This window comes from Paenibacillus sp. J22P59, from assembly GCF_059383895.1.
Genome location: NZ_JBXENX010000004.1, coordinates 288,358 through 403,700 on the forward strand (window position 1 = coordinate 288,358; position 115,343 = coordinate 403,700).

Annotated in this window: 104 protein-coding genes and 2 pseudogenes (1 of these 106 running past the window's edge); 17 read left to right on the forward strand and 89 right to left on the reverse strand. The window is 42.9% G+C overall.

Going from position 1 to position 115,343, the window contains the following annotated elements:
- A protein-coding gene (locus tag AC50YO_RS08620; RefSeq protein WP_494846032.1) for an arsenic transporter crosses the window boundary here: on the forward strand, positions 1-1,088 show its 3' portion. It extends 205 nt beyond the left edge of the window; the window shows 1,088 of its 1,293 coding nt (coding positions 206-1,293); its start codon lies off the left edge, out of view; its stop codon occupies positions 1,086-1,088.
- Between the two features lie 73 nt (positions 1,089-1,161).
- On the opposite strand, the gene AC50YO_RS08625 is transcribed toward AC50YO_RS08620, so the two are convergent.
- Together AC50YO_RS08625 and AC50YO_RS08630 are read right to left on the reverse strand one after the other, a co-directional pair.
- Positions 1,162-2,955 (reverse strand): ABC transporter ATP-binding protein, encoded by a 1,794-nt coding sequence (locus tag AC50YO_RS08625; RefSeq protein ID WP_494846034.1) that lies wholly within the window; start codon positions 2,953-2,955, stop codon positions 1,162-1,164.
- 21 nt (positions 2,956-2,976) lie between these two features.
- The gene (locus tag AC50YO_RS08630; protein ID WP_494846037.1) at positions 2,977-3,606 is read right to left on the reverse strand and encodes a PadR family transcriptional regulator; all 630 of its coding nucleotides are present in this window, start codon (positions 3,604-3,606) and stop codon (positions 2,977-2,979) included.
- Between the two features lie 212 nt (positions 3,607-3,818).
- Between AC50YO_RS08630 and AC50YO_RS08635 the strand changes: the two genes are divergently transcribed.
- Entirely contained in the window at positions 3,819-4,853 is a 1,035-nt protein-coding gene (locus tag AC50YO_RS08635; RefSeq protein WP_494846041.1) for an NADH:flavin oxidoreductase/NADH oxidase, read from the forward strand.
- A gap of 472 nt (positions 4,854-5,325) precedes the next feature.
- Here AC50YO_RS08635 and AC50YO_RS08640 read toward each other — a convergent pair whose 3' ends face one another.
- The 47 genes and pseudogenes from AC50YO_RS08640 to AC50YO_RS08870 all read right to left on the reverse strand — a co-directional run bounded on the left by AC50YO_RS08640 (position 5,326) and on the right by AC50YO_RS08870 (position 64,425).
- Positions 5,326-6,138, reverse strand: a complete 813-nt coding sequence (locus AC50YO_RS08640; protein ID WP_494846045.1) for a GNAT family N-acetyltransferase — start codon at positions 6,136-6,138, stop codon at positions 5,326-5,328.
- 272 nt (positions 6,139-6,410) lie between these two features.
- Entirely contained in the window at positions 6,411-7,406 is a 996-nt protein-coding gene (locus AC50YO_RS08645) for an ADP-ribosylglycohydrolase family protein (protein WP_494846048.1), read from the reverse strand.
- Between the two features lie 15 nt (positions 7,407-7,421).
- Complete coding sequence (locus tag AC50YO_RS08650; protein ID WP_494846050.1) at positions 7,422-7,856, reverse strand: ADP-ribosyltransferase; 435 nt, start codon at positions 7,854-7,856, stop codon at positions 7,422-7,424.
- A 129-nt stretch (positions 7,857-7,985) separates the two neighbouring features.
- Complete coding sequence (locus AC50YO_RS08655) at positions 7,986-8,579, reverse strand: pentapeptide repeat-containing protein (protein WP_494846055.1); 594 nt, start codon at positions 8,577-8,579, stop codon at positions 7,986-7,988.
- An 11-nt stretch (positions 8,580-8,590) separates the two neighbouring features.
- Complete coding sequence (locus AC50YO_RS08660) at positions 8,591-9,133, reverse strand: hypothetical protein (protein WP_494846057.1); 543 nt, start codon at positions 9,131-9,133, stop codon at positions 8,591-8,593.
- A gap of 321 nt (positions 9,134-9,454) precedes the next feature.
- On the reverse strand, positions 9,455-9,793 hold the full coding sequence (locus tag AC50YO_RS08665; protein ID WP_494846059.1) for a hypothetical protein: 339 nt from the start codon (positions 9,791-9,793) through the stop codon (positions 9,455-9,457).
- 14 nt (positions 9,794-9,807) lie between these two features.
- The gene (locus tag AC50YO_RS08670; protein WP_494846063.1) at positions 9,808-11,256 is read right to left on the reverse strand and encodes a hypothetical protein; all 1,449 of its coding nucleotides are present in this window, start codon (positions 11,254-11,256) and stop codon (positions 9,808-9,810) included.
- Between the two features lie 226 nt (positions 11,257-11,482).
- Positions 11,483-11,740: a hypothetical protein gene (locus tag AC50YO_RS08675; RefSeq protein WP_494846066.1), complete on the reverse strand. Its 258-nt coding sequence runs from the start codon at positions 11,738-11,740 to the stop codon at positions 11,483-11,485.
- 101 nt (positions 11,741-11,841) lie between these two features.
- Positions 11,842-12,915: an S-layer homology domain-containing protein gene (locus AC50YO_RS08680; RefSeq protein ID WP_494846069.1), complete on the reverse strand. Its 1,074-nt coding sequence runs from the start codon at positions 12,913-12,915 to the stop codon at positions 11,842-11,844.
- A gap of 143 nt (positions 12,916-13,058) precedes the next feature.
- A complete protein-coding gene (locus AC50YO_RS08685) occupies positions 13,059-14,135 on the reverse strand; it encodes an S-layer homology domain-containing protein (protein WP_494846071.1) in 1,077 nt (358 codons plus the stop codon).
- Between the two features lie 129 nt (positions 14,136-14,264).
- Entirely contained in the window at positions 14,265-20,156 is a 5,892-nt protein-coding gene (locus tag AC50YO_RS08690) for a glycine-rich protein (RefSeq protein ID WP_494846073.1), read from the reverse strand.
- A 1,334-nt stretch (positions 20,157-21,490) separates the two neighbouring features.
- On the reverse strand, positions 21,491-22,567 hold the full coding sequence (locus AC50YO_RS08695) for an S-layer homology domain-containing protein (RefSeq protein WP_494846075.1): 1,077 nt from the start codon (positions 22,565-22,567) through the stop codon (positions 21,491-21,493).
- 179 nt (positions 22,568-22,746) lie between these two features.
- Positions 22,747-23,394, reverse strand: coding sequence for a pentapeptide repeat-containing protein (locus AC50YO_RS08700; RefSeq protein ID WP_494846079.1), 648 nt, complete (start codon positions 23,392-23,394; stop codon positions 22,747-22,749).
- Between the two features lie 71 nt (positions 23,395-23,465).
- Positions 23,466-23,870, reverse strand: a complete 405-nt coding sequence (locus tag AC50YO_RS08705; RefSeq protein WP_494846083.1) for a hypothetical protein — start codon at positions 23,868-23,870, stop codon at positions 23,466-23,468.
- Between the two features lie 4 nt (positions 23,871-23,874).
- Positions 23,875-25,416 carry a pre-toxin TG domain-containing protein gene (locus tag AC50YO_RS08710; RefSeq protein ID WP_494846088.1) on the reverse strand — a complete coding sequence of 514 codons (1,542 nt, stop codon included), beginning with the start codon at positions 25,414-25,416 and terminating at the stop codon, positions 23,875-23,877.
- 374 nt (positions 25,417-25,790) lie between these two features.
- Positions 25,791-26,735, reverse strand: a complete 945-nt coding sequence (locus AC50YO_RS08715) for an ATP-grasp domain-containing protein (RefSeq protein ID WP_494846091.1) — start codon at positions 26,733-26,735, stop codon at positions 25,791-25,793.
- 92 nt (positions 26,736-26,827) lie between these two features.
- Complete coding sequence (locus AC50YO_RS08720) at positions 26,828-27,337, reverse strand: hypothetical protein (RefSeq protein ID WP_494846095.1); 510 nt, start codon at positions 27,335-27,337, stop codon at positions 26,828-26,830.
- 57 nt (positions 27,338-27,394) lie between these two features.
- Positions 27,395-27,598: a hypothetical protein gene (locus tag AC50YO_RS08725; RefSeq protein WP_494846098.1), complete on the reverse strand. Its 204-nt coding sequence runs from the start codon at positions 27,596-27,598 to the stop codon at positions 27,395-27,397.
- A gap of 13 nt (positions 27,599-27,611) precedes the next feature.
- Positions 27,612-27,935: a hypothetical protein gene (locus AC50YO_RS08730; protein ID WP_494846100.1), complete on the reverse strand. Its 324-nt coding sequence runs from the start codon at positions 27,933-27,935 to the stop codon at positions 27,612-27,614.
- Positions 27,936-27,937: 2 nt separating this feature from the next.
- Positions 27,938-29,374 carry a toxin glutamine deamidase domain-containing protein gene (locus tag AC50YO_RS08735; protein WP_494846103.1) on the reverse strand — a complete coding sequence of 479 codons (1,437 nt, stop codon included), beginning with the start codon at positions 29,372-29,374 and terminating at the stop codon, positions 27,938-27,940.
- Positions 29,375-29,972: 598 nt separating this feature from the next.
- The gene (locus tag AC50YO_RS08740) at positions 29,973-30,839 is read right to left on the reverse strand and encodes an S-layer homology domain-containing protein (protein ID WP_494846105.1); all 867 of its coding nucleotides are present in this window, start codon (positions 30,837-30,839) and stop codon (positions 29,973-29,975) included.
- Between the two features lie 127 nt (positions 30,840-30,966).
- On the reverse strand, positions 30,967-36,675 hold the full coding sequence (locus AC50YO_RS08745; protein ID WP_494846109.1) for a glycine rich domain-containing protein: 5,709 nt from the start codon (positions 36,673-36,675) through the stop codon (positions 30,967-30,969).
- Positions 36,676-37,015: 340 nt separating this feature from the next.
- The gene (locus AC50YO_RS08750) at positions 37,016-38,161 is read right to left on the reverse strand and encodes a copper amine oxidase N-terminal domain-containing protein (protein ID WP_494846112.1); all 1,146 of its coding nucleotides are present in this window, start codon (positions 38,159-38,161) and stop codon (positions 37,016-37,018) included.
- 372 nt (positions 38,162-38,533) lie between these two features.
- Entirely contained in the window at positions 38,534-39,652 is a 1,119-nt protein-coding gene (locus tag AC50YO_RS08755; RefSeq protein WP_494846116.1) for a copper amine oxidase N-terminal domain-containing protein, read from the reverse strand.
- Between the two features lie 668 nt (positions 39,653-40,320).
- The gene (locus AC50YO_RS08760) at positions 40,321-40,566 is read right to left on the reverse strand and encodes an Imm59 family immunity protein (protein WP_494846119.1); all 246 of its coding nucleotides are present in this window, start codon (positions 40,564-40,566) and stop codon (positions 40,321-40,323) included.
- 165 nt (positions 40,567-40,731) lie between these two features.
- The gene (locus AC50YO_RS08765; protein WP_494846121.1) at positions 40,732-40,962 is read right to left on the reverse strand and encodes a hypothetical protein; all 231 of its coding nucleotides are present in this window, start codon (positions 40,960-40,962) and stop codon (positions 40,732-40,734) included.
- Positions 40,963-41,547: 585 nt separating this feature from the next.
- Positions 41,548-42,036, reverse strand: a complete 489-nt coding sequence (locus AC50YO_RS08770) for a hypothetical protein (RefSeq protein ID WP_494846123.1) — start codon at positions 42,034-42,036, stop codon at positions 41,548-41,550.
- Between the two features lie 13 nt (positions 42,037-42,049).
- Positions 42,050-43,612, reverse strand: a complete 1,563-nt coding sequence (locus AC50YO_RS08775; RefSeq protein ID WP_494846127.1) for a hypothetical protein — start codon at positions 43,610-43,612, stop codon at positions 42,050-42,052.
- 45 nt (positions 43,613-43,657) lie between these two features.
- Positions 43,658-45,583, reverse strand: coding sequence for a hypothetical protein (locus tag AC50YO_RS08780; protein WP_494846130.1), 1,926 nt, complete (start codon positions 45,581-45,583; stop codon positions 43,658-43,660).
- Positions 45,584-45,600: 17 nt separating this feature from the next.
- Positions 45,601-47,469, reverse strand: coding sequence for a hypothetical protein (locus AC50YO_RS08785; RefSeq protein ID WP_494846133.1), 1,869 nt, complete (start codon positions 47,467-47,469; stop codon positions 45,601-45,603).
- A 44-nt stretch (positions 47,470-47,513) separates the two neighbouring features.
- Positions 47,514-48,323, reverse strand: coding sequence for a hypothetical protein (locus AC50YO_RS08790; RefSeq protein WP_494846135.1), 810 nt, complete (start codon positions 48,321-48,323; stop codon positions 47,514-47,516).
- A 2-nt stretch (positions 48,324-48,325) separates the two neighbouring features.
- A complete protein-coding gene (locus AC50YO_RS08795; RefSeq protein ID WP_494846443.1) occupies positions 48,326-49,075 on the reverse strand; it encodes a vWA domain-containing protein in 750 nt (249 codons plus the stop codon).
- A 189-nt stretch (positions 49,076-49,264) separates the two neighbouring features.
- Positions 49,265-49,984 (reverse strand): annotated as a pseudogene (locus AC50YO_RS08800) (serine/threonine protein kinase); the annotation flags it as partial.
- 51 nt (positions 49,985-50,035) lie between these two features.
- Complete coding sequence (locus AC50YO_RS08805) at positions 50,036-50,503, reverse strand: DUF5085 family protein (protein ID WP_494846137.1); 468 nt, start codon at positions 50,501-50,503, stop codon at positions 50,036-50,038.
- A 1-nt stretch (position 50,504) separates the two neighbouring features.
- A complete protein-coding gene (locus tag AC50YO_RS08810) occupies positions 50,505-50,954 on the reverse strand; it encodes a GyrI-like domain-containing protein (RefSeq protein ID WP_494846139.1) in 450 nt (149 codons plus the stop codon).
- Positions 50,955-51,000: 46 nt separating this feature from the next.
- The gene (locus AC50YO_RS08815; protein WP_494846141.1) at positions 51,001-52,131 is read right to left on the reverse strand and encodes a hypothetical protein; all 1,131 of its coding nucleotides are present in this window, start codon (positions 52,129-52,131) and stop codon (positions 51,001-51,003) included.
- An 11-nt stretch (positions 52,132-52,142) separates the two neighbouring features.
- Positions 52,143-53,129 (reverse strand): hypothetical protein, encoded by a 987-nt coding sequence (locus AC50YO_RS08820; protein WP_494846143.1) that lies wholly within the window; start codon positions 53,127-53,129, stop codon positions 52,143-52,145.
- Positions 53,130-53,393: 264 nt separating this feature from the next.
- Entirely contained in the window at positions 53,394-53,861 is a 468-nt protein-coding gene (locus AC50YO_RS08825) for a DUF5085 family protein (protein ID WP_494846145.1), read from the reverse strand.
- A 1-nt stretch (position 53,862) separates the two neighbouring features.
- Positions 53,863-54,312 carry a DUF5085 family protein gene (locus tag AC50YO_RS08830; RefSeq protein WP_494846148.1) on the reverse strand — a complete coding sequence of 150 codons (450 nt, stop codon included), beginning with the start codon at positions 54,310-54,312 and terminating at the stop codon, positions 53,863-53,865.
- Positions 54,313-55,629: 1,317 nt separating this feature from the next.
- Positions 55,630-56,817, reverse strand: a complete 1,188-nt coding sequence (locus AC50YO_RS08835) for a hypothetical protein (protein ID WP_494846150.1) — start codon at positions 56,815-56,817, stop codon at positions 55,630-55,632.
- Positions 56,818-56,832: 15 nt separating this feature from the next.
- Entirely contained in the window at positions 56,833-57,936 is a 1,104-nt protein-coding gene (locus tag AC50YO_RS08840) for a hypothetical protein (RefSeq protein ID WP_494846153.1), read from the reverse strand.
- A gap of 36 nt (positions 57,937-57,972) precedes the next feature.
- Complete coding sequence (locus AC50YO_RS08845) at positions 57,973-58,308, reverse strand: hypothetical protein (protein WP_494846157.1); 336 nt, start codon at positions 58,306-58,308, stop codon at positions 57,973-57,975.
- 100 nt (positions 58,309-58,408) lie between these two features.
- Positions 58,409-58,711: a pore-forming ESAT-6 family protein gene (locus AC50YO_RS08850; protein WP_494846160.1), complete on the reverse strand. Its 303-nt coding sequence runs from the start codon at positions 58,709-58,711 to the stop codon at positions 58,409-58,411.
- Between the two features lie 30 nt (positions 58,712-58,741).
- The gene (locus AC50YO_RS08855) at positions 58,742-59,044 is read right to left on the reverse strand and encodes a WXG100 family type VII secretion target (RefSeq protein WP_494846163.1); all 303 of its coding nucleotides are present in this window, start codon (positions 59,042-59,044) and stop codon (positions 58,742-58,744) included.
- 32 nt (positions 59,045-59,076) lie between these two features.
- Positions 59,077-59,328, reverse strand: a complete 252-nt coding sequence (locus tag AC50YO_RS08860) for a methyltransferase (protein ID WP_494846165.1) — start codon at positions 59,326-59,328, stop codon at positions 59,077-59,079.
- Positions 59,321-63,931, reverse strand: a complete 4,611-nt coding sequence (essC, locus tag AC50YO_RS08865) for a type VII secretion protein EssC (protein ID WP_494846170.1) — start codon at positions 63,929-63,931, stop codon at positions 59,321-59,323. The genes AC50YO_RS08860 and essC overlap by 8 nt, the downstream gene beginning before the upstream one ends.
- On the reverse strand, positions 63,931-64,425 hold the full coding sequence (locus AC50YO_RS08870) for a hypothetical protein (protein WP_494846172.1): 495 nt from the start codon (positions 64,423-64,425) through the stop codon (positions 63,931-63,933). The genes essC and AC50YO_RS08870 overlap by 1 nt, the downstream gene beginning before the upstream one ends.
- Positions 64,426-64,487: 62 nt before the next feature.
- Here AC50YO_RS08870 and AC50YO_RS08875 point away from each other — a divergent pair, with 62 nt between their 5' ends.
- A complete protein-coding gene (locus AC50YO_RS08875; RefSeq protein ID WP_494846177.1) occupies positions 64,488-64,871 on the forward strand; it encodes a hypothetical protein in 384 nt (127 codons plus the stop codon).
- A gap of 3 nt (positions 64,872-64,874) precedes the next feature.
- On the opposite strand, the gene AC50YO_RS08880 is transcribed toward AC50YO_RS08875, so the two are convergent.
- The 17 genes and pseudogenes from AC50YO_RS08880 to AC50YO_RS08960 form a co-directional block, all read right to left on the reverse strand.
- Positions 64,875-65,234, reverse strand: coding sequence for a hypothetical protein (locus AC50YO_RS08880; protein WP_494846181.1), 360 nt, complete (start codon positions 65,232-65,234; stop codon positions 64,875-64,877).
- A 13-nt stretch (positions 65,235-65,247) separates the two neighbouring features.
- Positions 65,248-65,505: a hypothetical protein gene (locus tag AC50YO_RS08885; RefSeq protein WP_494846186.1), complete on the reverse strand. Its 258-nt coding sequence runs from the start codon at positions 65,503-65,505 to the stop codon at positions 65,248-65,250.
- A gap of 54 nt (positions 65,506-65,559) precedes the next feature.
- Positions 65,560-66,276 (reverse strand): hypothetical protein, encoded by a 717-nt coding sequence (locus AC50YO_RS08890; RefSeq protein ID WP_494846189.1) that lies wholly within the window; start codon positions 66,274-66,276, stop codon positions 65,560-65,562.
- 20 nt (positions 66,277-66,296) lie between these two features.
- Entirely contained in the window at positions 66,297-67,253 is a 957-nt protein-coding gene (locus AC50YO_RS08895) for a peptidoglycan DD-metalloendopeptidase family protein (RefSeq protein ID WP_494846191.1), read from the reverse strand.
- Positions 67,254-67,258: 5 nt separating this feature from the next.
- Positions 67,259-68,248 carry a hypothetical protein gene (locus AC50YO_RS08900; protein ID WP_494846193.1) on the reverse strand — a complete coding sequence of 330 codons (990 nt, stop codon included), beginning with the start codon at positions 68,246-68,248 and terminating at the stop codon, positions 67,259-67,261.
- Positions 68,249-68,256: 8 nt separating this feature from the next.
- On the reverse strand, positions 68,257-68,706 hold the full coding sequence (locus AC50YO_RS08905; protein ID WP_494846195.1) for a hypothetical protein: 450 nt from the start codon (positions 68,704-68,706) through the stop codon (positions 68,257-68,259).
- A 10-nt stretch (positions 68,707-68,716) separates the two neighbouring features.
- On the reverse strand, positions 68,717-69,145 hold the full coding sequence (locus AC50YO_RS08910) for a hypothetical protein (RefSeq protein ID WP_494846197.1): 429 nt from the start codon (positions 69,143-69,145) through the stop codon (positions 68,717-68,719).
- A 12-nt stretch (positions 69,146-69,157) separates the two neighbouring features.
- A complete protein-coding gene (locus AC50YO_RS08915; RefSeq protein ID WP_494846199.1) occupies positions 69,158-69,550 on the reverse strand; it encodes a hypothetical protein in 393 nt (130 codons plus the stop codon).
- A 1-nt stretch (position 69,551) separates the two neighbouring features.
- A complete protein-coding gene (locus tag AC50YO_RS08920) occupies positions 69,552-70,028 on the reverse strand; it encodes a hypothetical protein (protein ID WP_494846201.1) in 477 nt (158 codons plus the stop codon).
- A gap of 79 nt (positions 70,029-70,107) precedes the next feature.
- Positions 70,108-70,677 (reverse strand): hypothetical protein, encoded by a 570-nt coding sequence (locus tag AC50YO_RS08925; RefSeq protein ID WP_494846203.1) that lies wholly within the window; start codon positions 70,675-70,677, stop codon positions 70,108-70,110.
- 73 nt (positions 70,678-70,750) lie between these two features.
- Positions 70,751-72,748: a hypothetical protein gene (locus AC50YO_RS08930; protein WP_494846205.1), complete on the reverse strand. Its 1,998-nt coding sequence runs from the start codon at positions 72,746-72,748 to the stop codon at positions 70,751-70,753.
- 3 nt (positions 72,749-72,751) lie between these two features.
- Positions 72,752-74,581: a pilus assembly protein CpaF gene (locus AC50YO_RS08935; RefSeq protein WP_494846207.1), complete on the reverse strand. Its 1,830-nt coding sequence runs from the start codon at positions 74,579-74,581 to the stop codon at positions 72,752-72,754.
- A gap of 39 nt (positions 74,582-74,620) precedes the next feature.
- Entirely contained in the window at positions 74,621-75,409 is a 789-nt protein-coding gene (locus tag AC50YO_RS08940; protein ID WP_494846209.1) for a CpaE/TadZ family protein, read from the reverse strand.
- Entirely contained in the window at positions 75,406-75,978 is a 573-nt protein-coding gene (locus AC50YO_RS08945) for a hypothetical protein (protein ID WP_494846211.1), read from the reverse strand. Before AC50YO_RS08945 ends, AC50YO_RS08940 begins: the two co-directional genes overlap by 4 nt.
- A complete protein-coding gene (locus AC50YO_RS08950; protein WP_494846215.1) occupies positions 75,978-77,042 on the reverse strand; it encodes an SAF domain-containing protein in 1,065 nt (354 codons plus the stop codon). The genes AC50YO_RS08945 and AC50YO_RS08950 overlap by 1 nt, the downstream gene beginning before the upstream one ends.
- Positions 77,039-77,896 carry a hypothetical protein gene (locus AC50YO_RS08955; RefSeq protein WP_494846218.1) on the reverse strand — a complete coding sequence of 286 codons (858 nt, stop codon included), beginning with the start codon at positions 77,894-77,896 and terminating at the stop codon, positions 77,039-77,041. Before AC50YO_RS08955 ends, AC50YO_RS08950 begins: the two co-directional genes overlap by 4 nt.
- A 969-nt stretch (positions 77,897-78,865) precedes the next feature.
- A pseudogene (locus tag AC50YO_RS08960) lies at positions 78,866-79,003 on the reverse strand (2-thiouracil desulfurase family protein); the annotation flags it as partial.
- A gap of 330 nt (positions 79,004-79,333) precedes the next feature.
- On the opposite strand from AC50YO_RS08960, the gene AC50YO_RS08965 reads away from it, so the two are divergent.
- Positions 79,334-81,238, forward strand: a complete 1,905-nt coding sequence (locus tag AC50YO_RS08965) for a S8 family serine peptidase (RefSeq protein ID WP_494846221.1) — start codon at positions 79,334-79,336, stop codon at positions 81,236-81,238.
- Between the two features lie 112 nt (positions 81,239-81,350).
- On the opposite strand, the gene AC50YO_RS08970 is transcribed toward AC50YO_RS08965, so the two are convergent.
- A complete protein-coding gene (locus AC50YO_RS08970) occupies positions 81,351-82,832 on the reverse strand; it encodes a protein adenylyltransferase SelO (protein ID WP_494846224.1) in 1,482 nt (493 codons plus the stop codon).
- 341 nt (positions 82,833-83,173) lie between these two features.
- On the opposite strand from AC50YO_RS08970, the gene AC50YO_RS08975 reads away from it, so the two are divergent.
- Positions 83,174-84,430, forward strand: coding sequence for an MFS transporter (locus AC50YO_RS08975; RefSeq protein ID WP_494846226.1), 1,257 nt, complete (start codon positions 83,174-83,176; stop codon positions 84,428-84,430).
- 184 nt (positions 84,431-84,614) lie between these two features.
- On the opposite strand, the gene AC50YO_RS08980 is transcribed toward AC50YO_RS08975, so the two are convergent.
- From AC50YO_RS08980 to AC50YO_RS08990, 3 genes are read right to left on the reverse strand one after another with little or no spacing between them, the layout of a single operon-like run.
- Entirely contained in the window at positions 84,615-85,526 is a 912-nt protein-coding gene (locus AC50YO_RS08980) for a GNAT family N-acetyltransferase (protein WP_494846230.1), read from the reverse strand.
- Positions 85,527-85,549: 23 nt separating this feature from the next.
- Positions 85,550-86,071, reverse strand: a complete 522-nt coding sequence (locus AC50YO_RS08985) for a hypothetical protein (protein ID WP_494846233.1) — start codon at positions 86,069-86,071, stop codon at positions 85,550-85,552.
- The gene (locus tag AC50YO_RS08990) at positions 86,068-86,487 is read right to left on the reverse strand and encodes a MerR family transcriptional regulator (protein ID WP_494846236.1); all 420 of its coding nucleotides are present in this window, start codon (positions 86,485-86,487) and stop codon (positions 86,068-86,070) included. The genes AC50YO_RS08985 and AC50YO_RS08990 overlap by 4 nt, the downstream gene beginning before the upstream one ends.
- 302 nt (positions 86,488-86,789) lie before the next feature.
- Between AC50YO_RS08990 and AC50YO_RS08995 the strand changes: the two genes are divergently transcribed.
- The 3 genes from AC50YO_RS08995 (at position 86,790) to AC50YO_RS09005 (ending at position 89,475) form a co-directional block, all read left to right on the forward strand.
- On the forward strand, positions 86,790-87,212 hold the full coding sequence (locus AC50YO_RS08995; protein ID WP_494846239.1) for a TerB family tellurite resistance protein: 423 nt from the start codon (positions 86,790-86,792) through the stop codon (positions 87,210-87,212).
- A gap of 390 nt (positions 87,213-87,602) precedes the next feature.
- Positions 87,603-88,427: a MerR family transcriptional regulator gene (locus AC50YO_RS09000; RefSeq protein WP_494846243.1), complete on the forward strand. Its 825-nt coding sequence runs from the start codon at positions 87,603-87,605 to the stop codon at positions 88,425-88,427.
- A gap of 25 nt (positions 88,428-88,452) precedes the next feature.
- Positions 88,453-89,475, forward strand: a complete 1,023-nt coding sequence (locus AC50YO_RS09005; protein WP_494846246.1) for a serine hydrolase domain-containing protein — start codon at positions 88,453-88,455, stop codon at positions 89,473-89,475.
- Between the two features lie 313 nt (positions 89,476-89,788).
- Here the strand turns inward: AC50YO_RS09005 and AC50YO_RS09010 are convergent, their stop codons facing one another.
- The gene (locus tag AC50YO_RS09010; protein WP_494846249.1) at positions 89,789-90,553 is read right to left on the reverse strand and encodes an SDR family oxidoreductase; all 765 of its coding nucleotides are present in this window, start codon (positions 90,551-90,553) and stop codon (positions 89,789-89,791) included.
- 289 nt (positions 90,554-90,842) lie between these two features.
- Between AC50YO_RS09010 and AC50YO_RS09015 the strand changes: the two genes are divergently transcribed.
- Complete coding sequence (locus AC50YO_RS09015; protein WP_494846251.1) at positions 90,843-91,340, forward strand: DinB family protein; 498 nt, start codon at positions 90,843-90,845, stop codon at positions 91,338-91,340.
- A gap of 198 nt (positions 91,341-91,538) precedes the next feature.
- On the forward strand, positions 91,539-91,943 hold the full coding sequence (locus AC50YO_RS09020; RefSeq protein ID WP_494846255.1) for a VOC family protein: 405 nt from the start codon (positions 91,539-91,541) through the stop codon (positions 91,941-91,943).
- A 99-nt stretch (positions 91,944-92,042) separates the two neighbouring features.
- On the opposite strand, the gene catA is transcribed toward AC50YO_RS09020, so the two are convergent.
- The 3 genes from catA to AC50YO_RS09035 all read right to left on the reverse strand — a co-directional run bounded on the left by catA (position 92,043) and on the right by AC50YO_RS09035 (position 95,582).
- Positions 92,043-92,711 (reverse strand): type A chloramphenicol O-acetyltransferase, encoded by a 669-nt coding sequence (gene catA, locus AC50YO_RS09025; RefSeq protein WP_494846257.1) that lies wholly within the window; start codon positions 92,709-92,711, stop codon positions 92,043-92,045.
- A 132-nt stretch (positions 92,712-92,843) separates the two neighbouring features.
- Positions 92,844-94,616, reverse strand: a complete 1,773-nt coding sequence (locus AC50YO_RS09030) for a M91 family zinc metallopeptidase (protein WP_494846259.1) — start codon at positions 94,614-94,616, stop codon at positions 92,844-92,846.
- Positions 94,617-95,033: 417 nt separating this feature from the next.
- Positions 95,034-95,582: a pyridoxamine 5'-phosphate oxidase family protein gene (locus tag AC50YO_RS09035; RefSeq protein ID WP_494846261.1), complete on the reverse strand. Its 549-nt coding sequence runs from the start codon at positions 95,580-95,582 to the stop codon at positions 95,034-95,036.
- 217 nt (positions 95,583-95,799) lie between these two features.
- On the opposite strand from AC50YO_RS09035, the gene pdxR reads away from it, so the two are divergent.
- Positions 95,800-97,230, forward strand: a complete 1,431-nt coding sequence (pdxR, locus tag AC50YO_RS09040; protein ID WP_494846262.1) for a MocR-like pyridoxine biosynthesis transcription factor PdxR — start codon at positions 95,800-95,802, stop codon at positions 97,228-97,230.
- A gap of 63 nt (positions 97,231-97,293) precedes the next feature.
- Here pdxR and AC50YO_RS09045 read toward each other — a convergent pair whose 3' ends face one another.
- From AC50YO_RS09045 to AC50YO_RS09065, 5 genes are all read right to left on the reverse strand, one after another.
- Entirely contained in the window at positions 97,294-97,941 is a 648-nt protein-coding gene (locus AC50YO_RS09045) for a hypothetical protein (protein ID WP_494846264.1), read from the reverse strand.
- Positions 97,931-98,428 (reverse strand): RNA polymerase sigma factor, encoded by a 498-nt coding sequence (locus AC50YO_RS09050; RefSeq protein WP_494846266.1) that lies wholly within the window; start codon positions 98,426-98,428, stop codon positions 97,931-97,933. The genes AC50YO_RS09045 and AC50YO_RS09050 overlap by 11 nt, the downstream gene beginning before the upstream one ends.
- A gap of 241 nt (positions 98,429-98,669) precedes the next feature.
- Positions 98,670-99,182 (reverse strand): GyrI-like domain-containing protein, encoded by a 513-nt coding sequence (locus AC50YO_RS09055; protein WP_494846268.1) that lies wholly within the window; start codon positions 99,180-99,182, stop codon positions 98,670-98,672.
- Positions 99,182-99,565, reverse strand: coding sequence for a helix-turn-helix transcriptional regulator (locus AC50YO_RS09060; RefSeq protein WP_494846270.1), 384 nt, complete (start codon positions 99,563-99,565; stop codon positions 99,182-99,184). The genes AC50YO_RS09055 and AC50YO_RS09060 overlap by 1 nt, the downstream gene beginning before the upstream one ends.
- Positions 99,566-99,721: 156 nt before the next feature.
- Positions 99,722-100,333 carry a TetR/AcrR family transcriptional regulator gene (locus AC50YO_RS09065; protein ID WP_494846274.1) on the reverse strand — a complete coding sequence of 204 codons (612 nt, stop codon included), beginning with the start codon at positions 100,331-100,333 and terminating at the stop codon, positions 99,722-99,724.
- Between the two features lie 174 nt (positions 100,334-100,507).
- On the opposite strand from AC50YO_RS09065, the gene AC50YO_RS09070 reads away from it, so the two are divergent.
- Positions 100,508-101,299: an alpha/beta fold hydrolase gene (locus AC50YO_RS09070; protein WP_494846279.1), complete on the forward strand. Its 792-nt coding sequence runs from the start codon at positions 100,508-100,510 to the stop codon at positions 101,297-101,299.
- A gap of 25 nt (positions 101,300-101,324) precedes the next feature.
- On the opposite strand, the gene AC50YO_RS09075 is transcribed toward AC50YO_RS09070, so the two are convergent.
- Together AC50YO_RS09075 and AC50YO_RS09080 are read right to left on the reverse strand one after the other, a co-directional pair.
- Positions 101,325-102,347, reverse strand: a complete 1,023-nt coding sequence (locus AC50YO_RS09075) for a Gfo/Idh/MocA family protein (RefSeq protein WP_494846281.1) — start codon at positions 102,345-102,347, stop codon at positions 101,325-101,327.
- On the reverse strand, positions 102,347-103,195 hold the full coding sequence (locus tag AC50YO_RS09080) for a sugar phosphate isomerase/epimerase family protein (protein ID WP_494846283.1): 849 nt from the start codon (positions 103,193-103,195) through the stop codon (positions 102,347-102,349). Before AC50YO_RS09080 ends, AC50YO_RS09075 begins: the two co-directional genes overlap by 1 nt.
- Positions 103,196-103,351: 156 nt before the next feature.
- Between AC50YO_RS09080 and AC50YO_RS09085 the strand changes: the two genes are divergently transcribed.
- Entirely contained in the window at positions 103,352-104,272 is a 921-nt protein-coding gene (locus AC50YO_RS09085; RefSeq protein ID WP_494846287.1) for an AraC family transcriptional regulator, read from the forward strand.
- A gap of 183 nt (positions 104,273-104,455) precedes the next feature.
- On the opposite strand, the gene AC50YO_RS09090 is transcribed toward AC50YO_RS09085, so the two are convergent.
- Complete coding sequence (locus tag AC50YO_RS09090; RefSeq protein ID WP_494846292.1) at positions 104,456-104,944, reverse strand: DUF6022 family protein; 489 nt, start codon at positions 104,942-104,944, stop codon at positions 104,456-104,458.
- A 145-nt stretch (positions 104,945-105,089) separates the two neighbouring features.
- On the opposite strand from AC50YO_RS09090, the gene AC50YO_RS09095 reads away from it, so the two are divergent.
- The gene (locus AC50YO_RS09095; RefSeq protein ID WP_494846294.1) at positions 105,090-105,821 is read left to right on the forward strand and encodes a MerR family DNA-binding transcriptional regulator; all 732 of its coding nucleotides are present in this window, start codon (positions 105,090-105,092) and stop codon (positions 105,819-105,821) included.
- Here AC50YO_RS09095 and AC50YO_RS09100 read toward each other — a convergent pair.
- The 4 genes from AC50YO_RS09100 to AC50YO_RS09115 form a co-directional block, all read right to left on the reverse strand.
- A complete protein-coding gene (locus tag AC50YO_RS09100) occupies positions 105,796-106,827 on the reverse strand; it encodes an LLM class flavin-dependent oxidoreductase (protein WP_494846296.1) in 1,032 nt (343 codons plus the stop codon). The two genes, AC50YO_RS09095 and AC50YO_RS09100, sit on opposite strands and share 26 nt — an antisense overlap.
- Before the next feature lie 348 nt (positions 106,828-107,175).
- Positions 107,176-107,652 (reverse strand): DUF1579 family protein, encoded by a 477-nt coding sequence (locus AC50YO_RS09105; RefSeq protein ID WP_494846301.1) that lies wholly within the window; start codon positions 107,650-107,652, stop codon positions 107,176-107,178.
- Positions 107,653-107,879: 227 nt separating this feature from the next.
- On the reverse strand, positions 107,880-108,425 hold the full coding sequence (locus AC50YO_RS09110; protein WP_494846305.1) for a GrpB family protein: 546 nt from the start codon (positions 108,423-108,425) through the stop codon (positions 107,880-107,882).
- Positions 108,426-108,597: 172 nt separating this feature from the next.
- Positions 108,598-108,861: a hypothetical protein gene (locus AC50YO_RS09115; protein ID WP_494846309.1), complete on the reverse strand. Its 264-nt coding sequence runs from the start codon at positions 108,859-108,861 to the stop codon at positions 108,598-108,600.
- Between the two features lie 418 nt (positions 108,862-109,279).
- Here AC50YO_RS09115 and AC50YO_RS09120 point away from each other — a divergent pair, with 418 nt between their 5' ends.
- The 3 genes from AC50YO_RS09120 to AC50YO_RS09130 are packed head-to-tail and all read left to right on the forward strand — an operon-like array spanning position 109,280 to position 112,944.
- Positions 109,280-110,452, forward strand: a complete 1,173-nt coding sequence (locus AC50YO_RS09120; RefSeq protein ID WP_494846312.1) for an ROK family transcriptional regulator — start codon at positions 109,280-109,282, stop codon at positions 110,450-110,452.
- 26 nt (positions 110,453-110,478) lie between these two features.
- Positions 110,479-111,756, forward strand: coding sequence for a hypothetical protein (locus tag AC50YO_RS09125; RefSeq protein ID WP_494846315.1), 1,278 nt, complete (start codon positions 110,479-110,481; stop codon positions 111,754-111,756).
- A 6-nt stretch (positions 111,757-111,762) separates the two neighbouring features.
- Positions 111,763-112,944, forward strand: a complete 1,182-nt coding sequence (locus AC50YO_RS09130) for an MFS transporter (protein WP_494846317.1) — start codon at positions 111,763-111,765, stop codon at positions 112,942-112,944.
- Between the two features lie 119 nt (positions 112,945-113,063).
- On the opposite strand, the gene AC50YO_RS09135 is transcribed toward AC50YO_RS09130, so the two are convergent.
- The 3 genes from AC50YO_RS09135 to AC50YO_RS09145 form a co-directional block, all read right to left on the reverse strand.
- Complete coding sequence (locus AC50YO_RS09135; protein WP_494846322.1) at positions 113,064-113,597, reverse strand: P-loop nucleotide/nucleoside kinase family protein; 534 nt, start codon at positions 113,595-113,597, stop codon at positions 113,064-113,066.
- Between the two features lie 72 nt (positions 113,598-113,669).
- Complete coding sequence (locus tag AC50YO_RS09140) at positions 113,670-114,416, reverse strand: MerR family transcriptional regulator (RefSeq protein WP_494846326.1); 747 nt, start codon at positions 114,414-114,416, stop codon at positions 113,670-113,672.
- Positions 114,391-115,317, reverse strand: a complete 927-nt coding sequence (locus AC50YO_RS09145) for a DUF2268 domain-containing putative Zn-dependent protease (RefSeq protein WP_494846330.1) — start codon at positions 115,315-115,317, stop codon at positions 114,391-114,393. The genes AC50YO_RS09140 and AC50YO_RS09145 overlap by 26 nt, the downstream gene beginning before the upstream one ends.
- Positions 115,318-115,343: the final 26 nt, after the last annotated feature.

Consider the following 115,343-nt stretch of genomic DNA (forward strand, 5'->3'; position numbering starts at 1 on the left):
TCATTCTGGATGAGATCGGATTCTTCGAATGGTCAGCCCTGCATATGGCACGTATTGCCCAAGGAAATGGTTACTTAATGTTTGCTTGCGTCGTATTGCTGGGAGCTGCCGTTGCTGCCTTGTTCGCCAATGATGGAGCTGCACTTATTCTGACGCCGATTGTTCTCGCTATGGTCAGAGCCCTGAAGTTCGATGAGCGTATGATTCTGCCCTTCATCATGGCCAGCGGATTTATATCCGATACTGCTTCTTTGCCGCTTGTGGTCAGTAATCTTGTGAATATCGTCTCCGCCGATTTCTTCGGCATTGGATTCGCTGAATATGCCAGCCGGATGATCATTCCGAATGTATTCGCGGTCGGCGCTAGTCTGCTCGTCTTGTTCCTGTTTTTCAGGAAAAGCATTCCGAAGCATTATGATCTTACGAAGCTCAAACAGCCTCATGAAGCCATTCAAGATAAACGCATGTTCAAGCTAGCCTGGATCGTTCTGGCTATACTCTTAATTACTTATCTGTTAAGCGAGATCATTCAACTCCCTGTATCTATTATCGCCGGAATTGCTGCGCTGATTTTTATTGCAGCAGCACGCAGAAGCCCTTCTATTCCTACCGCCGCTATTATTAAAGGTGCACCGTGGTCAGTTGTCGTATTCTCTCTTGGCATGTACGTCGTCGTATATGGGCTTCGTAATGTCGGGCTCACCAATCAGCTTGGCAGCATCTTTCAATGGATGGCAGATCAGGGCCTATTCATAGCCACGCTCGGTACCGGATTCATTGCTGCACTCCTCTCGTCTGTGATGAATAATATGCCTACCGTCATGATTGACGCTTTGGCTATACAAGGCACTCATACGGATGGGGCGCTTCGGGAAGCGTTAATCTATGCCAATATTATCGGCTCCGATCTTGGCCCCAAGATCACACCTATCGGTTCATTAGCCACATTGCTGTGGCTGCATGTTCTGGCTAATAAAGGCGTAAAAATTTCATGGGGCTATTACTTTAGAACAGGAATCATCTTAACGCTCCCTGTCCTGCTGATAACGTTGCTTGGCCTATATCTGTGGCTAGCTATTTTACACTAATTCATGCATAAGAAGCCCGGCTTATCTCCATGAGATAGTCCGGGCTTCTTTCTTTATAGCCACTAGTTTTTGTTTACACGCTTTTAATAAGATTCGGAAATTGCAGCTCGTACAGCTGACTATATCGCCCCTGCTTCTTCAGCAGCTCGACATGATTGCCCTGCTCAGCAATAAGGCCCTTCTCCACGACATAAATCTGATTCGCCTGCTGAATGGTGGAGAGGCGATGCGCGATAACCAAGCAGGTACGGCCATGCAGCAATTGCGATAAAGCCGCTTGAATAAGATGCTCTGACTCCGTATCGAGAGAAGCTGTCGCCTCATCGAGAATAATGATTCGCGGATTTTTGAGAATCGCGCGCGCAATCGATATTCGCTGCTTCTGGCCGCCTGACAGCTTCACTCCGCGCTCACCGATCTGCGTATTGTACCCTTGTGCGAAAGCTTCAATAAATTCATCGGCATTCGCCGCTTTAGCCGCAGCAATAACCTCTTCCTCTGTCGCATCCAGCTTGCCATAGCGAATATTATCGTTAATGGAGCCGTTGAACAGCACAATATCCTGAGAGACGATCCCGATCTGCTCTCTGAGAGAAGCTAGGGCAACCTCCTTAATCGGATAGCCGTCAACGGTAATTGAGCCCTGATTCGGATCGTAAAAGCGGGTTATCAAATGAGCGATCGTTGTTTTGCCCGAGCCCGATGATCCGACAAGCGCAGTTACTTCGCCCGCCTTCAACTCGATATTGAATGCCTTCAGAACCGGAGCCTCCTCGGAATAACCGAAGCTCACGTTATGGAATTCAATATGACCTGGCCCTGCAGGCAATCTCGCTGCCCCTTGCTTATCGACGATCTCAGCTTCCGTATTCATAACCTCCATAATTCGCTCATAGGCCGCAGCCGACTGCTGTATCGTGTTCAAAATACGGCTGAAATGGCGAATCGGGTTCTGCAGCAAACGCAAATAGGCAATAAAAGCAACAATTGTGCCGACTGTTATTTGATTCTTCATAACTAGCCATGCCCCAAATACCAGAACAATAGCGAGGCCCGCATAGTTCAATAGGTCAATAATCGGCTCGTATGCCGAACGCAGACGCGAAGCTTGCACATTCGCTTCCATATTGCGCTCGGCGCGTGCTGCGAAGCGTCTTGATTCATATTCCTCTGAGGTAAAGGACTTAATTAATCGGATACCAGTCAGTGTATTCTGTAGATGATCGCTTACGTCAGCGACCGATTCCTGTACCTTGCGGAACGAGCTGCGGATTCTCGCTGCGAAGAACCTCGTCGTCACAATCATGAAGGGGAAGGTTGCGAGCAGGAATACTGTCAGCCTCCAATCAATCCATAGCATATAGATGGCGATTGCGGTAAAGGTAAAGAAATCGGTGAACAGCTGCAGCATGCCGGAAGAAATCAATTGCTGCAAAATACTCACGTCATTCGTCACGCGAGACATCAGATCACCCGTCCGATTGCGGTCAAAGAACGCCACATCGAGCTTTTGCAAATGACGGTAAAGATCATTCCTCAGCTTATAGAGCACTCTTTGACCAACAGCAGACATAAATACCGAGCTAATATAGCGAAAAACACCTAACAAGATGGCTGCCGCAATGACGCCGACCCCGATTAGATACAATTGATTAAAGCTTTTGTGAGGGATAAGGGTATCAATCGTATATTTGGTCAGCTGCGGAATTACAAACTCGAGAAGAGAAATAAGAATCATACACAGAAGAGCTACGAGCATAGCAAGACGCTCCGTCTTGGCATGCGCGTAGATCCGAACAAACATACTGCGGATGCTCGCAGGCTTAGCCTTCTCTCCATTGCCGAACTGTCTCACTCCACCTCTCATCGGCTAGAGGCTCCCCGCACTTTAAAGCTCGTTGTCATTCGTTTGTTCATTCGTTTGTTCCTCTCCTTGCTCCGTCTCACCCTCGATTAACCGTGTAAGCGAAAGCCTTAGTTGATGAATAATAATGCGCAGCTGTATCGCTTTGGTCTCGTCCTGCATCGCTGCCCGCTCCGCGGCCTTCAATAGATGCAGCAGCTCCTTGCCCGTTGGGGTGAGGCGACGATTCCTTGAGCGGGGCTCGCAGCTCACGTCCTCATCAAGAGCAACTGGGATATCGCTCTCGGGCTCTCCTCGCCCGCCGCTCATTGCTTCAGCTGCTGCTCCCTTCTCCTCTTCCATGAAGAGCCTGCCCTCGTCTGTTATCGTGAAGACATTCTTCCCTTCTTGCTTAAACGAATCAATATATCCCTGATCCCGCAGCATCTGCAGCGTCGGATAGATAGAGCCGGCACTTGGCTTATACGTACCACCCGATTGCTCCTCAAGCGCCTTCATCATCTGATAGCCATGCATCGATTCTTGCTCCAGAAGCTCCAGTAACGCATACTTCACGCCACCCCGATGAAAATATCTTCTGCCAGAGCCTTGTGTCTCCCGTTCATGTGGACGATGGAGAAACAACTGCTCTTCTGGCGACCATTCTTTTTCCACGTTGTATCACCTCAGTTAACGATATATCGTATTAGATTCATTCTATACGATATATCGTTAACTAGCAAATCTAATTGACGATATAACGCCTTTTGCTTTTGCTCCTAATAAGATGGATAGCTTCTCTAAGAACCGCCTATGCTTCTTTGTCTAATAAAAAATGTTATAGTTAATGATGAAATAGACACCTAAACAGCGAGGAGAGAAAACGTATGCCACAATTAGATTCCCCGATTACACTGAAAGGCCTTAGCCTCAAAAACCGAATTGTAATGGCGCCAATGTGCCAATATTCCGTAGATGCCGAGGATGGGCAGCCAAATGATTGGCATTTCGTTCATTATGTATCCCGCGCGGTAGGTGGAACCGGGCTTATTCTTGTAGAAATGACCGATGTTGATCCAGACGGCCGAATTACGAATCGTGATTTGGGCTTATGGTCGGATGAACAAATTCCCGCCTATCAGCGTATGGTAGCTGAAGTTCATAAATACGGTGCCAAGATCGGTATTCAGATTGCTCATGCCGGGCGCAAGGCTGAAGATGCTGCCCAGCCCGTTGGCGCATCCGACATTCCTGTTGAAGCAGGAAAGAGTGGGGACAATAAAGCCCCAAGAGCACTGACTATTGGAGAAATCTCCAACACAGTAGCCCAATTCCGGGAAGCAGCCAGACGAGCCATCGCAGCTGGATTCGATACGATTGAGCTGCACGGCGCCCACGGTTATTTGCTCCACCAGTTCCACTCGCCGGGCATCAATAATCGAGCAGACCAATACGGGGAAGACTATGCCCGTTTTGGAGTTGAAGTCATTCAGGCGGTTCGCAGCGTAATGCCAACTGATATGCCTCTTATTATGAGAATCTCTGCTGTAGAATATATGGACGGCGGGTACGAGTTGGAGCACTCTCTTGAGCTTGGACGGCGATACAAAGAAGCCGGTGTTGATATCTTCCACGTATCGAGCGGCGGCGAAGCCCCTCCAGGAGTAAAGAAGCCGGCTAACCATCCGGGTTACCAGGTTCCTTTTGCCCGTGCATTCAAGGAAGCACTAGATGTTCCTGTCATTGCTGTAGGCAAATTAAATGATCCATTCCTCGCAGAAGCGACCATAGCTAATGAGGATGCAGAGCTTGTTGCCATAGGAAGAGGCATGCTCGGCAACCCCTATTGGGCTAACCATGCGATTAAGGCTGTTACCGGCAAGACTGTACCGCCCGTGCAATATCAATATGGCGTTTACTAAGCTTGAATGGAATTGACAGCCTATGACCGAGGAGTTCGAGATAGGAATAGAGATTCGAACGGGGCTGTCTAAAAGGCAGGCTCCCTAAGCTGGAGAAGGAATGTCATGTACAATTTAATGAATACATTTGCTCTATTTCACGGCTCAGACAGGTAAAAAAGAGCAACAGTGAAGTGACATTCAGTAGTGGAGAAGGCCGGTGCCCGACTACTGAATGCAGCTTACTTTATCTCCGATATGCCTCCAGATTAATCCTGTTTTTACGAAAAACGCTTCCTAAAATAGGGTACGCTCTTCCTAAATGCCATATGCAGCGTAAGGGATAGAGCTCCTGAGGGTTTTGGAGGTATAAAGGTCTAAAGCCCGCTATCTTTACAGATGCCTGTGAAGGAACGGGGCTGTCCCAAAAATCATCTTCATGACCTTTGGGACAGCCCCGTTTGTTTTTATTAACAAAATACATATGTGATGATCAGGGGTGTCTTTCCTTCCACAGCGACTTGGTATAAGCCATTCGCAGTCCCACCCGTTCCATATTAGCTTGACTATTGGAGCCGAAGCTCGCTTGACCGACCACTAGATCGCAGTCTAATTGTGCAGCTTGCTCTATCCGTGCAGACAATAAAGCCGTATGACAGCCCCTTGATTGGTATTGTGGCAATGTGGCTGCAGCCGCAAGTGTGCCTACGCCTTCCTGAACGTACAATACAGCTACAGCAGCAGGCTCGTTATTGCAGGTAGCCAAATAAAAATGCCAGCCCGGCTGAATATGTAGAATATGATTATTTCGGGCGACACGAGCTGCTAGAGAATTCGGCATTCCGAAGGCCTTTGTATAAATTTCACCAAAGAAGCCGAACTCGCTCTCCTCCAGCTTCCGAACTACCACTTGATCCTGAATATGGGACAGCGTTGCTCCCCTCTCAGTTCCCATGTACAAAGAAGAATGAAAAGCATACTGGTAGAAGCCTCGTTCAGCCAACATGCGTAATAACTCCGGGCTTACATCGAAGGGTGCAATATCGAATCTGCAAGCAGCATCGTGCATGCGATAAAATTGAATGATAACATCCAAGTGGTCTATATCTGTATTTGTAAAGCCCCTAACCGAATTGAAATATGGGTTGGGAATTCCTCGCATAATAAAGGCGGTCGCCTTCCCAAACTGCTGAATATGCACCCCTTCCGGGTTGCCCGCAAGCCCCTTAATTATACTGAGGCGAGATAAAAGAGCATTCGTCTCCGCCCGCTCTACTTTTCGCGCTCGCTCCATAGCTATTGTCATGGCGAATCCTCCTAGCTGAGATATGACTATTTTGTAGTAGATTACTGAATAGATCCTCAAGTGATAGGAATTTAAATATTACCTTTAACATTTGGACTATCTTTATATGTTTAATATTTAGCGGCAATTAAAAAGAAACCACGACACGAAGGTTAGCTCGCATTGTGGCATTACTGATTGTATTGCTCGATCTTGTTGTAAGGTTATAAAAGAGCTTACGCAGAATATTCTACAAACTCTTTATAGAGCTAACATATTCGTCTATAATTTTTTTATTTAGAACAAAATTCATAGAATATTTTTATCAAACCATCAATATCTTGTTTTCTAACTATTTTTCTCAACCAATCCTCTGGAATTTCATCCATTTTATAATACATTCCTGCCAATGATCCTGTTATGGAAGCCACGGTGTCCGTATCTCCACCTAGATTCACTGCTTTTAATACAGCTTCTTTAAATGAAATTGTATTCCCTAAACACCAAATCGCTGCTTCTAAAGTATGAACCACATAACCATCTGATAAAATATCTTCTTGCGGTATTTCAAAAAAATGTTCACTAAAAATTCTGTTGTAATAACTTAATTCCTTTAGATACTCATGCTCTTCTCCAAAATTTTCGTTAAAAAGTTCTTGTATTTCTTTGATTGACTTTTTAAAAGAATTATTATGATAAAGCCTAATTAAAAATTCAATGTAGATAATTGAACCTACTATTGCACGAGGATGAGCATGGGTAATTTCTGTATATTGTTTGATGATCTTTGTCTTTTTCACAAAATCAAACTCATTAAATAATATAAATGCCAAAGGTGAAATTCTCATAATAGCACCATTGCCATTGTCATACTCGTACTTACCTCCGCACTTCTCCGGTAAGATCCCTTCTTTATATCTAGTTATTGCTTCAGCTGTAGTTCTACCAATGTCAAACATCTTTCCAAAAGGAGTCCAGTACCCTTCATCTTGATATTTAACAAACTTCTTCATTAAATTCACTATGTTTTCTTTATCCACTATACTTTCGACCAAACACAACGTCAGCGAAGTATCATCAGACCATGTTCCAGGAGGTTGATTATACGTGCCGTATCCTACTATATCTTGTATGTGAAAAGTACCTCTTTGCCTAAATTCAACAGGCACTCCCATTAAGTCTCCAATAATACCGCCATATAAAGTAGGAAGCATTCGGTTTTTTATGTTTAGAGCATGAAAAATCTTATTATCGTCTTCCCATCTGTCCACCATTCTTCTACCTGTCACTAATTCCACCTACTTTTATTGTATTAAATCTAAGATAACATTTAATTTCCCATCACGATCAACTTCTACGCTTTTTATTTTCATTTTTTGCCCAGCATTAAAAAGGAGTTCTGCTTCATCAGAATAATTACTTATTTTCCCTATATAGGCACCGTTAGATCCTTTTGGAACATTTATATCCCATCTAACTGTCATAAAATCAAATGAAGACTCTTTTACAATTGCAGTACTAACAAACGCATCATCTTTATCTACTTCCGTTAACTCTTTTTTCTTGAAATATTCTTCATCAATTCTGAACAATTCGGAAACTAGCGGAAGTTGTTTCTTTGGAATCGCTCTTCTACCACTTGCCCAATCTGCAACAGTAGAAGTGGTGAGATTGAGTCTTTTTGCAATATCCGTATAGGGTGCTTTAAATGATTTGGAAATAAATTCAAAACCTGTCACTAAATTTATTATTTATCATACATCTGATTCGAATGAATGTTTACATGATTAGCAAAAATACAAAAAAGACCACAATACGATGGTTAGCGCGCATTATGGCGCTGTTAGTTTGTTGATTTTAATTATTGCTTACTCACATTTTTCTAACACCCATTCCCTTGCACTTTCTGATTTCAACATTATAGGTTCTTCTAATGTACCGATATTAATACTTTCAAAATGAGCTCCTTCTATTCCTTTAATATTTTTCAACGTCACTCCACTGAATAAGGTTTCCTCAAATGTCGCTACACTTATATCTACATTTTCTAGTTTGGCATTTCTAAAGTCAGTTAAGTAGAAAAATACATTTATCAAATTACAATCTATTAACTCAGTATCTCTAAATGTTGCTTCCCAGCAATCACTCTTACTAAACCTACTTTTTTTAATGACACAGTTAGAAAAATCCGTGTATCTCAAATCTGTTTTATAAAAATCACAGTTATCTAAATAGGCATTTCTAAAAGTTGATGAACATAATGATGATGAATGAAAATTTCTATTCTCAAACTTAAGATCATCGAAAATACACTCTATAAAATTTGCTTGTTCAACTAATTTATCAGATAGATTAAAACTTCTTAAATCCACCTCATCTAGATTTAATTGGTCGCCTTCTTTGCCAATTGTTTCAACCCACTGTTTATGTAGCTCAAACTTATTAAGTATATTCCCTTCCATTTTCTCTCTCCTTATGGATACCATATTATTTTATCCGCTACTCCTGCTTCCTGAATCGCTTTTTTCAGCTCTTCAATATGTTCAGGTATCATTTTTCTTGTATCAATAATTACGTTATTCCCATTATTAAATTCTTTTTGTAGTTTTTTTATGCCTACTTGGATAGTAAAAGCACCCTTTTTCGGACTAGTTATTGGAATTCCATTAGCACCAGTCGGATATGATTCAAAGCTTTTAACATCCCACTTTAAACCTGTAGTGGTGTCAATAAACTCTGCACCATTTTCTCCTTGAGGATCCCGTATTATTTCCCCCAAATCGCCTCTTTCTTCTACTGCTAATCCAACATCCCTTTCCTTTATATTCTTAGGTTCTATTTTTCCGTTACTTGCAGGATCACGTGCTAAGTCATCTAGTTCTTCCTGATTTCTTCCTCCAGTGTAATTTCCAGCTTCATCATAATGGTTCGCCTTACCACCTTTAGCCGTCCCCTCAGTAGCAATCTTAAAGCTTAGAAAAGAAAGGGAATAGTCGCTCCTAACAACTATCACCATTATATAACTTGCTTGTCGCTCTGTTATAGTAGTCGCAGCCATATACTGTTACATAGATTCTGAAAAAAACGCAAGAAAACGAACATAACAAAAAACAGGTCAATCATGGTGGTATCTGACCATAATCGACCTGTTCAATGTAACGGAAAAGCGTTATTTAGGTTATAAGATTAAAGCGTTTTGATGTGCCTACACACAAAATGACGAAATCTTCATACGGATATTACATGGGTTATATGTGTTATTGGTTGAATGATGGGTTCATTCGGCACTGGGTAGCCTCATCACATCACTTTATCAAGGAGAATGCTTCACATTATATTATAAATACCACTCATCGTCAGAAAATTCCTCATCATCTTCACTAGGCTTTAAATTGTTTATGTCTATGAATCTTTTTATCTCTGACCTCACCAACACCTGATCCGTACTCTCGATCACAAAACCCCTATGGTTATTCCAACTCATATCAACCTCTAAATTTACATCCAATTCCTTACACCATTCGATAAAATCATACATGACCATTGTAAAACAAACATTAAATTTGTGAATCGAAACCCAAATACCTATTCTTCCATCTCCAAAATCCTGTTGTCGCAATTTTAAATCTCCACTTAAGAACCACTTAGTATGTTGATGTTGCTTTTCCTCGAACATTAATTTGTATCCTCCTATTTTTTATATAGTCCTGTAAGTACATCCATTGCCGGACTCGTTCTTACACTACCATAAATAACTTCTTCCCATGAACCATACTTTTCAAAAAGTTGTTCTGGTGTAGGCCCTTCTGCTCTACCATATTGTTGAATATTACGCTCTTTCATGGCGGCTAGACCCTCAGAGTTATTAGAATCGATGTATGATTGCATTCTGTCGAGATTACGTTTTTCAGACATCTTTCTTGCAATTTCTTCAATAGACATTCCTTCACTTTGGAGTTTGGTAACCTCACTCTCAAGCTTTATTTTCTTTTGTTCCATATCTTTCAGATACTCCATTCTCTTAACTCTTGCAGAAGCAACTTGCTCGGGGTTAGTCCAATCTACTCCAAACTTATCTAATGGCGATCCTTTTTTAGGGGAATAACCGTAGACTGCATCTGAGTTGGATTCAATTTCTTTTGCTATTTTCGGGTTACTTAAAGGATCAACATCCCCCGTCCCCTCAGTCTCTTCTTCTCTTTTTTTATTAGAGACTTCCTCTCCATTATTCCCTTTCTCGTCTTCTTTTCTACTCTCTTGATGTATATCCTTTGAATTTACTCTATCCTTTGAATCTGGCTTGGCTTTTTCCTCAACTCCACCATGCTTTCCTTTACCTATTAATGAAACTACCTTTCCTACTCCCCCCTTGCTCATAACAAGACTAAAGAAAAAGTCTCCTACATAATCTCCTTTCTTGCTTGGACCAGCCTCCACAAAATCCTTGCCTGTATTCCATAAGGAAATACCAGCATCTATCCCAGTACCAACGGGATCAGTCACTACTTTATATGCAGTATTAACTATCTCTTTGCCTGTCTGCAGAGGGTGCTGCATCATATCAATAAGTCCTAGAAGACCTTTTTCTATTCCATGCCCGAATCCATCGGCGAAGGAATAGCCATACTCAAACTTCTCCATCGACCTCTCATATTTTTTGGTGCCTTGCTCAGTCTTCTCAATTATTTCACGTTGCTGTTCTTTCGACAACTTTCCAAAAGGTCCATCCATCAAACGCCTATAGGCTTCAGGATCATCGCGATTCAATATATCTTCAACTGAAATATATTTAGATGGCTCATAAGCAGAGAATGAAGCTTCCTTGTGCGCATAGGAAGAAACTTTACGAGGGACGCTGGTTTTCGATTGGTTTTCCTTAAAATATTTTTCATACCACTGAACAGCTGATCCAAATACAAGTGCCAGCATTCCCAAACCTTTTTTCCAATTCTCCATATCCTTTGCAGTCCATCCTGGTGGCACGCTTTGCTTACTCTGTAGTTGTCCGCTAGCAGCTTGAGCCTGTTCGATCAGCTTGCTTTCTAAATCCCTGTGCTGTTCCTCTGCTCCATGAATGAATGTATGTAACTCTCTTAACTTTCTATCCAGCTCCTGAATCCTTTGTGAGCTCTGATTCATTCTGAACCGAATATTCCTTCGGGCTGCAATGGCCCCTTCCACTTGATGCACCGTCATCGGCAATCTCACCGTTAACTGCGAGCACCTCTGTACACCCTGACTTAGCTTAGGCTTAGACGCTTCGACTAAGTTCAAATCAATTCGAATTAATGACAAGGAACACACCATCCGCCCTCATTGGGATGAAATCTAGCTTTTGCTAAAGTGAAAAATCTTTTGGCAACGATTAATACCATCGTGATTTTTTTCTAATAAATAATATGACTCCCACAACTATTACTAAAATTAGTAGTGCGCCAGCTATATATCCGTACATTCCTGTATAATCTTCGGTTGACTGACTCTTCGCTAGTAAGGCTTCTGCTGGAATCTCCAAAGAACCTTGCTGCAATTTGGTATAATCTACACCCTCTGATGAATCTTGAAAGTCATCAGGTTCGTCTGTTGTTGTATCTAATGGGTTAGCCGGCAATTCCTCTGTCACTGCACTCTACCTCCCGCTATAAACTAGAACCCCCCGAAAGGATAGTTGATAAGTAAACTAAAATCATCTCAGAAATATAAATACTCGACAGCTACTTACGATTACTTAACTTCTTTTGGCTTCACAGCTACCTTTGGAAATCCGTAAGTATAGCCTGCTACCAAAGAAGAATATCCCGCTATATTTTTAAACTTAAATTCCATAACACTATCTTTATTAAATGTAGTAAGAGTCATATAACCATAATCAATTTTAACTGAACTACCAGAAATCGTTTTATTCATTAACGCTTTAACATCTCGACTTTTCGTAATACTTGAAAATCCATATAAAATAACAGCCTTGTCGAACGAAAAAGGGGTGTTTTTAGTTTCTGGATGTGTTCTCCATGGAGCAGCTAATGTGGGGATAATACTTTTTTGATCAGAAGCTGTTTCATCAATTTTTACTTTTACAGAGTTTTTCGTCACTATATAAGAAATTTCATCAGTCGAAGAATTAGTAATCACATTACCTCTAAGAGCAACATCTGTTATTCTTTGTTTATCATAAATACGTTTCATTGTTGAAATAGACTGTTCTCTTGTGTATTTACCATTATAGTCAAACTTACCACCAGTACCATCCATTATATCAGTACTGTACATGACCATAACAGCAGGCTTAGCCCAAGATGCTATTTTTGAAAAATCAGAATAGCCATATGTGGATGTATCTTCTCTATAGGAAAAACCTACTTGTATATGAATTGTATTTGCTAGCATTGTAGCAGCTTCTTGACGTGTGATTAACGCATTGGGTTTAAATTTTGTATCAGATACACCATTAACACTACCGAGAGCAAATGCTACATTAATGTAATCCTTATCTGTGTCTGTAAATCCAGTTTGAATCTCCACTTTCTCCATAAACTCCTCTAGAGTCCAGTGCTTTAAGCCAAAGCTAGCATGCTCGTAATTAGCGAACATCGTTTGGACAAGTAACTGAGCAAACTCTCCTCTAGTAATCGGCTTTTGGTAGTTGGATTGTAGATTGTCCGGAACTAATCCGGCTTTGATTGCAGCATTCACCCCTGCTTTTGCCCAAGATGAAGGTTGATCTTTGCTTGCTGCAAACACTGGGGTCACGGTCAGAAGAAGAGATAGTGCTACGACTGTTGCTATAATTTTTTTCATTATAATACAAACATCTCCTTTGTCTTGCTATTCACAGTTTCATAAAACAAATAGAAGAGGATCGTCATTACCGACCTCTTCTTAATTTATTTTTTACGTACATTACATATAAATTAAAATATTTAACAATAATTAAAAAATCATCACTTAATTTCTTTAGGTTTTACAGCTACTCTTGGAAATCCATAAGTATGACCTCCAACCAAAGAAGAATATCCAGCTACTTTTTTGAATTTAAATTCCATAATGCTATCTTTATTAAAGGTCGTAAGAATCATGTAACCATAATCAATTTTGACTTGACTGCCTGCCAGTGTCTTATTCATTAATACTTTTACGTCTCTACTGTTTGTATTACTTGCAAATCCATACAAAATAACAGCCTTGTCGAACGAAAAAGGAATATTTTTAGTTTCTGGATGTGTTCTCCATGGAGCAGATAAAGTTTTTACCATACTATTATTATTAGAAGCTGTTTCGTCAGATTTCACTTTTATTGAGTCTTTCGTCACAATATATGAAATTTCATCCGCTGAAGAATTAGTAACTATATTACCTCTAAGAGCTACATTTGTTACTTTCTGTTTATCATAAATTCGTTTCATCGTTGTAATCGTTTGCTCTCTCGTGTACTTACCGTTATAGTCAAATTTACCACCTATACCTTCCATAATCATAGTACTATGCATAATCATAACAGCGGGCTTAGCCCATAAAGCTATTTTCGAAAAATCTGAATAGCCATATTCAGAGGTATCTGTCTCGTATTCAAAACCTACTTGCGTATGAATCGTATTCGCTAACATTGTCGCTGCTTCTTGACGTGTAATTAATGCGTTAGGCTTAAACTTCGTATCAGATACACCATTAACACTGCCAAGAGCAAAGGCTACTTTAATATAATCTTTATCTGTGTCCGTAAATCCAGTTTGAATCTCCACTTTCTCCATAAACTCCTCTAGAGTCCAATGCTTTGAACCAAAGCTAGCATGTTCATAGTTAGCGAACATCGTTTGAACAAGTAACTGAGCGAACTCTCCTCTAGTAATCGGCTTTTGGTAGTTGGACTGAAGATTGTCCGGAACCAAACCGGCTTTAATTGCTGCGTTTACCCCTGCTTTCGCCCAAGATGAAGGTTGATCTTTACTTGCTGCAAACACTGGAGTTACGGTGAGAAGAACAGATAATGCGACGACTGTTGCCATAATTTTTTTCATCATTTTTGATTTCTCCTTTGTATGTTGCACTATTATTTCTTACTCATAAAGCCTATAGAAGAGGAAGAAAAAGCCGATTATCACTTTCTCTTCTTCACTTCATTTTGACTCTGAAACAATTACATTCCTCTGCTAATGAGTCCCCGAAATAGCCAAATCATCTGCAGATGATTTCTGTGCGGAGTAGACATTCAACACAGGGAATGGAATATCTTTAATTGACCAAGATGTTCCGTTAATTTTGACATTATTATTATTTTTTCCCGAATAATCATACTGTAAGGCATAGGTGTCACCTAAAGCTTTAATATCGGCAGCCATTAGAATGACCGTCCTATTATTTCTATACATGTCTATATTCGCCTGAGTAGGCTTCTTGTTTTTTCCAACCACTACAGCCGAGGAAGGCAAACCATACTTGAAATGCCAACGCTGACCTTGCATTTGGTATAGTTCAGGAGGAATCACTCCACCAGGATTTTTATTCTCCCCGTACGTTCTGGTAGACCCAATGAAGGTTCTATTCCTGCCAGTGAGATACATAATCTGAGCCGTACCGAATGCATATTGATTGCCATAAGGCTGTAATAATGATTTGGCTTCACCTGGATCAGACGTATTCGCATAGTCCATCACCGTATTGGTCGTACTTGCTTCTTGTCCTTTATAATTCCTCCTGCCCCACTCGTCATCCCAGTCCAATCTGTAAATATATTTGTAAATAGACTCAGGGTTCCATCCAGGTACAGCGGCGCCATTCTTATTAATAGGCTTATAGCTCCCCGCAACATTCATATACACATCTACTTCTTGAATAGCTCCCGATTTGAGATTAAGCGCATAGTAATAAGGGATGATTTGCATGCTTCCATAATAGTTGCCGATCGTCTGAATATCAGATAGAACATTGTAACCTAAGCGCATAGGCTGTTTACGTAAAGCAGGAATATTGTTCTTATCCGGAGACAACGGTAAAACTATGGGAGGCTGATTCGTATGAGCTAATAACCCATAGGTGTTCAAGTAATCCGTCTTATCCGTAACAGGTAACCCCCTAATATCAACATGATCCCCCACTATCTGATTCTGAACGCTCGTATTCACTTTCTTAACCACATTAGGTACAAGCCATTTAGTAGGAACGACAGGCTGCTTGAACAAATTCGAGAATCTGAAATCGCCTGTATCCTCTAGCACCAGATTTCCGATCCTGCCAACTACATCGATATTGTAGCCCTTCAAAGCACTATGCAGTGCCCGCAGCGCAGCGTCCCTGACTTTGTTAGTAGGCTGAGCTCCCGTATCTAGCGCTAACCCATTAATTGCTATCGCATTGAATTGCACTAAAGCACTCATAGCCTCTCTATTGCCTAAAGGAAGATAAAAGTCATATTTGCAATCAAAATCATTACAAGCAACAGGAAGATCAATCCACTCTCCTGCGGCATGTGTCTGGTTTTCATAAATAACATTAAAGTCGAACTTGACCGCCTTGGACTTGGTCCATTCCGTCGTATCCATATTATCTATAAAGCCTTTACCGCGATTAGCCGTCACATTGGGAATCCCCCATGCTCCATTGCCATAGAAGTTTCCGTTATTCGGAAAATATATCCGGAAGGCATAGTCCAAGTTAATAAATTCTCCTGCCTCTATTTTCCCTTGACCAGGAACCTCTACGGGAGCTGTCGGTGAATTTGTGATTTCCTTGTAAATATAGGCACTCTCAGGAGGAGCATCCGCCCCGGGATCAAGCATCGTTTCCTCTTGGATGTATTGAGGCTCATTCGTTCCAGCTGGCGAGAGTATTCTGATAAATCCATCACCAGAATGCCCCATCTCATTTCCTCCAGACGGATTAGGCATCGACTGATTACCAGCAAGCGTAGACCCACTGGCTACTCCACCTATATAGCTTGAGCCGCCGCCTCCGCCGCCGTCATCAATTAATGAATGATCGGTACTTGCACCACCACCTCCATAATAGCCGCCACCGCCGCCGCCTCCAGTGTAACCATCTGTTCCCTTAACGCCATTGCCGCCTTGGCCTAGCGAGCCGGAGCTGCCTCCAGCACCTCCTGCGCTTTGAGTACCTCCTTGTCCAACTGTTCCACAGCATTTCTTGGTTCCATCACCGCCGGTCAGTCCACCGCCGAATCCGCCTTCTCCAGCCTGACCCCCGCCGCCGCCTCCAGCCACTAGCAATTTCGTACCAGCCTTTCTAAGGTCAGAGGCACCTCCGCCGCCTTTTCCGGCAATACCGCCTGCACCTCCACCATTCCAACCCCCAACGTCTGAAGTCGTGGTTCCCCCGACAAATACTTGCAGAGTCTCCCCTTTTGCAAGAATCACTGTACCCGTAGAGTAGCCACCTTTGCCTCCATTATCTGTGGTGTAGCTGCCCCCCTGTGCACCCCAAGCGTGTAGCGTATACGTGCCAGCTTTCGGAGCTGTGAACTCTTGTGCACTTCCGGTATAGGAGAAATCATGCTCTTTTGGTGCTGTACTATAATCCGGGTTAAGCACTGATTTATATGCATATATCGGTTCCATTGGAATGAACTCTTGTAATGACATGTTCTGTAATGAAAGGTTATCAGCAAAGAGATACTCCGTAACCTTTTGTCCACCGCTGCTGTTGCCCTTTACGATATGAACTCTGACCTTAGATACATTCGCTGGCGTAGTGAAGGTTAATTCTTTCTTCTCCACATTTCCTGTATTGACCACCGCTGTACTGCCTACTGTTGATACAATGCTTCCAGAAGCATCATAAATGTCGATGTAGAAGCTTCCCACGCATCTGTGACAGCTTATATCTCCCGTGAATTTATAATTCGTGTTAGGCTTCACATCAACATCTTTATAGTACACTCCTACGTAATCCTTCTGTGGTGTGGTATAGATCTCGAAAGACCGATTCCCGGATATTACCCATTCTCCAGTCCTGCTTGTAAAGGTAACATCTGCTTGCGGAGAAGCTGTCCATGTCTTCCATCCCGCAACGCTTAAGTTATCATTAACAAATTCTGCCGAACCATTAGATAAAATATTTTGCCTGTAGTTAGAATCCAGTATTTTTTCATATTCCTTAGTAGGCTGCTGTAAATTTCCTCCTAGAGCCTTCGATGCTTCCGTTCTTTGGTCACGCTCAGCAGGCAAAGGTATGACCACTGATTTCTCTACGGAAACTGGGTTATGCAACACGATATCATTCACCTTGCTATGAGAGTCAGAATAGGTACTCATGAATGAAGCACCTGCTTCTTTATACTCTTCATCAACTGCTGTTGAATACGGCGTTTGTCCAGTCCCTTCTTTTATTAGCTTTTTATAGAAAACAGAAGAAGTTCCTGTTACATAGAGACCATTAGGATTCGTAACAATTGGAAAAACACCTGTCTTCATTAATCTGAGAGCAGATACCGGACTTGCTGGTTTGTCTATACCGGCAGGATAAGTATCGAATATTGTTTTTAATTTGCTGCTTTTGTAGCCCGAATATTTGGTGTTAGGGTTGAGATAGTTGCCGTTATACGATCCTATATTGATGTGATCCGGCAACCATTTGGCCGCTGAATTGCCATTGTTGGTCCATTGGGTTGCAAAAGAAGTCTTTGGTATATCGACTTGTCTCTGCGGTTCCACAGGAGCAGCTGTCTTCTCGAAGTACATAACAGACTGATCGCCTGAAGAGGTCTGAAGGACTAAGAAGTCAGACACGGAGGTTACCTCCACCTTAGTTGTTCTGCGCTCCGCAAATTTCTTATATTCCGTCGTCTGCTTATCCTTCACTGTAGAATTAGCAATATGGAAATCAGGAGTTACACCGTAGGCTGGATTCGTATAGATCGTACCAGTAGCCCATGAAGCAGTCTGACCAGGCCCCTTTATCCATCCATTATTACCATTGCCATCATCTTTGTTTGTTCTAGGACCTTCATCCCATACAACTGTGTCATGTTGATCGGGCTCGATGGAATACCGAAGCCTGCCCTCTTCACTAGCCTTAGTAGGTAATTTGCCTTCTTCCGCAATATTGTAAAATACGGTAGGATCACCTTGCACAATGGAAGCAGTCAAGTCCTCGGTACCCGTTAATTCTGTCATGCCATTTACTTTGGATTTGTCTAGTTTCCATACATTCGCTTTTGTAATCTTGGTGTAATCATACGTAACCGTTTGTTTCCATGTGTCCTCTACCATAGGCAGATCATAAATAGAAGAAGGGCCGTCGATAATTCTTGCTGGGAGAGTACCTGTCACTGTTATCGTATATGTTCCGCTCTGACCGTTCTGGCCGCTGGAAGCCACGTAAGGACTGCCACCCACACATGGAGTGCCGGAACACTTCACTTCCGCTTGACCAGGACTAGCGTATCCAGCAGGCTCTACTTTACTATCTGTCGTGATAGAGGCTCCCCAGCTGCTGAAGCTTCGAGTCTGCTTATCACTAGCTGCAGTATGTTTAATCGTAAAAGAATTGACAGAGCTTGCCCATGCAGAAGCTTGTGACTTAGCCGCATTGTAAGCCGCATAATCCCATTTGTTATTTACATTTGTCCAGTGGTCTCCCCAAGTTACAGATCCGGTATATGGTAAAGGTCCTGTCCATGTTGCCGTAACTGTACCGCCTTGATGACCATTCACGGTTAAATTAGAGGAAGAGGCACCGCTAGGTGATGGGACGGTATAATCTTTGGCTTGGTCTCCTATTTTGAATTCGCTAGGAACCCCGCCTGAAAAGAATGAGCGATACGTCCTAGTAGACTTCGCATCAGGAACATATTCTACTTCTATATCCACTATAAATTCTGAGCCACCCGAGGCAAAATATAAGCTTCTAGTCGTCGGTGTTCCAGCCATCGCCTCAAATGTTTCATTCGAACCCGTACCCGTTGTAGAAGGCGAGCCTTCTTTTATTTCTGACCAGAACTCGGGGACCGAGGTATAGCTTCCTGTCTCTTTCTCAGGTATAGGGAGCTTTCCTCTGAAAAAAGTAATCTCTGGCGATTTGGTGAGAAGAGTCTCGCACGTCTTTGTTTTACGGACCCCCTTCTCTGTCCAACTAACAATGATGCTGGCATTGTAAGCAAATGTGACCTTGCTGTCCTCTGGCATCGGATAATTCATCAAATCATCTGTGTACATGAATGGAGTGTCACCTTTTAAATAGCTTAATAATTCTTTAGGAGCAACAGATACCTCTGTCCCGGGAACAGGGCTTTTCCCCTCCTTAGACCATTTGGCAGCCGTCCCATCGCCGCCCTCTCTATAGTTTCTATAAAGCACAACCTTTAATTTGAAGTCCTTTTTGCCGCTTGCAGCAGTCATGAATTTATCCCATTCCTCAACCACTTTGTCACTTTGCTTAATGGCAATAGGCATGTTGATCTTCTTACCAATCTTATCGGTCTTGATTTCTTGGGAGGCTGGAGCAGCTTTGCCGTCCATCTTTAATGATACTTTTTGGCTGCATTCACATTCAGGAGTATCCGGATCGATTTTATTCTGAGCTCCTCCGGCAATCATGAATCCATAATAAGAACCATCTTCAATAAAATTCAAAGCTTCCATAATCCCTTTTTTTACAGACCCTCTGCCTCCCCACACTCCTTGCCCGGAGGACGTTTTAAACGTATATCCTGTTACTCCGTTATAACCGAAAGCAAATCCATTACCACTTGCAGATTTGTCGGTTATTCGATCTCTGCTTGGCACTTCCGCTTTCGACATATCCGCAGATTTCTTGATTAAATTTTTAGTGTTATTGATAGCATTGCCTGCATTAAAATCTGCTTCGCGAAGATCTCCTTTGGGAGTTGCACCATGAGCCCATAACACAAAATCTATACTAGGCATAAACAAATAACTTGAGCTATATTTGGGAACCGAATAACGAGATACAGTATCTATCGCTATAAGTAAAGGATTCGTATCTAATCGATCCTTAGCTATATACCTATTGATCTCTGATTCATAGAAGGGTTTATCCTCACTTGGAGCTAAAAGATAAAGTGACATTAAAAGGTCGAGGTAATGTAAGCGCGCTTCGTATCTCTGTTCATAATTTTGGCTATCAGTCAACTTATCAAATGTAAATTGTTTTATTCTAAGTTCAATATTATAAGGATCACTCAAAATCCAATTCCAAACATGAGGAGCATATTTGGCACAGCTTTTAGTGCAGCTCGTACTCCAATCAATAATATTTTTCCATTGACCATTAGCTAGTTTTTTTAAATTATCTTTTTCTTCATCATATGGAGCTAATCTTGCTAACTCAGAATAGAAGTTAGGTGATTCTCTCGTTGTAGTACCAATCTCTCTTAATTTTGCTGCCATATAATCAGCAGATTTAGTTCCAAAGTTCATGGTTCCAGCACTTGCTGAATACCATCCGATTACAGCATTTTTCGAGTAACTTGCCTCGGGAGCAAATAAAATTGAATTCTCCATTCTTGGAAAATGATTCTGATAATGCTTTCTTAATTTTTTTTCTACGTCATCACTACTCATATTCTCAACTAATTTATTGTCAGAATTCAGCGTTTCCTTTGCCAATCCTACTCTATATATGCCGTTTAGGTTTACACCTCCGTTTTGCCCTGTAGTCCCCCCACTAGGTATAGAACCTGATCCACCTAATACAGCCGCTTGAACCCTGTTTATTGAACTTTGCGGAATTAATGAAAGCAGCATTGCAATAACTAAGAATACGGATAGATAATTTTTCATTTATTTATTCCGACCTCTCTTTCATTCTGATGTATAATTTATGCATTAAAAATACAGGTTTAATTCTCCTGATGCCGCTATTTCGCAATACAAAACACTAATTATTTTCAAAATTAAGTTTTCCACTATTGTATATTTATATTGAATATTCCAGACCATGTATCTATTGACTTTAACACATTTTCCCTATTTATTAAATAATATTATGATAAAATTAAGGACTATGCGATCATATACAACATCACAATACAGTACTTAGGTATGACCTAACTTCTATTCACAGTTTTATAGAAAAAAGCCTATTCTACATAGTTTTAAGTAGAATAGGCTTTTTGATGAATAACTCTTTGCTGCGTCTCAAAATGAGTTTCTAGTTCGCTCGTACGACATGCTTATCAGTCATACTATAATTGTTTTCTCAAGATAACGGCTTGGCAACATAGACAAAGCATAAATTAACGGTCAATTTTGCTGTCACTCAGTAGCAATTACTTTATTTAAACACTGAAATAGTAACCAAAAATGTATTTCGAGTTTGCCCGACTACATCAAGGCTTTCTGCCGATATAAATAAAGATTTTATTATTTAAAAAATATAGATAAACGATTACTATAAACGATTACTTAACTTCTTTTGGAGTTACTGCTACTTTCGGAAACCCATAAGTGTAACCACCAACCAAGGAAGAATATCCCGCTATATTTTTAAATTTAAATTCCATAACACTATCTTTATTAAATGTAGTAAGAGTCATATAACCATAATCAATTTTAACTGGGCTACCCGAAATCGTTTTATTCATTAGTGCTTTAACATCTCTACTTTTAGTAATAGATGAAAATCCGTATAAAATAACAGCTTTGTCAAACGAGAAAGGGGTATTTTTAGTTTCTGGATGTGTTCTCCATGGAGCAGCTAGAGTACCTTTAATACTATTTTGATCAGAAGCTGTTTCATCGACGTTTACTTTTACAGAGCTTTTTGTCACAACATAAGAAATTTCATCAGCAGAAGCATTAGTAATTACATTACCTCTAAGAGCTACTTCTGTTACTGTTTGTTTATCATAAATGCGCTTCATTGTTGAAATCGACTGTTCTCTCGTATACTTACCGTTGTAGTCAAATTTACCACCTATACCTTCCATAATCATAGTGCTGTGCATGACCATAACAGCCGGCTTAGCCCAAGTTGCTATTTTGGAAAAATCAGAGTAACCATAGGTTGAGGTATCCTTTCTATAGGAAAAACCCAATTGCGTATGTATTGTATTCGCTAGCATTGTAGCCGCTTCTTGACGTGTGATTAACGCATTAGGATTAAACTTTGTATCAGATATACCGTTAACACTACCAAGGGCGAAAGCTACTTTAATATAATCCTTATCTGTGTCCGTAAATCCGGTTTGAATCTCTACTTTCTCCATAAACTCTTCTAAAGTCCAATGCTTTGAACCAAAGCTGGCATGCTCGTAATTAGCGAACATGGTTTGGACAAGTAACTGAGCAAATTCTCCTCTAGTTATTGGCTTCTGGTAATTAGACTGAAGATTGTCCGGAACTAGTCCGGCTTTGATTGCTGCGTTCACCCCTGCTTTTGCCCAAGATGAAGGCTGATCTTTGCTTGCTGCAAACACTGGGGTCACGGTCAAAAGAACAGACAAAGCTACGACTGTTGCTATCATTTTTTTCATCATTTTTAATTTTCTCCTTTGTATGTTGTACTGTTATTTCTTAAACCTATACTTTCGAGCATTATTGTTCGTAGGAACGAAATGGTTAATCTTTAAACGGGGATTACATGAGTTATATTGTGATTGGTTAAACGATGAGCTTATTTTTCACTCAGTAGTGCCTATCTAAATTTATCACTGCTCTATTTCCATTTACTTGTGGCTTGGTCTAAAAGCCATTGACGAGCTTCTTCATCTCTAAGCATGATAGGGATCTCCATTGTACCAATATTAATACTTTTTATAAAAGCTTCATTTATCCCTCGAAGTCCCGCCAACTGAGCTCCCTTCAATAAGACCCTTTCCATCGTTGTCAATCTTATGTCGGCGTTATTTAAAATTGCCTCTCGAAAATCAGTATCATCAAAAAGAGCGGCTACTAGATTTGCATGTGATAAATCTGCTTTAACAAACACTGTTTCAATACATTCGCAGTCAGCAAATCTCGCAAATTTAATATTCGCGTTTGTATAATCTGCATAAGATACATTGGATTTACAAAAATCAGATCCTTCTAAATTAGCGAACTTAAAACTTGAAGAACAGAGCATCGCAGAAGAGATATCTTTATTTTGTAAACTTGCACTATCCAAAATACAATCAATAATTAATGACTGATCTAGAGTGTATTGTGAGAGGTCAACATTACGTAAGTCAACTTCATCTAGATTTAATTTTTCACCATCTATTCCAGTAGTATCAACCCAAGTCTTATGTGATTTCAATTTCTCAATAATTTCAACTGTTGTCATTGTCATCCCCTGTCTAGGAATACCAAATGATTCTATCAACCACCTTCCTCCTATCCCATCCTGCCTTTAACTTGATAAATACTGTCATCCTACTAAAAGACAGACATAAACTACTCGTAAATTATAGATACCTTGCTTTCATTACTCTTAGCCTGTTCCAAGAATTGTACAATTTCACGTGCAGCATCGGGAAGTATAGGCACGATATTTGGGGATGCTTCAAGTGTATTCTCAGCGATTTTTTGTAAATTAAAAGATTTAAACAATTGAATAGCAGCATTAAGATTTGTTAACTCCCATGGACTTTCCTCGTACCAACCTTCATGAGTATAATATTCATGTAAAATTCCATCGTTGAAAGACTCATACTGGCACATTAAATCTAATATGGTATCAAAATAACCCGTCCACATTTTTAAAATATGCCTTTCATCGGAATTTTCAAAGACAAATGCTATTTCAGGCTCACCTTCAAATCCTAAATAGTACAAATCATAAACTATTTCCTTCTTCATAGTATTACTCCTTCCAATGCCCTTGGTCTAAGATTCTAACTTGTTCTGGAGTAGCAGTTCCTGCCTTACGGGCAGCAATTGCATCATACCACTTGTATCCCTCAACCCACTCATCTTCTCCAATTTTGAAGAATGATTGTGGCTTATTCCCACCACTACCTGGAATTGTTCTTTGAGTTACCCAAGTGTTTCCTTGATCAACAGGTGCTCCTGATGTTCTAGTGTGCCATCTTACTTCGTACTTATATGTACCATCATTCCATTTGTAGGTTATTTGTTCATAACCATCAGCCATTGACTTAGCTTTCATGCTCGCACTCTCTGGTATTTCAACCGGAGCTCTCTGGGCATATTCCTTCGCTATGGCTAGTTGTTCATCAGCACTCATATCTGAGAATTTTTTATTAATATCTCCCGTCCCATCCACTCTACTATTTCTCGCACCATCATAAATATCCGTATCATCAAATTCATCATTCGGGATGTTTCTTTTCGGCGTGCCAGACGGGATATTCTCAAGCACTTCATCACCGTGCTTGAAGACGTCATATAGATTGCCTAATTTACGTAACCATGGAAAAACAATTCCAACTCCAGCTGCACCTCGATCAAACGCGGTCAACGGATCACCTGTTATCGCATTTTTCCCACTTCCAGCCTCGTATCCTGCCTTTATATTCCCTATTACTGGAATCTGATCAAGCACAAATGAAACCCCATCTAGAAACCACGTAGGACCTTTCTCGTTGTCCGCATAATATTGGCCTCGCTTATCCACATAGCTTTGCGCTCCAGGGTCGGTTTCAATTCCTTTGCCCTTGTATTCGAATGTAATAGGATCATAACCCTGCGAAATGGCATACTTTAAAAACGCCTCAATCTCTTCTCTGTCTACGCCTCTTACTTGCTCAAATACATCCGCAGGCCACATCTCTACCATCTTTCCTGCATTATATTGGTAGAGCAAGTCATCTAAATTTTTGAACGCGATGACCGTCTTCTTCCCATCCGACGTGTAGACGACATAATCGTTCTCATCATCATCAAACTCATAATTCTTCACCGTCACATTAGGCTGTACATACGTAACGGGCGGGGCACTTGCTTGCTGTTCCTTCCACTTGGCTTGCCTATCCGCCCATCCTTTCATCATATCGAACATAGCTCGTAATAGCATTGCGAGAACGGCTGCCTGTTCTGGAGTCAGCTCGGAAGCAGGTTGATCGCCCCCTCCTCCATAACGATTTACTGTAACCGCTTGAATCGTTGCACTAGGCGCTGATCGATTAATTTCGCTCTCTGTATGATCGTATTGCTCGGTCGAGTGATTGATAAACGTCTGCAGTTCCTTTATTCGCCTATCCAGTTCCAGCAGTCTGCTATTTGTGCGATACAGACGAGCACTAATTTGACGCCGGGCAGTTATTGCAGAATCCACACGAACAGAGCCCACACCTCTTATTAGCGTAGACGATCTCTGTCCCTGTAGACTTAGGCTTTCTTTTAATTGCTGCATCCGACCAATATCAATACGAATTGGAAGCATCCTGTCCCTCCTGCTAGGAGTTAATTATGACGTTGAAACCAATATAGGTTGGAAAACATTGCTCTAGCACTATTTTAAAATAAGCAAACAAACCTATAATTTATCGTTTTCCTTATCTTACACATTATACCTATTTGTAATTTAGCACAAATTACCTATATTAGAAACACCCTCTTCTTATTTTAGGCTTTCGTTCTATTTTCCAAATCAAACAGATACATTATCTACCATTAGTCATAAAATTAATGACGAACTATGTATGCAATTTAGGCTTATAATTCATAACTCCCCCCTTCAAAGTGATTTTCCAACAGAAAAAGGCCTATCCTACAATAGTTCAAGTAGAATAGACCTAAGATGATCGAATTATCGTTTCAGAATGCTCCTACGCTGCTAGTAACATTAAAAAATAACTTTTTAACATTCGCTAGTATGATACTTTTATAGAAACTTGTGAGATCAGCGTTATTAGGAAGGCCTGCTACTTGACCATCTCCCAATTCAAGAATAATCCACGGACCATTCTCCAGCTTCGCTATGTCCATTGTAAAAAAACGACTGTTTATTTTTTGTGCAATCTCTTCAAACGGAGCTAGCTCTGGTTGAAGCTCTCCATAAATCCCCTCATCCCAGTACTCAAGGGTTATGATTGGCTTACCATCCAGAAAGAAAACTCTAAATTCTTTAGACAACGGGGCTCCACTTTGCTGATGATGAGATAGAAATTCCAGATTCACAAAAGACTTAAACACCAGCCCTTCATTCCATTCATCACTTTGCAGCTCTATGAACTTTTGAACTACTTCTAATACTTTATCGCTGTTCGATGCATCAGGAATAAAGCAAGCCTCATCCCATTCATGTTTGCGAGATTTCACATAGTCTTTCAGAATAATTGGCGATTGTCCAAATACTTTTACGAGCTCAAGGGCATTGTCAAATGATTCATCTATCTCTGATTGGTGTATCCAAACTGTCAGCGGCGTATTCTGTTTAATCACCTCATAGGAGTTAGGAGTATAATGACAGAAATGATATTGCTCTGGATTATTGATCAGCTCAATATTTTTACTGATTAATTGTTCATACAGTTGAAGATAGACCTCCCCTGTCATCATCCAGCCTCGAAATAATGCCTGCTCTTTTTCCTCTTGTACAAGGATTTGTTGAGTTGCTTTGTTTATGTTATTCGATATAAGATCCTCAAAGCTAATCAAACTGACATCGAAGCCTAATTTTTTCGCAATCCTATACTCTTCTTCATAATCAGAATCTACTACTTTAAGATTGTAAGGATCCGAACAGAATATAATTCTCATGGTAACCTCCAACGTGCATGAACGGTAAAAAATCACACCATTTATTTTCTTGATAAAGACAAAAAATTCCCCACTAATTTGTTGTATTCGCCCTAGTATTTAATCTCAAAATCTATACGGTCTAACTCCGCCTTACTTATATCCTTCATTTCAATCTTCAAATTACGCCAATAACTTAATGGATATGCTGATGTTCCAGCAAGCAATTCACCTTGACGTATAGTAAAACTTCCTCCTCTTTCAAAGAGTATTATTAATGGCTCATATATCATCATATATTTGACCGCTTGACTAATCCCCTCGTCAGCCAGTGCACAAATTTCCAAATAAGAATAGCATATTACTTTTATATATATATTATTTATTTCTTCAACTACAGGACAAACTTTAATTATGTCTCTGGTTGGAGTCTTTTCAAGTGCAGTAGCAGCACGAAACACAGGATATTTATCTATAGAAATAGATAAATCGTCTAACAATGTATTAACTCTTCTAAAATATTCACTAATTAAAACATGGTGTGATTCGTAAAGTCTATTACCCAGTCCATTAAAATCAATTGATGATACGCGTTCTGCAGCAAGATTTAATATTGAACCCATATACTTCCACCTGTTAAATAACTTCGGAAAAATTATTATGTTTATCCTATTGTTATATTAATCACTCATACTTTCTGCGATTCTTTGCACAATTTCTTTATCAAATTCATCAAGATCTGCTAGCAATTCTTCAAATCTCTTTTTAGAGTCAGAAGTACCTATAGCCCAAAGCGCAGCAATACTATAATGGCCCAATGTATCAATACCAAAAAGCTTATTTACTTTAGGATCTCTATATTGGCTGATATAACTTAATTTCAATTATTTTTAGAAATCACAAATTACGCTCTTTGAAGAAATTGGACATTACTACTAGATATTCTTTTAGTTTTTCAGGTTCATCAGATAAATCACCGATTATACTAATTTCCCCTTTTTTACTAACAGCATAAGCACTATCCCACTTAAGTGCTTGTTCAGGTGGACCTTCAATTTCTCTATTTCTGAAAAAAAACCAGCAGCACTCCGCTTCCTCGAAATTCTCTGACAATATCGCAGTAGTGGGATTATCCATAAAACGCTCCAATTTTCTTCTTGCAGACTGTTCTGCTAATTCTCTTGCTTCTGTAAATGAAATAGTTTGGTTATATATACTCATAATTATGGTCTCCCTACATCTAATATAAGATTTGGATTCAACTCAACAATTTTACCTATCTGAGTATCAACAAAAATTATCTCTCCATTTTTGTTAATTACATTTATTACGTGTTGGACGTTTCCTTGTTCTAAAATAACCACACTAGCAGCACCATCCCCTGCCTCCGTCATTATTTTTTTAACGTCATCAACTAATAATTCTTTTTCATGGAATCCAAATGGAGCCGATGGCAGTAAAGCATTGCGATTACCGTATCCATTTGAAGGCTCGGCGACAGCAAAAGGATCACGTCCCGTTATTCTTGCATGTGAAGAATTTGCACAGGATACACAATTGGTATTTATCCCCGGTCCTGCACCTTCTACATAATGTGGATTGACTCCTTTGAGTTCAGGCAACTTATCATCAAGAGGTTGCGTAGACGTGTACACATGGTCATAAGCACTGCCAACATCTTCTTTCCGTCCCCCAGAAGCATCTCTTGATGAAGGGATATTATCAGGCTTCACATCAGCTTTATTAGTGAGATCATTTAATCCCTCCACTACTTTACCAGCCTTTGTTACCTTCGTAATCGCAGCTCCTGGAATCAGGATCGAGGATATTGCTCCCAATGCCCGCGCCTTTTCCTCTGGGCTCATCTTGTCAAAATCCGCATATACCTTCTTGGCAGCCTCTACGAGCTTGTCTGGATTATTAATAAAGTAGTTAACACTTTCTACGGTTTGTTTCGCAGCCTCTATCGCTTCTTTGGTCGTATTAACAGGGTCTACAGCGAATTCGATAACGGCTCCGCCCAGATCTATAACACCAGTAACCACTTCATTCGCCAGACCAAGTACAAACTCATCACTTAAATGAACGGCTTGCTGCCATTTCGTTCTTCCATACGTCTCAATTACCCATGCATAAAAGGCGGTATACGGTACCTCGACATTCATATAGCCTTCCTGCTTGTTGAGCACATGCTCCTCGAAGTAGGCATAGGTAAACTCATTTTCTTTATTCTTTTCCGTGATGGGAGTCCCATCCGGCAGATGCGTAGGTGGAAGCATATCCTTGATATAAGCATCAAGCTTGGCTTGCAGCTCATCGTCCGGTAGAGTTGCTCCAGCTGGTGTATTTACCGTATGAGTCTCTACTGATCCACGAACAGCCTGTGCTTGCTCAGTCAATGAGCGTTCTAAGCCATTATATTCTTCCTGAGCCCAATTAATAAAAGTATTCAGCTCGCGCAGTTCCCTATCAAGCTCTCGAAGCCTGTGTAAGCTGCGATCCATTCTTGAGCGAATGTTCCTCCGAGCTGCAATTGCTCCCTCGACTTGATAGACCGTCATCGGCATCCTGCTCGCTAACTGCATACACCTTTGTACATTCTGACTCAACCTTGGCTTGAAAACCTCAAGTGCATTCAGATCAATCCCAATCAAAGACATGGCATACACCATCCGATCTCTTCATAGTAACAGTCATTGTTCTATCTAAATCTCTTTTATACCGCTTCTTCATAATCTGACTGTGGCACTCTATGATGTATTGATGCGGATAATCCATACCTATGTTTGTATCTCATCACTAATAAAAATAATTCACTGCATTAAACTTAGCATATATTACCTATATTTCCAATCAAATTTTTACAATATATAGGGCTTATTATCTATTTTGAAACACCTGAATTCAATCGCTATAGTGTTATTTTCATAACAAAAAACAGGTCAATCATGGGGTATCTGGCACATGCCAACCGTTCAGCAAAGCTCCTTTTCTTTCTGTAAATATACATCAAATTTGGAGGCTTCACGAGCTTGTTTATTTTCTTCAATGTTTTTCTGTTTTTGCTCACTATTATAAGGTAGCGGTTTCGAATCATTACCCTTCCTACCTCGTTAGCTGCGTGCACTTCTGTACTTGCTGACTCAGCTTGGGCTTATAAGCCTCCACCGCATTGAAATCAATTCGAATCAAAGACATCACATCCACCATCCGGTCTCGTCATAATAACCGTTCTTTATTATCCTTGCCTTGCCCACTCTACCAAGAGATTCGAATTAGATAATCATCACCGTAAGTATGAATGGTGAACTCTCCGCTTTTTGCGGTCTCAGCATTGGAGCTGCTCCATATGACGCCTGGAAAGTTACTTGCGATAGAAGACCATAGCCGATTGAAGTTGGATTTTCCTTTTGGGGTGCCTATCTTGATGTAATGATAGCCTGTACGGATATCATCAATAGCGTCAAACTTCACAAAAACCTTTCCTCGGTAAGAAATTCCTTCGACGTCCTTCACGAGATCGAGCAGCCGCTTCAGAGTGACAATAGATTGCTCTCTTGTATACGGCTTATCCGGCTCCATTCCAGCAGTGCTTCCTTGAAAGATCTTAGCATGGTAGGTTATGTTCGCAGCTTCTTTCGCCCATGCAGGAATGACCGAATAGTCGATATAAGGTGCCTTCTTGTTGGACAGTCCTTTGATTTGCAGTGTGTGCAAAAGATTGCCCAGCATAACCACCGCTTCTTTGCGATCAATATTGCGATTAGGCTGAAACTGTGCCTCATTAACTCCGTTAATAATTCCGAAGTTATAAGCCTCATAGACAGACGCAGCATTCGAATCGGAAAATCGCTGCTCCGTGACCACTTTATGCAGCGCCACTTCATGTGCTCCAGTGATTTTATGCAGGACAGGCTCCACAAGGGTAGTGAATTCTCCGCGGGTTATCTTTCTGCCATACTCTCCTTGAAGTGCTTTGGGGACTAAGCCTTGCTTAATCATTTCATTCACATCCGCTTTTGCCCAATTCGATGGTTGCCCTTTATCTGCCCCATAGACGGTACCGAGCGATAACAGCGATAAGATCATAACTCCAGCTATCGCCACTCTTAAACTCTTCAACATGTACGCGGTCCTCCTTTGATTACCATTACTGAACAGAGGTTCTCTGCTCACTAGTTAACTTAAACACATCATCATAAAGAAGGGGATGCCTACTCGCTCCCCCTTCTTCCCTTCTATTTCTGATAAATTAATGCGTGCCAGACAGGTTCAAATCATCCGCTGATGATTTGGAAGTTGAGAATACCGCGACCACAGGCTGCTTTATTTCTCCTAATGGCCATGTTGTACCCGAAATATTAGCATTCCCGTTCCCATTAGGTGCTTCATATTGAAGGTCGTATGTCTCACCTATCGCTTTAATATCAGCTGCCATGACGATCACGCTCGTATTCGTGCGCAGCTTATTGATATTTTCCTGTGTAATTGCCGAACCTGCTTTTACGGCAACGGCTGATGAAGGAAGGGCATACGTATAATGCCATCTCTGTGCCTGCATGCCAAACTCCATACTAGAAAGCACATTGCCCGGATTTTTATCATTGCCATATGTCGCGTCTGTACCAATAAAAGTCCTGTTTCTTCCTGTCAATTGCATAAATTGTGAGCTGCCATATACATAGGACCCGAACGGCTCCGCAGCTTTGCCTGTAGCGGAATCTCCACCGGACTCCGCGAAAATGCTCGCAATTCGGTTGGTTAAATCCTGCTCCACAGTCGAAGCATTTCTTCGCTCCGCTTCCGCGTCCCAGTCTAAGCGCACCGGGTTCGTATACACCTTAGAAGAATCTCCTCCCGGTTGTGCAGCTCCAAACTTATTAATGAGCTTATAGGTGTTGCCTAGCTTCATGTAGATATCGACCTTCGTAATTTCGCCTGATTTCAGGTTCAAATGATAATAATACGGAATCACTTGCAGGTTGCTGTAATAGTTTCCAATGGTTTGCACGTCCGTATAGACGCTATAGCCCAAACGTAATGGCTGCTTCTGCAAGGCCGCAATAGTATTCATCTCAGGCTCCAACGGAAACCGAAACGGGTTCTGCTGCATATGGGGCAGCAGACCATACGTGTTTAAATACTTCGTGTTGCTATCTACCGTCTTCCCTCTTATATCCGTCGTATCGCCGACTATTTTATTCTGCTTAGCCGGATCGACCTTTTTCACTACATTCGGGATCAACCATTGGGTAGGTGTCAAAGGCTGTTTGAATAAATTGGAGAAGCGGAAGTCACCCGTATCCTCAATACTCATGTTTCCAATTCGACCTACCACATCAATATTGAATCTCTTTAGCGTACTATGCTTAGCCGCATGCGGCCTAGGCGTATCATACCGAACCTTATTGGTAGGGGCATCATTATCCTCGAATACCGCATTGTTGGCAATACTCTTGAACTCTACTAACGCACTAATCTTTTCCCTATTGGCTAATGGAGCATAAAACTTAAAGTCCTTTTCCCCAACAGGCAGTTGTATCCACTCATGGGATAGATACAGCTTATTGTTATAAATGACATGGAAGTCGAACTTCACGTACTTTTCTTTCGTCCATTCGCTCGTATCCATATCATTTATAAAGCCTTTGCCCCTTGTACTCGTTGTAGCAGGCCAGCCCCATTGACCATTCCCGTAAAAATCTCCTGTATTGGGGAATGACACCTCGAATTCATGATCTAACAATATAAAATCGCCCGGTCTCTTCTCGCCATCTGGAGCCATCGGATTGAGTTGGTTCTCCTTTATTTTGTAAGCCTCTGAAGGGATCGACGCATCCGCGCCTCCAGCCAAAACCTGTATTTCAACGGTAGGATTGCCTACAGGTCCCCTTGGCGGTGAAGTAATTCTGACTGCCCCATCACCTGCTTGTCCAACCTGTGTTCCTCCTGATGGAGCAGGCATCGACGTGTTGCCTGCAATCATGGAGGCGTTAGTCAGACTCCCTGTCCAAGAAGTGCCCCCATATGACCATTTGGTATCGTCACCGTGGTTGACCCGGCCACCATAATAGCCACCTCCACCCCCGCCTTCATCATTCGGGTAGGAGCTGACATGGCGGCTCGTATCGCCACTTTCCCCAGTCCACTGCGTGGCATCAGAGGATTCAGGGCGGCCTCCGTACGATTGATTAGATACGTTGCCCGTCGTATCACCGCCACCTCCACCTGCTATGAGGACCCGATTACCTGTAGTCGCCAGCCGAATATCGGTTGCGCCTCCTCCTCCAGAGCCAGCCGAGCCGCAGCCTATTCCACCCCCGTTGAAGCCGCCAGTCTTATCACAGCTATCCAGCCTATCAATCGTTGTCGTGCCATTCGCACCTTGCCCTCCGACATAGAGGTTCAATACTTGTCCCGCAGACAAGGTAATATTCCCTTTTGCATAACCTCCGGCATTATTTCTGTGGTTCTCAGCTGAGCCACCTTGTGCCCCCCACACTTCAAGGGTATAGGTTCCATCCGCAGGAGCGGTGAACGTTTGAAGGCTACCTGTATAGTTGAAAACATCCGACTTGCCTTCAACAGCAGGTTTATAATCAGGATTCTCAACGGCAGTTGTGACATAGACACCGTCTACCGCTATGAACTCCTGCACCCCCATATTCATTAATTTCAAATTATCGACGAAGAGATAATCATTAGGGAAAGACGCATCTATGTTCTTCCCTTTAATGAGATGAATGCGCAGATAAGCTGCATCCGAAGGGCTTGTAAAGTTAAACGTTTTGTGCTGCACGCTGGAGCTCCGATTGACATCGGAAGCCCCAATACCAGAGCCAATTGGTTTCATATCGCTTGTATAAAAGTTAAGCGAGAAATACCCTTCACACCTGTGGCAGCTAATATCTCCCTCGAAGCGATAATCGCTATTGGGTTTAATCGCGACGTCCTTCCAATAGCCCCCTGTTGTACTGGAGCTGGCAGGCGTAGTAACCTCGAAGGAGTTTTCCCCTTCAATTACCCACACATCTCCTGCTCGGCTCGTGAACGTCATCGCAGAAGCGCTTCCCGTAGCTACCCAGGTATTCCAGCCTGCTACGGTCTTATTGGTATTAATATATTCCGCATCTGGATTGGATAATATATTCTGGCGATAATCAGGATCAAGCTGACGTTCGTATTCAATTACGCCCTGTTGCTTATTCCCTCCCAGCGCTTTGGAAGCTGCCGTCCGCTGATCCAATTTGCTCGGCAGCGATAATACCATTGCATTCTGCACCGAAACCGGGTTATGAATGACGACATCATTGACCTTCGAATGGAGAGGTGAATAGGCGCTATGGAATGATTGTCCCGGAGCACCGAAAAGCGCGTCCGTGTCCGTTGAATACGCCACCGGAAGATCGTCGGGATTCCGATTCAGAATTCTTTGATAGAATACCGTTGAGCTTCCCGTTATATATTCGCCATTCTGTAAGGTATCCGGCACATCGAGCCCCGTCTGCATCAAACGCATATAACCGGAAGAGCGGCTCGGACGATTCAAGCCTGCTGGCTTTGTGTCAAAGATGGTAGTAACCGTATTGCCAGGCCCTCCAGAATATTTGGAGATAGGACTTCCGAAATTACCGTTATAGGAGCCCACTTTTATCGTATCCCGGACATCCCACTTCGCTGCCGATAAGGCATTCTCCGTCCACATCTTTGCAAAACTGCTTATCGGTACATCCAACTGATCCGTCACCTTCGCCGTATTGGAAGGCTTATCGAAGTACAGAACAGATTGATCGCCTGTGGACGTCTGTAGAATTAAAAAGTCCGATACGGCTGTGACATTGGTCTCCAGCTTTCTGCGCGCATCAAACTTTTCTTGTTCTTTCACCGGCCCTGCCTTGCTGTTAGCCAGTGCATTATCGGATGGACCTTCGTTCCATACGACCGTATCATGTTGATCCGTCTCAAGAGAATATCGCAGACGCCCGGCAGCACTTGTATCTGTGCTGGCAATATTATAGAAAATATTCGGATCGCCTTGCGTAATCGAGGCAGTAACCTCTTCGGTCCCTACTAATGTAGCCATTCCGTTTACCTGAGAACGATTCAGCTTCCAGACAACGGCTTTGTTTATTTTCATATAATCAAACGTCACCGTTTGGGTCCATGTATCTTCGTAACCTCCAACCATATGGAAATCATAGCCCTCTTGTACCCACCAATAATCGGTATGCGATTCTTCCGGTGAACCCCCCGTACAAGGGTTCCCACTGCAAGGAACGGCTGGCTTGGTAACATGCTTGCCGGACCTTGACGTTACTTGCTCTTCATAAGACGCTCCAGCCGAATCTGTCATCTTCCTTGCTGTTGGCTTGGAAGGCGTACTGTTGTGACCTGGAGACCCCGTAATGGGGGACATGGCCCAACCATTCACGACAGGCGTAAAGTAGGAACGGTAGGAGCGCGTTTTGGTTACTTTTGGGACATACTCCACTTGTACATCGACGATAAATTCGGAACCGCCCGAAGCGAAATAAAGGCTGCGGGTTGTCGGTGTACCCGACATCGCATCGAAATCTTCATTGGCTCCTGTCCCTGATGTTTGGGGAGTGCCTTGCTTAATTTCGGACCAATACTTAGGAACGGTGAAGAAGTCGGCTGTATCGGGCACCGGCTTTTTCGGTCGAAACCACGTCATCGTGGTTGAATCCGGATTTCCCGTACATTGTTTTGATAGCTCCTTCCCCCCATCCTTGGCATAAATATAGACAGAGGCATTATAGCGGAAGCTGACCTTTTTCCCTTCAGGTATTGGATATTTGGTAAGGTCATCATTATAAATGAGCTTGCTTTTTTTAGAATTCCCTAAAAAAGCAAGTAAATCAGCTTTTTCAACACTTACCCCCTTATCAGAAGAATCATTTTTCCCTGGTGCGGGAATTGTTCCTGTTACCGACCATTTGGGCTTATCTCCTGTATTGGCTAGTCCCGACATGACGTCTGTCTGATCGTTTCTCCATAAGACAACCTTAATACGGAAATCGCTTTTTCCTTCCACCCACTTTTTCCAATTCTCTATTTCATCAGGCGTCTGCTGAACATCTACTTGAACCGGAACTTGCTTGCCAATGACGCTCTGCTCTGCAGGTATATCGCCTTCGATTTTATTTTTATTTGGGATCGTAGCAATTTGCTTGCATTTGCAATCCACCTTATTGTATAGGGCAACTACATAAGTTCCGCCAATAAATACTGCTGGTTTTCTTGTAAGTAGTTTTCCGTCTCTTACAAACAACGGAGAGTCTCCTGAGCTATTACAATTAACCGGGGCTTGGTCCCCTGAACGTACTATGTAAGAACATTGAAGCTTTAACGTATTATTATCCTTATCTTTAATTGTTTCATCCAAATCCACCTTAGCTGCCGGGTCCCATGCTGGCCATAAGCCATCAGGATGCTTAGGATCCGGGTTTTTAATAAGTTCATCGTCTTTTAACGACTTTCTGGTATCCTCATGTTGAACTTTTAGAGTGAGCGGATATGAACCATCAAAGGTTATCGGATTATCATAATAATTAATAAAATATGATTTATTAGCCCAATATTCTGCATCATATATGCCTAATTTACCATTACCGTTTCTCAACTGTTCGTAGCGCTTACCTTCATTAGAAGAACCTTTAACAGTAAATATTGTACTTACATAGATTCTCATCCCCTGTTTGTAATCCTTAAACACGGGATGATCCTTCATCTTGTTAGTTATAACTGAATCAGGCGATTCGAATCTATATACAACAACCTCGTTAGTTACACCGGGCTGGGTACATCCTGTTTTTTTAGATATATAAGATAAATCCTTTCCAGAATAACCCTCAACATATTTCTCTATGTATTTACATTCATTAAGATCTCCACCAGTACCATCAGACGAACCTTTACGAACGTCTATTTCAATATACATGCTTGGACCTCCCTTTACGGGGGTACATTGTGAACCTAAGCAAGTAATATCTTTTCTTAGTATAAAGTGAGTGGTGCTGTATGTAATAGAAGATGATGCCTTTTTATTAGGTGCTACAAAATAAAATCTACCATTTTCGATCCAAGCACCAGTTTCATATACCCTTCCAGATACAGAAGCTGCTTTCACTTGGGGAACAGACCAGTTAGGAAAACCAGTTAATAAGATCATGTATACTAATATAATCAATAAATATTTTTTCACCAGAAATCCCACTTTCTCGATAATATAGGGTGAAAAGAAAGAAAGGCAAAGGCTTACTTGCCTCTGCCTACCTAAATTAATTTTTAAGCTGGTCGTAAACATAATCAAATTTTTTAAACATATTTTCTGGATTTTCAATACGGTAGTGCTTATATAGGTAGTTCGCAGAGTTTGTATTCATAACGATATCCCCATAGCCATCGTACCAAACATTCTTTTTTAATTTGAAAGATTCAGACAAGCTAGAAGCCTCCCAGTTGTCCAAAAAAGTTTGAGAAGTATCATTTGCTGAAATTATCTTAAATTTAAAATGGGTGCGAATAGCTATTCTTTTCCCCTCATACTGCCTTACTTGAGAAATTTCAGGATCTGCATAACCTTGAGCGATTACTTTGTTCTTTTTAACCCAAGCAATATAATTTTTTATCATTTTCTTATGCTCGCCGATTTGATAAACACTATATACTGCCATATTGTTAAGATATACATCCGTGAACTCTTTCTCTGTAATTTTCCTATAATCTACGTTAAGTTGAATCGCGTAATACTGGCGAATAGTCTCTGCCCATTGATCACCGTATTTTTTAAAATCCCAATCAACAGTATTTGTAACGTAGGAACGGTTATTTGATTTTAAATCTCCATAGCTACTATAAAATTTTGTGGATTCCAAATCAGATAACTTCATCCAACCGTCATCATAGTTTTTACTATATTGTCGACCCCAAGGATCAAGTTCAACTTGGCCCGAATCAATCTTCGCTTGGTATTTGGCATCCGTTACCCGAACAGCATGCGCCCCTTCATCCCACGTTACCTTGGAATCAAGGACTTCACTTACGAATCGAAGCGGAACCATCGTACGACCTTCATACATCTCTGCCACTGTATCCAGTTCTGTTATTTCCCCGTTAACCGCTACCCTTTTCGATCCAATTGTCATGCGAATTTCTTTTGACCCATATTTCATGGTTACGGTCTCTGTAGCATCTTCCCACTTCACCTTCGCCCCTAGCTTCTCACTAACAAAACGAACGGGAACCATCGTACGACCGTCCGTGTTCATATATGGTTCTGTATCTGGAAATTTAATTTTATAACCATTCACAATCACGGGAATTACACGAAGATCCTTCCCAGGCTTAGCCTGTACAGCTGCAGTTGATGTTCCTCCGAGAATAATCGCGATCGTGACTAGCGCCGCTATTGTTTTTCTGAACAATTTTATCTTCTCCTTTTATATGTACCTTTTTCATCTTTGGATTAGAAATAAATCCCTAGAATAAATTTAGCATATATTCCCTATGTATAAAATCATTTTTCTACAAAAAACAGGACTATTTTATCATTTGTTGTAACTCTGACATATTCAAATAGGCTCTAGTTATTCCCCTTACAGATACAACAAGTGTTTTTCACTATCCCTCCCACTTTTCATTAAATTTACGATAAAAAAGGCAAAGGCTATCTAGCCTCTGCCTAACTAAATTAATTTTTATACTAGTCTTAAAAGTAATTCCACTTCACAAACCAAATTTCTAAATTAATCAATAACACTTGTAATAAGCTGCTGTCTCCGCTTTCCTTTCTCTTCTTAATTAATTGCATCATAGAAATACTGGCCTTTCATAAACATATTTTCCATACTTGCAATCACATAAGCCCTATACTTTAAGTTTGCATGGTTTGTGTCCATAATCACACCAGAATAACCATCGTACCAAACGTTCTTTTTAAGCTGAAAAGAGTCAGATGAGGTGGAAACATCCCAGTTGTCTAAGAATGTTTGAGACGTATCCTTCGCGGAAATAATCATAAACTTAAAATGTACCGGAATAGAAATTCTGCCGTCGAGATAATCCTCCACTTGAGATACTTCCGGATCTGCGTATCCCCGAGAAATAACTTTGTTTTCTTTCACCCACGCAACATATTTTCTTAAAATCTTTCTTGAAGTCTCGATATTGGCTACACTATACACTGCTAGATGAGGTAACATGGATTCTACAAACTTACTCTGATTAATTGTACGGTAATCTACGTTTAATTGAAGAGCATAATATTGACGGATATGCTCCGCCCATTGATCTCCATATTTCTTGAAATCCCAAGTAATAGTCTCAGTTACATACTTCCTATTATCAGAGGAAATCGGATTTTTTTTGTAGTATTTGGTATTCTCTAAGTCCGAAAGCTTCATCCAACCGCCATCATAGTTTTTGCTATATTGACGCCCCCAAGGATCGAGTTCGACTTGGCCTGAATCAATTTTGGCCTGATATTTAGCATCCGTTACCCGCACAGCATGCGCCCCTTCGTCCCACGTTACCTTGGAATCAAGGACCTCACTTACGAATCGAAGTGGAACCATCGTACGTCCTTCGTACATCTCTGCTACTGTATCCAACTCTGTTATTTCCCCGTTAACCGCTACTCTCTTCGAGCCAATTGTCATGCGAATTTCTTTTGACCCATATTTCATGGTTACGGTCTGTGTGGCATCTTCCCATTTGACCTTTGCCCCCAGCTTCTCACTGACAAAACGAACGGGAACCATCGTACGACCGTCCGTGTTCATATATGGTTCTGTATCTGGAAATTTAATTTTATAACCATTCACAATCACGGGAATGACCCGAAGATCCTTACCGGGCTTAGCCTGTACAGCTGCAGTTGATGTTCCTCCCAGAATAATCGCGATCGTGACTAGCAAAAAACAGGACTATTTTTCATTTGTTGTAACTCTGACATATTCAATTAGACTCTAGCCATCCCTCATCCAGATTCAACAAATATTTCAGTTTTAATAAATATAAAATTGCAAAGAAATAAGGAATAGGCTTACTAGCCTCTATCTAATAACGCCTTCCTTTTCCTCAGTTTTTCAAGACATCTTTAGTTCTTCATGATAGATATCGTAGAAACCAATGCTACGATCCATTTCTGTTTGCTAATCACTAAAACACTATACTAGGAATCAAAATCAACTTTTGTATTATGACATTAGCGTATTTTACATAGGAAAAAAAGCTCAAGCCTACTCATATTCAGGTAAGATAGAGCTTTCATGTATTCTATTTATAATTTTAAATTCAATCTCATAAACTTCCATACGATTCGTTTAATTTTAATTAATAATTGCTTTAAGCATAAAAAAGATCAATTATGTATATATAACCATAGTTAACTTTTTTATAAAATATATTTCATTATTGAGCGTACACTATTCAACCTTCTTGTGAATACAACAATAAAACCTTTATCTTTCTAGTTAATTCAACTTCGTAATATCTGTCTATTTCATTAAGGTAATCACAATACTACTTACTTTACAATGGTTATCCTCAGCAAAATATTTAAGGATAATTTGTTGACTTTTAATTAATTAAATAATATTTTATCTGTTCTTAATCTTTTTATAAAATTTTCTAAAGCATCGTTTTCATTATCAAACTTTGTAACAGAGCCACTAACTACACTAGCCCTTTCATCCGTAACATATACGATCCATTGATCACCATCAATTTTAATTCCTACCTCATTTTCTCTTAGTAGGTGATCCTCAAACCAATTGAAGCGCTTTAACATTTCGTTTTCGATTATTTCCTTTGCTTCTTGTCCTGTCATTATATAACCTCCTATTAATATGAATTTATATACAATAATTCAAAAAATAACTTAATTTCTTTCAACAGACCTAACCCTTAAAGCCACTCCACAGGTAATGAAAGTTCATATTGAATTCCTCCCCCTATATAGTTCGAGAAATCGTAAAAGGAATCAAACTTCTTATTATTCCGATCTTCTGCAGCAGACCAGATTCCACCTATTCCGTCCAATAGACCGAAGGTCATATGATTGAAAAAGCCGTACAGAGTCATCCGACTTCGCTGCTCTGTCCTTATAGGCATTGACCATATCCTCACCGATCTCGTATAAGCTTGTCATAGACTTTACAAAACCATCTGCCGCCGCTTTGCTTTCATCTGTTATGGCTTTCCAGCCCACTCCTAAGGAATCCACGAATGATTCCCGTAGGTAACTTTTTTCGTTGTCTCTCCAGTAGAAAGATTAAAAGCATTGCCTGCACGGCAGTTCCTTATTATATCCCGGACCATAGCCAGTGGATTATAAGTATTTGAATAATTTTATGATCACTTAATAACTCTACTACAGCTTGCACGCGAAAAGTGAACATACCAAAAAACAGATTAATTTTGTTGGTACTTACAATAATTAACCTGTTTATACTATAGTCGACAAATGAATCCTCGATGTGCGTACAAGCAAAATGACGATATCTTCGTATCGGTATTACATGGGTTAACTGTGTTATCGGTTGAATGATAAATTCATTCAACACTGGGTGGATATTTTGAAAAGCCGCCGCTTGTAAAAGTGAATCATTTGGATAATGAAGGCGGATAAAAAAGAAACCACAATACGGCTCTAGCTTGCATTGTGGCGTTATTGGGGATGTGGTTTTATGGCTGACTACATAGAATTATTGTCAACTTAGAATTATCATTCAAATATTTACAATTGTGATATACACTCAACGGTTCATAGTATGCCTTTTAGATTATTTGAATTTTTCGTATTCAAAGATTAAAGGTGTTTAATATCAATCGGTTCTTTTTCCAAAAACCTAGTATACCATTGATTTAAAGGGAAATGAGCAACATTCGTTATATCTAATGCAAGCGGCTTAATAGAAAATGAGCCACCTCTTTCAAAAACTTTTATTAAGAGTTCATAAATATTTAAGTATTTATGTCCAACTGGTGATTTGTCTGCATACTTAGCTAGCTGTAAATAATACTCAAATATTCTTTGTATATATAAATTTTTATTTAAAAACTTTACTGCTTCTGAATTACAATACATTGAAATCTCTATTTCATCCTCATCGTCACCAAGTAATTTCGCTATATTTGTAAAAGCTGGCGGTAGGGGTTTTAGCTGTTCCTCTTTAAAAAAAAGAGCTAATCTTCTTAAAAACTCATAACCTAATTTAGAATCTTCATCAGTCGAAGTTGTTCCTATATTATCCCAATGTATATTGCTTATTTTTAATTTTGCACTCTCAAAATACACTTCGTTCACCTCTTTAGTATTCGATATCTTTATCAAAATGTTTATTAAAATCCTTAGAAGCATCATAACCAGGAAACGGTGGGGGATTTGGATCTGTTATATCCGCTTTATCATGTGCATTTTTCTCCGGAACAACATCAAATGTATCTTTTTCTGCATTCCATGTTGAACTATCCCTTAATGGCATACCACCATCCATATATTCTTTTTCTTTAATCTCATGATTTGCTAGTTTCCTAAACCATTCCTTTTCTGCATCATTAAGTTCTCCCTTTTGAGCCTTCTGCCATGCATATGCAATATCTGGATCAGCTTGAAAATATAATTCTTTATATGGTTTACCCTCTAAAGATAACGGTTTAGTATCTAAGAACAAATGCTTTTTCATTTTTAATATCTGTTCTTCTGTTAATCCTGTATTCTTTGCTACATTTTTAATATCGTCAATACCTGATTTTCTTATTTCAATATATTCCCTCTCAAGAAAAGCTTGAAATCCATCCTCTGGCATAATAATATGTTTTCTCATCTCAGCAGTATAAGGTTTAAAATCACTCGGCCCCTCTTTCAACTTCTCAAGAAAATCCTTTTCCTTCTGTAAATAAACATTAAAATTGGAAGCTTCACGAGCTTTTCTACTTTCTTCGATGTTTCTTAATATTTGGTCTCGATTATAAGTTAGCGGTCTTGGACCATTCACCCCACCGCCATCAGGAACCTTCCCCGGCTTCGGAACCTTCGGAACCGTGTTTGGCACAGCCTTCAGCGCCGGGAGGAACATGCTGCCGATCCCTAGCACATTCAACCAATGCTCCTTAGAGCCAGGGTCATCTGGTGCAAAGGCTCCTTTTACCGTTCCGACCAGTCCACTGGTTATATAATTCGAGAAATCGTAGAAGGAATCAAACTTCTTATTATTCCGATCTTCTGCAGCAGACCACATTCCACCTATTCCGTCCAATAGACCGAAGGTCATATTGTTGAAAAAACCATACACCGAGTCATTAGATTTCGCTGCTCTGTCTTTATGGGCCGCGACCATATCCTCGCCGATCTCGTATAGGCTTGTCATAGACTTTACAAAACCATCTGCCGCCGCTTTGCTTTCATCTGTTATGGCTTTCCAGCCTACTCCTAAGGAATCCACGAATGACTCCCAGTAGGTAGCTTTTTTCGTTGTCTCTCCAGTAGAAACGTTAAAAGCATTGCCTGCATAACAAACCATTTGTTCCTTATTATATCCCGGACCATAGCCGAGTGGATAGACCTGCTTCGCCTGTAGTTGGGAGCGCAGCGCTTGTGCCTGCTGAGACAGCGTATTCTCTAGCCCGTTATGCTCAGCCTGTGCGCCATAGAGGAAGGTCTTCAGCTCTTGCAGCTTCCGATCTACCTCTTGAATGCGTTGCCCGCTCCGTTCCAATCGCGATCGGATATTTCTACGGGCACTGATTGCTCCTTCTACTTGGTACATCGTCGACCGATATCTGCCCGTGAGCTGCGTGCCCTTCTGTACCTGCTGACTCAGCTTGGGCTTGTAAGCCTCCACAGCATTCAGATCAATACGAATAATTGACAAGGTAAACCACATCCTACCTCTTCAAGATAGCTGCCTGCTTCTCTATTACCTGAACGCCTCTTCGAATACTTCCTCTACTTCCTTGCTCTCATAAGGCTTCATACGGTTCAGCGAGCATGCACGAATATACTTCAGCCGTGGCAGAACAATAACCTTTGCCAGCAAAGGGTTAATAGCAAGATCATTCACCAGTCTGATCGGGTCCACAGGCGGATCAATCAGTATGACCTTCTGTGCGATATTTTGTTCTTGGAACGCTTCAACAGCTGGCCGCAGCAGCTCTGTTCCACGAGGCGAGCAATCCGAAATAAAATGAATGGATAATGCGGATGGAGCAAGCTGCCCAATCAGTTCTGTCTGAGAGGCATCGAGCAAAACATGAATATGCGCATAGTAATTCAATCGTTGCTTAAGCTCTGCCACAATTTCATGAACTTGATCACCCGGCCTGTCCAAGCTTCCGACTACACATAAGAAGGATCTCTCTAGGCGCTGCTCCAGAAACTCTTCTAATTGAACAGGCTCTACACCATATTGGCCCAGCTTTGATTGGCCGGTAAGGTCGAGCAGCAATGTATTCTGTCTCCGAGAGACTACGCCTGACCAAGTCAGAGCTGTAGCCGTTCTTCCCGTATCCGAAGGACCTACGAATAGTCGGAGGGAATTTTTAATTACATGATCGACGATGACCACATCTTCTACTCGTTGAGCTTGCAGCAGCTTAATCAGCTTCTGCTGATAAGCGATAATCGTCGCATCCTCCTCACATAGCTTGAACACCAGATTAATGACGCTCTTCACTTTTTCTTCAATAATGGAGAAGGTTAATTTATTCTTATTAAGGTCCGACAGCAGCCTGCTCGTCATCGCAGCCATATTTTGCGGAATGAATAAAGGCTTGATTGGTCCCATTAGTTCATTCACATACGTATAGTTGGAAGGCCCCTTATCTTGAAAATGATCGATAAGCTCATTCACGCTCAAATCCATCGCTTGGTACATTTCGATAATCTCTTTGGATAGCTCCATTAGATCCATCTGCACAGCAAGCCTAGCGTCGATAAGCTCCTGCAGCTTACCGTGATCCTCATAGAGTAGCCTAGTCGATGAAATGGTATCGAGTGCTTCCCTCATCTGATGAATACGCGCATCAACAGCTTCTTCCGCAGACAACACAACCGACTCCATAACAGAGGTGAGCTTGTCTACGATAAGGCCGTTCTCTAGCCCTTTGTACGCAGCACGGCTGACCCCGATCTGCTTCAGCTTCTCGAATCGCATATCAGGAGGAATTGAGGAATCCTTAAATACCTTCACAATCTGGGAATCAAGCTCCTCTAGCATGTTCACTACTTCCGCATACTCCGTGTTCTGAATGCTTAGCTCACTTTGAATCCGTTCCTTTTGAAGGGACTTCTTCAAGTAGTCAAAGTCAGTGAATTCACCCAGCTTGGCTACGCGCTGCTCTAGCCCTGCGGATACTTCAGCTCGCGCCTGCTGGATAATAGCAGGCTCCGATGGAGGCTCTGATGCTTCTATAATTTCTGCTTCAACGCCTGCTTCCTCTTCATCATCAGCGTCCAAATAACCTCTCACATCTGCTGATTCGAACATGCGCTTATCTTCACTAATGGCCTTGCCCTCAGTCACCGTATAAACCGCGTCCTCTACTTGCTCCGGAGTCAGCTTATTGGTTTGGATTTTGAGCACATCTCCCTCAATTAACTGCGCTTGTGAATCTTTATTATAGAAATAGACGACCCCAACAGAAGGATGCCTGTCCAGAATAGCATCGTTCAGCAGTTGGCCTTTCGATCCGCTCATATCTTTTGGGCCCAGAATAACTGCATCCATATTGGATATGGACGGGTCGAGCGGCAGCAATTCGATTAATTTGGAGCTGTTTGTCTGGAAGCCTCTTCCTGCTAGTGCTTTTTTAATAAATGGTCCCATTGATGCGCCGTATATCATAAGTGTGGTCCTCCCAATTAAAACTTGTCTTTGTAGTCAGTTAAGAATTTGAAATTCAGCTGTGCATTTCTATTCTTGTTATAAATGAAAGGGAAGTAATAGCCTTCGACAACATTGATCTGCTGCAAGATGGATTCGTCCAAATTGTAGGCATTCCTGTAATAACGATCGACATGCTTCACATACACATCTGTTGCTTCAAATATTTTCTGATGCAGATTAGGGTCTTCGCTTGGCTCAATAGCTGCCAGCTCCTTGATTTTGTCATAGTCGCTGTTCAACTGTTGGATAAGCTCATCACTGCGCTGCCATAGCGGCTTTCTCAGCTCCGTCACTTCATCGGTAAGCGCCTTGATTGTATTATCCCGCGCTGCCAGCTCTTTCTTTAACGCCTCAATTTCTTGATTTTCAGCTTTTTTCTGCGCTTTCGTCGGAACCGGTCCTGCCTTAGCCAAGCCGCTCAAATAGTTATAGCCATAATAGCCGCCTAATCCAAGGCCAGCTATTACCGCAATCGTAATAACAATTTGCAGCAATTTTTTCATAAGCTTCCCGGAGGCTTCCTTGCTCTTAGTCCGATTCCGCTCATGCAATTGCTTCTGGCAATGCTCTAACGCAATTTCAATTTCTTTAGCTATGCTTATATGCAGATTCATCGCCTGCATGGATTGATAAGTCTCGATTGCCTTGACGTAATTTCCTTTGCTCTCATAGTCTCGGGCTTTGACCATCAGCTTGTTATAACGCGCTGGATTTACCGGCTCCGACTGATTCGGCGCTGGTGCTGGTGGCGCTGAAGATGAACGGCCCGCCGGCTGGGAGGCAGCCGCAGCTTCACGCCGTGCCGAAGAGCTTAACACAGGAGGGGCTGGCGGTGCAGCAGGGGCTGGAGATTCTTTCCGATCTTGCACGGGAGCCCTTCCTGCCATAGAGACAGTAGCATCCTCCCGCAAGAAAGCGTGATCTACCTTGGACAGCTCGAGCAGCCATTCTCCAAAGGTAGGGCACTGGCTCAGCTCATCACTTTCCCATGTACGCTGGATGAGAGCAGCAATGCCATCTCCCCATAACGGCTTAACCGCTTGAAGAAGCTGGTCATAACGCTCGCAGAAGGTCTGAAGCTCACCCGGATCGAAGTAGCTCTCTCCCCAAGCCTGCTCTGTAAAGGCGCTTGTACAAGAAACGAGGATCTCCATAAGAATGACCGCTCCTGCGAAGCGATCGGATTGCGCATTCCACATCTGGGCATTCACATATTTCGGCGCATAGCCGGGCGAGCCTGTCGGCAAATATTCTGGTCTCTCGAATTGGATAGAGAACATCTGCTCCAAGTCGATCAATTGCACGAAATTGGAGGACTTAACCGGATTGCGTCCTTCACTGAACATCGGCATGATCAGATTGGGACCGGATAGATCGCAATGCGCGAGACCGCGCTGCTCCATTGTGACTAATATCTCCGCCAAGGCAAACGCAGCTGTATAGCTTTGTCTGCGGGTCAGCTGTTGTTTATTCAATACCATATCCATCCACGTAGGTCCGTCAATCCAAGGCATAATAACGGCATAGAGGAGATCAGGCTCTTTGGCTAGCAATTCCGGATTATTATGTGGCGTAATCGTCTTCCGTTCGCAAGCCGCCAGACCGTCCATAGCTGAAAATTTGCTTATTTGAGAGGAAAGATGGACCGTTGATGGATTAATAAGCTTGGAGCGAAACACCTTTAAAGCCTTCTTTTGGCGCCTATCCTCGGAATGGAGTAAATATACGGTGCCTTGGCGGCCCTCCTGTCCATAGGGAACCCCTGGTGCATGCGGATGTTCCCCTATGAAGAACAGCTCTCCATTGATCTCCAGCGTTGAATTTACGTCTGTCTGAAATGCCATACTACGACTCTCCTTCTATGGGAAATGGATATTGTATTCATCCGTTAGATTAATTGCCATCTGATCTGAAAGACTGACATATCATCACTGGAAGGGTTAGCCGCTTCCTGTTCCATCGCTTCTGACAGCTTCTCATGTGAAGTGTCATTCTTATGATCCATAGCTTGCAGGCCGTCCGAATACAAGAGCAGCCTCCCTTGATTTCCCCAATTCGTCAAATGATCCATATACATATGAGGCATTCCACCCACAGAGCCTGCTGTACTATTCCACTGCTCCTTTGTGTGGAAGCGATCGCCCAAATATCCCCGATCCTCTTGTTCGTTCCGCCATAAACGAATCCGAATGTCACCTTGCCACATTAATACAATTCGTCCTTGCGGAAGCGCTTCACTAGGCAGATCAATTCTTCCGCAGGCATAAATAGCTCCGCTGCCAAGCTTCTTCTTTGCGAGCAACACCTCTCGGAACATTCCGTTAATGTGTTCGGGAATCTGATGATCCTTCAGCAATTCACTCGCCTGCTTTGCTTTTTCTCTCAGCAGCTCTTGCAGCTGTCCAGATAATACCGCTGCCTCAAGCGGTGTCGGGTGTAGCCCCGCCAACCATTCTCGCAAGCTATCTCCTAGAAAGCTGGCAGCAAAATCCCCGAAATACGACATGCTAATGCCATCACATAATGCAAAGGCGATATGGTCTTGCTCTTCGACGAAGGTCAGATAGTCTTGTCCAATGTCCCCTAGCTCCCTTGCTTCTGCTGATCGGGAATAGCCATATTGATAGCTCCATATAGGGCGGACGACATTCTCTATCGCTGTCTCTGTATGCTGAGAAATCCGTACGAGACTCGCCATAGCTAGTGAATAGGTGTCGCGGCAGACATCTGGAAGCCAAGCGACACGAGATCGGGATTCGTACCGGGGAACATAAGGTATGCGCCATCGGTCAGATTATAATTCGCTTCGAGCATCATTTGGCGGTAGCTTTCGGGAATGACGGAGGACATCCGCCTCAGCTTGCTTCCATATTCATCTGTGAAGGCCGTATTCTCTTGCACGCCCTGCCAACGCTTGGGCTGCTCAACCTCTTGCTGCAATACATCATCTGAGATGAAAATATTCTCGACCAGCACGTTGCCATCCTTAACCGACATGTCCATAATTCTGCGTACAATCGGTTCAGGATCTTCACCGGTATAGACGCCATCTGTCATATGGCAGATCAATGGCGCTGGTCCATCCTGTATATTAGGAAGCTCTTCTCGCAGCAGCTTCTCAGCATGCTGAAACGCTTTGGCGGTATCCGTGAACCGCTGTGTCTTAAGCGACGGAAGCATACCCGTGTGCATGAGTTCATCAATGCTCTTCACTCCTCCAAGCACATCCTGCACATCGTCACTATAGGCAAAGACAGCTACTCTATATCGCGAGGATATTCTGCTGCCCTTAGTCGATCGGAATACCATTTGCTTCAGCGCAACATATAAAGAATCTGTAACGATATCAAGCCGCTGCTTATCGCCATTCATTAATGTCATTGAACCGCTCACATCCAGCAAATAGATAATCAGTGCAGGATGGCTCTGGGTCGCCTGTACGGTATGCATCTTCTTTGAGGCAGTCGGAGCTGAAGACACTTGCAGCTGTACCGTTTGCTGGTTCTGGTATAGATGGATAGCGCCGGATTTAATCATTAAAGTCTTAGTAATCTCAGACTCTGCAATAGGAGCTGGATTGCCTTGAATCTGCTGCAGCTTTGCTTTTACTTCATTAATGCTTTGATAGCGCAAATTCAGATCCGCCTCGAGAAGCTTCTCAAGCAGCTGCACATATTCGCTTGGGAACGCAGCGAACACCTGAGTGAGCGGCGCTGCATTCCTGAAATAATAGTGGCCGCCGCTGGTCAGGTAATAAAGTATGGCGCCTACTCCGTAGATATCCGTTCTTGGATCGGTCTGCTTATTCTCGAACTGCTCGGGAGCTGCGAACGCAATCGTCCCCATCTGTACCGTATCCAGCAGCTTCGCTTCATCGTATTTGCGGGCGATTCCGAAGTCGATTAACTGCAATCGTCCGAATTCGTCCAGCATCAGATTGGATGGCTTCAAGTCTCTGAACACGATTGGCTTCTCTTGATGATGCAGGTAACTTAATACATCGCATAGCTGCACAGCATAAGAGACAATGTCTTGGAAGGGCAGCTGACAGCCTGCATCCTCGAAATGCTGCTGCAGCGTGACGCCGTTTATGTACTCCATAACGAGATAACAATTGCCAGCCTCGTCAGGCTCGAAGTAATCCGTTATTTTGGGGATGCTTGGATGTGTCAGGCTGGTCAGCATCCTTGCCTCCTCGAGGAAGACTTCATTATTGTCTATCTGAGTCATCTCTTTGACGACCCAGATTTTATCGTTCAATTTGGCGTCTTTGACGAGGTAGACACATCCCATCCCTCCTTGCGCCAAGAGAGACTGTACCTTATATCGTCCGCCCAGCAGATCACCGCTTTGCAGCATGCGAATCACCTTCCCTTTGCATAGTTTCTGGATGAAGCTGCTTTTCTTGCCTTAACGCCAGACCAGCTCTTCCTTGATCTCAGGTGTAACCCCAATCTTGAGGAATACATATTGCAAGGAATGGTCACCGGAGAACACATGGAAGATTGGCGTGACTTGGCGAAGCTGGTTCTGCTGTATATATTGCAATAAGATGCTGTAACCGACCTCAGTCGTCTTCTCGAATTGATCGTACAGGCAGAATGTGATCATATTCTCGATATTGAAATAGCTGTGAAAGCTCATGTCCTCCAGAATATCGACCGTATCTTCTTGCACGGGCATGAAGAACTCTGCATTAACCATTTCATCCATCGGTACATTGTTAATGGAATAGAACATTGGGCCTTTAACCGTCGCATTCACCTTGATAATATCGTTGATGAAGCTTTCCATCACTTCATTCATATCTTTGTAGTGATAACGATATCTTTTGGATATGACGTTCGTATAACGAATGGAATCGTCCAGGAGTACCATGCTAGCCCTCCTTCATGATTGGGGCACAAATATCAATTACGCCTCCACCAAAAATGTTCAAATAAATATTGTAAAATGGCTCCTGCAGCGTAAACCCATTGGCTTCCGCACAAGCACGAAGCAGCGCATAAGACTCCTCAATGTTCTCATCCATATCCACATGCCTAAAGACAAGTGAATCTTCAATAATCCAATTCTCCTCGAAGTCATATTGCTCATTCTCCTCCATCGAGACTGGCTCACTGACTGGAATGTAGAAGTTGTAGTCCACTTTATTCGTCTCGGGGTCCAGCGCACAGGCCTGATACATGACAGGGCCAGTCCCATAAAGCCCGTTGCGAATAATCGCGTTTCTTAGACCATCCGCACATTCAAACCACTCTTCTGGACTCGCTGTTATCTGTGCGCTTATAACATTGTTTAATACAATGGGACAGCGTCTAATTTTCATATTGTTTAGCTCCTTTTTGAATGTAGTCGGCTTTTTTTATATAGGGTTAGTGTCTTCTGAGGACAGATATGGGGCTAAAAATCCAGAAATAGACCAACGGAATCATACTAGTTGAGAAAAACATAAGTGCTGCCACATTTCCAAAAGTAGTCATCCCCGTAATGAAGGTGTTAAATTGCAAGATCAGTGTAAAGCATAAACACCCAAAGACTCCGTTAATGTAATACATACCTGCATATGAAATTGAATATTGACTTATCCATTTAAGGACTACAAACACACATAGTACGTAAAAAGTAAATACATGTACTTTCAAAGGCTCATAGATTATTCCTGCATTTAATATTGCTAGATAAAACAAACAAAAATATTGAATAGCTTTAATCAAAATTATGGAATACCATTTTGCTTTTCTAGGAATAAACGCTGTTCTCCGCTCTGAAAGGTCTACAGCATCATAGATTAAGTAATCGTTATATTTAAATTTGTGATAGGCTACTATAAGGAGTTCTGACCATACCATTGCTATAAAACCCTGCAGGATAAGAGCGTGATATAAAAGGACCAAAGGATAACCCTCTGTGAGATATCCATATTTTCTGCAGAAATACCATGCAATGATGATAATACTTGCATAAATGAAACATTTTAATAAGGTACGAAGTAATCCATATCCAGGGGTATACGTATGGTCTTTTTTCAAGACAATCGTATATGCTGGATCATTAAATCTTCTTATTTTCAAAAGAATTGTTCCAATTAGAAAAAGCACACCGCCTACGAGTACTGAAATGCCTATACCATTATTAATAGCAGGTAAATCCTTAGCGTCATTAATCATAAAATACATGAAATAGAGATCAAGGGAAGCCTTCATTAGCAGAACACAAACAATGGCGATTTGTGCTTTCTGATATTTGAAATTCCTAGACTTAAAGGAAAAAAAGACAGCAGTACATAACTGTAGGAACAGGATAACCAATGCTGCAATAACTAAATGATTTGATGTTTGTGTAACTGTATACTTATTGAAATATACAGCTATTCCAGAAATGCCTGTCGTAATGGCACTTAACATAAATATCATCCAAAATAAATTCGGGATGAGCTCTGGATGGTACCGATTAGAGATAAGAAAGTTAAGCTTCAAACTAAGGACAGATCCTGAATGTTTCAAAGTATTCCCCCCTACCAAAACAGTTTGTTCATTGTCTGTGAAATCTTATCTACAGCATTATTAGCTAACTCTTTTGTTTTATCAACGGCACTTATTTTAGGGTCATCACCAAATATTTTCCAGTTAGCGAGAAAATTAACCCCTGCTCCTACACCAGCACCTACTACAGTTCCAAGTGGTGGTAAAATGAATGACCCTACTGCCGCTCCTACTGCCATAGAACCTGCACCGACACCAAAATCTATACCCGTATTAACTGCGAAATTTTTTATCTTAGTAGGATTTGCTCCCCACTCACCAGTATCGCGGTTATAAAAACTACTAATTGCATTATCCGCAAATGTTAATCCCGTTCCTAATAATCCAAACCCTTTTCCAAGCCTAGTTAAATTAGAAGCATCCTTCCATCCAACTAAGTCCTTCCATGGTATATTGTTATCTAATGCATTATTTACCGCATTAATAAGCCTAGCTTTCGGATCAGACAAATTTGCAACTACTGTTCTTAGATCAAGAAAATCTGTTGATGAGTCCAATAATTTCTTGCTTCTTTCGGTATATTCAAAAAAAGGTTTTGCATCTTTTTTAGCTCTATTTTCATAAAGCATAAGTCCATCTTTCAACATTCGGTCAATTAGACCACTATCCCACTTGGCAATGGTTCCCCCCAAATACTTCGTTAAAAGATCCCTATAAGACTTGAAATTTATGGGATTAGATCCATTTGCTATTTTAATGTAGATATTCTTATTTTCTTTAACAAATTTGAATCTAAGATTATTTGCAGCTATTAATAGAGCTTTAGAATCAAAAATATTTGCTCCCAGTAATATGGCTGCATTACGAAGTGGCATCATTTTCGTGCTCTCTGCTCCAAGGGCAGCATAATAATCCTGGAACTGCTCCCACAGACTTTTTTTATCCGCATTCTCTATCCCTTGAGCCAATCCGATTAGATACTCTTCTGCTTGACCATATTTGGTCAAGGCTTCTTGCATCAGGTCATCCAAGCTCCTCAATCTGCCTTCTAGTGAATACAGCCTGCTATTCCCATTGTTGATCCTTGTTCCAATATTTCTGCGAGATTTAATACTATAGTCCACACTACTTCCAGTAGATGACGCATTGGAACGTACTGTGGAGAGCTTCGTCATATTTTTTTTCAATCCAAGACTTAAGTTCTGGACCAAATTCATATCAAATACAAGCTGCGACACTTACAAAGGCCCCCTTGTCATTCGAATTAAAACTAATCTTTTTTCTTATCGCCACACTAGCTCTTCTTTAATTTCTGGCGTAACCCCAATCTTGAGAAATACATATTGCAAGGAATGGTCACCGGAGAACACGTGGAAGATTGGCGTAACTTGGCGAAGCTGGTTCTGCTGTATATATTGCAATAAAATGCTGTATCCAACCTCGGTCGTCTTCTCGAATTGATCATACAGGCAGAATGTGATCATATTTTCGATATTGAAATAGCTGTGAAAGCTCATGCCCTCCAGAATCTCAACTTTATCTTCCTGCACAGGCATGAAAAACTCGGCATTCACCATTTCATCCATCGGTACATTGTTGATGGAATAAAACATCGGCCCTTTAACCGTCGCATTCACCTTGATAATATCGTTTATGAAACTTTCCATAACCTCATTCATATCTTTGTAATGGTAGCGATATCGTTTGGATATCACATTCGTGTAACGGATTGAATCGTCTAGAAGCACCATGCTAGCCCTCCTTTATGATAGGAGCACAAATATCAATTACTCCCCCACCGAACACATCCAGATAAATGTTGTAAAATGGCTCTTGCAGCGTAAGCTCATTAGCTTCCGCACATTGCCGGAGCAGGGCATACGATTCTTCAAGATCTTCATCCATATCCGCATGCCTTAAGACGAGCGCATCCCGCAGAAGCCATGTCTCTTCGAATTCATATAACTTATTCTCCTCCATTGAGACAGGCTGGCTGACCGGAATATAGAAATGGTAATCCGCTTGATTCGTATCAGGATCTAAAGGACCTACCGTATACATAACAGGACCCGCTCCATAAAGATCATTCCGAATAATAGCATTTCTTAACTCCTGCACACTTACCCACCAATCCTCTGGCTTCGCGGTTACTTGCGCACTAATAACATTGTTCAATAGAATGGGACAGCGTTTGATTTTCATTACTTACATCTCCCTTTTGAGTATGATTAACATTCATCTAGCAATACTTTCTTAAGAAATGCAGCCAATTGAAGTTCCACCATAATAAAATAGGCAGCATGCCTATCGACATAAAAACAAAAGCAGTCGGTGTATCGACAACTCCCATTCCTGTTACGTATACAAGGACATCTAATATGATTAAAAAGCTCATTCCCGATAACATACCGTTGAGGAAATAGAGACCGGAATAAGAAACGTGATAACTGCTTATCCACTTTAATAGTGAGTAAAAACATAGTATAAACGTAGTACATCCGATAACGCTGTATGATTCAAATGAAAAGTATGCTGTGGTTAATCCTACAATGAATAATGCCATATATTGAATGAATTTCACCAAGAGTATCCAGAACCACTTTGATTTTTGGAGCTTGAGTGTTGGTTCCATGCTTGAAACATTAATCTTATCAGCATCAGAGACTGTATTCGACATATAAGCGCAATAAGCGGCTATAGCCACTTCTGGCCATCGACATGCAGCTAAGTATTGTATAATCATTGCGTGGTATAAAATAATGAATGAAAATCTTTCTTCGAATAACCCAAAGGCTTTGGATATTTCGCCCACTATAATTACCAGTAACACATAGATTGCTATTATGATTAATCTCATTATCTTTTTTGAGGGTAATGAGAATTGTTTACTAAAAGAATAATTCTGACTTAGACGCTTCCAATCCCTCAAAGCTAGCAGCAGCATTAGAACAATGCCTATTGCCAGAACGACGAATCCAATATATAAATTTATCGGAGACATATTCATAACGTCGCAAAAAATGAAATATAGTATGTAAATATCAATGGAAACCTTGAAAGATAGCACAGGCATTACAATAACCTGCAATTTTCGATGCTTATAGGCTCGTCTCTTACTGGAGAAAAAAATAGCTATGAGCAGCTGAATGATAAGCAATATTAAGGCGACGATGACCAATATTTTCGATATCAATGAAGCTTCATTTGCTTTGAAGTAAAACGATACTGTGGAAATGCCTGTTATAATTGCACTCGTTAAAAACGTTAGCTTGAAAAATAGAGCGATCGCATAAGGACTGAGCCGATTAGTATATGCAGCTTTTAGAGCAACAGCTCTTGTGGTAGTAGAATTAATCAGCAGACTCCCCCTACAGTAATAAGTTAAAAAATGAACCAGTGTTTCAATATGTCACGACACAGTAATCTATGCCGTTTCCAATATTTCATCATCAGCCCTACTTGTTGCTTGTAAAACAATATCTCCGTTTGGATAAATGCAATATTGGAAACTAGCTGCCTTTATTTTTTCGTTCTCTTTTTCACTGACTTGCTTTTCCCATCGCTTTTTTTCCTTCTTCCGTTGCCTCTGAATACATTAATAATGTCGATATAATACCAGAAGAAAATTGTTGCAGCCCAAATGACATACTGAACCCATCCCAGCTCCAGGGAATCGAAATCTTGATTCGTAACAGCACTAATTAGTAGATAAATGAAGGCAACCGACATTAGAGTAAGTGCTCCATAAATCATATAGAACCCATAGTAACGAATATCGTAGCGGCTCATCCATCTCAGCAGGAAATAGGTGCTTACGATAATGATCACTGAACTGACGATAGCTACTCCATTATAATCCATTCCTGTTACAGCTATCGTGAGGAGCAAGAGGAATATTAAACTAGCATACTGCACCAGCTTTACAAGCAACGGAATAATAAATTTGGCTGCCGACTTAGAGAAACGTTGTGATGGCGGCAATACCTCTTCTTCAGCGAGAATCTCTGGATATACAAAAGAAGCATAGGTATACATGACAAATTCTGCGAATACAATGGAAAGCAGATATTGAAGCATAAAAATAAGGCCTATAATCATTACCAATGTCTTATTAAGCTGCTGATTAGATTCAGAGCTATGCATGCTGTAAACAATATACAAACTCAATGCAAAAAATAAGATCGGAGCGATATAAAACCATTTGTTTCCCGGAATATTATAGACCTTCCGATTCTCGATATGGAAAGAACCTCCTGCAATACTCCTAAAGGACCTAATTACAAAATACAAGCAAGCAATAATTCCCCCGCTAAACAGACACACTCCCAAATCAGTCATAAAGATCCAGTCATTCGCATCGCAAGCAACAAAATAAAATACATAAAAAATATTAGCCACTATAAACGCAGATACACACACTATTATTCTTTGCAGCTTTCTAAACCTTACTAAGAATGTTCGAGTCATGAACAATAAGGCTGCTATGGTCTGAATAATAGTTACAGTAACAATTGCAACGAATATGATTTTGGTTATGGGGTAGAACTGACTATCTTCCTCACTTATAGATAACGCACTCATTCCAATCATCAGATAGCTAAAAACAAGCGAAATAAGTGGAAATGCCATCAAATAATCATAGTGATTAAACTGCCCCATCCAATTGATAAGATTGCGGATGCTTGTATCGTCCAGCCTATTTTTCACCAGAAAGCCTCCCTCTTACCAGACTAATTTAGATAATTTTATCCCTAAATTTTTAACGCCTGTCACTAAATCATTAGCAGCCGTTTTGGTGACATCCACAAAACTTTTGCCACCCTTAAAAAATGGAGCGTTAGCCAACAGATTAACAAACAGGCCAACACCGGCACCTACAACTGTTCCAAGGGGCGGTGCAATTAAGGAACCGAAGGCTGCTCCTATTGCCATGGCAGCAGTACCACTTACTATATCAACACTTGTATCCACCCATTTTTCTTGCGTAGTTTTATTTTCGGTAAAATTATCATATATGGTGTAGCCAGTTCCTAGTAAACCCAGACCTTTGCCAAACATAGAGAGCTTAGAAGCACCTGACCATCCTTTAAAATCTGCGAATATATCCATTTCCTTTACTAGGGTTGTCATGAATACCTTAACCTTGGATTTTCCCAGATTTTTTATATATTCATCCAACCCCTTAAAGTTAGTATTCATTAACTTATTTTTATTGGAATCAAAATACGCCTTTTTTCCACCTTGCTTACCATATAGGGCAATACCTTCTCCAGCCAGCTTCTCCATGAATGACTTGCTCCATTTAGCTGTACCTCCAAGATATTTAGTCATTAAATCTCTATATTTCAAATAATCAGCATTATTATTAATAGTGCCTCTTAATTTAATAACATTGTTTCCGAATGCATCTTTTGCCATTTTAAAGCTCAGACCCTTTCCTGCAATTAAGAGCTTGGCAGAATCTGCTTTTGACAATAAACCAATCATCTCTTCAACAGCAGTTGTTAACACCTTCGCAACCTTGCTGCCTACTAGACCACTTACTCCGTCTGCCTTGCTTTTAAGCTCGGTTTCATCTGTTGTATAGCTGGCAACCCCCAAATCTGCGAATTTATCCAGTTCTCTTAGACGAGTCTCCAGAGCATACAGCCTGCTATTCAAGCTACTTAATCTAGTTCCGATATTTCTGCGTGCCCTAATGCTGTAATCGACACTGTTCCCCGTAGAGGAGACATTCGACCGGGTTGTATATAAATTGTTAGCATGTTTTTTAAAGCCAAGATTTAAAGTTTGAACGCCTTTTATATCGAATACAAATTGAGACACCCGGAATGCACCCCTTATGTAATCATCGTTATCCGATTATTTTTTCCCTGAAGAAGCCTTGGCTGCCGCTGCTTGTTTAGCCGCTGCATCTGCTGCTGCTTGTCTTGCTGCCGCCGCTGCTGCTGCCGCTGCTGCCTCTTCCTCACGCTTAATCTCGCTAGCAACCGAACTGATATCGCTGCTAAGGGATTCCAGTTCAGAAGACAAAGAAGATAGCTCCGTCGAGATCGAATCAAGAGCCCTGTTCACATACTGCATTTCAACGGATTGCCAAGCTTGGTTTAACTCTGCTTTGTATTGAATAAGTCCGCTTCTGATTGTTCTTAATTCAGAAGCATATCCACTTATGCTGCTAGCTTGAGAATAGGCCATAGAAACGTTAATCCCCATTATAATCACCAGCCCTTTACGGAATTGTTAATACAACAAATCGGGAGTGAGTTTCTCCCCCCGAATTGTTGGTTCTTGCTTTTTACTTAAACGCGCTTGCGTTATTATTAATTTGTGTCTCAGCTGCCTCATACTCTTTAACGGTTGTGTCTAAGAAAGCTGCATAGGATTCAACGACTTGTCTGTACTCCTCAAAACGAGGAGAAAACTTGGTGAAATTATCTCTAATCGTATTGGATGCATCACTTTGCCAGCTGTTTTTTAAATCATCCATCTGTTTTTTAATATCTCCCAATCTTTCAGTGAGCGTCTGGTTGATTTTACGAATGGAAGCAGCTGTTGTTGCTACCTCGCCTAACGATATATTAATTCCTTCAATAGCCACGGGTATGTCCTCCTTATAATAATAAGATTATTAGTTCGTTAATTGCCTAGCAGCGCTCTCTAAACCTGTTTGTGTAGCATTGTATCTATCTGCACTGTCTTTCAGAAAAGTGGCGTATTCTCCTATGATTCTTTCCATTGTCTCGAAATCACCCTTGAATCCTTCAATTTGCTTTACGAAGGCTACGTTATCCTTTCCTTTCCATGCATTGCCCATTGCCCCTACCTCGGTGAATAACAAATTATACTGCTTTTTGTAATCAGCCATTAACTGACCCATGTTCGTGGATGCTGAAGTTAATTTTGCAGGATCTACAACGATCTTTCTTGCCATGTTTCATTTCTCCCTTCAAATAAAAAAATGATTTATATTAACATCAGCTGGGCGCCATTCTGTAAACCTAGCTCCATAGCTGATTGGTTAATATCCAGCAGCATTCCGCTTGTTTTGTCACATAACACGGTGTCCTGTCTCGCGGTGAAATAGCCATCGGATAATTCCGTTATGGCAGCAGCCAATAATGCCTCTACCTCATGCAGCTTCGTTAAAGCCGGGATGTAGACATCGTAGCTCCTGTTCAAGGCCGGAATGTACACTTCTATCAAAATTTTATCCAACTAGCTCAACCTCCAATTCGGTGGTTGTAGATGACAGCAGCTTCACTAAGGTGACTTTTCCTTTTACAACGTTGTAACCGAACTCATCACCGATTTCTTGATACAGATCACTCGACATCTTGGTCACCTTCAATTGATATTGGTCTGACATGCCGTTACCAATCCAAATGCCATCGTTGGTAGATACGTTTGCCTTGAACCAGCTTTCGTAAGAGAAGGAAGAGATCGAAGAAATCGCATCGGTTATAATAATGTTCACGTTGTAAGCGATGCTGCCTTTCTCAAGCAATATTTTGAGCTTGTCCTTGGAATCTTCCGATAACTTGGACAATAAGCTTGATAGCGAATGAATAATGACAGTTAACTTGTCAAATTCCGGTGTAGGAATGCCTTCATCCTTGGCATCCTTATAGCTGTTATTGCGAGTCACCAGAATGTTGAACAGTTCAATAACGGTAGGATCAAATTGCTTATCCTCATTAACATGCTTGTATTTCTTATGTTCATCGAATGCATAAGTGTCATTCGAGTCGATAACGATTACTTGAGCTTCGGTATAGGCTGCTATTATTTCAGACAACCCTTGTACGAAGCTAGAGCTCTCATTGCTCTGAGAAAGAACAAGATTGATATAACGATTGAATGAGAAGTTAGCTAATTTAAGGCTGTTTTTCTCCACCCCAACCGGAATAGTTGTCCAGTCCTTAGGCAGCGGCTCTTGCTCCAGATAAGCCAGATCAATCTTGTCCGGCAAGATTGGAACTCTGCTCGCAGATGCTCCACCCCATGTCTTATTGACGTTATTGCAATATTCGCGGATAAGGTCCAGCGTATTCTCCACGTCCTCAAAGACATGAGCGATTTGAAATTCATAAGTACGGTCTGTCTTCATGATTCCTCTGCCTTTGAGCTTGGAAGGATAGATACCATCCGTATTGCCTAAGACACCCGAATAATCGGATGCATCATTAAGCTGCAGGACATATAGTTGCTTAAAGTTCTGCAAGGTTCGATATCTCACTGCATTCGTATTGAGAGCAGTAATGATAAAGTAAATACCATACTTGACCCCCTCCCTAGTTAAATAGGAGATTGCCTCATCCTTCTCTTCATAGGTCTCTATGAAAGCAGCATAGTTATGAATCATGACTATAATAGACTCGATTCCGGATTTCGTCGCTCTAATATACGAATGATAATCGCCGCCGAAATCGGAGAACAGCTTCTTCCGCTTTTCTATCTCTTGATACAGCATTTTAAAGAGATTATTCGTTTTCTCAGCGTCATCCGATAACAGGACATCTCCGACATGCGGCGCCTTGGCAAATGCCTTTAACGTCTCGGAGCCGAAGTCCAGAATATAGACATGAGCCTCATCCGGCGTATGCTCACTAATAATGGAGTAGAGCAAGCTCGTTAGGAATGTCGTCTTCCCGTTGCCTGCTGATCCATAGATGATTGCATTACCCTCTTGGCTTAATGGGAACGTCATTCTGAACTGCCGCTGATTAGCCGGATCATCCACTTCACCAATCGTTAGATCCAACCAATATGGTCTGGACTCCTCCGCCTCATACTTCTCTCGCAGCTCTGGAACGAAGATCAGCTCTGGAATCGGCTCCAGCCATAACGGCTTGACCTTTATGCCTTCTTCCCGTGCAATATCCGCCAAATATTTGTTAATCTCATCAATTTGCTTAGGCGGATTTTTCACTGCTGAGTTCCTCTTGTTGCTCTTCATCTGCTTAAGCGTACGTCCGAGATTATCAATAACGACAACGCTCTCATCCCTATTCTTCTCAACACGGTCTGTCGGATAATAAGGGGCTCCTGCCCAAGAGGATTGTCCCAGCTCGAACAATTCGTTGAAGCCGACCTGAACATAATAGCGTCCAGTGATCGACAATTCAGCTGCATCCGGGCGTTTAATCATATCCATACTATCTGCCTTCTCTTGTACCTTCAGACAGATTCTAAATTTACTGTTACTCCAGATCTGGTCATCGACTACGCCCGATGGCTTCTGCGTCGCTAGAATTAAGTGGACGCCCAAGCTTCGACCGATCCTCGCCGCACTGACCAGCTGCTCCATGAATTCAGGCTGCTGCGTCTTGAGCTCTGCGAATTCATCCGAGATCATGAATAGATGCTGAAGCGGCTCTGTAACCATGCCTTCGCGATACAGCTTCTGGTACTTATAAATATCAATATTACTGGTATTCACTCTTTTGCTCGTTTCACTGAATATGGCCTGCCGACGCTTCAATTCACTCTGGATGGAAATAAGGGAACGCTTCACCGCTGCTCCATCCAAGTTCGTAATCGTGCCTGCCAAGTGAGGCAGCTCCGTGAACGCATTCGCCATGCCGCCGCCCTTATAGTCAATTAGAATAAAGGCAACTTCATGAGGGTGATAATTGACCGCCAGAGACAGAATATAGGTCATAATAAATTCACTTTTACCTGATCCCGTCATCCCTGCAATAAGGCCATGCGGACCATGGTATTTCTCATGGAGATCGAGCTTGAACAATTCGCCAGTTGGATCTACGCCAATCGCTGCTTCCAGTGATATCGTTGGATCATTCTCCTTCCAACGGGTCAGGGCATTAAGATGCTCAATCTTGCCTACCTTGAACATATCCAGGAAAGTAAGCATCGTAGGCAATGCGTAATTCGCATCTGTTGAATGCAGTTGAAGATTAGCGAGACTTACTGCGAGCTCTCTCTCATCATGCTTGAGGTAAGCGTCAGGCTGGAACCCGATGTATTGCCCCGTAATATCGTCTCTGTCGTACATTTTGGATAACGTTCTATCCGCCTCTACCACAATCGAGCATTCCTTAGGCAAATTCATGAGCTCGTCATAGAGATGGACAACGCTGACACCCAAATTATTCTTGTGCTTATAGATGGAATTGAGCAGCTCCGTCCTCGTAGCCAATTCTTTATTCATTGCAAAGATCATATAATAAGGGCCGAACTCATCCAGCTTATCCGTGCTCAGGTCTTCCCTTCTGGAAAACTCCTTCTCAAGATGAACCGACAGCTCCTTCACTTCACTTGTGTCTACAGCGAGGAATCGCATCCCCGTTTCCTTGTTCCATACATGAGGCAGCCACTTCACGAACTCCCAGTCCTGCTGCTCGTTGCGGTCATAGATGAATACAAATTTCAGCTCATCATAGCTATGCAGCGACGCTAATTGAAGAATTAATCCTTTGGTTAAATCAATGACGCTGCCCCTGCTGCCGATGATACCGACGATTCGGTCTTCTAACAGAGAAAAGGTAACCGGAACTTTGTCCAATGTCTTGGGCTCATCTGCCAGAGCGTACAATTCCTCTAGCAGATTATCATCCTCCAAAGAGAACTGTTTCTCCTGCACTTTAATGTCAGCATTGAGCGGCAATGTTCCAATACCGAGCCTGACTCGCAAGAAATCATTCTGAGAAAGCGTTCTTTCCCACAAGTTGCGCTGCCGTTGTCTGATTCTGTTCAGGGTGCTGTCTAATGGCAAGTGATTCTCATGCAGAATTTCACTTTGATATTCGCATTCTTCAACGATCTTCTGATGGCTTTCTTCCAGATACACCTTATATTTCTCTTGCCGCAGCTTTTCTCTTTCCTTGCGCTTCTTCGTATCATGCTTCCTTGTTAAGATCGGCCATAGCACCGCTCCTATCAGCATGCTGCAGGACATCATAATCGTCGGCATCGCTTGCATGATGTTCCCGGTACTCCTCAGCGTATTGGATACGGTGAAGAATCCCATAAATATGGCTGCCATACCCATCGTTAGAGAAGGCCCGAGCATTAGCATGAGTGGGGTTTGCTCCTGATTGCCCAGCGCTGGAGGCGAATCAATCTTGAACTCCGTTCGCTTGGCTTCTCTTTTGAACCTTGGAGAGCGATAGAAGTAATCAATCTCCATCTCCTCGTCCCCAGCATCATCATCTTCTGACTGTATGACTTTAGGCTTGGAGAACGGATGCAGCAAGGACCGGTTATAAGTTAATTGGCCATCAGGATTGTTAATAGAAATGAATCCTCTGCCGACAATAATTTTGAGGCCCAGAATGTAGATGATATCGCCTGGCACTAATACCTTTTGCTTAACCCGGGTTCCGTTGACAAAGGTTCCGTTCGAGCTGCCCAAGTCTTGTATGCTCAATTCGTTAGGGCTGATAACAAGCTCGGCATGCTTGGAAGAGGTATAGAGATTGGAAAAGCACATATCGCATATGGCAGCCCGGCCAATCAGCAGCCTGCCTTCCATTGGCAATAGCAGCTTCGTGAATTGCTTGCGATCCTCTGTCACAGGCTCCGAATAGAGCCATGCCGTCTCTTTGGTCCGATTCAGCGTCAAGCCATAGAAGGAAAGCGGCTCTAGCGTTAATTCTTTGATTTTCTGATGGTTATGATCAACTAAGAGCGCATGCTTATTCGATTTCAATACCCATTGCCCATCTATGCCTTCCACACCAATAACTCTCTCTTCATAGCCCTCGTCATTAATTTGGGTGACCCAGTATTGGCCCTTCTGCTTCTCAGGCAACACGCATGTATAAAGTACATTTTCTTTCAGTAATGATAGCTGCATTAATACACCCCTTCCTCGAGATTACTATCTGCGTTCACTGCCTGAATCCTGAATCCGTCAGGCCTAATCGCGATATCCCAATATTCCAGCATATCGTCGCCCAGCTTAATTCTCATTCCTCGTTTCACCTTAACGTACTGCTGAGTGATCGTTTTTTTTAATGTCACGGTATTTGCTCCATAATCCAGTACGTACCAATCTCGCTTCCGGAACTTCTTCGAACCGAACATCTTAGGAGGGTTGCGATACAAAAACTCAATTAAGTCATTGCATACCCTGCTGGAAGCAAATTTGCTGAAATACATGATGTCCAATGTGGCATGTGTTAAAATGTAAGCATCATCCGCTTTTTCAACAAATTTGATCAAAGCAGCGTAGTCAAAAGGATATTGATTATCCGAAGCCTGTGCTTTTCGTTTTTGATGATGAAGGGCTGTAGTAACCCCTACATAGATTAAGGCTCCAAGCAGTACCGTTATAATGAAAAGTAACATGTTATCTCTCCGCTTCACGTATTGATCACCTAACGATGGAATATCCTAAGGAGTTGTCTCAGTTGAAAACGATTGAAGTCACGCCTCATCAATTCACAACGAAGTTCGGATCAGAATATGTCGCTTCCGGATCGTTCGATTACTATGAATGCGATAACGGCCTTGGCATTATAAAAGATAAAGTGAAAAATACGATTCAACTGGTTAATCCGCCTAATCTTCTAATCGAGGAGCTTTCCCAGGAAGATGAATTTGCCTTATTAACCATGGTCTGCGGCCATTTCAGCACAGATATTGTTCATCCCGCCAACGATACCTTAGCAGATTATGAGCTTCGCGAAAGAAAGGCTTCCCGGGCCTTCAACGCGACTTGGGCGGTTATCGTATCGGTTCTGTTCATCTGCACGCTGCTATCGCTGCTGTTGGTTAGTTATCTTCAAGTCTAGAGCTTATTTCTTCAAATAAAGCTCCCCGTGAATTCCGTTGGCGGTGTTCCCTGCTATCGTGTTTCTCGCTGCCTGTGCTTGTTTCTTCATGCGTACAGAGTCGGATAATCTCGTCTCAATAAATATTTGAATGCTATCCATGGATTCTTTCACTAAGGCTAGGGAATCCGTCAGGCTCAGAACGACCTCTCTCGTCAGGGTACTTTCTTGCTCTTCTTTTTTATAAAGCAAGGCATCATTAAGCTTTCCCAGCTCCAGCTGCACGGTCTTCAGCTTAGTCTCTGCCTGCTCTGAGAACTGCGAGCTTTCCTCGTATAAAGCACTTAGCAGACTTGGGTCCAATAGATTGCTCTTTCCCCCCATGACTTATTCCCTCCTATGGCCATTCCATTGAATTGCTGATTTTTTCATCTACAGCCTGTGCTTTCAATTGCTGCAGCTCATTCCACACATCCTGATATTTCTCTTCAATAATAGAGATGAACGTCAGGTCACTGCTTACCGCAGCACCTGCATAGATCGTCTTCATTCTGGCTGTCAAATCACATAGCGAGCTTAGCTCTTCAACAATAATAGAGATGGAGTTCTGAAGCTTATCGACTGGCTCTGCCTGTGTTTCTAATTCCACATTCATCTATTCCCTCTCCAATCCTATTGAATAGCGCTTTATTCATTAAACTGCTCATCCTTACAAAAGCAGGCTCTTGGTTGCTTTTCTCTCGGCCTTGGAAGATACCATCGAAGGTCCTTGCGGCTCCGGCTCCAACTCCTCCCGCTTATGCGAGAAGCCCTCAAGGAGGGAGGTTGCTGCAATATCCCGTACTGCTGAAGTTTCGTTACTCCTTATCAGCTCGGGCTGTACTTGTTCCGTTGTTTCAGCTGGTTCAGCTGCCGCAGCGACAGGTGCTCCAGCATTGCCTCCTGCCCATACGATAGATTGCGCACCGTACATCATGCTTCGTTGCTCATAAGGCAACGCAGTGGCAAAAAACCGCTCCCATGCCATCTCGTACTCCTCTTTAATAGAAAGAGAGAACGAGACGCTTTTTCGTACTTCTTGCGGCTTCTGAATAAAATGTCTCACATTAATTAAAGAAGTAATGACATGCAATACACCGCAGCATAGCTCCATGTCCTGCTCAATCTCGCCATCTATCAGCAATAAGAATGGTGCTAATATGTGGAGAGGCTTAGGCGCATTCGCATAAAACCACTGAACGGTATCCATATTTAGCTCGTAACCGCCTACCAGTAGAGTCAGCTCTTCCAGGCTTTCATACCTATCCGACAATATAATGGCTTGATCATAGACATCTCGATGAATGTAAAAATATCTCTCTTGCGCATAGAGAACCAGCGTATTGACGATAACTGGCAAGTAACGCTCTTTGGACATGACCAACATGAACCATTCACTCCTATCGGTTAATAAGGTACAAATACTAGGGGATCTACAGTTTTTCCATTAATATAAACGGCGAAGTGCAGATGCGGGCCTGTCGTCCGAGATCCCGTATTTCCTGAGCTGGCAATTCGCTGATATTGCTGCACCTGTTCGCCCGGCTCAACCTCATAGCTGTCAAGATGAGCGTACATCGTCTTGATCCCGCAGCCATGATTAATTACGACATAATTTCCTAATTGCTCACTGCTTGTTGCCTCTTCTACTTCCCCATTGAAAGCCGCGAGCACCCCCGTTCCAATTGGGGCATATAGATCAATGCCGCGATGGAAGCTAATCTTGTCGAGCGTAATAGGGTCAAGTCTCTCCCCATATGGAGAAGTTAACTGCACGGGAATTTCCAGCGGCGATTGGAATTGAGTGACATCGCCCAAGGCGAGGCAAGCCGAGGCTTGCTCATATTGCTTCTTCTGCTTTTCCAGCTTCGTATTCAGGGACTGGAGCTTGCTGCGATCCTCATTAGCGTCAGATTGGCTTAGTACACTAACTTCTTTTTTTTGTTCCGTCCAAGCTCTTCTTTCTTCCTGCTTCCGATCAATAGCCTCCATCGCATTCCGATAACGAGTATCGAGCTCCATAATGTACGATACCTCGCGCGCATTGCTCTGCTCCATCAGTGCTTCAAGCTCCCGCAGCTCCTCGGTCAGCTTGTAGATCTTGGAATCAATTTTCACCAGTGCAGACTTCTTGTGCTCACCTTGCAGCTCCATAGCCGCTTCCAGCATGGTATGGGTGTTCACCCGATAGGCTACGTCACTGTATTCGTCCTCTAATATCTTCAGCTTCTTCTCTTCTTCTGCCAGATCGTAACCAGATATATTGTATTTGTTCAATAATACGTAGGCATCTTCTTCCGCAGCGACATGAGTGGAGGGCATTAATAGCAGCAAGATTAGGAGGACTGCTATTCCTTTGTACATGTTCCTCACTCCTTCTCTTTAATAAGCGTCTCGACATCCGGATAATATCCAGCCTCTGCCGCTTCATCAACGGTGTCGAATAATTCGTCCAAAATCACATTCTCTGGAAGACGATCAGCATATGTATAATAGTTAACGCCTTTTACGGTATAGCTATATCCGACAATCTTCATTCCTGCGTTGATCGCTGTTCCGGATATGCTGAAACCGTTGATTGGCTTGGTTGTATTCAAGGTTATGCCCTGTACTAGCACGAGAAAGGTAGGGCTCTCTATCGGGTTTACACCGCTGAACGTAGTCAGCTGGCTCGGGATATAAAAGAAATTTCGCCAATCAGAATTCATTTCATTGATTTGATTAATGCGCCTAGCCATTTCATTAGATACAGTATCGTTAATAAGGACTTTGGCAGCCGTCTGCGACATGGTACCTTTAATTGTCGGCGGCAGGCCTGGATGATAGTAAAGCCTGTTGCCATCTATAGCAAGCGTTTCTACCATCCCCATGTTGAGGGCATAGTTAATATTGTTATATTCATAGCTGTAAGGCAGCTTCATCCCGAAGGTTAGGTCCCAATCGGAATCAAATGCAGCTGTCTCGGGATAGTTGCCACCGGCGTTGCGAATTCTTTCTTGTGAGGCTACATAATAGCCATCATAAGTTGCGACTGCGGCTACTGGAATGTAATCCTTAATAAGCGCCCTATTCTGATCTGTGGGCAGAAGATTATAATTAAGAGCAAATACATCCACGAAGGTATCCAGCGCAAGCTGTGGGTCCACCTTGAAAAATTTTTCCTTCGTATAATCCATATCCAGATCCGCGGTGCCCAGCATGGCCATCGTCCCTGCATCAGAAGCATAATCCATCGCATAGGATAGCTTCATACGCTCAATCTCATCTTTTTCTTTGCTGACGTAATTCATGTAGCCGATAAGAAGAGCTGCAAAAAATAGCAATGCGACCATATTCACGACACCGAAACTCTTTCCCATTCCTGCACCTACTTCCTGATCATACCGGCTAGCGTCTGGTCGAACTTAGTGGGATTCAGGCGAAGCAGCCTATTCTGCATCCGTTGCGCACCTGAATAATCAATCGCTTGCACTCGCACTTGAAGGATGTCTCCCTGATTCCACCTCGTGTTGTCATCGACCAGCATATACGAGCTAATCGTCCCGCCTTTTCCATCGGGTGTAACAACCTTCATATAACGGGATACCGTTGCATCCACCGTCATGCCGTGCGAGGAGACGCCGACATAAAAATCAGCTAAGTCCTGAGCGGATAACCTTCCATTATCCGTTACTTTATCCACGAAATTAGTCATTTCGTTAAGTATGCTGCGGTTCATCGTCAAATCCTTGTTCATGGAGCTAATAACTAATGGTGCGCCTGCCAACAGCACAAAGGCGAGCACCGCACCCAAAATTTTATTAAAAATGTCTGTCATTTCGTGCCCCCTAAGGTTGCGCTTCTTTCACATTCCAGAATCTCATGCCTGAAGGCCCTACATATAAGTCCAGCTTCACATCCACCAAATTAGGCATCGTACCCTTAGCTGCGTCAAGCTTCGGCGATCTGTCTAACAGAAACTCCTCGTCTATCGGAATTTCAAGCGGGCTGCCCGATAAGTTCATCCGAATTTTTTGAGGCTCGGGGGTATAGCTATCTGCTACAACCAGCATCAGCAGCACATCATTGGTCGTCAGCTTCTGTGGTTTCGTAATAATCTCACTTTCTGTCACTAGAGCCGATTTCTCGATCTGGACATTAAAGCCTCCAACCTCGCCTTTAAAAAGCGGAATAGCGCAATAGATCATAATCGGAGTGAAGACAACTAATACAGCAAGCAAAGTTATAATGTCGAAGGCATCATCAGCTTCTTGCATGGCTTACCCCTCCTATTCAGGCCAGACCTTAAATTCATCGCCTATCTCAACGGTGAATTCACCGTTTGTTTCGACAACCTTTATTTTTATCTTTTTATGAAAAATCGGAATCAAATCATCAGCCTTCCTATAACTTCTAGAATAGGCCCATCCTGAGATAGAACGGATAACCTGTTCATTCCTTTGCAGCAGAGCATACACGGATGCGGCTGGAATTGCCCCATGATCGGCTGTCTGAATCAGATCTGCCGAATACGTATCCGCTTGAACAGAAGCGACCTTATCGAGAGAATCACGACCAAAGCCTTGTCCCATCCCCACAAACATAATAATTATAAAAATCACAACGGAAATTACCATGAGATTAATCGTAATATGTATCGCATTGCTCATCTCGTTATCCATATTACAATCGTCGCCTCCTGAACTCGATACGTTCAACAGCGCCATTCAGATCCTTTACAAGCGTCGCATCAAACCGGTCTTTACTCACATCGAAATCATGTCTGAAATCTTTTTTATACTCATCGTCTTCTGAAAATATGTAGAGTAGTTTAGTTGTTTGAAACCATTCATTTCCCATTGTACTTGTCCATACCAAGCCAAAAGTTTCAGCATCAGTTGGATTAATATCGACCCAAATATTCGGCTGGCCTCTTGTTTGGCCAATCGCCGTTATAATATCCGGAATTAAAAGGCCGGTTGTTCCATCATAGGGGCTATATTCGCGGTATTCTTTCACAATGGCGATGGCATTCTCATCGACTTGTTGAATGTTGACGGCTTCTCTTGCGAATGACCCCAGTGTGAAAATAAGGGTCAACACCAAAGCTGCCGTCATGGCGCTCATGCTCGCCCATATTGCCGCAGGCCATTCATTCATAGCAATTCCTCCTTATGCTTGCTTAAGGGAAGGGTAGACCTATGCATTCTTCAGCATAGGTCTATTAGATATAAGTCAGTTAGTTATTTACCATCTGCGTGAAACAAATTCCTACAATTGTGCCGGTCGAGTCTTTAATTAACTCTGCAAGAAATTTTGCTGTAGGACGAACAAAAGCATCAGTGCCAGTTTTTGTTGTCGGTAATGAAAGCATGTTGAATTTTACAGAACCTTTATCAACGAGCAAATCATTCACATAAAAGGAGTCAGATCCTGTTTTAGATAATGCCTTTGTTGTAATTGTATCTGTGTTGCCTTCTAAGAGCGCACCGTAGTTATGTCCTTTTTCATTTCCGGTAGGATTAGTCGCACTAGCTCCCATCTTTGCAAGTGTTCTAACAACTTGTGCTACTGGACGGCCTTCGAACAATTTGATTGCAGATACAACTTGTGTACCAGACAAAATCTTCTGGTCATAATCATCGAATTGCGCCAAGGACATTGAATCCATAGAGTTCTGTACGGTAGTGATCCCCTGATTCGTCGTTCCTCTCGTAAAGCCCAAAATTACGAAAATAATAGAAATAATAACCCCGATAACAATTAGCGCGATGGCTATTCGTGCGCCCGATCCCAATTCGCCTTCCATTGATTACTCACTCCTTATAATTTGTAATGAAATATAATCAAGCCTAGTGGCCTAATCCAAAGTAACAACAGCTTTAAGTTGCATTTACGTGAGACAATGCGGTTATAAATTCCTTGAAGCCCAAGATGCCAAGCGGTACCAATATATATAGGATAGCTGTCAATACTAGCGGAGCCATTGACAACGGACTCACATAAGCACGCTTCTTGCTTAAGGTTGCGTTCTGCGAGATTTCCCGCAGCCGCATGACATGATCTCTCTCCGTCACAAGGTCACTGAACGCTTCGGCCAATGAGATTTGATGAATCGTCAGCAGAAGCTTGTCTACCATTCGCTTGAAGCCCGGCAATACCGCCTTCGCTTTCATCCGGTTCAGCGCCAGATCAGGGTCCGACGGATACTCATGATAGGCATCCAATATCGCATTTTTGTGTACCCGGCTCTGCTTCTCCAGCCAATATAACGATTCCAATGTGTCAGCGGAGGTGTTCATTAAGATCGAGATAATCGTCTGAAGCTGAAGCACATCCTCCTCGCTCTCTGTCTTCAGCATCCAAGCTCTTGCTCTTAGCATGAGTTCAGGGATAAAGTAACAGCCGGCTGCAGCAGCGAAAGCAATAAGCAGCATCCACCATTTGAAATACGTATTGTAGTAGCTGACATATTTGTCTTGGAGTCTCTTAACCTGCGCATCCTGATCGAATGGCTGCAGCTTAGGCAGCTTGGCTTTTACAAACTCTCTCGTATGGCTCTCTTTAGGCAATTGCGGCATGGATAGATAAATATTATCCATCTTCTGCCGGATCTTAATATCCTCATCCGTAAGCTTCTCACCGCCGACAAGGGATACCTCGCGAACGTTGTCGCGAATAAACTGCTTGCCTAGATTGACTGAGAAGAACATACAGCCGATTGCCAAGGAAAAAGCAATAACTGCAAACAAAATTTTGCTGGCATACATATGACGAAGATCGGTCATACTTAGTGCGCCTTTAACCAACCGCATCTTTCTAACCTTCTTGATGAGCTTCTTCGGCATCACATCCTTAACGATCCTCGAATACCACTGCTGTCTAAGCAAATATAGAACAATAGGATTACGATCATCCTTTTTCACCGATACGGCACTGTTCACTTTGACAATTATGGTATAGCCGATTATGGAGGCCAGCAGGATTGCCGCACGGGAGATATAGCCGATCGGTCCGTGGTAGATAACTGTCGTTCCCGGAATGATGTTCGTAAAGAAGGTCTCGATAATGCCAATTGCAAACAACGGGGCAATCGGCAAATACTCCAGCATCCCGAATCTTGCTTTTTGCAGCGATATGCGCCGTATCTCCAGATTCACCTCATCCGCCATCATGCCCATTGCCTGCAGGAAGTTCGAAGAACCGTCTCTCAGCTTGGTATCTCCGGAATTGTTCAAGATATAACAGACGCCAGCGAGTGTGCTTAACAGGCGGAACGGCGTGGTTGCATAAAATTCATTCAGCCGTGATTTTCCATCTGGATCGGTTAATATATTGTAAATTTCCTCGAACGCACGCTGCAGCTCCGAGCCTGTCTCCGCTTCCGCGATAGCCTGGGGAATGGAGTTCAAGCGAAGATAGTTCTGCCTTATCGACGATAAGGCACCCGACAGCTGCTTCAACAGCTTGAAGTGCACTCTGTCAATCTGCTTGCCCACCAATACGTTATTCATCACAATTGCGTACAGCACGACGAGCAATATAGAGAACAGGTCTCGGAATATGATGGCACCAATGATCACAATCCCGATTGAGGATAATGTCGAGGTTGCGAATACTTGAACGGAAAACACTTTAATTTCTTGATTGGAATAGACGGAAAGCATCGTAATTCGCTCTTTTACCTTGCGATAGCCATTCCTGGTTATAAAAAACTCATCCAGATGGTGGCTTATTCTAAAGTAGGTGGATAGAGAGATAAGACCTTTTTTCTTTCTGCGAAGCCCTTTTCGATGCTTGGCCCGTTTCCGATCCGACACGATAACCATCGTAACGCCAACGACTGCTGTAAGGATAATCCCGATAATAATAAAGAGCACCTCTTACAGCCTCCAATTATCCAGAATGAATTTTTTGAAATCCTCGATTTTGTCGAGCGGCATTACATCGAGCATCTTCTGGGTGAGCTCTGTCGTAAACCAGTCATAGGTTTCATAAGTATTCGTCTCCAGATTGTATTTCAAGATATCTCTTGTCGTGAACGTCTTGCGGTCCGTCGACCGAGTGTAATATTCCTTCGTAATTTCATTCATGGAGTGAACTGGTTCATCCTTGTCGTATTCTGGGTAAGGAACACTGACATCCAGCCGGACAATCTCCGATATGCGTTCGATATACCTTCGGCCATCCGTCGTATAGTTCAGGTGGATATCTACCCGGATAACGTCAATAACCTGCTGCTCCGCTGTAATCATATTTCCTGTGAACCCGCCCGCATTAACGAGAGAGTTCCGTATCGCGTATACAAGCTGCTCTGCCATGTTGGCATGGTGGGAAAAGATCGTGAAGATGGACGCCACTTGACCCATCTGAATCATCCGAGCCGCGATACTGTCCGTTGCAACCTCGCCGACAATAGAGACGGAAGCATCGGACTTTTTCAAAGCATCCTGCAATTCCGCGGCGGATACGTATTGCGTCTCTTGCACCGATAGAATATTGCGCTCTGGATACAATTCCCGCAAGTACATCTCCGGTGCCATCTCAAGCACACGCACCGTATATCTTGGGTCAATATATTTGACAGCAGCAGTCATCATAACGGTCTTACCCGCACCCTGCCTGCCGGTGAAGCCACAGGTAACCTGACCCATCATTAGGTAACTAACCAAATTAATCGCCAAGAAGGCTTGATTGACATAAGGCTTGTCTATTAGTGCCGGCAAGGAAGAATCACTTAACGTAAACTTCCGCACGAATACGGCCCAATATTCCGCTGCAGGCGGACGCATTGCCAGAACACGTGATTTGTCGTACATCGTATTGACCATATAACCCCGTTTTTCCGTTAACGGTCCCGGGTTATTATAACGGCAGAGCAGCTGTACAACTCTTCTCAGTTCCTCTTCTGTGTTAAAGGTCAAGAAGCGAAGATGGATGTACTTTCCGTTAAAGTAAAGCCATACGGATCTTGGGGCCTTCATAATTTTGATATCTTTGTTCAGCAGGGCACTCAGAATAGAGCCCGATGTCCCGCAGTTGAATCCGTTAATATTCATCTCACGGAGCGTATCGACAACACCGAAGCCTTTGTACCGCTGATAGATCATGATTACCATCATGTCCAGCATGACATTGTAGTTGACCGGGAAGCCTTTCTCCGCGTAAATCGTATCAATATCCTCTTCACTAATCAGATAAGAAGGCTGCGACTTGTCTTCGATCTGGTATCTTTCTCTAGCCAGCTTATATTCGTTGATCATTTCAGCCAGGGCGTCTTTGCCGAATTGTTTTTTGTAATAGTACATTAGAATTTCGAACTTGATGCGCGGCTCCAAGTAGCTGGCGTGAAAATCATAGACCTCCAGAATCTCTTCTTCTGTCTTCAGCATATCCGCGATGATACTTCGAATTAAGTCCTGCACAATCAGCTTGGCAGAATCAATGCCGTATACGCAGTTCTGCATGGCATCCTGTATTCTGGCTTTACGCTTGTACATAGACTCGAACTCTTCATCCGCCAGACCTGTGAAATTCTCATCCTTGATCAGGTCTGCCAGACTATACTTCACAATCTCCAGGAGCTTGTCCATCGTCAGCTTTTCGGATTGCTCGACATCTGGACGCTCCCGCCTTGATCTCCAATAAAGGATCGCCACAAAGAGGATGATTCCCAGGAAGGTTAGCAGTATAAGCAGTGTATTTAATTTCATTCTGTACCCCCTCCAATTAACCTAATCCATACAGCCCCCTTATGAAGACCACGTAACTTTTTTCCCCAAGTTGGCAAGCACAATAGCCAAGCATTCCTTCAAATCATTGTTCAGTTCAATAACGCGAGCATCCTTCTGCAGGATGTAAGGAAGAATCGTTTGCAGCTTACCGATGTTGCTTGTTCGCTTAATGAACGGATTATAAGAAATTTTGGCACAGCGTGTATGCCTTAGCTTCATGCTCTTGCTCGTGTCTCTGAATGCTTCGACATAAGGATCATATTGATTCACAATGAATACGAGCCCTTTTTTGTTCAGCTTGCTCATAATTTGTGCCGATTCCCAGTGCCTGAGCTTCTCTTTGATCTCTCTGGACTGGGTGACAACCATAACAATGAGATCTGAATTCTGAATAACCGAGTCGGTAATATCCTCATAAATTTCTGTCGTAATATCGGTTATGACGACCTGATGGTTGAGGCTTCCAATTACAAACTTCACCAGCTTTGCATTCTCTTCTTCCGATATTGCATCAGAAGACGTATCGATCATTTGGAGATTAGGGACGCCCGGAACCTGAATGCAATAATCCAGAATCTCGTCACCAGATATAGCGTTGGATTCCAAGAGCTTGACGACTTGGGTTACGCTTCTTGTTTTGTCCTCTGATGGCTTGATACCGAGAGCTCCAGCAATCGAGTTGTTTTTATTCCCGGTATACGTTAGACAGGTTCTATAATTCTGAGTCTGGGCCAGAGCGAGTGCCAGCAATATGCTGACGGTCGTACCGCCCTGTCTCCGATCTGGAGAAACAACGGATATTTTCATCTCAACCACTTCCTATTAAGCAACGTCAAGGCCGTCTTGCTCGTCATTTGCAGCGTAGGAGCCAGCATGGAAGCCAACCCCTTATTCAGCTCTTTGGATGGAATCGGACATAGCACCCGATAGCATTCAATATCTTCAATCGTTTTCCATAGGCTGGCCGTTGGAATCACATTAATGGCGTTTTTTTCGCTTTTTCCGTCATAGGTCAGTTTAATGACGGTATATTCGCCTAATAGATCGAGGAAGGAGCTTTCCTCCTCGTCAGGCTGATACGTTTTTACATAAATAACGTGGGTCAAGTCATCAGGAATCGTATCTTGAATGTCGAATATGACATGCTCGAAATCATCCGGCGTATAACCAACCTCTTCAAAGATTTCGTCGGGAGTTGCGTCCGATATGGCAATCATAATGTTCGCCATATGCCCTTGCGCCTCTCTGTCCTCAAGCAGCCGCTTGTAGTGCCGGTTATTGCTGAATAGCGCGACATCGCCGGTTGCTTGAAGCAGTTTCATGAGAGCATAAATAACAGGCCGCTTATCCGTATAACCATACACACCTATTTGCATTACTCAACTACACCTTCCTCAATCTCTAATAACGGGTTCCCCGGTGCTACATTATTATTAGTGCCTGTTGTCGTTCCCGATCCGGCCGGAGGAATCGGTTCACTTGGAGCTGTGCTTTCGTTTAGTTGAGCCTGTTCTTCGGCTTGTTTCTGCGCTTCTTCGGCTTCTTTTTGTGCACTTACTAGCGCTGAATTCCCAGCATCCACTTTGCTTGATATTTCATTGCGCCCAGATGCAATAGCGGAGCCATCTTCATCAGACACATTAGCGTTTCCTGCATCAATTATTTTTCTAGTCGTTTCATTCATCTGAGTGTTGATGACCTCTACGATGTTCGGATCGGCCGTCATAATTGCCAGAATATTATTCGGTACAGCGTAATAAGGCGTTGCCGCTTCTTGTATGCCCGGCTCAATATATTTAGTCAGATATAAGCTCGCGCCTTTTTTGGATTGAAGGAAGTAGTCGATAAGCGCAGCTTGATAATAATGAATTTCCAGCTCGCTTAACTTCAGCTTGATCGTATTGCCATTAATCGCTTCAATTCGTTTGTGCGGCAGAACGATATAATCTTCTCCCAGCGGATAGACAATGCGATAATCGACATAATCGCCAACCCTTAACCCAATCGTCATCACGCTTGCTATTACGTCATACTCCCTAACCGTATCGTCCATCGGATCTTCCATAACCATATCCATGGATAGCGGCGTACCCGGCAGCAATCCGATTCGGTAATACTTGCCGATAATTGTCTCGGGATTGAGCACTAAGCTTTGTGTAACGAATGATTCCGGCATTTCCCTCATCATCAGGTCTTCCTGCTGAACCTGTCTGCCAGCGTACAGATCATTCAACCCGTCTCTGACTGTCCAAATATTAACCATAGGGCCGATGATGCGTATTTGCTCTTCCAGAACAGCGACTTCTTCTTCGTAAGCCATGGTCAAATCATTTATTTTGGGCTTCCAAATGAGATAAATTTGCCCGACATTTGTTCCGATTAGCACTAGAGCTATTGCCACCGTTATTGAAATTGTTTTGATATTCCACTCGATGTTCATGTTTGCGTCCCCCAGTAAAAGACCTTTAAACTGCCGTCTAGAATGATAACTCTTGATTCCGCGCCATTCTTTTTCAAGTAATAGTCCAAGTAATAGGTTCCAGGCTCTATTCGATCTACCTTCCACCCATCGAATAGCAGAGTCTCCAGATAGACAGCACTTTGTTCAAGCGAAGCGCTATAGGTGTAAGGAATGGAACGTTCAATGCCAACCCCGATGCTGGCTGGGTCTCTCAGCATGGACTCGGATAGCATCGCCGTACCAGGTACAGCATATTGCTTGGAAGCAGCCAAACGTCTGTAAAGAGAATTGGTGTTGATGTCCGTTACTTCATCCCCCTCTTTCAAGGAAACAGAATCGACAGGAACACTGTCGTTTGCATCAAGCTCCAGCCTAAGCCACCATTCCCCCTCCGTCACTTGAACTCCCAAATCCGCAATCGGGTAATCCATCTTCATAGATGTACTGGAAGAGCCCTGATCTTGCCTATTATCGGGCTGTCCAGAAACAACAAATACGCGAAATGATGAGGCGGGATCAATAATGGACTTATCCTCTGCGGACTCTAGCAATCCGTAGGCCCAACTATCAATCTTGCTCCTGACATCCTCCAGCGATGTACGTTCAAGAGAAGCTATATTAGTCGTAATGCTCTGGTAAACTTCATCAGACACAGCATCTGCCCATTCATTGTTACTTATCGCATTATTAGGTTCGTTCTTGTGAGCATTCATCAAGCTCATACCTTCTGTTTGTCTGGTAAGAAACAGGACAGCCACTGCAATCAAGCAAAGCATCACAGCTGTTATAATGACTACTTTCTTCCATCCTGCATTAAAGACCATGGCTGGCACCATTTAGCTGACTTAATTCCAAGGATATATATACCATCCACTACTCTCCTTCATGTGCAACTCCTTCATACAAATACAAGAGATTCATTCGGTGTTCTTTTTGTGTATTATTGTAAATAATATCTATTTGAGACTAGCACAATTATCCTATATTTTCAAACACATTTTTACAATATTCAAGACTATTCGACTATTAATGCACAAATGCAAGTCTCATAATATGACAATAGCTGATGCTTAGGTCACCTATCTATCCGATATGGATTTTTCTTGCAATTCTCTAGCAGTCACAAGGTCCCGTGCTGAATAATGAATAAGCAAATACGCCTATTTTTAATCAGGCCTCCCCAACAATGAATAAGGAAAATTTGCTTTATAATATGATTTTACTAAGTGGGTAAGCGACCATTCTTCTAAAATTTTACATCTGTTATAAAAAGGAATTTTATATGGATTATCTCCCTGTAATTATGCTTATGAAATAGAAACAGCCTAGAACATGAGGTTCTAGGCTGTTTCTATTATTAAAACTTATAATTTGATTTCAATCGACCTCTAATAGATGGCTTTCTTTATTATGCTGCCCCATCATTTCCTAATATTATCTTCGTTCTTTTCTCCTGAGCTTTAATCTTCTTGTTCTACTGCAAAGTAGCAGCAATTGAACCATTTCTACCACATGCAATTACGTATTTTGAATAATGCAGTCCTACAAATTCAACTTTACAAATCCCCTTTTGCCAAAACACCATAGTGCCGAAGTGAATTTATTTATTCGTTGCATATATTTATCACTATACTATTTTACGATTTATTTGTGGCAGCACATATGTATAAATAGTAATATTAAACCATTAAATAATAGGAGGAATAATTAAGCTCCTTAAGGAAATATAGGGTTTACAATCTGGAATTATAAGGTGTTTCAGAGGAGTTATTAAGTGCCACATCCCCAATGTCGTTCAGAATTGCGAATCCTCCTAACAATTCCGGGCATACCGTGACTGCTTTCTTTTCATGCAGCGGGGTTCGTATTCTATGATTCAAACTATGCGTGGCATTATATCTTACCTCTAGTCCTGCTAGACACGCGCTCACTACGATCAAACTTACACCTCTTCCTCTCTGTTTAAGACAGTATTTCTCAAATATTTATAACTATTAAATACTGTATTATTATGGATTAATATATTTGTTTCCATAGAACTATTCTCATTCTAGCTAATAGATCCTATCCATTCCCTTCGACAAAAATTACGAAAAACTTCAAAAAATTCCTATATGTTAAAGTGCGTCCACGAATAGACAAGATCAGTAGAGATGTATACGCATACATGAGGTTTGACCAGCTTTTATATCTACCTATATAGTAGCTTTAAATCTATTTATGTAGATTTTAGTCGAATTACTATATTTTAATACAAAAGGAGAGAATTCATGTACCCGAACAAAGTATTGTCTCTAGCAATGGCCTTCGTATTGCTACTGTCCATGGCTTCATTCCAGAGTGAAGCGGCCAAAGCACAAAGCACTCCACTGCCCGAAGCCGCAAGTCCTCTGTACCCCGACGAGATCGTAGTCAAATTCAAAGCTGGTGTAGATATTCCTTATGTAGATCAAGCGGAGAATGCAATCAAAGCTGAGCACAATCAATCGCTCACTCGACTGTTCAACGATATCCCGGAATTAACCTTTAACCGTCTATTCCAAATTTTCGAGGAGCCTTCACATGCTTCTTCACAGAAGACAGCCCCTTCTGTATTTGATCGTTACTACTCTGTATCGGTTCCAGAAGGCTCCAACATTGAAGGGTTAATTAAGCAATTAAAGAACTCCCCTCTTATTGAGGAAGCCTACCTTAAGCCACAGCCGGTTGAAGACCCAAGCATAACGCTTGCACCGAATTCTACACCCGTGCAGCCTAACGACGATCCTAATTACCCGTTGCAGGGCTATATTTCTCCCGCTCCATCAGGTATTGATGCGCCTTATGCTTGGCAATTCGAAGGCGGCGACGGCAAGGGCATTAAATGGGTTGATGTGGAGCAAGGCTGGGCCTTGAATCATGAGGACTTGGCCGCTCATTCGATCCAGATGCTCCCGGGAGGAATCAATCTAGCGAGCAGCAGCAGCCATGGCTCTGCAGTGCTTGGCGAAATCTCGGCAGTAGACAATGCTCTTGGCAATATTGGGATTGCGAACAAGGCACAGCCTTATGTGTCGCCTTCGAACCGTACCAACAATACTTATAATAATGCAGAAGCGATTATTGTAGCAGCCAACGCACTCTCTGCCGGAGATGTTATTCTTCTGGAGCAGCAGGTCTACTACTCGAATTATGGCTATATGCCGATTGAGGTCTATCCTGCGGAATTTGATGCCATTCAATATGCTGTCAGCCGCGGAATTACGGTTGTCGAAGCAGCCGGCAATGGCAGTGTTGATCTCGATCTGTTCAAGACCGCCGATAACAAATACATCCTTAACCCTAATCATCCAGACTTCCGCGATTCTGGCGCTATTATTATCGGTGCAGCCTCGGATACGCTTCCTCGTTATCGGATGTACTTTAGTAACTTTGGCAACCGAATTGACGCTCACGGCTGGGGGACAGGCGTTCACACCCTATCCGCAGTGGATACGAATTCTACCACAGGATATATGAGTTCATTCAGTGGTACATCGTCTGCCTCACCTGTCGTTACTGGCGCTGTAATCTCCTTGCAGGGCATTGCCAAAGCCAAGTTCGGCGTGCCATACTCCCCTGCCGAGGTTCGTCATCTATTAAGAGCCTCCTATAATACGCCTTCTTCGGATAGAGCGGAGCACAAGATTGCATCACTCCCGAATTTGAAAGAAATTATCGATAATCTCTCTGCCCCAGGCAGTGTTCCTTACGATACAATCGCTCCAATTGCACCAACCGGACTTGCCGTAACTGCAATTACCGATTATGACGTCTCACTCTCGTGGAATGGGACTACGGACAACAGCTCCTTGGTTGGCTATGATGTGTTCCTGAATGGCAGCCTGCTGCCTAAAGCGTGGACATCTGCAACCTCCGCGACTTTGTATTCGCTGGAACCGGGCACCTATACGGTTACCGTGAAAGCAAGAGATGCTGCCAACAATCTGTCAGCAGCCAGCAATTCCGTGACGTTCACGAAACAGCTTCCGAGCATCTGCCTGAATATCGTTTGGAATGCCAGCACCTCCTATACGACAGGACAGCAGGCTTCTTATAACGGTACAATTTATGAAGCCAAATGGTGGACACAGAATGATCGTCCCGATCTGAAAAGCGGTCCGAATGATGTATGGAAGATCATTGGCCCGTGTTAGCATAACTGCTACGATAAAAGAAAAAATCGCAAACAGCTTGAAGCCTTCGGGCTCCGCTGTTTGCGATTTTTTCTTTTAGCTTATCAAGGCAATCCTTATCGTACCTTCTAGATTAAGTACCGCAGAAGGTACGGTAAGGACGGACTGCTGGCGCAGGGGGTGCGGCGTATTCCTCCTGTTCATTGGAGTACGCATACGGACTTGATAGAACAGCTAGCAGCTGATTCATTACACTGTAGTCCCCTTGCTCGACTGCCGCTTCTAATGCCTCCTCAACCCGGTGGTTGCGAGGGATTACTGCAGGATTACTGCTGCGCATTAATTGCTGTGAGGCGGCTTTTGATTCCTGCTGCCTGCCTAATCTTGCCTGCCACAGCTCATGCCACTCCGCAAATTCCTCCGTCCCGAACAGGTCCGAATCAGCAAGCTTATCCAAGGTTAATCCACGGAACGTATTCGTATAGTCTGCACGATGCTGCTGCATTAAGCCGAGAAGGCCTTCAACAAGCTCTTCATCCTGCTGCTCCACGTCAAAGATGCCCAGCTTCGCCCTCATTCCGGCAAGCCAATTATTGTGATAATGCTCTTTGAAGTCTTCAAGCGCATCCTCAGCCAGCTTAATAGCCTGCTCTTCATTAGCATGCACGAGCGGTAATAACGTTTCTGCCAATCTCGCAAGATTCCACATCGCTATGCGTGGTTGATTGCCATAGGCATAGCGGCCTTGCGAGTCAATAGAGCTGAATACGGTTGCGGGGTCAAAGGCATCCATGAACGCGCACGGGCCATAATCAATCGTCTCTCCGCTAATCGTCATATTGTCGGTATTCATCACTCCATGAATAAAGCCAACCAGCTGCCATTGGGCGATCAATGCGGCCTGCCGCTTGATCACCTCTTTGAGCAGTGAAAGATAGTGGTCCTCATTAGCCTCAGCCTTTAATTCTGGAAAATGTCTTTGCAAGCTGTAATCCGCCAGCTCCCGAATCTCCTCGACACTGCCCCAATTCGCGGCGAACTGGAAGGTTCCGACACGCAAATGGCTGGCAGCCACTCGGGTCATAATAGCACCTGGCTGCTCGATTTCGCGGTAGATAGACTCCCCTGTTGTCACGACTGCTAAGCTGCGGGTAGTTGGAATGCCCAGCGCATGCATCGCTTCACTAATGATGTATTCGCGCAGCATTGGCCCGAGTCCAGCTCGACCATCGCCTCCGCGGGAATACGGGGTTCTGCCTGACCCTTTGTATTGAATATCGAGCCGCTCATTCAGAGGAGTAATTTGTTCACCCAGCAGCATTGCTCTGCCGTCCCCCAATAAGTTGAAATGTCCGAATTGATGGCCCGCATAAGCTTGTGCAAGGGGCTCTGCACCATCGGGAATCCGATTGCCAGCAAGCACTTGTGCCCCCTCTTCGCTTTTCAGCGCCTTGATATCCAATCCTAGCGAGAGGGCTAACGGTTCATTCACAATGACGATCTCCGGTGATTCTACAGGAGTTGGGCTCATTTTGGTGAACAACAATTCCGGCAAACGAGCATAACTATTATCGAAGTGCCAGCCTGCTTCACGAATTTCTTTTTTCTCCTCCATCGTATCTCCTTTGTACTGCTGTATTGTTGTATCCGATATTTTCCTATATCAAGCCAACCTTATCATTAGGATCGCTTAGTTATGTACGTTCCAGCTCTTCCTAGGCGCTGCTTGCAGCGTTTGCTTCTGCCCACTTATTATAACCTTTCCATAAGGGTTATTCTACAAACTCCCTTGTCATCGGGCTCAGACCTTCCCTGCAATCAACTATGGAATCGGTCGCGGGGCGGAGCAATCATTCATTCTGATGAACCTTTTGGGGACGAGAGTTGGCAAGTAAAATCTATAAGGAAGCTACAGCATAGGTCAAATAAAATTCAAGGTTAGAAAGGAAGAAATTAATGACTGCTAGTCAAGCCGCTTCGGCATCCTCATTGTTAAGCAACCGATTCGTGCAAGTTATTTTGATGTCCACATTGTTTTTGCAAATCGGTATTTGGGTACGCAATATCGCTATCCTGTTCTATGTCAAGGAAATGACGAATGACGATGCCTTCGCTGTATCGCTCATCTCTGTCGCAGAGTTCGCGCCTATCTTCATATTTTCATTTATAGGAGGAACGTTCGCAGACCGCTGGCGGCCGAAAAAAACGATGGTATGGTGCGACCTGTTAAGTGCGGCCTCGATTCTCGTAGTGCTGTTTACAATGGCCAACGGTTCCTGGAAAGCCGTATTCTTCGCTACATTAGTCTCAGCCATCTTATCGCAGTTCTCTCAGCCCTCAGGCATGAAGCTATTCAAGCAGCATGTTCCTGAGCATTTGGTGCAAAAGGGAATGTCAGTCTATCAAACGTTATTCGCAGTGTTTATGATTTTTGGACCGGTCGCCGGTACATTCGTATACCAAAGCTATGGGATTGAGACGGCTATTGGAGTAATGGGCATTGCCTTTCTATTGTCAGCTGCTTCGCTGGCCTTCCTGCCGCGTGATCAGCAAGTTGATGGGGACGAGCAAAAGTCACAGGTGGTAGACGATATTAAAGCGGGATTCCGCTACGTGTGGTCCAGCATTATACTCCGTAAGCTAGGTGGAGGGTTTATTGCTGCGGGGCTGGCCTTTGGCCTTATTCAGCCGCTAGGCATTTTCCTTATTACGGAGCGGCTTGGAAAGCCTGAGGATTATTACCAATGGTTCCTGCTAGCCAATGGTGCAGCTATGATAATCGGCGGTGTTGTGGCAATGGGCTTCGCCAGCAAAGTATCGCCTCAGAAGCTTCTGGCATTCGGCATGATGGTGAACGCCCTCGTCATCATTGCTATGGGAATCTCAACAGATTATTGGGTCTCACTGGGGCTGCAATTCATTAGCGGCTTAGCCTTCCCATGCATCAACATCGGGATTAATACGAAGATTTTGCAAAATACGGAGCAATCATTCATCGGCCGGGTAAACGGCATTCTAACTCCGATGTTCATGGGTTCGATGGTCGTGACGATGATGGTAGCCGGCGTGATCAAAAACGCGATCTCCCTCGCCCCGCTGTACGTCATCGCAGGTCTCCTCCTGATCCTTGGCGTCATCATCATGATTCCACTCTTCAAGCTAAAGGACGGAATTCAGCCTGCACCTACACCTAATGAAGCTGTGAGCAGTTAGGAGTGAACAGCTTCATTCAGGTCATAATCATACCTCTCTGAATCGTCCTTGCTGTAGGCTCTAAGCAAAGCTCAGACCCTTTTGCTTAGAGCCACATGCATGATGACGTGCAGCCACAGATTACTGCGGCTATCTTTTTCTATGTCTAATTGTTAATGCTGTAAATGATACGACAACCGCAGCCTCATTTTCTCAATTCATAATAATCCATCGTTGATGTCACAGCGAAGCCGCAGGACTTATACAGATCGAGCGCATTTACGTTATCAGCAGCTACTTGAAGCATAATGGCACTTGCACTAACTTCCTTCAGCTTTTGGACAGCCATAATTAGAACAGCGCGGCCGTACCCTTTTCCACGATGCTCCGGCACTACGCCCAGGCCATAGATACCGCCACTATGAGAAGTTAATTGAAGGTGAACTTTCCCGATGATCAATTGCTCCTTCTCAGCAATATAGGTTAGTACTCCCTTCGCTTCTTCATCCTCAGGCAATGTCAGATCATCCGTCGATTCTGCTTCGTTAAAATAAATGGCATTTTGCCTTGCAATTTCACTTGCATCGGCATTCGTAGCTTTCCTGAAAGTAATGCCGCGCTGCTGGTCTGGAGACGGATGAAACTCAGCTTGATTCAAATACATTTCATATTCGGAATGATCGTATTGCGCCCCGGTCCCGCTAATAAATTTCTGTCCAGCCTCTGACTTCCTATCACTCAAAAGAAGCATGCTAGTTGAGCTTCTGTGCCTCCACTCTGCTGTGACCAGTTCGAATAGCTTCCTAAATACACCTTGCCGTCTATATTCCGGATGCACCATGCCATTCACTTCGATCTGCGCCCCCGCTCCTCCGAAGCCGCAAATTCCTATATACCCGATTAATTTTTGCCCATCAAAATATTGAAATTCATTTATGCTTTGAATACTGGAGCTGTTCCCTTCTTCCGACGAGACTCCCAGCTTGTAATCAAGCTCGAGCTTTAGGGCTGTCTGCTCTACATGGAAGCATTGGCTTTGAAGAGTATGAATCAGCTTATAATCCTCATCATCGAGGGTTTGCTGCAATTTGATCCATGGCTTCTGTATCGGTTTCATAGGCATTCCTCATTCCTTTTTTCCTATTCTATTATTCCTTCGATTCGATACTTCTTCTCCCATTCCGATACTTGATTAGAGTCCATTATAATGGGCTTGGGTGCTATGTGCTCGATACAATCGTTATTACTATATTGCTTCCGAAATGCTTTGACTTTACGAATAACCTCATCGTCGATGCTGATCCGATCCATTTCCTCTTCTGATACGACCATTAAGGGTACAAAATGCTCTACGCGTGTGATTCTTCCCAACTGATCGCTGTAGCAGTAAGCCACATGAATCGTTTTTTCCCCGCATGCTACAGGCTCTCTAGTGAAAATTTCAATAAAAACATCATTAACAGCCTCTGGATCAAGAATAGTAATTTCGCCCGTGCTACCTTCATCAGCATCTTTGAAATTATGCATGCGATGAATCCCCATCGGAAGAACGATTTGTATACGGACATTCTTCACTTGACCAATCGGAGACAGCTGAATCCAGAGATGATTCATGCCTTCTTCATTTTCTATAGCAGATTTTGCGAATCGAACCTTGATCATTGCTTTCCTTCCCCTCTCAGCACTTGGGTAACGGCCTCGATCATCTTAACTTTCAGCTCAGGTGAAACACGTGAACTGACCGAGAGAATCACATCCTCGTTCAAAACATGGGTCTCGTTCCGAAAAATTTGATCAGCCTGATAGAACCGAAGGTTTTCACCAATTTTGATAACTTCTTCTAGCGGCAAGCTCATTAATTTCTCTTGTGCTGAAGCTAAGGTCTCGCCGCTTTTGGATAATAAAAGAACAGCGCGAAAATAATGAAGGTGTTCATCCGTGTACACCCTCTTGTTGCCCACCAATTCAAGTGGCGGAATGATTCCAATCTGCGTGTAATACCTAACCGTTCTTAAATTTATATGAGGGTCTTCGTTCTGCAACACTTCAGCTATTTGCTTAGCGGTATATGTATTCAACAACTCACCATCCTAACCCAATATAAGGTTACAGCACACTGTAACACTTACAGTATGCTGTAACGATAATGCATTGTCAATATAAAAAGAAAAGCAGTCTTGACCTGTACAAAGGCCGAAGACTGCTTTTTCTCGTTCAACTTAATTATCCTTAGACATGGTATCAAACGATAAGAAAACTCCTGTTCTATTCCCTTACTAATAGTTGTTGAATTTCGCTCGTGACTCTACTAAACTGAACATATCTTCCTGTCGTTATCGCAACGGATACGCATGGGGTGTCAGAAGAGGAGTGAGCAGAATTGTTCTTGCATTTTATCGTAGAACGCGAGCATAAAGAGGCTTTTTTAGAGCTTGCACACCGGATCGCCACATCAGACGGATTCGTGAATCGTAATGAACTGAATTATATTCGAGGTTGGATGCATGAGCTTGATATGAACGACTGGGAGCCCTCTGCCGAGCTAAGCCTTTCTACCGCCGAGTTGCTCGGGGGAATTCAGGACGAACAGCTCAAGCATATTTTTCTAGCCGAGCTTCTGCTCCTTATCTATGCGGATGGCAGCTATAGCGACTCCGAAAGATACATAGCCACAGAAATGCAACAGTTGTTCGGTTACGATGATGAGAAATTCGATCAATTCCGAAATTGGGTCGATCAGATGAACAAGCTGAAGGTTGAAGGCATGAAGCTTGTTCTCCACGGATCGAACGAGCTAGTATAATAAATAAGAAACTGATCTAGCTGGACGCAGATTATACCCACCCAGCTAAGCTTTTACCAACTGACTTGCAGACGGAGGATGTTCTATTCACAAGAATGGGACATCCTTCGTCTGCAAGCTCCCAATTCCCGCGATCTACCTCCTTTCATCCGATCAACCAATAGCAACCTTCCTAGCTTTCTTTAATGAGAATCCCTTCTTAATCAACCTGCTGCCCCTCCACTTTATTCTATAGGCTGGCTTCCCACATCTCCTTACATGATCTCCCCTTCCTCCTATTTTTGCTGTTGTCTTTGCCCTTAGGGCAAGGTGTATAGTGAAATAGAATCAAGTATCGCGATACTTTAAGCTTGTAACCCATATAACAATACGAAGAATGGAGGCCAGCACTTGCTCTCAATTGGAGAATTCTCAAAAATATGCGGAGTGTCCACAAAAACACTGCGATATTATGATGAATTTGGATTAATTAATCCTGATGAGATTAACCCCGAGAACGGTTATAGATACTATTCCATTCAGCAGCTAAAAAAGATGCTCTTCATCAATCGTTTGAAGTCCTATCATTTTTCACTGGAGGATATTAAAGCTATTGTGGCACTAGAAGAGGATCAAGCAGAGGAGAAGCTTTGCGCTGCCCTTAATTACAAGAGAAGAGAAATGCAAGATAAACTGAATACTATTGCATACAAGTTAGAACAAATAAGCAATGATATTTCAAATTTAGAAAATGGCATTCCTATCCTGTCACATCTTGACCATATCGAGGTGCAGCTTGTTGAGACCCTGTCCATCAATATTCTTTATAAGCGTCAGATGATGAGCAGTAGTGACTATGCTTCAGGATATGGGGCATATTTCAGCAGACTATATGAAAAGATTGCTACAGAAAAGCTTACCCTGCTTGGTACGCCGATAACGATTTATCATAGCCCTGAATTCAATCCTGCCGGCAATGATACCGAGGTAGCCGTTCCAATCAAGGAGATCGTAAAGGGAACAAGAGATTTACCCGGTGGCCTGTGTGCAAGATCTGTTCTCAGAGGCCCCTATTCCGAATTGACATCGGTATACGCCAAGCTGATGGAATGGATAGAGCATGAGGGATATGCATTAGTAAGAGCACCTTATGAAGTCTATATAACGGATCCTAATCAAGCCATTATTCCTGAGGATATGGTTACTGAGGTGTATTTTCCTATAAAGAAACGATAAGGGTAACTAACTGGGAGGCATTGAAATGGAAAGAAACTACTGGCCAACGACGCATTGGCAAGCTGCAGATCCGGCGGGCTTAGGAATGAATTCCGAAAAGCTATTAGAGCTTGAGTCTATCATACAATCTGAATACCCTAATTTAGATGGCATCATCATTGTGCGGAATGGTTCAGTTGCCTTTGAGAACTATTATAATGGCAGTGGGCCTGATGTTCCCCATCATATGGCCTCTGTAACAAAAAGCATACTATCTGCTCTCATTGGTATTGCCATAGACAGCGGTTATATTGAAGGCTTAGACCAAAAGGTATTGGATTTTTTCCCTGCATATGTCGCCGACGCTGCTGACCTACAAAAAAAAGAGATTACGATCCGCCATCTTCTCACTATGACCGTCCCTTATTCCTTTGAAGACTGGCACGAGCCATTAGACAAGCTATGCCAGCAGCCAGACTGGGTAAAATATACGCTTGACCTTATGGGCCAGAATGGCAAGCTCGGGGAATATAAATACTGTACGGCAGGAGCACATCTGTTATCCGCCATCATCACCCGCAGCACAGGCAATAGTGCCCGTGAGTTTGCGAACAAACATTTATTCGCCCCGATTGGCATGAGAGAAATTCCTTATCATGAAATGAAGGCATTCGGATTTGAAGATTTATTCGGTCATAATGTACAGGGCTGGGTCGAAGACCCAAAGGGCAATTCCACTGGGGGCTGGGGACTTACGCTAACTGTCCGTGATATGGCGCGCTTTGGTTTTCTATATTTGAACAAGGGCAATTGGGATAATCAACAGATTATTTCGAAGACATGGATTGCCGATTCAACAGCCATGAATGCTAATAAATATAGTTACCTCTGGTGGCTGCACGAAGAAGAAGGCTTTACTGCCTACTTAGCTATGGGGGATGGCGGCAATGTCATTTGCTGCATGCCAGAGAAAGACCTAGTAGTAGTCATCGCATCCAGCTTCATCAATAATCCTAGCGACAGGTGGACACTGATTAAGGAATACATTATCCCCGCTCTAATAGACTAGCTATGCAATTCGTTCAAATAAACAGCTTGAACCTATTGGATCTATCTAATAGGTTCACTCAGAACCTACCATTGCAACTCTTGAACAACCATTAGTAAGTGACCATCGGGATGCTGTAATGTAATAATGGCTACATCTGGGAACCGCTCTACGCCCTCACCCACAAGCTGCACACCTAGGTTATTTAGGTATTGAAGACTATCGTCGATGTTCGAAAAGTTCAGAGAGAATAGCACATTCGCGGACGGTACTACTGGGCTATCACCAAGTGAATCGAGCAAAAGCAACGTGTTGTTTAAAGATGTATTACCTGCTATAGATGAGATCCACCGCTTGCATCAATTAATTGACCCGTTATCCAGCGGCTGTCTGGCGATGCAAGAAAAGCAGCAATATCCGCTACATCTGCAGGCTCTCCCCACCTGTTGAAGGTTGAAAGGCCAGCCGCATACTTCTGTCCATTCGGATCCTGCAACGTTCCGACATTCATCTCAGTATTAATAATGCCTGGCAGAATAGCATTCACCGTAATATTACGGCTTCCTAGCTTCTGAGCCAGAACATGCGTAAGGGTATTAACAGCACCCTTTGATACGCTATAAGTAAAAACACTAGGAGTGGCCGCACGTGTAACAAACGATGAAATATTAATAATGCGGCCTTCTGCATTCAGACGAGTTAAAGCGTACTGGCTAACGAAAAACGGTGCTTTAACATTAATGTTCATGACCTCGTCGAAAGATTCCTCCGTCGCCTCCTCAATAGTTGCGATTTGCCCGATCCCCGCGTTATTCACGAGAATATCAAACCGATTATTACCTGTACGTTCATGAAGAGCTGCATCCAATGTCGCATATAAATCATTTATGCCGCTAATTGACTGCAAGTCAGCACCTATTAGGAATGCCGTACCGCCATTCTGTTCAATCTCATGAACAACTTCCTCTGCATCATATTGTCTTGTTCCATAGTGCACCGCAACTAAAGCCCCTTCCTGTGCCAGACGCAACGCGATGCCTCGCCCGATCCCCCGGCTTGCTCCTGTTACTAAAGCAATTTTACCTGTTAGCTTACTCATATTCTCATCCCCTTATTTTGAATTCATGTTAGTTATATCACAGGGGAAATTTTGAAATCTTGCTCTGTCATTCGAAGCCCGCAAGGCTATGTCTTGTATGTATTTCATATTCATAAGGAATACGCAGAAGAGTACGCGAATATCTGACAACCCTGTTGGAATAATCTAATAGATGCATCATTATAGTTATAGATATTCAACTAAACGGAGATTCTCCATGATGGTATATTACCTCTGAACAAAAGTTTGATATCATACTAATAGATATTCTAACCAAAAGGAGGATCATATGGATAATTTGGATGAGCATTTATTGAATACGAGAGAGTGGTTAGTGAATGAGGCTGCTTCTCTAAGCTTTGATGATTTCAACCGTCGATTCGACAGCGGCCGATGGAGTATAGCTCAGGTGTATCATCATTTATTTATTACGGAGGAATTGTTCACCAAAGCCATCATGCTTGGGCTGAAAAAAAGGAATCCCGTTCACAAAGAACATCTAGCTATTCAGTTTGTATCCGATAGGTCTAACAAAATTCAAGCGCCTGTTGTTTCAGAGCCGAGCACCGAGCCATTTGAAGTATCGCAGATCCTTCAGCTACTAAGTGATTCAAGAAACAACCTAATGAATGTCCTTAATCAGATAGAGGATAGAGCAGTCTTGACAACAATAGCAGTCACTCATCCCGTTTTTGGAAGCCTGCCCTTAGATCAATGGATTGAGCTATTGTTTTTACATGAGCAACGGCATATTGAGCAAATTAAAGAGTTGAAAGCTCTATTTTAACGTAAGTTAGCCCTTCCTTCTCCCCTCGGATATCGCATAGTTCAAGGATATAGAGCCAAATAAGAATTTAAGAAAAACTTTTTTTGAATTCTGTCGATCTGGTCATTTCTCATTCGTTGTCTTAATAGAGGCTGAGCTCATTGGCTATCACTCATGCTTGATATCAGTCCAAACCAACGAATGAGAGGATGTTATAAGATGGCAAAACATACAACTTATATAATGTCGGAGGATGCTAGAGCTCAAGCTGAGTTCTACACGAATGCGCTTGGAGGAGAGATCCTGTCCGTTATGACGCATGGGCAGCTTCCTGAAGCAAAGGAAGAGCTCAAGGATAAAGTCGTTAACTTGAGTCTAATGGCCGGAGGAATCCATTTCTTAATGTCTGATTCCGTATTCGAGCCGGTCACTCGGGGGAATGCAATCAATCTATGCCTTGAGTTCGCAGCAGAAGCCGAAGCCCGCGAGGCCTTCGATAAGCTAGCCGCAGGCGGCAATGTGAAGAGTCCGTTGGAGCCTGCCTTCTGGGGCAGCTTGTTCGGGCAGCTCGAAGACAAATACGGCATTATGTGGATGATCACCACCGAGGCACCAACTGCCTAAAGTAAGAACAAAGGTAAAACTAAGAAGCCCTGCCGACATTACTATCGGCAGGGCTTCTTAGTTTATTAAACTTTAGTTTCTCGTTACCGAATGTGGTAACTAACGAATAGAATGGTTTGGCAACCATTCCGTACAAGCATCTGCAAGTGACTGCAATTCATTATACAGTACGCCAGCATGATAGCCATCGCAAACAGCATGATGGAACTGCCCCGATAAGGGCAAACGTATTTTCCCATTATGCTGATCATATTTCCCCATTGTAAAGATAGGCAACAAATAAGTCCCTTCGTTATAAACGTTCAGGTTAAAGCCCGTGAAGTTGACCCATGGAATGCTCGAAATCGGAAAGACGTTTGGCGGTTCGTTAGACTTAGCAGTAAATTGTTTAATGTCGCCATAGCTCTCCATATCACCTAGATAACGGCTGTAGAAATCATTAAAATCCTCGCTGTACAACGTCCAGATGCTTGAAAAGGTCTTGTCATCATTATGGAAAATGGTAAAGCTGGGAGACAGACTATCCCAATAACCTAACCTGCCTTCAGAATCAAAAGATGTCCGAAATTCAATGTGACGATTGACCACCGTAGTTATCATGTAGATTAGTGCAGGGTACAGCTTGATCTGCCTTTTCTTTAATTCTTCCAACAGCAGGGTAATATCCATATTTGCAGTGATGCTATATGTGCATCTCACCTGATTTAAATAATGTTCAAAATAGTGCGCTCTGCTCCAGCTATCCCTGTCAATAAGATTGAAAATCATGTTATATAACCTCCTAAAATTTTATTGCAGTTGATATTTTAGGAGGTCTAATCAACTGACTTAACCATATCCTCATCACAATCCTATCTATGATTTGCGGTTCCCTATTTAGATGCTGCTGGCCTTATTTTATCAAATATGGATTTCCAAATCATCTAAATCATCTAACGAAGCCGCTGCTTTCATGTCGAGAACTATGCTTCGTTCACGGGCCAAATCGCTCCATTTCTCCAGCGTCGCTCGCATTGAAGGAATTCGGGCGGTTTGTAGCGCTGTTTTATATTGTAGACTAAAGAGCCGAAAATCTGCATCCTCGTCCATTCTTTTTTTAGTCATTTTGTGTGCATGCTGATATAGGAGTGCCGGTGCTGCTTTCTCCTGTATATGCCGCTGAATAACAGCTAATAACGGCTGAAGCTGATGCAATTGCGCCATTAGGCCCTGTACGACATCAGGATTAGCGAAATCCGGGCGAGGGCTTAGCTTATCAGCAAGCAGTATCGCTTTCCCTCCGGAATAATGTTGTACCATGCTGGAATACCCTTGAGGGTACTGTTCCAACAAGCGCTTCCTCAAAGCGCAGAACCTCTCATGACCATGTACAAGTTGAACACTATCCACCGAGCTCGCATGATACATTCTTGCACTAATGCCATGCTCTCTGCGCACGGCATTCTCATTCGCATTAATGTTCACATATTCCTCGGCATTGTTCCACAATTTCAGCTCAGCAGCCTCCGTAACATTGAATTTCTCCAATCCGCCTGAGTCATCAGCCGTGACGCCTCTCAGCATCCGGGAGGAATGGCCCAGTTCATGACCGACCGTTACGAATTCCGGTGTAATCACCTCTTGTCTGTTTGCGCCGACAGCCGTCTTCATACCTTCGCTTTGTATGCGAACGAAACTGCCCGAACTTCTTCCTCTTCTATAATAAGTATGATTCATCTTAAAAAAAGGATGCGGGTTGTCAGCCAGAAATTGATTAAAAGCAGCGGGGTCGGCAGGCGCTTCAGGAACTGCCGCGACATCTCCAACTTCACTGGCAGCAACTCTCTGAAACTTATAGCTGTCTCTTGTCTCCGGGTCCATCTCTGCATGAGGATAGGCCTGATTGAGCTTCTTGTCCTGTGCTCCAAGCTCCGCTGCAAAATCAGACGACAAAATAATATTTTTCGCTGCGCTGTCCTGCGCTGCGTTTAACTGGGCAATCAGTCTTCGTCCGGCAGCGCCCTGAAGCAGCTTTGCAATTGCAGCCAGCATTCTGTTACGAAATCCGGGCTTGTTTGCCCTTTCTCTAATCTTAAGGTTGCCTCTGTCCTCAACCACCTCCCGCCATATTAAGCGGACAGTCTCTACTTCGGCTGGGTCTTCCATACCAGTCGTATCAATGGGAAGAAGCCGATCGTCTCGTGCAACTTGAATCACCAACTCCTGATGTGCTGCCTGACTTTCCTGCAAGAGCGATTGTAACAATGGGCCATTTGAGACAGCATCGACTTTTCCAGTGACGAAACGGTTGAACCAATCATAGATACAGGTATCCAATTGCTTCAATGAATGTAAACGCTGCTGCCTATTGGCATCATTCTCGTCGCTCAGCGTACCGTAGTGCTCCAGATGACCGGCAATACGGCCCAGCGACTCGTTCTGGGCTTCTTGCTCTACACGCCTTGCCATAAAGCTATCCCGATTCATCAACATTTGGATCGTCTTCACAGGAGTAGGAGAACTGGTTTGAGCCAGCCATTGACTAGAAGCGCGGTTCCCAATCGTTTGCTGCATTTGTATCATCAGGCTCTGCAAATTCGATTGAAATGGCCTATAAAGCCCAGCACCTTGCATCGGGCGATTAGAGCCTGGCCCGCTTCGTTCAGTATTTTTGCTGTTGAATGTTTCCTTCATCATTTCACTCCTGACAAGAAATCTACATGCCTTTAAGAATGATCCAGACGTGCGCAAATAAAAAGCGATTACCGATATAAAGGAAACAAACATCCTTCCATAGCTTTGAAGAATACTGAAATGAATGCTAGTCTTTGTCAAAACCTGCATTGAAGCACTAGGAAGAATAACGAGGTGAGGTCGGCATTATTGCCTATAGGTTGGATAGTGGCAGAGGTGTATTTAGACTGCTGCTTGCTTGCGCAATATTGGGGTAACAGCTGCGAGAGTAGGGATTGCAAAAACATTAGATAGCACCGAGGCTTAAAAAAGCATATTACTAGAATGTAGTAATAGGATAACACAAATAGGAACAGCCCACATCAATAACACCGCTGCTTTTAGTTGCAGCGGTGTTGTTGGTGATTCGCTTTGAAGTTAAATTTCTCGCCCGGCATTCATGCCCGTTCTATACATCTTTTCTGCTTCAATAGGGCTTTCTTTTGCCGTTATATAACTCGGAATAACTCGGCAGACTTGGACCGGTCCGCTGAACACGGCCGACCTATACTTGTCTACATGCTGCTTGGACAACGGACGATTATAATAGCCGGGAACATATTTATGCATCATTTCTTGAAGGACATGGGTCGCTTCGTCCAAATCCGTAATTGGCTCTGCCTGTCCAAAGATCATTACACTCATATAAGCCGTATCAGTTTTGGCAGGAACCGGGTCCGTAATCGTTCCGTACTCCTCACATACTGTAAAGCATACCTGTGGATTGTTAAGCATCACCTTATTACGCCTTCCATCTCCAGCGCCGTGGAAATATAGCTTTCCTTCCGTCCATACATAATTAAGAGGTACAACATAAGGGAGATTCCCATCAACCAACCCAAGGTGTCCTAATCTCGCCCTGCGAAGAAAGCTTTCCATTTTCTCATGATCCTGACACTCCCTGATCTTGTAACGAACGGATTCCATTTTTGAAATCTCCCCTTCCACTTATATAAGCTTCATCCCACACGAATCGCCCTAACGCTTATCGTCTTCTACACACCGCAACGACTACATTGCAATTACAAATGCTATTACGGTAGTATAGCAATGAATGGATTGCGTTAGAATATCCAAACTTTACGATTATAACAATCCATAATTATTGATTTGATGTTGGAGCTTCTATTTGGAGGTGTGCTCAATGATGAAAGTCATACGTAATGATAAGAGACCAATCTGGCAGCAACTGCTTGATCAGGCCATTCATAATATTACAACTGGAGTCTGGGCCGAAGGTGAATTATTAATTCCTTCGCGCGAGCTTGCTCACATAGTTGGTGTTTCTCGATCAACTATCCAGATCGTCTATGAGGAATTGCTAAGTCGAGGCTACACAGTTACATCTCGCCGAGGAGGAACGCGAGTCAGCAAATGGAATCAAGCTGCGGGGTCAACGAAGGAAATCGTAACAGATGGCCTCCTCCCCCCTTCGCTTCCCTTGTTGAACTCGGCGGTCGAGCAATTACATGACTGGTTCAGAGGCAAAGAGCAACGGGAAGTAACGATTGATTTCAGCCCTCATGAGCCCTATTTGGACGAACAATTTCAAAAAAACTGGCGACAATCGCTTCTCCACGCATCTGCCGCAATGGATGTATCCGATTGGGCTTACGGGAATGCCTATGGTCTCACAGCATTGCGTGAGCAAATTCAGCGTTATTTGTCACTTGAACGAGGCATTCATATTCAAACCAATCAGATCCTATTGACATCAGGTGCTCAGCATAGCTTAGACCTGATCGCACAATCGCTGTTAGCTGATGGAGATACGGTATCTGTTGAAGATCCCGGTTTCCCGGCATCTTGGATGGCGATGAAATATCGGCGCATGAATGTGGTGCCCGTTCCTGTCGATGAGAATGGACTTGTAGTTGAGGGTATTCATCCGCAATCCAAGCTGGTCTTTGTAACCCCTTCGCATCAGTGTGCGGTTGGGGTCGTGATGTCGGAGCCCCGCAGGCAGCAATTGCTGCATAAGGCCGCCAAAGAACAATTTTGGATCGTAGAGGATGATTATGATAGTGAGTTCCGATATCGTGGAGATCCGCTGCCAACGCTGTTCAGCCAAGCTTCTCCTAATACCTTGTACCTCATGAGTTTTTCTAAAATGATTGCCCCAGGCATTCGTATTTCAGCTATCGCTGGCTCTGCCCCGGCAATTGCTCAGTTAGCCAAGGTACAGGAGCTTACCTACCGCCATCTGCCAATCATGGATCAACTGGCACTAACTCAATTCATTAAGAGCGGGCATTTTATGCGCCATATGAGAAGAGTCCGAAATGTGTACCGAAGAAGGCACGAAGCCATGACAAAAGCGATTATGGCCAGCGGGCTAGGGGAGCGATTCACACTAAGCGGAGTAGAAACAGGATTGCATATGCTGCTTGAAGCTGAGGAGTCCTATGACGAAGAAGCTGTCACCGAGTTAGCCCTTCAACAAGGAATACGAGTCTATCCTCTTGGGCCCTATTGTCTGGACAGCACACGTAAGGGGTGGGTATTAGGGTTTGCAAAAGTAGATGAAGCCTCGATTGAACACGGGATTCATCGCCTCGCTGAGTTAATCTTATAAACGGCTTATGAAATGGCGGTTTTTGGATGAATAAAACCGCCAGCATAGTCCCAACCCCAGTTATTAGTTAGTTAGCTTTCCTGTGTAATTATTTTGTCCATCGGATTTTATCTCTATCGTACTGCTGCCGAGCTTTGTATGATCCTTGTAAGCAGTTATCTGAAGGATACCTTCAGTTGCTGTCGAATGTGACTGATCTCCTCCTGCCAATGGAGACCAATAGATGGTATCGCCTGACTTAACAGAAGCTTGCTCCCCCAGATCCACCACCTTGGAATCTGTCGGATTCCATAATAACAACTGCCCCTCTGAGGATTGTACTTTAATCATGTCTGCATCCTTACCAACGATTGTTATAGGAAAACCTGGTACACTGCTCATAAGCGTGGAATATTGACCAAGTGGAAAATCCACATCCGGTTTTACTAGCAAAGGGGTTCCATCTGCCGCATAAGCAGTAACAACAAACTCGCTAAATAAGGTAGATGAATTAGATAGGTCCCCATCATAAAACACAAATCGACCTCCAATAGCTATAATTAATATAATTATGCAGGAAACCGCAACCATAGCAACCTTACGAGAGAGTATTCGAACTGTGTTTGAAGGGCCTGTGTGACTCGTTCTAGGTTTGTTGATGATTTCTTGTTTGAGAATATGATCTGCCTTTATCTCATTCATTCCATTTACATACTTCGTTTTATTCGTCATCGTCAAACCCTCCCATTATTTTTCCCTTAAGAAGCTCTTTTGCTCGCTTTAGTTGTGTCCGAACTGTACTTTCTTTCAAGTTTAGAAGCTCAGCGATCTCAGCTGTTTTGTAGCCTTCATAATAATAAAGATGAATGACCATACGGTATTTCCGAGGAAGACTAAGAACAAGGACTACAACCTCCATACTCTCTTTGTGCGTATTAGGAAGAGGTACCTCTTCAAATGGTGTGAACAATTTCTTCCATGGACTTCTGATGATATCCTTGCATGTATTTATGGTTACTCGAATAATCCAAGCTTTCTCATGTTCGACATCGCTAAAGGAAAACTGATGCTTGAAAAGTTTAATGTATACCTCCTGACACACATCCTGCACATCCGCTAGATTTCCAAGGTGGGTCAGCGCCAGACGCAGCACCATATCAGCGTACTTGTTAACTAACATTGCTATGTGCTCATTTCTACTAATCTCATGACTATCCAACGGCTTCCCTCCCTTCATTCCAACACGTTTGAAATTAGACAAATGTTTCATTTAGTTAAAATAATTTACACAGCAGCTTATAACGCATGACGTATTCCATTTTTATAGCTACTGAAAATAATGGAAAACTGCTTGCCATTCATAGGCTCTCATAGCTTAGAAACAGAAAAGGCTATAGACGAACATAACATTCATCTATAGCCTCAATATAGTTTTTAAATACAGCATTAAAAGATTGGAATTACACTTTTTGAACCGCGAACCAGAGTTCGATATAGTTAAGGCCATCTTTAGCTCCGTACATTTCGAATTCTACTCCATCCATCTGCTCATAGCCCGCTGTAGGAAGCCATTCAGTGTAAAAGCGTTTATATAGCGATTCAATGATTTCATCGAACTGCTCCCAAGGATGGGACTCCGACGGGAAAATCGCCCATGTATGCGCAGGAATAGTCACCGAGGTATACTCATCCGAGTTGCTGGCTTTGTCTTTGAAGACACACAGCATGTACGGGAATGTATCTGGACCAGTCTTTCGGTAACTACACACTGCATGCACGGAATGTAAATAACTGCTCACAAACGATGGCAAATCACCCGCACACATTTCAAGCCTCTTCATATCGCCGTTAGCTATGCTCTGCTCCCACAGCTTCGCGGGTGTCTGTGGTTCCTGACCGCTCCCATCAACTTGAAATACACCTTCAATGCCGAACACTTCAAAGCTTCCCTTTGTTTCAATCCGATAATTCATTACCTCTGCCCCTTTAATTGTGATAAGGAAGGAAAGACGGGGTATGCTTTGAGTGCAATTCCCTCTTGCCGGGCCATTGCTGGCGTAATTCCGTGCAGCGCATAGAATGCCCGTGCGAACGAGACCGGTGATTCGTAACCATACTTTAGCGCTACATCAATTATCTTAGTGACCCCGCCGTGCTGCAATTCAAGCGCAGCAAGTGTCAGGCGCCTCCGCCGAATATATTCCGCCAGCGTCACATCAGTAATGAACGAAAACATCCGCTGAAACTGATACGACGAGCAGCATGCCCTGCGTGCCGCCTCCCTCAATTCAATTCCCTCGGTCAAGTTTTCTTCAATATAATCTAGTGCACAATTCATCCGCTGCAGCCACTCCATCTCATCCCCTCCTCTCAAAATTAAGTATAGCCAGAGCGAAAAATAGCCTCGCAACCATTTGTGCCCGAATAAGTTGCTTCGCTTTCATATCTGCCTAGACGGACAGTTTTACCCAAAACGAAATACTAAAACTTGAACGTGCACGGATTTAACTATTCAATCGGCTTGAAGCGATATGTCCATCGGACGCTCACTTACGCCGTTGAAGAAGATCACGAACAGTTCCTTGTACATTTGCCGTTTGCGATTCTCGTCCTGTTCCTCTCCCAGCCTTTGCAGTGCCTGACTGCTGAATAGACGGATATAGAATAGAATGGTATCGGTGGAGAGTGAACGGTTAAAGCAGCCAAGCTGCTTGCCTTCCTCGATAAAGGAGACGAATTGTGGAATAAGCTTAGCTTCATAGTTTCTGACGATCTCCGCCATCTCAGGAGCGTCGGAGAGAAACATATCAATGAACTGAATATGCAGGCTGTCGAACGTGCTAGAGCGGAGCAGCAGCTGCTCCAGCTTGTCCTGATAGGGGAGCTCCTCTTCACAGAAAGCTTCAAACTCCTTCAAATATTGATCCAGATAAGCTGCGAGGACGTCTCGAGTCAGATCATTCTTGCTCCCAAAATAATTATAAATCGTTACTTGCGAAACACCGGCAGTCTCCGCAATCTCCGAAATGCCGACGTTGCGTAACCCATGCCTCATATATAAATTAAGCGCTGCCTCGCAAATCGCTTGGCGCTTCTGTTCTCTTCGTCTCTCGAATCCATTCATACTGCACCTCATCCCAAATAGGCTATCCTCACTCATATTAACTCAAAGATATGAACTTTTTCAATCGAATGACTTCAAAACTATTGCCCTATTATGCAGCTAAAGCTATACTTTAATAAAGATATGAAATATATTATCATAATTATTTCATAAATTCGGCCCAGAGGTGAGTAAATGGCGACTTTCAAATTAAACGGCGCAACTATTTATTACGAAGAAAAGGGAAGTGGGCCCGCGATTATTTTTACGCATGGCCATTCGTTGTACCATAAACAGTGGGTGCCACAGATCAATTATTTCTCAGATTCGTATCAGACGGTCGTATGGGATGTTCGAGGACACGGGAATTCCTCCTTGCCGGAGGGTGAGGTTGATCCCGAGCTATTCAGCAAGGACTTGGCCGCGTTAATGGATAAGCTGCAGCTTCCGAATGCTATTTTGTGCGGATTATCAATGGGGGGACATATTTCGCTGCAAGCCGCTGTCCGTTACCCGGAGCGTGTGCGGGCGCTCGTTCTGATTGGTACACCGTTCACGAATACGTTTAATTGGTTCGAGAAGATCACTGCTCCTTTCAGCCGCTTCGCTACCCGTCTCATTCCGCTGAGTACAACAGCCAAGCTGACAGCGATGGCACTCTCTAAGATTACGCCTTCCAATTACAACCTTGTCATGGAAGCATTCGGGTTAATGACACACCGTAATTTCATACGTCATTGGGCTGGTAACCTGCGGATGGAAAGCAAAGACGACCTGGAAAAAGTGAAATGCCCTACCCTCATCTTGTATGGTGAAATGGATAATATGGTCGGACGGCAGCAGAGCGAGTTAAGATCGCGAATTCCAGAAGCAATCTCGCATCAGATTACGAACGCACATCATCTGACCAATCTGGACAACTCGAGCGAAGTTAATTACAGGATAGAAGAATTTCTGAACGAGATAAATGCAAATGAGACTACCTAAAGGCAGTCCCAAAGAAGGATAACAGCTATTGTACGGGAACCCAAGCGCCGCGATTATTGGCTGATTCACGCTCTGCCATTATAATCTCAATGCTGCCTTTCGTACTGGCAGGGGTTGCGGTCGCAAAAGGCATTCCTTGCGCGAGCGCTTCGGTAAAATATTTCAGCTGAAAATAATACCCATGATCCACAGGCAGCTGCGGACTGAAGCTTGCACCGTCATTCGGATTTACTTTGACCACAGCACCGTCGAATTGCAGATTGCCATGCTCGAAGTTCACCTTATAGCCCATTTCAAATCCGAAATCGCCATTCAGCGTCCAGTCAACATGAGCGGACACAATCTTGCTGTCATCATAGCGGTAATGAGTCGACGCTATGTCATACCCGCTTCCTGGAATGACGTTGCGCCCATTGCATGATACCGCTTGCGGCTTACCGAACAGCCAGTTGATAACGTCCGTATCATGCACATGCATGTCAAGCAGCGCTCCACCGCCTTTTTCCTTTTGCAGTACCCAAGGTCCCCATGATGGTGTACCGCCTCCACGATAGAAGTAAGCGCTCGTAACGCTGCCTAACTTACCGCTCATAACAAGCTCTTGCAAATAAACGTAAGCCGGCCAGAAGCGCAGGCATTGCCCAATCATCAGCTGTTTCCCGTTGGCCTCGGCAGCCGCAATCATTGCGTCGCATTCCTCGGCATTCATCGCCATCGGCTTCTCGCACAGCACGTGAACGCCGCTGTTCAAGGCTTGGACTGTCACATCGCGGTGGAGGAAAGTCGGCAGGGTAATATCGACGAAATCAAGCTGCTCCCCTTCCAGCATCTCTTGCACAGAAGTATATTTGTGAAAACGGCTGTAATCAATCTCGTGTTCTGTAGCCGTATCGATATTGCCTCCGTTCCCTCCACCATCCAGTTTCTCCTTGTCCGCATCACACAAGGCGACAACGCGAATTGGCGCACCCTCCCGCTCCAGGCGAAGATAGTTCTCCAAATGCGTCTTGCCCATAAAGCCTAGCCCAATCAATCCGATATTCAGCATTAGCGTTCCGTCCTCCCTAGAATCGCGTCCATCGCCGCGGATGTGTTATAGATGATTTGCTTCGTATGATGCGAGTAAGCTGGGATCATCTCTGCCGTTACATAATCGTCATAGCCAATTGTTTTCAGTGCTTGGATAACCGATGGATAATCGACATCTCCCGCCAACAGATCAACGAAGCCGTGCAGCCCGCCTGCTTGCCTGCGGTAGTCCTTGAAATGAACCTTTTTAATGCGCTTATTCAAGATAGATATCCAGTGCTCTGGATAGCCTGAGTAGACGACATTGCCGACATCAAAGTAAGAGCCTACATAATCAGAGCCGATTGTATCGATGAAGCCGCGCATTTCCAGCGGCGACAGCAAGAACTTATTCCATACATTTTCAATGCCGATCGATACACCGACAGCTTCCGCTTCCTTTGCCAGCTTCATGAAGGCCTCCAAGGCATTGTCATAGGCCCGATCATACGGCACTACCGGGGAGTTCGGAATAAAATCGACCCCCACCGCGCCCGGAACGATCAGAATCGTATCCACGCCGAGCACAGCTGCGAACTCCAACTGCGTCTTAGCGATATCTAGCGCTTTGCCGCGAACCTCTGTGCTCTCGCTGGTCAACGGAAAATCCCAATACATTCCGCTGGCTAGGCTGGATAAAGCGATTCCGGTCTGATCGGCATAACGACGAATGGCGCGAACCTCTGCCTCCGTGCTTTCCAGACTCAGTGCGCCCGTCTCGTTCATTGAAAGCTCGATGCCCTCAAAGCCGGCCTCCTTTGCAAGTACAATGCTATCCTCTATACTCATCCCTGCTGGAAACGACCATATGTTAATTCCTTTTTTCATCGTACATGCAGCCTCCTTAACTCTTAATAGTGCTAATTATATAAGCTGCGCGGTCGATCGCCTTTAGCAAATAAGCCGGATGTTTTGCACAATCGAAATCGAGAATATGATAGAATGCAAGCAACAAACATGTACGGAAAAGGAGAGGAATAGCCTATGGAATTCGCTCGGCATACACTGAAAGAAATGCTCGCAGTGCGCAAGCTGATTTCTTTCCACTACTTTGAATTTGCGAAAGGCTATCTTTTCGATGGAGAACAGCATGATTTTTGGGAGCTTCTATATGTAGATAAAGGCTCTGTTGAGGTAAGAGCGGATGATCGAACCCATCAGCTTGAGCAGGGCATGATCATCTTTCATAAGCCAGGAGAGTTTCATACCGTTCAAGTCAGCGAGCAGCATAAACCGCCTAATGTATTCGTGTTGTCCTTTGAATGCACCTCTCCTTATATGAGCAAGTTCGAGAACCGGCTGCTCAAGCTGGGGACACAGGAGAGAAACCTGTTATCTTTGCTGCTGCAGGAAGGCTTCCATTCCTTCGAGCCGCCTTACGATAATTCGCTCATCCACGAGCTCGTCAGCAATTCGGACGCCCCGTTTGCTAGTGAGCAAGTGATGCGAAACTATTTGGAGACGTTGCTCATTCAGCTTATTCGTAGACTAGATGAAGAAGATTGTAAGACATCGCTCGTTACGCGGAGGCCTGCTTCCTTTCAGACCGAGAAGGCAGAGCAGCAAACCGCTGAGCGAATTATTGCCTTTATGCGCAAGCATCTGTCTGAACAGCTTACTCTTGAAAAGCTATGCAAAGAAATGCATCTCGGCAAAAGCCGGTTGAAGGAAGTCTTCCATTCGCAGTCGGGAACCGGCCCAATTGACTATTTCAAACGATTAAAAATCGAAGAAGCCAAAATGCTTATTCGTGAACAGCCATACAATTTCACAGAGATTGCCGCTATGCTCGGTTACGGCAGTATTCATTATTTTTCCCGTGATTTCAAAAAAGCGACCGGCATGTCTCCATCGGAATATGCACGAACAGCCAAAGCTCGTGTAAAGCTGGAATATACGGAATAAATGCAAAGAGGTTGTCTCAACTCAATAGGTCATTCTGATCTTGACCCCTTTACACTTAGAATAAATCGGTTATCTCTCGGAAATAAGATTAAACTATACGATTCTAATAACTAAAAACCCAGTCATACACAAAAATAACGTGTTTGAATGGGTTTCATTTTATATTTAATGATTACACCATGTTTAGCCGGATTCCTTAATCCGCCTGATTTCTTGTACGATTTGCTCCTTGAGGCTCTCCCTGAGCGAGTAAATGACCGGTGCCGAAGGGATATCGAATTTCAGATGGGAATGAGGAAGTTCCGTGAGCATGGTGCCGATCGGGTTGCCTTGCCTGTCACGAATCACGTTCCAGAATATTCTCGACCTATTATCTTCCGTGCCCCATTTCTCAAGGGAATTTCTGAAAAGCAAGCGCTTGGCGATAACGAAATCATCCTCTTCGAGCTTATCCATAACGCTGAACCCAGCATCTTCCAACTGTTCGAATATGACAGGCATAAGCCTATCCAAATAAAGACCATAGGCCGCATCTTCGATTTCAGCAAAATCAGCCGTCAATTGTTCATACATAGATTCGTACAAAGACTTCCACTTAGACGTGATATAGCTGTTGGCCACCTTACCTATCTCTTCGATCGTCATGTCTTGCTGGAAGAATCCTTTCTCCACAAGCAAACGCCTCCTTCTCTTCATTTCAACTTCATTGTACAACATGCAAGCAAATTGGAAGGTTAAGCAACCAAAGAGAAGGAATATCAACCATTTTCACAGAAAACCTTATAAACGTGTATAATCTCGTTCTAATTTTAATGTAATGAGGAGAGATGATGAGTTGGAGATGCGTCCCAAAAAAATGGCGGCGAAATTCATGATTAGCGCCAGTACGATAAGGAATTACGAGGCTAAAGGTCTACTACCTCCCGCTGAACGCTCATCGAATGGCTACCGCATTTATACGGACCAGCATGCAGCCTATCTGTCGTGTATCCAAGCCATTGCCCCAGCATTCGGAATGGAAGTGACTACCGCGGTGCTTCGTTATCTCCATCAGGACAAACCGCAAGATGCAATGTGGAGCATTAGGGAAAAAGAAGTTGCTTTGTATGAGGAGAAAGAGAAATTAGAGAGGTTAATCCAGGATATTCGAATATATGCTAACGAGAAAAAATCTCCGAATCCTGAAAAGGCGTTCACTATCAACGAAGCGTCCGAGCTGACGCAGGTTCCCAAATCAGCGATCCGCTACTGGGAGCAAGCAGGATATGTAACGGCGGATCGGGACCCTGACAACTGTTATCGTCGATACAGTGGATCTCATCTGCTAGTAATCAGATTGCTTCAAATGCTGCAAAGCTCCGTGTATTCTGAAGATACCGTGAATTTCAAGCGATCCATCGCCGCGGCTGAACATAAGGATCTGCATGGAGTCATGAATGTGGCTATGAATGTCAGGACTTATCTAGATAAGATCATCGAATCCCAAATGCACGCAGTATCCCATTTATACCAATTGATTCAGTTCACGAAAAATCTTCGACGCAGCTAGGATCATTCAATAACAGTTCTTTCACTTGGCTAAAATGAAAAAATCCGTTTTCAGTATAAAGATCACCTAACAAAATAGTCGTTACTCCACAATCGATATATTCTTGTAAATAGTCGGCAACCTCTTGATAACTGCCCACCAAATAAGGATCCGTGCTCATTCCACTGGAATAAGCCCCCATCCAATACACATTATCGTAAAGCGTCTGATTTAAGGCCAAATCTACCATTTGCTTTGAATTCTCTGAGGTCAAACTTTTTTTTAATATCATAGATAGTCTGCCTGATCGTGTTTCCGGGAATAGCTTTTCCGCATCCTTCCAGGCCTCTTCAGACGTAGGGCGTGCCAAAACTGCAATTCGTATACCCAGATTCAATCTAGTGCGGTCAATGTGGCTTACATACTTTTCTTTGAATGAATCAATCGGCTCGGGACGCACTAACGCTGAACCGGCTTGCGCATGTGCTACCCTAATACTATCCTTCGATGAACCTGGTACGAAAAATTCAGGCATATGTAAAGGATTGAGACCAGGTTTAAGACTTACGCCGTTAAATTTATAGTATTGTCCTGAATAGTTACACGATTTCCCGGTCGAGGACAGCAATTCCTTGAGTACGGTTATGTACTCCTCGATTCTAACGTAACGTTCCGAAGCACTTAGATATTGATTGGCACTAGCCTGTTCTGTTTCACTAACACCCGCAATTAAATTAAGACAGACCTGTCTGCCATAGAGAACACTGATGGTAGATACCATTTTGGCTACCTGAAGGGGTGACATCACATAGGGCTGTGTCGCAATTAGCGGAACTAATCGATCCGTTTTTTGAATGATGCGAGAAGCTGAAAGCCATGGATCTAACGAACTGTGGGAATAGTAGAATAAAGCACCATAGAATCCGTACTTTTCTGACCACTCAGCAATGGAGTCCATTACTCTCACTTGATCTTCAAACTCCATGAATCCGGGAACTTCACTAAAAAACCGTATACTTTGACTCATGTCAGCGCCTCCAGTACAACATATATTCGGTACGGAAAGAAAAGAGAGCTCTCCTCTCAATCGCAGATAGTTGTAGATTATGAGCGTCTTCAGAAGCTGGAGAGACAGAACAAAGAAATGTAGGAGGAACTAGACATCCCGATGCACTTCTTCACAAAAGAAAGAAAGTAATCTATGCGTTCATGCATAGACATCGTTGTCGGTACAGTGCGGAGAAGTTATGCCGGGTCATGTTAGCGGCAAGAAGCGGTTACTGCAATGGTTGAAGCGAGTATCCGTCATCATTTTAAAGCGGAGGCAGAGCAGGGAACTTCGATTTGTTTCTGTTTCGTGTGGGGTGAATTTCAACTAAACGACTTTTGTCAACTTGATGTCCATCCAAGGGACCCAAATATCGTCATTGCCTAACAGCTCCCAACTTCCGGTTAAGGTGCTGCTGTCATTACTAAACATACCTGTGAAGCGCTCCAATTTCCCCGTAATGGTCCAGCTAGCATCAAGCAGACTCGCTTGGTATGTACCGACGCTGCCTCGGTTATCATATGAATGCGTGAAGTAATTCTGACTTACACTATCATAACCTATGATTTCGACGGTCTTAACCTCTTCGTCCCCCATATATCCATCCACGTGATGAATAAGGAAGAACCCACCAGGCATCCATTCATAACTATCCGTTGCTTTCAGCTTGGCAGCTGGCCCAGATGCACTCGCCTTAATCAGTCCTTCCGTATTCCATTTGCCTTCAAACACATTCAATCGAGTAAGAGCAGGATGCGGCTTGGATGGATCTTGTGGAGCAAGGGAAGCATTCTTCTCGGTCATTAATAGGTTCCTCCTTCATAATCAGGACGATTGCCATCTAGATGAATAGTTTTTTAATCTACATTACTACAGATGATGCAATTTGTTATCATTTGTATTTTAACTTCCTTGGCATAAATTAGTAAATTCAATAAAAACATATTTTAATCCTTCTTTAATCGGGGTGATATGGCAATATTTTTTCAAAAGCTTCGTTGAAGAAGAATTTGTATTAAGTAAGATTCTTTCTATGCATCCGATGCACCTGGCCGCCAGTTCACTTCCTGGGCCCATCTCTGCGCCTGTTGAAGAATGTCCCACACAATCGGACCTTTCCCTTCCACATATGCTGGTCTATCGTGATAATACAGGCTCATCAGTCGATGCTTCTCGGCAACGTACCGCGTTCGGCTATCCTCATCGTTACGTAAATAATCACGGAACAACAAAGTCAACTGCTCCCCGACACTGCCGCTCTCCCGCACATGAACATGGATTCGCCGCATGCCCGGCGTTTCGCGAAAATATCGTTTTGTCTTATCCGGATTGTCCGCTCGGTACATAAGCCCATTCGAAGTAAGCTGTTTGACGAACAATGCATCGTCGTCGCGGTTGTGGACCGATACTTGAATGTCGACGATCGGCTTAGCCGCAAGTCCCGGCACCGATGTCGATCCAACATGATCGATACGTAGGGCGATTGAACCTAGCGCCGTCCGAATGGCTGCACCTGTTACAGCGAACTCCTCCAGCCATTCAGGATTATACGGTGAAATTCTCCACTGCTTGTCCATGACTCCTCCTTACCGTTGGCATTAAAGCCTTAACCATCTACCAACGTTCCCCCACTGTTTTACCATAATGCTATCCTGCCCGTTACTTCAATGAAAAAAAGCAGCCCCTCATGAACTGCCCTACTGCTAGTCACTTCAACAATAGGATGCATTCCTTGAAGGGCTACCTCATTTACCAAGTAATCCGACCACTCGTTCGTTTGTAACTGTGCAGGATGTCGTATTTCTCACTCCGCATCAGTCGTTTCATCTTTGTTCTATACAGACGATAATCATCTTTTCTTGCTGCCGTACATTCTTTGTTGAAATAAACACTCTTGATTCCTTTACGGAAATCCTTGAGCTTCTCTTTTCTTGGATCTTTGGGCTTATTGCGGAGCTCCAGACTAATCTGTTTCTCAGCTTCCCAGGATTGAATCTCTTCTCGTGTAAACATCTTCATCCCCGTTGTGCCGGGTTAAATTTTGGCTGTTGAAGCCATGACCTTAGACACAACTAATAGAAGAAGATCTTCGGATTGAACATTAAATCACCTCTGATTGTATTCACCTTTATTTTAACATTTCTATAACTATCCTGCCCGCTATCAGACTGCCTCTATTTTTACGCTCCACAAACAATCAGTGTAGTCTAAAGTTTCGGCTTTTTCGAGCCTATTTCATTTATTGATAGCGAGTCACTATCTGCCTGTATAGATTTTGTAGTTGACTACGCTTTCATTAAGGATGTATTATAAACTTAATTGATGAATATAAACGAATTTAATAAGTGTAATTAATTATTTATGTTTTAAAACTATCGTTTATGTTTATAATATAAACTTAATTAGGATGAAAGAAGCGTGATTACCAACAATGAATGTAAACTTGCCGAGTACGATTCGTAAAATGAATAAAGAAATTGTACTTAATATTATTAAAAACACTGGTCCACTATCTCGATCCGAAATTTCCAAGCATTCTGGCATTACGAAAGCAACCGTCTCCGATATTGTGAAGGAGCTGATAGAGGAAAAGCTGATTTATGATGAGAAGGATGACGCTGACTCAAGCAAGCGCGGCACCAATCTGCATTTTTCTAAAAATGCTGCTTATGGCATCGCCGTAGATCTGGGCGGGACAACGATCCACTTCGGACTATTCAATCTAGCTGGTGAATGCTTTATGGAGCATACGGTTTCAACCTATGAGCACACAACGAGTCAGTCCTTTTTAGCGCACATGGTCATTGATTTAGAACGCTTTATTGCCCAGTCGGGCCAACCGATCGAACGGCTCTCCTTCATTAGCATAGCAACGCCGGGCATTATTAATCCTGTAACCGGTGTCGTACTGGAGGGTTCGCCGAATTTGCCGGAATGGAACAACATTGATCTGGCACACTATATGAACGATGCTTTCCATGTCCCTGTTACCATCGAGAATGACGTACGTGCTGCACTTGTTGGTGAAATGTATAAGGGAGCCTTTCAGAACGTAAGCTCTGCTGTATTAATTGGAATAGGAACCGGACTTGGCTCAGCTATTCTTCTGGACGGAAAAGTCATCCGGGGTGCCCAGAATGCAGCTGGTGAGATTGGTTATATGCTTTTCAATCAAGCTCAATTATATGCTCCTTCTGACAAAGGTCATTTTGAAATGTCCTGCTCTGGCTCTGGGCTAGAAGCTGCTGCTCTTGCCTTGCTTCATAAAAAGCTGTCTGCAAAGGAAGTATTTCACCAAGCACAGCAAGGCAATATACAAGCTAGATACTTGGTTGAGCAGTTTGAAGATCACCTTGCAATGGGAATTCTATCTATTATATCTCTTATCAATCCCGAGAAAATTCTACTCATGGGTGGCGTTACGCAATCTTTACAATTAGACGAGCTTAAGAAAAAAGTTAATCTTCATACAACAAATGTAACGAAGGTTTCCATTGAAATCTCAGAATTACAGCATCATTCTGCTCTTCAAGGCATTGCTATATTGGGCTTGAATCAGACCTTCCCGTCCCTGCAATTTATGCAAGACAAACAGCTTTACTAAGAACGAGATAAGGAGCGTGAAGCAATATGTCAGGCATTCAACTACACCCGCATGATATTTTAGATGAAGGTATGCCTCAAATTATGTCCTATATCAGCAAATTAAAGGATGTTAACTATCTCTTCCCAGAAGTAAACACCATCTTCGAACGAAATCCGTATCCGATTGGCAAGCTGCCACGGAATACCGTTCATGAGGTCGTCTATGGAACAGGTACGATGCACGCGATTCTTCCTTCTTACATGGATTCTGGTCTGGATCAACGAAGAGAGCCTGGCCTATCAGCGGAACATGACCCCCTTAGGATAATGAAAGAAGCATTACAAGGTGAGGAGTATGAAATCATTCCTTGGTTGAATATTCTTAATGGCCATTTCGAAGGCTCTAAGCTTGCGAATAATCTCGTTACGGATTATGAGGGCAATGTCATTCCGCATTGGTTATGCCCCAATGGACCCGATGTAATTAATTTTTGGGAGAAGGCCTTTGTTGATCTATATACGAATTATGGATTTACCTCTTATATGATAGATCGGATTCGGTACCCTGATTGGTCAGGCCAAGAAGTTAATCCGAAAGGATTATTAACTTGTTTTTGCTCGCATTGCCAAGAAAAAATGGTTCAACAGAACTTGGACGTAAACGCGATCAAAGAGGCTTTGCATACCTGGTCCTTACAACTGAAGAACAAGCAATTTGATGCGGCCATCTCTTACGCTCAGCACAATACGCTTATCCAAGCATGGATCGCCTTTCGTCAAGAAAGTGTGTCTGGTTTTGTAGAAAGATTAATTACACGGGTACGGCAAGTCAATAATGACTTTACCATTTGGCTTGACCTCTGGCCGCCTGCCTATAGCTGGATGCTGGGACAGGATTACGCAAGCTTAACCAAGCTCTCTCCTGCCCTAAAGCATTTTCCTTATCACAAGCTAGGCGGAGGTGCCGATGTACAAGGCTTAATTCATCACTTGGCACATACAGAGCAAGAGCAAGAAGAGGCTTTCCAAGCCTTCAAAACCTTTTTCAATCTCCCTTATGACCTGTCGTATGAAACCTTCAAAGCAGAAGGCTTTCCGATTCAGTTCGTAGCTGATCAGAATAACATTGTTCGTGCACAATCAGACCCAGATACACGGATTTTTAGCGGCATTCAAATGTGGAACTTAACTCCGCAGAACCTGATCGAAGCGATTAAGGCGGGAGAACACAGTGCGGCAGATGAGCTGCTTTATTACTGCTACGGTTGGGCAACCGATGATTTATTTGATGCAATTGAGAACCATCATAGAGAGGGGAAATAACCCATCATGCAAAAACTACAACGTCCCATCATCTTCTTCCTAATATTCGCCACGATGTTCGTACTAGGCGGCATTCAGAATACGAAGGGTATTATTTTAGAAAAAGTGCAATATGATATCCAACTGGACCTTAGCCAAGTAGGTCTTATGGTTACGATCTTCCAAATCGGATTTTTATTAGCCAGCCTGGTTGCCGGAATCTTTGCCGATCGCAAAGGGATTAAAGTCGTCATGATTCTAGGTACGGTGCTCATGATGATTGGCTTAGTAGGCACAAGCGTTGCCTATACCGTCTCCTTCTTCCTAGGCTTTTATCTCATTGTAGGGATAGGGATTGGATCAATGACCGTATCAGTAGCCACTTTGATTCCAACCTTCTTCAAAGAGCGCGCCGGTGTTATTTTCAACTTGGCTAATGCCTTGTTTGGCGTCGGCATGATCGTCACCCCGCTCATTCTTAATGTGATCTTTGCTCAGAACATTAGCTGGCGTTTCTTCTATATCGGTGTTGCCGTTCTGATTGCCCTTATTTTATTCGCCTTGATTTCCTTCAAGCAGGCTCAGAAGGAGTCTTCTTCCAGCCAATCGGAAATCACGCTCACATCCGTTTTACAGTTGTTTCAGAATCGTCAAATTCTGCTAGTTATTCTATTCATCCTCTTTTATGTCGCAGCTGAAGCAGGGTTCTTGAATTTCTTCCCGATCTTCTACACTTCTCTTAATATTGCAGGGATGGATGCAGCAGAGAAGGCATCTACAGCTGCTTATATTATTGCAAGCTTTGCGTTCTTATTCACAATCGGTCGCTTCGCCGGCGGCTACATTATTTATAAGCTTGGGGAAAGACGCACCCTTATTCTATTCTCGTTATTTGCACTTGTGTCGCTAGTCGCTGGCCGTATCTTCATGACGGACTTCAGTTATTTAATGATGCTGTTCGGTCTCGCTATGTCTGTCCTATTCCCAACCGCGCAAGGCATTGCCTCCAAGCTCTCCAAGCACGCAGGCTCTTTGCAAGGCGTGATCTATGTTGCCTCTGGCCTAGGCGGAGCAGTTGTCGGTATTCTCGTCGGACAAGTATCCAAATCCTTTGGCATTCATAATGGCTTTAATCTAATTATTATTTTTACAGCGCTCATTTGTGTATTAGCTCTTCTTATTAAAACACCGAAGCAAGTGACAGAATAACAGTCGTATAGAAACAAAGAAGGCATCTGTGCTGGCACAGATGCCTTACTGCTGTTTATTAATCTATTTTGACCGCTCTATAGGACAAAATACCCCGTAATTAATTTCGTGGTTCAAGCTCATGATGTCTGTTTTATGGACTCCAATAAATAAGGTTCGATTTGATCAATTAATATTTTTGTTTCATTAATGGTATCAAGAATTAATTCGCCTGTCACATGCTCTATCTTAACGTTCTTGTAATGTTCTTTAAGATCGGATAGATTAGTAATCAACTGATTGGGCAACGGGTTCACGCTGCGGGAAGCTAGTCTTTTCGACCAAATGAACTCATTACTGCATGTACAGTAAATTGTTTTAAATGTCGCGCCTCTTTCCTCAGCCCAGTTTTTTAATCTTAGTACGTCATCACTATTATTTAACCCATAGTCAAGTATGATTGCGGCAGAAGAATCAATAACTGTTTGTAAAAAACGATACAGAAAATCAAAGCATATTTTATTTCTTGACCCATGCTCGGTAACAAATCCCGCAACCGAATCATAAATATCATCCTTGTGCAAAACAGGGATGTTTATTCTCTTGCTTAGTTCCTTTGATAATGTTGATTTCCCAGTTCCAGACATTCCCCTCAATAATATGATTTTAGACATATAACCTCTCCCTAGACTTTTATTGCAGGTACAACAGAGGCGACAGTGAGCCTTTACTATTCATTGCGATGTTTATCGGTTGATATTATGCATTATTGCACTGTAAAGAAAATCTGCTAAATCCTCATTACCGTATTGATTAAAGAAGTTTTTGAATCGCGAATCGAATTTGTAAGTATGGGCAATACAAGCCAGTAACTCTTCATCACATGTCATGAATTGCATTAAAATTTGTTTCCACTCCTCGACTAGTCGCTGAACTTCATCGGAAGAAGGGTCTAGATCCACAGATGCCGCAATTTTTTTGAATATTTCCTCCATGGATTGAAACCGTTTCTCTTTATCATCTAGTGATAATTTATCCATCGTTTCATTAAACTCTTTATACGTTTCTGTTTCGCCATAAATGAATCTAGCCTCATTCGCATATTGTTCCTTCAATGGCAAAACGGAAGAACCCTTGAATATTTGCAAATTGCTAATATCTTTCCCCGAAACGTATTCTTCGAGAGCTTCCATGATGGTTTCTAGTCTTTGTTTTTTCAATAATAAGGTTTGACTTTGCTTGTTTAATATTTGTTTCTGTTCTTGCCTGGTCAGCTTTAAAATGTCCGCAATTTCTTTCAAGGAAAAATCCATTTCCTTTAAGAACAAAATCGTTTGAAGCTTTTCCAAACTGCTTCGATCGTATAAGCGATACCCTTTTTCCGTCAGAAGCGTCGGTTTAAATAAATCAATTCTATCGTAATAATGCAGGGTCCGGCTTGTAATGCCTGTAATCTGAACAATATCTTTAACGGCTAATAATGGTTTCTTCATCCCAAAATCCTTTTACTTCGTCTAGTATTTGAGCAGCAGGCGTTATAGTGGCCTCAAAGATCGTTTTCCCTGTTTTTCTTAAATAATATTGGATTAAATAATAGCCGCAAGCGTAACCCGCGCTATAAGGCATATTAACCGGTTCAAAGTTTTGAAGCTTGGCGATCTCGTCACCGTATAGATACGGAGCAAATTTATCAAACCCTGTTAATTGCAATTGCTCTCTTAGGATAGGCTTTATGCGCCTGTTAAGTGTGTCTGCGTTTGTTTTCGTTACCCAAGGACCTAGGAACTCTTCTCCAAACATGAACGTAGCATAGTTTTCAGCTAATCCTTCACTTACAATGAGCTCGCCTAAATTAACAGTGTGATCCCACTGAATAAATTGATATCGCACATTATGGTTGCATTCGTGTGCCAGCGCAGCCTTCATTCGAGGAATTGTGTACTCATTTGGCAAGAGTGTACCCCAGATAAACCCGGGAATGCCACCGAAGCCGCTATATCCTTCGTTTATTGTTAAGGCACGGCTTTCCGGATTCCCTAGTTGAATGGTTAACAAATATTCGGACACAGGTAGACTTATTTGATGTTCGATAAATAGACTAAGGCTTTTCCTTACAGCTTGCTCACACTCTGACCAAAAACTCTCTGACGAAATCAACTCTATCTCAGGTGAAATCTGTTGGGTAATCTGATCAGGAGATCGATGCATTATACTATTAAACGTAACAACGTCAAAACCATTCTCCTCTTCAGCTCTAAAAGGGATCTGTTGAATTTGCCATTGTTTCATAAAAGGAGCCATCATTTCGTTTCTGAATAACTCAAGTTTTTCCTCGGGCGCAGCTTGGGCGACTTTTTGATAAATTTGATCTGAACGTAATGCTTTTATGTTCATATCTCTCACTCCTAGTTATGTACTCA

Bases quoted from the DNA above. Each gene is read 5' to 3' on its own strand.
- AC50YO_RS09080 (WP_494846283.1), bottom strand. From the start codon at position 103,195: ATGAAAAAAGGAATTAACATATGGTCGTTTCCAGCAGGGATGAGTATA.
- AC50YO_RS08710 (WP_494846088.1), bottom strand. From the start codon at position 25,416: ATGCTTCCAATTCGTATTGATATTGGTCGGATGCAGCAATTAAAAGAA.
- AC50YO_RS09140 (WP_494846326.1), bottom strand. From the start codon at position 114,416: ATGAAGAAACCATTATTAGCCGTTAAAGATATTGTTCAGATTACAGGC.
- AC50YO_RS08890 (WP_494846189.1), bottom strand. From the start codon at position 66,276: ATGTTGGTCATGTCCAAAGAGCGTTACTTGCCAGTTATCGTCAATACG.
- AC50YO_RS09120 (WP_494846312.1), top strand. From the start codon at position 109,280: ATGAATGTAAACTTGCCGAGTACGATTCGTAAAATGAATAAAGAAATT.
- AC50YO_RS08810 (WP_494846139.1), bottom strand. From the start codon at position 50,954: ATGAAAATTAGACGCTGTCCCATTGTATTAAACAATGTTATAAGCGCA.
- AC50YO_RS08735 (WP_494846103.1), bottom strand. From the start codon at position 29,374: ATGTCTTTGATTGGGATTGATCTGAATGCACTTGAGGTTTTCAAGCCA.
- AC50YO_RS08690 (WP_494846073.1), bottom strand. From the start codon at position 20,156: ATGTCACTTTATCTTTTAGCTCCAAGTGAGGATAAACCCTTCTATGAA.
- AC50YO_RS08980 (WP_494846230.1), bottom strand. From the start codon at position 85,526: ATGAAACCGATACAGAAGCCATGGATCAAATTGCAGCAAACCCTCGAT.
- AC50YO_RS09130 (WP_494846317.1), top strand. From the start codon at position 111,763: ATGCAAAAACTACAACGTCCCATCATCTTCTTCCTAATATTCGCCACG.
- AC50YO_RS08920 (WP_494846201.1), bottom strand. From the start codon at position 70,028: ATGAATGAATGGCCTGCGGCAATATGGGCGAGCATGAGCGCCATGACG.
- AC50YO_RS09020 (WP_494846255.1), top strand. From the start codon at position 91,539: ATGGCAAAACATACAACTTATATAATGTCGGAGGATGCTAGAGCTCAA.
- AC50YO_RS08935 (WP_494846207.1), bottom strand. From the start codon at position 74,581: ATGAAATTAAATACACTGCTTATACTGCTAACCTTCCTGGGAATCATC.
- AC50YO_RS08900 (WP_494846193.1), bottom strand. From the start codon at position 68,248: ATGGGAAAGAGTTTCGGTGTCGTGAATATGGTCGCATTGCTATTTTTT.
- AC50YO_RS08880 (WP_494846181.1), bottom strand. From the start codon at position 65,234: ATGGGGGGAAAGAGCAATCTATTGGACCCAAGTCTGCTAAGTGCTTTA.
- AC50YO_RS09110 (WP_494846305.1), bottom strand. From the start codon at position 108,425: ATGGACAAGCAGTGGAGAATTTCACCGTATAATCCTGAATGGCTGGAG.
- AC50YO_RS08640 (WP_494846045.1), bottom strand. From the start codon at position 6,138: ATGACAATAGCTATGGAGCGAGCGCGAAAAGTAGAGCGGGCGGAGACG.
- AC50YO_RS09105 (WP_494846301.1), bottom strand. From the start codon at position 107,652: ATGACCGAGAAGAATGCTTCCCTTGCTCCACAAGATCCATCCAAGCCG.
- AC50YO_RS08660 (WP_494846057.1), bottom strand. From the start codon at position 9,133: ATGGTGATAGTTGTTAGGAGCGACTATTCCCTTTCTTTTCTAAGCTTT.
- AC50YO_RS08825 (WP_494846145.1), bottom strand. From the start codon at position 53,861: ATGGTGCTTCTAGACGATTCAATCCGTTACACGAATGTGATATCCAAA.
- AC50YO_RS08965 (WP_494846221.1), top strand. From the start codon at position 79,334: ATGTACCCGAACAAAGTATTGTCTCTAGCAATGGCCTTCGTATTGCTA.
- AC50YO_RS09145 (WP_494846330.1), bottom strand. From the start codon at position 115,317: ATGAACATAAAAGCATTACGTTCAGATCAAATTTATCAAAAAGTCGCC.
- AC50YO_RS08830 (WP_494846148.1), bottom strand. From the start codon at position 54,312: ATGAAAATCAAACGCTGTCCCATTCTATTGAACAATGTTATTAGTGCG.
- AC50YO_RS08685 (WP_494846071.1), bottom strand. From the start codon at position 14,135: ATGATGAAAAAAATTATGGCAACAGTCGTCGCATTATCTGTTCTTCTC.
- AC50YO_RS08670 (WP_494846063.1), bottom strand. From the start codon at position 11,256: ATGAATCAGAGCTCACAAAGGATTCAGGAGCTGGATAGAAAGTTAAGA.
- AC50YO_RS08950 (WP_494846215.1), bottom strand. From the start codon at position 77,042: ATGAACATCGAGTGGAATATCAAAACAATTTCAATAACGGTGGCAATA.
- AC50YO_RS09115 (WP_494846309.1), bottom strand. From the start codon at position 108,861: ATGTTTACACGAGAAGAGATTCAATCCTGGGAAGCTGAGAAACAGATT.
- AC50YO_RS08665 (WP_494846059.1), bottom strand. From the start codon at position 9,793: ATGTTCGAGGAAAAGCAACATCAACATACTAAGTGGTTCTTAAGTGGA.
- AC50YO_RS08695 (WP_494846075.1), bottom strand. From the start codon at position 22,567: ATGATGAAAAAAATGATAGCAACAGTCGTAGCTTTGTCTGTTCTTTTG.
- AC50YO_RS08760 (WP_494846119.1), bottom strand. From the start codon at position 40,566: ATGACAGGACAAGAAGCAAAGGAAATAATCGAAAACGAAATGTTAAAG.
- AC50YO_RS09010 (WP_494846249.1), bottom strand. From the start codon at position 90,553: ATGAGTAAGCTAACAGGTAAAATTGCTTTAGTAACAGGAGCAAGCCGG.
- AC50YO_RS08715 (WP_494846091.1), bottom strand. From the start codon at position 26,735: ATGAGAATTATATTCTGTTCGGATCCTTACAATCTTAAAGTAGTAGAT.
- AC50YO_RS08985 (WP_494846233.1), bottom strand. From the start codon at position 86,071: ATGATCAAGGTTCGATTCGCAAAATCTGCTATAGAAAATGAAGAAGGC.
- AC50YO_RS08740 (WP_494846105.1), bottom strand. From the start codon at position 30,839: ATGTTGAAGAGTTTAAGAGTGGCGATAGCTGGAGTTATGATCTTATCG.
- AC50YO_RS08635 (WP_494846041.1), top strand. From the start codon at position 3,819: ATGCCACAATTAGATTCCCCGATTACACTGAAAGGCCTTAGCCTCAAA.
- AC50YO_RS09005 (WP_494846246.1), top strand. From the start codon at position 88,453: ATGGAAAGAAACTACTGGCCAACGACGCATTGGCAAGCTGCAGATCCG.
- AC50YO_RS08730 (WP_494846100.1), bottom strand. From the start codon at position 27,935: ATGAGTATATATAACCAAACTATTTCATTTACAGAAGCAAGAGAATTA.
- AC50YO_RS08780 (WP_494846130.1), bottom strand. From the start codon at position 45,583: ATGATATACGGCGCATCAATGGGACCATTTATTAAAAAAGCACTAGCA.
- AC50YO_RS08885 (WP_494846186.1), bottom strand. From the start codon at position 65,505: ATGAATGTGGAATTAGAAACACAGGCAGAGCCAGTCGATAAGCTTCAG.
- AC50YO_RS08945 (WP_494846211.1), bottom strand. From the start codon at position 75,978: ATGCAAATAGGTGTGTATGGTTATACGGATAAGCGGCCTGTTATTTAT.
- AC50YO_RS09100 (WP_494846296.1), bottom strand. From the start codon at position 106,827: ATGAGTCAAAGTATACGGTTTTTTAGTGAAGTTCCCGGATTCATGGAG.
- AC50YO_RS09095 (WP_494846294.1), top strand. From the start codon at position 105,090: ATGAGGAGAGATGATGAGTTGGAGATGCGTCCCAAAAAAATGGCGGCG.
- AC50YO_RS08870 (WP_494846172.1), bottom strand. From the start codon at position 64,425: ATGTTACTTTTCATTATAACGGTACTGCTTGGAGCCTTAATCTATGTA.
- AC50YO_RS08975 (WP_494846226.1), top strand. From the start codon at position 83,174: ATGACTGCTAGTCAAGCCGCTTCGGCATCCTCATTGTTAAGCAACCGA.
- AC50YO_RS08970 (WP_494846224.1), bottom strand. From the start codon at position 82,832: ATGGAGGAGAAAAAAGAAATTCGTGAAGCAGGCTGGCACTTCGATAAT.
- AC50YO_RS09045 (WP_494846264.1), bottom strand. From the start codon at position 97,941: ATGACGAATAAAACGAAGTATGTAAATGGAATGAATGAGATAAAGGCA.
- AC50YO_RS09085 (WP_494846287.1), top strand. From the start codon at position 103,352: ATGGAATTCGCTCGGCATACACTGAAAGAAATGCTCGCAGTGCGCAAG.
- AC50YO_RS09065 (WP_494846274.1), bottom strand. From the start codon at position 100,333: ATGAATGGATTCGAGAGACGAAGAGAACAGAAGCGCCAAGCGATTTGC.
- AC50YO_RS09035 (WP_494846261.1), bottom strand. From the start codon at position 95,582: ATGGAATCCGTTCGTTACAAGATCAGGGAGTGTCAGGATCATGAGAAA.
- AC50YO_RS08720 (WP_494846095.1), bottom strand. From the start codon at position 27,337: ATGGGTTCAATATTAAATCTTGCTGCAGAACGCGTATCATCAATTGAT.
- AC50YO_RS08845 (WP_494846157.1), bottom strand. From the start codon at position 58,308: ATGGCCTATTCTCAAGCTAGCAGCATAAGTGGATATGCTTCTGAATTA.
- AC50YO_RS08795 (WP_494846443.1), bottom strand. From the start codon at position 49,075: ATGCATACCGTACAGGCGACCCAGAGCCATCCTGCACTGATTATCTAT.
- AC50YO_RS08680 (WP_494846069.1), bottom strand. From the start codon at position 12,915: ATGAAAAAAATTATAGCAACAGTCGTAGCACTATCTCTTCTTCTGACC.
- pdxR (WP_494846262.1), top strand. From the start codon at position 95,800: ATGATGAAAGTCATACGTAATGATAAGAGACCAATCTGGCAGCAACTG.
- AC50YO_RS09030 (WP_494846259.1), bottom strand. From the start codon at position 94,616: ATGAAGGAAACATTCAACAGCAAAAATACTGAACGAAGCGGGCCAGGC.
- AC50YO_RS08625 (WP_494846034.1), bottom strand. From the start codon at position 2,955: ATGAGAGGTGGAGTGAGACAGTTCGGCAATGGAGAGAAGGCTAAGCCT.
- AC50YO_RS08805 (WP_494846137.1), bottom strand. From the start codon at position 50,503: ATGGTACTCCTGGACGATTCCATTCGTTATACGAACGTCATATCCAAA.
- catA (WP_494846257.1), bottom strand. From the start codon at position 92,711: ATGATTTTCAATCTTATTGACAGGGATAGCTGGAGCAGAGCGCACTAT.
- AC50YO_RS08940 (WP_494846209.1), bottom strand. From the start codon at position 75,409: ATGAAAATATCCGTTGTTTCTCCAGATCGGAGACAGGGCGGTACGACC.
- AC50YO_RS08855 (WP_494846163.1), bottom strand. From the start codon at position 59,044: ATGGCAAGAAAGATCGTTGTAGATCCTGCAAAATTAACTTCAGCATCC.
- AC50YO_RS08745 (WP_494846109.1), bottom strand. From the start codon at position 36,675: ATGTATATTGAAATAGACGTTCGTAAAGGTTCGTCTGATGGTACTGGT.
- AC50YO_RS08820 (WP_494846143.1), bottom strand. From the start codon at position 53,129: ATGCAAGAAGCCTTGACCAAATATGGTCAAGCAGAAGAGTATCTAATC.
- AC50YO_RS09055 (WP_494846268.1), bottom strand. From the start codon at position 99,182: ATGAATTATCGGATTGAAACAAAGGGAAGCTTTGAAGTGTTCGGCATT.
- AC50YO_RS09125 (WP_494846315.1), top strand. From the start codon at position 110,479: ATGTCAGGCATTCAACTACACCCGCATGATATTTTAGATGAAGGTATG.
- AC50YO_RS08905 (WP_494846195.1), bottom strand. From the start codon at position 68,706: ATGACAGACATTTTTAATAAAATTTTGGGTGCGGTGCTCGCCTTTGTG.
- AC50YO_RS08925 (WP_494846203.1), bottom strand. From the start codon at position 70,677: ATGGAAGGCGAATTGGGATCGGGCGCACGAATAGCCATCGCGCTAATT.
- AC50YO_RS09060 (WP_494846270.1), bottom strand. From the start codon at position 99,565: ATGGAGTGGCTGCAGCGGATGAATTGTGCACTAGATTATATTGAAGAA.
- AC50YO_RS08655 (WP_494846055.1), bottom strand. From the start codon at position 8,579: ATGGAAGGGAATATACTTAATAAGTTTGAGCTACATAAACAGTGGGTT.
- AC50YO_RS08790 (WP_494846135.1), bottom strand. From the start codon at position 48,323: ATGGCGAGTCTCGTACGGATTTCTCAGCATACAGAGACAGCGATAGAG.
- AC50YO_RS09070 (WP_494846279.1), top strand. From the start codon at position 100,508: ATGGCGACTTTCAAATTAAACGGCGCAACTATTTATTACGAAGAAAAG.
- AC50YO_RS08915 (WP_494846199.1), bottom strand. From the start codon at position 69,550: ATGGATAACGAGATGAGCAATGCGATACATATTACGATTAATCTCATG.
- essC (WP_494846170.1), bottom strand. From the start codon at position 63,931: ATGCAGCTATCATTACTGAAAGAAAATGTACTTTATACATGCGTGTTG.
- AC50YO_RS09075 (WP_494846281.1), bottom strand. From the start codon at position 102,347: ATGCTGAATATCGGATTGATTGGGCTAGGCTTTATGGGCAAGACGCAT.
- AC50YO_RS08895 (WP_494846191.1), bottom strand. From the start codon at position 67,253: ATGTACAAAGGAATAGCAGTCCTCCTAATCTTGCTGCTATTAATGCCC.
- AC50YO_RS08910 (WP_494846197.1), bottom strand. From the start codon at position 69,145: ATGCAAGAAGCTGATGATGCCTTCGACATTATAACTTTGCTTGCTGTA.
- AC50YO_RS08705 (WP_494846083.1), bottom strand. From the start codon at position 23,870: ATGAAGAAGGAAATAGTTTATGATTTGTACTATTTAGGATTTGAAGGT.
- AC50YO_RS08785 (WP_494846133.1), bottom strand. From the start codon at position 47,469: ATGGCATTTCAGACAGACGTAAATTCAACGCTGGAGATCAATGGAGAG.
- AC50YO_RS09135 (WP_494846322.1), bottom strand. From the start codon at position 113,597: ATGTCTAAAATCATATTATTGAGGGGAATGTCTGGAACTGGGAAATCA.
- AC50YO_RS09015 (WP_494846251.1), top strand. From the start codon at position 90,843: ATGGATAATTTGGATGAGCATTTATTGAATACGAGAGAGTGGTTAGTG.